This is a genomic window from Pseudodesulfovibrio sp. JC047 (assembly GCF_010468615.1).
Taxonomy (GTDB): domain Bacteria; phylum Desulfobacterota; class Desulfovibrionia; order Desulfovibrionales; family Desulfovibrionaceae; genus Pseudodesulfovibrio.
Genome location: NZ_WUEH01000004.1, coordinates 114,745 through 207,724, shown reverse-complemented (window position 1 = coordinate 207,724; position 92,980 = coordinate 114,745). Strand labels below are relative to the sequence as shown.

Annotated in this window: 77 protein-coding genes and 2 tRNA genes (1 of these 79 cut by a window edge); 29 read left to right on the top strand and 50 right to left on the bottom strand. The window is 53.9% G+C overall.

Annotated elements, in window-relative coordinates:
* Positions 1-229: 229 nt before the first annotated feature.
* Together groL and GO013_RS04230 are read right to left on the bottom strand one after the other, a co-directional pair.
* Positions 230-1,819, bottom strand: coding sequence for a chaperonin GroEL (gene groL, locus GO013_RS04235; protein WP_163808805.1), 1,590 nt, complete (start codon positions 1,817-1,819; stop codon positions 230-232).
* A gap of 156 nt (positions 1,820-1,975) precedes the next feature.
* The gene (locus GO013_RS04230) at positions 1,976-2,236 is read right to left on the bottom strand and encodes a co-chaperone GroES (protein WP_163808804.1); all 261 of its coding nucleotides are present in this window, start codon (positions 2,234-2,236) and stop codon (positions 1,976-1,978) included.
* 214 nt (positions 2,237-2,450) lie between these two features.
* On the opposite strand from GO013_RS04230, the gene GO013_RS04225 reads away from it, so the two are divergent.
* The 8 genes from GO013_RS04225 (at position 2,451) to GO013_RS04190 (ending at position 9,845) form a co-directional block, all read left to right on the top strand.
* Positions 2,451-3,923 carry a trehalose-6-phosphate synthase gene (locus tag GO013_RS04225; RefSeq protein WP_163808803.1) on the top strand — a complete coding sequence of 491 codons (1,473 nt, stop codon included), beginning with the start codon at positions 2,451-2,453 and terminating at the stop codon, positions 3,921-3,923.
* Positions 3,924-4,283: 360 nt separating this feature from the next.
* Entirely contained in the window at positions 4,284-5,063 is a 780-nt protein-coding gene (modA, locus tag GO013_RS04220; protein WP_239057729.1) for a molybdate ABC transporter substrate-binding protein, read from the top strand.
* Positions 5,051-5,833 (top strand): ABC transporter permease, encoded by a 783-nt coding sequence (locus GO013_RS04215; protein WP_163808802.1) that lies wholly within the window; start codon positions 5,051-5,053, stop codon positions 5,831-5,833. Before modA ends, GO013_RS04215 begins: the two co-directional genes overlap by 13 nt.
* Complete coding sequence (locus tag GO013_RS04210; protein WP_163808801.1) at positions 5,830-6,891, top strand: ATP-binding cassette domain-containing protein; 1,062 nt, start codon at positions 5,830-5,832, stop codon at positions 6,889-6,891. The genes GO013_RS04215 and GO013_RS04210 overlap by 4 nt, the downstream gene beginning before the upstream one ends.
* A gap of 20 nt (positions 6,892-6,911) precedes the next feature.
* A complete protein-coding gene (gene tsaA, locus GO013_RS04205; RefSeq protein WP_163808800.1) occupies positions 6,912-7,406 on the top strand; it encodes a tRNA (N6-threonylcarbamoyladenosine(37)-N6)-methyltransferase TrmO in 495 nt (164 codons plus the stop codon).
* A 115-nt stretch (positions 7,407-7,521) separates the two neighbouring features.
* Positions 7,522-7,755 carry a hypothetical protein gene (locus GO013_RS04200; RefSeq protein WP_163808799.1) on the top strand — a complete coding sequence of 78 codons (234 nt, stop codon included), beginning with the start codon at positions 7,522-7,524 and terminating at the stop codon, positions 7,753-7,755.
* 66 nt (positions 7,756-7,821) lie between these two features.
* Positions 7,822-8,277 carry a hypothetical protein gene (locus GO013_RS04195; protein ID WP_239057728.1) on the top strand — a complete coding sequence of 152 codons (456 nt, stop codon included), beginning with the start codon at positions 7,822-7,824 and terminating at the stop codon, positions 8,275-8,277.
* Between the two features lie 188 nt (positions 8,278-8,465).
* Positions 8,466-9,845: a DUF697 domain-containing protein gene (locus GO013_RS04190; RefSeq protein WP_163808798.1), complete on the top strand. Its 1,380-nt coding sequence runs from the start codon at positions 8,466-8,468 to the stop codon at positions 9,843-9,845.
* Here GO013_RS04190 and GO013_RS04185 read toward each other — a convergent pair.
* Entirely contained in the window at positions 9,842-10,360 is a 519-nt protein-coding gene (locus tag GO013_RS04185; protein ID WP_163808797.1) for a C40 family peptidase, read from the bottom strand. The genes GO013_RS04190 and GO013_RS04185 overlap by 4 nt on opposite strands.
* 5 nt (positions 10,361-10,365) lie before the next feature.
* Positions 10,366-10,923 carry a BON domain-containing protein gene (locus GO013_RS04180; protein WP_163808796.1) on the bottom strand — a complete coding sequence of 186 codons (558 nt, stop codon included), beginning with the start codon at positions 10,921-10,923 and terminating at the stop codon, positions 10,366-10,368.
* Positions 10,924-11,090: 167 nt separating this feature from the next.
* Here GO013_RS04180 and GO013_RS04175 point away from each other — a divergent pair, with 167 nt between their 5' ends.
* Positions 11,091-11,519: a hypothetical protein gene (locus GO013_RS04175; RefSeq protein WP_239057727.1), complete on the top strand. Its 429-nt coding sequence runs from the start codon at positions 11,091-11,093 to the stop codon at positions 11,517-11,519.
* Between the two features lie 10 nt (positions 11,520-11,529).
* Positions 11,530-12,081 carry a hypothetical protein gene (locus tag GO013_RS04170; protein ID WP_163808795.1) on the top strand — a complete coding sequence of 184 codons (552 nt, stop codon included), beginning with the start codon at positions 11,530-11,532 and terminating at the stop codon, positions 12,079-12,081.
* 2 nt (positions 12,082-12,083) lie between these two features.
* Here GO013_RS04170 and GO013_RS04165 read toward each other — a convergent pair whose 3' ends face one another.
* The 8 genes from GO013_RS04165 to GO013_RS04130 form a co-directional block, all read right to left on the bottom strand.
* Positions 12,084-12,986 (bottom strand): RluA family pseudouridine synthase, encoded by a 903-nt coding sequence (locus GO013_RS04165; protein WP_163808794.1) that lies wholly within the window; start codon positions 12,984-12,986, stop codon positions 12,084-12,086.
* 71 nt (positions 12,987-13,057) lie between these two features.
* Complete coding sequence (locus GO013_RS04160) at positions 13,058-13,420, bottom strand: YdbL family protein (protein ID WP_163808793.1); 363 nt, start codon at positions 13,418-13,420, stop codon at positions 13,058-13,060.
* On the bottom strand, positions 13,410-13,625 hold the full coding sequence (locus GO013_RS04155; protein WP_163808792.1) for a YnbE family lipoprotein: 216 nt from the start codon (positions 13,623-13,625) through the stop codon (positions 13,410-13,412). The genes GO013_RS04160 and GO013_RS04155 overlap by 11 nt, the downstream gene beginning before the upstream one ends.
* Positions 13,626-13,637: 12 nt before the next feature.
* Positions 13,638-16,025, bottom strand: a complete 2,388-nt coding sequence (locus GO013_RS04150) for a YdbH domain-containing protein (RefSeq protein WP_163808791.1) — start codon at positions 16,023-16,025, stop codon at positions 13,638-13,640.
* 88 nt (positions 16,026-16,113) lie between these two features.
* On the bottom strand, positions 16,114-17,418 hold the full coding sequence (locus GO013_RS04145) for a TRAP transporter large permease (RefSeq protein WP_163808790.1): 1,305 nt from the start codon (positions 17,416-17,418) through the stop codon (positions 16,114-16,116).
* Entirely contained in the window at positions 17,418-17,906 is a 489-nt protein-coding gene (locus GO013_RS04140) for a TRAP transporter small permease (protein WP_163808789.1), read from the bottom strand. Before GO013_RS04140 ends, GO013_RS04145 begins: the two co-directional genes overlap by 1 nt.
* Before the next feature lie 54 nt (positions 17,907-17,960).
* Entirely contained in the window at positions 17,961-18,968 is a 1,008-nt protein-coding gene (locus tag GO013_RS04135; protein WP_163808788.1) for a TRAP transporter substrate-binding protein, read from the bottom strand.
* 51 nt (positions 18,969-19,019) lie between these two features.
* Positions 19,020-20,675: a VCBS repeat-containing protein gene (locus tag GO013_RS04130; protein ID WP_163808787.1), complete on the bottom strand. Its 1,656-nt coding sequence runs from the start codon at positions 20,673-20,675 to the stop codon at positions 19,020-19,022.
* A 204-nt stretch (positions 20,676-20,879) separates the two neighbouring features.
* Here GO013_RS04130 and GO013_RS04125 point away from each other — a divergent pair, with 204 nt between their 5' ends.
* The 3 genes from GO013_RS04125 to GO013_RS04115 all read left to right on the top strand — a co-directional run bounded on the left by GO013_RS04125 (position 20,880) and on the right by GO013_RS04115 (position 22,540).
* Positions 20,880-22,163, top strand: coding sequence for an RsmB/NOP family class I SAM-dependent RNA methyltransferase (locus tag GO013_RS04125; protein ID WP_163808786.1), 1,284 nt, complete (start codon positions 20,880-20,882; stop codon positions 22,161-22,163).
* 181 nt (positions 22,164-22,344) lie between these two features.
* Positions 22,345-22,420: transfer RNA gene (locus GO013_RS04120), tRNA-Val, on the top strand.
* Between the two features lie 43 nt (positions 22,421-22,463).
* Positions 22,464-22,540: transfer RNA gene (locus GO013_RS04115), tRNA-Asp, on the top strand.
* A gap of 191 nt (positions 22,541-22,731) precedes the next feature.
* Here the strand turns inward: GO013_RS04115 and GO013_RS04110 are convergent.
* Together GO013_RS04110 and GO013_RS04105 are read right to left on the bottom strand one after the other, a co-directional pair.
* Positions 22,732-24,504 carry a hypothetical protein gene (locus GO013_RS04110; RefSeq protein WP_163808785.1) on the bottom strand — a complete coding sequence of 591 codons (1,773 nt, stop codon included), beginning with the start codon at positions 24,502-24,504 and terminating at the stop codon, positions 22,732-22,734.
* Between the two features lie 440 nt (positions 24,505-24,944).
* Positions 24,945-25,850 carry a prenyltransferase gene (locus GO013_RS04105; RefSeq protein WP_163808784.1) on the bottom strand — a complete coding sequence of 302 codons (906 nt, stop codon included), beginning with the start codon at positions 25,848-25,850 and terminating at the stop codon, positions 24,945-24,947.
* Between the two features lie 266 nt (positions 25,851-26,116).
* Between GO013_RS04105 and GO013_RS04100 the strand changes: the two genes are divergently transcribed.
* The 3 genes from GO013_RS04100 (at position 26,117) to GO013_RS04090 (ending at position 28,788) form a co-directional block, all read left to right on the top strand.
* Positions 26,117-27,466: an NAD(P)/FAD-dependent oxidoreductase gene (locus GO013_RS04100; protein WP_163808783.1), complete on the top strand. Its 1,350-nt coding sequence runs from the start codon at positions 26,117-26,119 to the stop codon at positions 27,464-27,466.
* A 117-nt stretch (positions 27,467-27,583) separates the two neighbouring features.
* The gene (locus GO013_RS04095) at positions 27,584-27,919 is read left to right on the top strand and encodes a zinc ribbon domain-containing protein YjdM (RefSeq protein ID WP_163808782.1); all 336 of its coding nucleotides are present in this window, start codon (positions 27,584-27,586) and stop codon (positions 27,917-27,919) included.
* 542 nt (positions 27,920-28,461) lie between these two features.
* The gene (locus GO013_RS04090) at positions 28,462-28,788 is read left to right on the top strand and encodes a NirD/YgiW/YdeI family stress tolerance protein (RefSeq protein ID WP_163808781.1); all 327 of its coding nucleotides are present in this window, start codon (positions 28,462-28,464) and stop codon (positions 28,786-28,788) included.
* A gap of 260 nt (positions 28,789-29,048) precedes the next feature.
* Here GO013_RS04090 and nifJ read toward each other — a convergent pair whose 3' ends face one another.
* The 21 genes from nifJ to GO013_RS03985 all read right to left on the bottom strand — a co-directional run bounded on the left by nifJ (position 29,049) and on the right by GO013_RS03985 (position 57,232).
* Complete coding sequence (nifJ, locus tag GO013_RS04085) at positions 29,049-32,639, bottom strand: pyruvate:ferredoxin (flavodoxin) oxidoreductase (RefSeq protein WP_163808780.1); 3,591 nt, start codon at positions 32,637-32,639, stop codon at positions 29,049-29,051.
* 45 nt (positions 32,640-32,684) lie between these two features.
* Positions 32,685-33,890 (bottom strand): acetate kinase, encoded by a 1,206-nt coding sequence (locus GO013_RS04080; RefSeq protein WP_163808779.1) that lies wholly within the window; start codon positions 33,888-33,890, stop codon positions 32,685-32,687.
* Between the two features lies 1 nt (position 33,891).
* Complete coding sequence (gene pta, locus GO013_RS04075) at positions 33,892-36,012, bottom strand: phosphate acetyltransferase (protein WP_163808778.1); 2,121 nt, start codon at positions 36,010-36,012, stop codon at positions 33,892-33,894.
* Between the two features lie 130 nt (positions 36,013-36,142).
* The gene (locus tag GO013_RS04070) at positions 36,143-38,245 is read right to left on the bottom strand and encodes an FAD-dependent oxidoreductase (protein ID WP_163808777.1); all 2,103 of its coding nucleotides are present in this window, start codon (positions 38,243-38,245) and stop codon (positions 36,143-36,145) included.
* A 146-nt stretch (positions 38,246-38,391) separates the two neighbouring features.
* Positions 38,392-38,967 (bottom strand): RnfABCDGE type electron transport complex subunit A, encoded by a 576-nt coding sequence (locus GO013_RS04065; protein ID WP_163808776.1) that lies wholly within the window; start codon positions 38,965-38,967, stop codon positions 38,392-38,394.
* Positions 38,968-38,985: 18 nt separating this feature from the next.
* Positions 38,986-39,663, bottom strand: a complete 678-nt coding sequence (locus GO013_RS04060) for an electron transport complex subunit E (RefSeq protein WP_163808775.1) — start codon at positions 39,661-39,663, stop codon at positions 38,986-38,988.
* Between the two features lie 24 nt (positions 39,664-39,687).
* Positions 39,688-40,263 carry an RnfABCDGE type electron transport complex subunit G gene (rnfG, locus tag GO013_RS04055; protein ID WP_163808774.1) on the bottom strand — a complete coding sequence of 192 codons (576 nt, stop codon included), beginning with the start codon at positions 40,261-40,263 and terminating at the stop codon, positions 39,688-39,690.
* A gap of 3 nt (positions 40,264-40,266) precedes the next feature.
* Complete coding sequence (locus tag GO013_RS04050) at positions 40,267-41,217, bottom strand: RnfABCDGE type electron transport complex subunit D (RefSeq protein WP_343219526.1); 951 nt, start codon at positions 41,215-41,217, stop codon at positions 40,267-40,269.
* Positions 41,218-41,219: 2 nt separating this feature from the next.
* Positions 41,220-42,320: a 4Fe-4S dicluster domain-containing protein gene (locus GO013_RS04045; RefSeq protein ID WP_163808772.1), complete on the bottom strand. Its 1,101-nt coding sequence runs from the start codon at positions 42,318-42,320 to the stop codon at positions 41,220-41,222.
* Positions 42,321-42,327: 7 nt separating this feature from the next.
* A complete protein-coding gene (locus GO013_RS04040) occupies positions 42,328-43,092 on the bottom strand; it encodes a cytochrome c3 family protein (RefSeq protein WP_163808771.1) in 765 nt (254 codons plus the stop codon).
* 102 nt (positions 43,093-43,194) lie between these two features.
* Positions 43,195-44,736: a DASS family sodium-coupled anion symporter gene (locus GO013_RS04035; protein ID WP_163808770.1), complete on the bottom strand. Its 1,542-nt coding sequence runs from the start codon at positions 44,734-44,736 to the stop codon at positions 43,195-43,197.
* A 124-nt stretch (positions 44,737-44,860) separates the two neighbouring features.
* The gene (locus GO013_RS04030; RefSeq protein ID WP_163808769.1) at positions 44,861-46,183 is read right to left on the bottom strand and encodes a malic enzyme-like NAD(P)-binding protein; all 1,323 of its coding nucleotides are present in this window, start codon (positions 46,181-46,183) and stop codon (positions 44,861-44,863) included.
* A gap of 23 nt (positions 46,184-46,206) precedes the next feature.
* Positions 46,207-46,764, bottom strand: coding sequence for a Fe-S-containing hydro-lyase (locus GO013_RS04025; RefSeq protein ID WP_163808768.1), 558 nt, complete (start codon positions 46,762-46,764; stop codon positions 46,207-46,209).
* Complete coding sequence (locus GO013_RS04020; protein ID WP_163808767.1) at positions 46,764-47,603, bottom strand: fumarate hydratase; 840 nt, start codon at positions 47,601-47,603, stop codon at positions 46,764-46,766. Before GO013_RS04020 ends, GO013_RS04025 begins: the two co-directional genes overlap by 1 nt.
* A gap of 1 nt (position 47,604) precedes the next feature.
* A complete protein-coding gene (locus GO013_RS04015; RefSeq protein WP_163808766.1) occupies positions 47,605-48,345 on the bottom strand; it encodes a fumarate reductase iron-sulfur subunit in 741 nt (246 codons plus the stop codon).
* Positions 48,346-48,369: 24 nt separating this feature from the next.
* A complete protein-coding gene (locus GO013_RS04010; RefSeq protein WP_163808765.1) occupies positions 48,370-50,250 on the bottom strand; it encodes a fumarate reductase flavoprotein subunit in 1,881 nt (626 codons plus the stop codon).
* Between the two features lie 13 nt (positions 50,251-50,263).
* The gene (locus GO013_RS04005) at positions 50,264-50,908 is read right to left on the bottom strand and encodes a succinate dehydrogenase/fumarate reductase cytochrome b subunit (protein ID WP_163808812.1); all 645 of its coding nucleotides are present in this window, start codon (positions 50,906-50,908) and stop codon (positions 50,264-50,266) included.
* 319 nt (positions 50,909-51,227) lie between these two features.
* Positions 51,228-52,577 carry a sigma-54 dependent transcriptional regulator gene (locus tag GO013_RS04000; RefSeq protein WP_163808764.1) on the bottom strand — a complete coding sequence of 450 codons (1,350 nt, stop codon included), beginning with the start codon at positions 52,575-52,577 and terminating at the stop codon, positions 51,228-51,230.
* Positions 52,574-54,355: a cache domain-containing protein gene (locus GO013_RS03995; RefSeq protein ID WP_163808763.1), complete on the bottom strand. Its 1,782-nt coding sequence runs from the start codon at positions 54,353-54,355 to the stop codon at positions 52,574-52,576. Before GO013_RS03995 ends, GO013_RS04000 begins: the two co-directional genes overlap by 4 nt.
* A 220-nt stretch (positions 54,356-54,575) precedes the next feature.
* Positions 54,576-56,759 carry an MFS transporter gene (locus GO013_RS03990; RefSeq protein WP_163808762.1) on the bottom strand — a complete coding sequence of 728 codons (2,184 nt, stop codon included), beginning with the start codon at positions 56,757-56,759 and terminating at the stop codon, positions 54,576-54,578.
* A gap of 242 nt (positions 56,760-57,001) precedes the next feature.
* Entirely contained in the window at positions 57,002-57,232 is a 231-nt protein-coding gene (locus tag GO013_RS03985) for a hypothetical protein (protein WP_163808761.1), read from the bottom strand.
* A gap of 324 nt (positions 57,233-57,556) precedes the next feature.
* Between GO013_RS03985 and GO013_RS17350 the strand changes: the two genes are divergently transcribed.
* On the top strand, positions 57,557-60,199 hold the full coding sequence (locus GO013_RS17350) for a PAS domain S-box protein (protein WP_203529373.1): 2,643 nt from the start codon (positions 57,557-57,559) through the stop codon (positions 60,197-60,199).
* Here GO013_RS17350 and GO013_RS03975 read toward each other — a convergent pair.
* Complete coding sequence (locus GO013_RS03975) at positions 60,173-61,345, bottom strand: HD domain-containing phosphohydrolase (protein WP_163808760.1); 1,173 nt, start codon at positions 61,343-61,345, stop codon at positions 60,173-60,175. The genes GO013_RS17350 and GO013_RS03975 overlap by 27 nt on opposite strands.
* The gene (locus GO013_RS03970) at positions 61,317-62,609 is read right to left on the bottom strand and encodes a response regulator (RefSeq protein WP_163808759.1); all 1,293 of its coding nucleotides are present in this window, start codon (positions 62,607-62,609) and stop codon (positions 61,317-61,319) included. The genes GO013_RS03975 and GO013_RS03970 overlap by 29 nt, the downstream gene beginning before the upstream one ends.
* Positions 62,610-63,384: 775 nt before the next feature.
* On the opposite strand from GO013_RS03970, the gene GO013_RS03965 reads away from it, so the two are divergent.
* The 5 genes from GO013_RS03965 to GO013_RS03945 all read left to right on the top strand — a co-directional run bounded on the left by GO013_RS03965 (position 63,385) and on the right by GO013_RS03945 (position 69,524).
* Positions 63,385-63,792 (top strand): LysR family transcriptional regulator, encoded by a 408-nt coding sequence (locus tag GO013_RS03965; RefSeq protein ID WP_163808758.1) that lies wholly within the window; start codon positions 63,385-63,387, stop codon positions 63,790-63,792.
* A gap of 145 nt (positions 63,793-63,937) precedes the next feature.
* A complete protein-coding gene (gene fdnG / locus GO013_RS03960; RefSeq protein ID WP_163808757.1) occupies positions 63,938-66,979 on the top strand; it encodes a formate dehydrogenase-N subunit alpha in 3,042 nt (1,013 codons plus the stop codon).
* Positions 66,980-66,990: 11 nt separating this feature from the next.
* Positions 66,991-67,725 carry a 4Fe-4S dicluster domain-containing protein gene (locus GO013_RS03955; protein ID WP_163808756.1) on the top strand — a complete coding sequence of 245 codons (735 nt, stop codon included), beginning with the start codon at positions 66,991-66,993 and terminating at the stop codon, positions 67,723-67,725.
* An 81-nt stretch (positions 67,726-67,806) separates the two neighbouring features.
* A complete protein-coding gene (locus GO013_RS03950; RefSeq protein WP_163808755.1) occupies positions 67,807-68,724 on the top strand; it encodes a formate dehydrogenase accessory protein FdhE in 918 nt (305 codons plus the stop codon).
* A 14-nt stretch (positions 68,725-68,738) separates the two neighbouring features.
* The gene (locus GO013_RS03945) at positions 68,739-69,524 is read left to right on the top strand and encodes a formate dehydrogenase accessory sulfurtransferase FdhD (protein ID WP_163808754.1); all 786 of its coding nucleotides are present in this window, start codon (positions 68,739-68,741) and stop codon (positions 69,522-69,524) included.
* Between the two features lie 39 nt (positions 69,525-69,563).
* Here GO013_RS03945 and GO013_RS03940 read toward each other — a convergent pair whose 3' ends face one another.
* Positions 69,564-70,826 carry an HD-GYP domain-containing protein gene (locus GO013_RS03940; RefSeq protein ID WP_163808753.1) on the bottom strand — a complete coding sequence of 421 codons (1,263 nt, stop codon included), beginning with the start codon at positions 70,824-70,826 and terminating at the stop codon, positions 69,564-69,566.
* A 280-nt stretch (positions 70,827-71,106) separates the two neighbouring features.
* On the opposite strand from GO013_RS03940, the gene GO013_RS03935 reads away from it, so the two are divergent.
* A complete protein-coding gene (locus tag GO013_RS03935) occupies positions 71,107-71,595 on the top strand; it encodes a hypothetical protein (protein WP_163808752.1) in 489 nt (162 codons plus the stop codon).
* A 226-nt stretch (positions 71,596-71,821) separates the two neighbouring features.
* Here GO013_RS03935 and GO013_RS03930 read toward each other — a convergent pair whose 3' ends face one another.
* The 9 genes from GO013_RS03930 to GO013_RS03890 all read right to left on the bottom strand — a co-directional run bounded on the left by GO013_RS03930 (position 71,822) and on the right by GO013_RS03890 (position 80,658).
* Entirely contained in the window at positions 71,822-71,971 is a 150-nt protein-coding gene (locus GO013_RS03930; RefSeq protein WP_163808751.1) for a hypothetical protein, read from the bottom strand.
* A 345-nt stretch (positions 71,972-72,316) separates the two neighbouring features.
* Positions 72,317-73,036 (bottom strand): GntR family transcriptional regulator, encoded by a 720-nt coding sequence (locus tag GO013_RS03925; RefSeq protein ID WP_163808750.1) that lies wholly within the window; start codon positions 73,034-73,036, stop codon positions 72,317-72,319.
* Between the two features lie 18 nt (positions 73,037-73,054).
* The gene (arcC, locus tag GO013_RS03920) at positions 73,055-74,005 is read right to left on the bottom strand and encodes a carbamate kinase (protein ID WP_163808749.1); all 951 of its coding nucleotides are present in this window, start codon (positions 74,003-74,005) and stop codon (positions 73,055-73,057) included.
* Positions 74,006-74,019: 14 nt separating this feature from the next.
* On the bottom strand, positions 74,020-75,426 hold the full coding sequence (locus GO013_RS03915) for a DUF1116 domain-containing protein (RefSeq protein ID WP_163808748.1): 1,407 nt from the start codon (positions 75,424-75,426) through the stop codon (positions 74,020-74,022).
* 3 nt (positions 75,427-75,429) lie between these two features.
* Entirely contained in the window at positions 75,430-76,971 is a 1,542-nt protein-coding gene (gene fdrA / locus GO013_RS03910) for an acyl-CoA synthetase FdrA (RefSeq protein ID WP_163808747.1), read from the bottom strand.
* Positions 76,972-76,982: 11 nt separating this feature from the next.
* The gene (locus GO013_RS03905) at positions 76,983-77,882 is read right to left on the bottom strand and encodes a DUF2877 domain-containing protein (RefSeq protein WP_163808746.1); all 900 of its coding nucleotides are present in this window, start codon (positions 77,880-77,882) and stop codon (positions 76,983-76,985) included.
* Between the two features lie 59 nt (positions 77,883-77,941).
* On the bottom strand, positions 77,942-78,607 hold the full coding sequence (locus tag GO013_RS03900; RefSeq protein WP_163808745.1) for an isochorismatase family cysteine hydrolase: 666 nt from the start codon (positions 78,605-78,607) through the stop codon (positions 77,942-77,944).
* Between the two features lie 21 nt (positions 78,608-78,628).
* Positions 78,629-79,012 (bottom strand): gamma-glutamylcyclotransferase, encoded by a 384-nt coding sequence (locus GO013_RS03895; protein WP_163808744.1) that lies wholly within the window; start codon positions 79,010-79,012, stop codon positions 78,629-78,631.
* A gap of 86 nt (positions 79,013-79,098) precedes the next feature.
* Positions 79,099-80,658, bottom strand: coding sequence for a regulator (locus tag GO013_RS03890; RefSeq protein WP_163808743.1), 1,560 nt, complete (start codon positions 80,656-80,658; stop codon positions 79,099-79,101).
* A 481-nt stretch (positions 80,659-81,139) separates the two neighbouring features.
* Between GO013_RS03890 and GO013_RS03885 the strand changes: the two genes are divergently transcribed.
* Complete coding sequence (locus tag GO013_RS03885) at positions 81,140-81,292, top strand: hypothetical protein (RefSeq protein WP_163808742.1); 153 nt, start codon at positions 81,140-81,142, stop codon at positions 81,290-81,292.
* A gap of 72 nt (positions 81,293-81,364) precedes the next feature.
* Here the strand turns inward: GO013_RS03885 and GO013_RS03880 are convergent, their stop codons facing one another.
* Positions 81,365-82,177 carry a transporter gene (locus GO013_RS03880; protein WP_163808741.1) on the bottom strand — a complete coding sequence of 271 codons (813 nt, stop codon included), beginning with the start codon at positions 82,175-82,177 and terminating at the stop codon, positions 81,365-81,367.
* Between the two features lie 374 nt (positions 82,178-82,551).
* On the opposite strand from GO013_RS03880, the gene GO013_RS03875 reads away from it, so the two are divergent.
* Positions 82,552-83,673, top strand: coding sequence for a choloylglycine hydrolase family protein (locus tag GO013_RS03875; RefSeq protein WP_163808740.1), 1,122 nt, complete (start codon positions 82,552-82,554; stop codon positions 83,671-83,673).
* Between the two features lie 152 nt (positions 83,674-83,825).
* Here the strand turns inward: GO013_RS03875 and GO013_RS03870 are convergent, their stop codons facing one another.
* The gene (locus GO013_RS03870) at positions 83,826-86,702 is read right to left on the bottom strand and encodes an SIS domain-containing protein (RefSeq protein ID WP_239057726.1); all 2,877 of its coding nucleotides are present in this window, start codon (positions 86,700-86,702) and stop codon (positions 83,826-83,828) included.
* A 253-nt stretch (positions 86,703-86,955) separates the two neighbouring features.
* Between GO013_RS03870 and GO013_RS03865 the strand changes: the two genes are divergently transcribed.
* From GO013_RS03865 to GO013_RS03850, 4 genes are all read left to right on the top strand, one after another.
* On the top strand, positions 86,956-88,188 hold the full coding sequence (locus tag GO013_RS03865; protein WP_163808739.1) for an ABC transporter substrate-binding protein: 1,233 nt from the start codon (positions 86,956-86,958) through the stop codon (positions 88,186-88,188).
* The gene (locus tag GO013_RS03860) at positions 88,176-90,722 is read left to right on the top strand and encodes an ATP-binding protein (protein ID WP_163808738.1); all 2,547 of its coding nucleotides are present in this window, start codon (positions 88,176-88,178) and stop codon (positions 90,720-90,722) included. The genes GO013_RS03865 and GO013_RS03860 overlap by 13 nt, the downstream gene beginning before the upstream one ends.
* 118 nt (positions 90,723-90,840) lie before the next feature.
* Complete coding sequence (locus GO013_RS03855) at positions 90,841-91,221, top strand: response regulator (RefSeq protein ID WP_163808737.1); 381 nt, start codon at positions 90,841-90,843, stop codon at positions 91,219-91,221.
* A 17-nt stretch (positions 91,222-91,238) separates the two neighbouring features.
* Positions 91,239-92,978: an HD domain-containing phosphohydrolase gene (locus tag GO013_RS03850; RefSeq protein ID WP_163808736.1), complete on the top strand. Its 1,740-nt coding sequence runs from the start codon at positions 91,239-91,241 to the stop codon at positions 92,976-92,978.
* On the opposite strand, the gene GO013_RS03845 is transcribed toward GO013_RS03850, so the two are convergent.
* A protein-coding gene (locus GO013_RS03845; protein ID WP_163808735.1) for a DUF885 family protein crosses the window boundary here: on the bottom strand, positions 92,975-92,980 show its final stretch. It continues 1,617 nt past the right edge of the window; only the last 6 of its 1,623 coding nucleotides appear in the window; its start codon lies off the right edge, out of view; it ends in the stop codon at positions 92,975-92,977. The two genes, GO013_RS03850 and GO013_RS03845, sit on opposite strands and share 4 nt — an antisense overlap.

Sequence of the window (92,980 nt, the reverse complement as noted above, 5' to 3'; positions counted from 1 at the left end):
GTGCCGCAGAGCACGAATAAGAAAAGGAATACATTACTAATACGCCATAAGGCGAGGGTGAAGCCTGGCCTAATTAAAGAGAAAACAACGAAGAAAGGGAGTTCTTGACATGGTGCCGCATAAGAAAAGCCATGGTTGGGTCTCCTTGGGTGGTGGGATACCATCTCAATACACAAAAAAAGGCCGGACGCGAAGGCGTCCGGCCTGAGAATGTCAGTGAGTGTGACGATTAATCTTCGTCTTCAACCACTGCCTCGGAGATGGCGCATTCGGTGGTCAGCAACATGCTGGACACGGATGCAGCGTTCTGCAAGGCGATGCGGGTCACTTTTTTCGGGTCAATGACACCGGCCTTGACCAGGTCGTCATACTCGCCTGTCGCGGCGTTGAAACCGTTGTTGCCTTTGAGGGCTTTGACCTTCTCGACAATCACGGTGCCTTCGAGACCGCAGTTATTGGCGATCTGACGCAGAGGCTCTTCGATGGCACGGGCCACGATGTCGATACCAGCCTGTTCGGTGTCGTTTTCACCCTTGAGGGAGGCCAGAGCCTTTCCGGCGCGAACCAGAGCGGTACCACCACCGGCAACAACACCTTCGTCAACGGCAGCGCGAGTGGCGTTCAGGGCATCGTCAACGCGGTCCTTGCGCTCTTTCATTTCGATTTCGGTCGGTGCTCCAACTTTGACGACGGCAACGCCACCGACCATCTTGGCCAGGCGTTCCTGCAATTTTTCGCGGTCGTAGTCGCTGGAAGCGTTGTTGACCATGTTCATGATCTCTTCGCACCGTCGGGCAACAACGTCCTTGTCTCCGGCTCCGTCAACGATCAGGGTGGTGTTTTTGTCAACAACCACTTTTTTGGCGGTACCAAAGTCATTGGGCTGGATGGATTCCAGTGTCACGGCTGTGTCTTCGGAGACAGGGTTCGCACCGGTCATGATGGCGATGTCGCGGATCATGTCCTTGCGGCGGTCGCCAAAACCCGGGGCCTTGACGGCACAGACTTTCAGGGAGCCGCGCATGGCGTTGATGGTCAGACCTGCAAGGGCCTCGTTTTCGATCGTCTCGGCGACGATGAGCAGCGGGCGACCGGCTTTGGCCACGGCTTCCAAAATGGGAACCAGCGGCTTGATGTTGGAGATTTTTCCTTCGGACAACAGGATGAACGGATTTTCGTATACCGCTGACTGCTTGTCGCCGTCGTTGATAAAGTACGGGGAGAGGTAACCCTGATCCCACTGCATACCTTCAACAACGTCCAGATGGGTGGACAGCCCCTGAGATTCCTCGACAGTGATGACGCCGTTGTCACCAACACGTTCCACGGCCTCGGCCAGAATTTCACCGATGGTCATGTCGTTGTTGGCGGAAATGGCACCGATTTGAGCGATTTCAGAGCTTTTTTTGATCGGTGTGGACAGCGAATCCAATTCTTTGACCAGCGCTTCAACCGCAACGTCGATGCCGCGTTTGATGGACATGGGGTTGCGGCCAGCGGCCAGCAGCTTCACGCCTTCGTTGAAAATGGACTGTGCCAGCACGGTGGCAGTGGTGGTTCCGTCACCGGCGATTTCGTTGGTCTTGGAAGCAACTTCCTTGACCATCTGGGCACCCATGTTTTCGAGTTTGTCTTCCAGGTCGATCTTTTCAGCGACGGTGACACCGTCTTTGGTGACCTGGGGGGCTCCCCAGGTTTTTTCCAGCATGACATTGCGGCCCTTGGGACCGAGAGTGACCTTGACGGCGTTGGCCAGAATGTTCACGCCGTTTTGCATGCCCTCGCGGGCAACTGCTTTGTAATCAATTGCTTTCGCCATTGTTTATTCCCTGTGAAATTTGTGAGTTAACTTGAAAAAATCCGAGTCGTTCCAAGAGGCTGCGTGCGAGTGTGAAAAGGAATCAGGTTCAGGCGGTGTTGTTCCCGCAGGACCGATTCGTTTGAAGCGTTGCAGCAACAGCCTTCGGTGACAGACTTATGCAAAGACGCCGAGGATGTCGTCTTCCCGCATGATGACCAGCTCGTCGCCGTCCATGGAGAATTCGCTTCCAGCATACTTGGCGAACAAGATGATGTCGCCGTCCTTGACGGTTTTGCAATCGGGACCAGCTGCCATGATAACGCCGTTTTGCGGCTTTTCCTTGGCAGAATCAGGGATGTAGATGCCCCCGGCGGTCTTTTCCTCTTCTTCCTTCCTCTTGACGATGACGCGGTCATGCAATGGTTTCAAACCCATGAAAGTATCTCCTTATGATGTATTCACCACAACAACGTGCGGCGTGTAATGTCAACTGCGCCAAGAGGTAAGTACGTGGTGCCTCTTGTCAACAGGTGGCCGCCAAAATTTTTGCAAACCTGATTTTCGTGGATGGTTGAAATACCGCGCAAAGAGCGGTATTGAGCAGTTAATGGAGAAAATCCTTTCTTCATGCCTGAATGGGAGATGCGCAATGGAATCAGGAATGCAGAAATTGGTGGTTGTTTCGAACCGCCTTCCCGCAGCACTCAAAAAGGACAATGGTCAGTGGACAGTGAAGGCCGGTTCCGGTGGCCTGATCACGGCCATGGCTCCGGTGTTGAAGAATCGGGGCGGTGTCTGGATCGGCTGGTCCGGTGCTGCTGATCCTGCTATGGATGTGGACGGTCTTTTGGCGGATTTTTCAAATGAAGCCGGTTACGAGTTGTGTACTGTCCCTTTGACGCAGGATGATGTGGACGGGTATTATTATGGTTTTTCCAACGAGATTATCTGGCCCCTGTTTCATGATCTGCAAACCCGATGTCGTTTCTATCCCGAATATTGGCGAGCGTATCTGGATGTGAATTTCAAGTTTGCCGAGGTCGTGGCGCGCAAGTCAGATCAGGATGATTACATCTGGATTCAGGATTACCATCTCATGCATCAGGCCTTTTTCCTGAAAAGCATGGGCGTGAAACGAAATATCGGTTTTTTCCTCCATATTCCATTTCCTCCGCCGGACATCTTCATGAAGCTCCCATGGCGGCGCAAGGTGCTTCAGGCCTTGATCGATTATGATCTCGTGGGATTTCAGACCATTCAGGACCGTAAAAATTTCGTGGGCTGTCTGCAACGGATCATGCCCGAGACCCGGGTGGACGGATGCGGGTCGGTGGTCACGGTCCATACGGGCAATCGGCACTTTCGGGTCGGCGCCTTTCCCATTTCCATTGACTACAATCAATTTTCCGATTTGGCCAAACAGCCCAATGTGGTCCGAAAGGCCTTTGAACTCAAGGAAGCCTTGCGACATCGAAAGATCATTCTCGGTGTTGATCGATTGGACTACACCAAGGGAATCCCCGAACGAATCCGGTCCATTCAGAACCTGTTGCGACGGTATCCCGATCTCAAGGGACGGATGAATTTCGTGCAAATTGCTGTTCCCAGTCGCGAGGAAGTGGATGAATACAAGGACCTGCGCACCGAGATTGAACAGTTGGTCGGGCGGGTCAATGGTGAATTCTCCATGCCCGGCTGGGTACCGGTCCATTATCATTATCGCAGTCTGTCCCATGAGGATCTGGTCGCGTATTATGCGGCGGCAGATATCGGGCTGGTCACTCCATTGCGTGACGGGATGAACCTCGTGGCCAAGGAATATTGTGCCTGCAACAATTCTGAAGATGGTGTGCTGGTCCTGAGCGAATTTGCCGGGGCGGCTGCCCAGCTTCAGGAACACGCCTATCTGGTCAATCCCTATGATATGGACGGGGTTGCCAAAGGACTGCATCGAGCCTTTCACTGGAGCAAGGAAGTTCGGTCCCACCACATGGTCCACTTGCGGGAACAGGTTCGCAAGAACAATATTTTTTGGTGGGTTGATTCATTCCTTCAGGCCGGAATCGCCAAGACGTTGGGGGATTTCCCGGAAATCGATACCGTGCATTTCGAACAGGTCTAGACGATCCAGTTCTGTCTGACCCGTGCGTTGATGGCGTAGATCGGTCTCTGTGGGCTGTCCTGAGCGGTTGAGTGTGATCTCGGCGATTCGGTTGTGCGGTCCGTTTTTCTCTGTCTTTTCCATACCTTTGCGGTGCGTGTTATTTCCCGGTGCAGGAAATGGGTCTTGCCGTTTTTTGGGCGATGCATTATGTTCATGACAGCATATTAACTATGTAATATGTCGTATTTATGAAGAGTTCGCGTGTCGAGCCAGGTGGTATGAGGGAATCGGTGCGTGGATGTGTGATGGTTTCATGGCGGTATGAAATCTGGTGGAATTGAACGTCATTCAGAGAACATTTTTGGGGGAGTTATGACTATGCGCCGCTGTTTGCAGCCTGCGATCTTTTTGTGTGTCTTTTGTTGTGCCATGATTGGTTTCACGTCCAATGCCTATGCCGAAAATATGCGGATTTTTGCCGGGGCCGGACTCATGAAGCCCATGGAAGAATTGCGGCGGAATTTCGAGGCCGCGCACAATGTGCATATCGATGTGCATTACGGCAGTTCCGGCGAAATTTTCGGGATGCTCGGCGTGGGTCAGACCTGTGATGTCTTTATTCCCGGTGCCGAGAAATATACCCGTGACGCCATCAAGAATGGGTGGGTGTATGAAGCGAGCGTGAAGCCCATTGTCAAACATGTGCCCGTGATTGTGGTTCCCGCTGGCAATCCTGCCAATATTCAGGGACTGGCCGATCTGGAACGTCCCGGTGTCAAAGTCGCGTTGTGCGACCCCAAGGCCGCGGCCATTGGCAAGGTCTCGAAAAAAATGCTGACCAAGGCTGGTCTGTGGGAAAAAGTGACGCCCAATGTGGTTGTCTATGCGCCTACCTGCAATCAGTTGTTGATTTATACCGCTCTGGAGCAGGCAGACGCCGCCATCAACTGGCTGGACGTGACCACCTGGGCCGAGGGCCGGGGCAAGGTGCAGGTCGTGCGTATCGAGAAGAAGCACAACATGATCAAAACCATCCCCACCGCTGTGCATGTGTCTGCCAAGGACAATCCTCTCGCGCTTGAACTGAATGCGTACATCGCGTCCGCCGAAGGGCTTGTCGTCTGGCAGAAATGGGGATTTGAACCATGCGAAAAATAACGCCTTTCAGGGCGGGATTGCTGCTCAGTTCATTTTTTATCACCTTCTTCCTGTTGTGCGCGATCGGTGCCCTGTTGGCGGTTCCGACTCTTGACGACATCCTGACCAATATCTGGAGTGAGGAGATGCAGTTGTCACTGCGTCTCTCGCTTGTGACCGGACTGATTTCAACGATACTGGTCATGCTGTTCGCGTTGCCCATCGGCTACACCCTGTCCCGGCTGGATTTTTGGGGTAAAGGGGTGGTCAAGACGATCATCGATCTCCCCGTGGCCTTTCCTGAGCTGGTCCTTGGATTGTGTCTGTTGCTGTTGTTCGGAAAGACACCGATCGGCACGGCATTGAACGCTCTGGGATTGGATTTCGTGTTCACCAAAAAGGGCGTGGTTGCCGCGCAGTTTTTCACGGCTCTGCCGTATTCGGTGCGGATCATGAAGTCCACGTTCGACTATATCAATCCCCGGATGGAGTTCGTGTCCAGAAGTCTGGGATACAGCCAGTTCGAAACCTTTCTGCGGGTGACAATTCCCTTGGCCGGAAGCGGCATTCTCGCGTCCACGGTCATCGCCTTTGCCCGGTGCATCGGAACCTTCGGGACCGTGTTGATTCTGGCTGGCGGGTCCTACATGCGGACGGAAACACTGCCCATCACCCTGTACCTGAACATTTCCTACGGCAATATGGGAATGGCCCTGACCAGCGGCATCATGCTTATCGGTGTTTCCTTTATCGCCATTTTCATTTTTGAAAAGACTGAGGCCAAATTATGAGTTTTCTGCGTGTTGAAGATATGCACATCGATCTCGGAGAATTCTCGCTCAAGGGCGTGTCTCTGGAGTTTGACCGTGGCGAATACCTGACGGTCATGGGACCAACCGGGTCTGGAAAGACCATTCTGCTGGAATGCATCATCGGGTTTTATCACCCGGCCAAGGGGCGGGTTTTTCTCGATGGTCGGGATATCACGGACGACCCGCCGGAAAAGCGACGTATCGGCATCGTGTATCAGGATTACGCGCTGTTGCCGCATAAGAACATCTTTCAGAATATCGAATACGGTTTGAAAAAGGTGGATTCGGACGCGGACAGCCGCAAGGACAAGATCATGAAGATGGCCGACGCCCTCAATATCAACCATGTCCTGCATCGTAAACCCGGGACGTTATCCGGCGGAGAACAGCAGCGGGCCGCCCTAGCGCGTGCGTTGGTGGTTGAACCACGACTTTTGCTCATGGATGAACCCTTGTCCGCTCTGGACCCGCAGACTCGCCACACTACCCGGGCATTGCTCCGGCAGATCATGGCTGAACAGGATTTGACTGTGCTCCACATCACGCATGATATGGATGATGTCTGGGCATTGGCCGATAAAGTGGCCATTATGCGCAACGGATGTCTGGAGCAGCTTGATACCACCTACGGAGTGTTCAACAGACCGAACAATCGGTTTGTGGCGGACTTCGTGGGGGCGAGGATGTTCGAGGGGACCGTGCTGCCCGGTGCCAACGGGTGTTGCCAGATTGACGTGGGCGGGGTGATTCTGCATTCTGTGGATTCCGCTCGGAGCGGGGATGCTGTACGGGTCTTCTTGCGACCGGAAAACGTCATGGTTTTTCGTCAGCGGCCGAGTCAGTCCTCGATTCAGAACCTGGTGGACGCGACGCTGGAAGATTATTATCAGGAAGGTATCTTGTATCACTTGTCGTTTCGATCGCAGGGAGTCTGTATCCCCGCAGTCATTACAGCCAGTGCATTTCAGGAATTGGACCTTCATCGAAACGAGGAACTGTGCCTTGGCGTCAAGGCGGCAAATGTGACATTGGCCTGAAAAAAGACGGAGACCCGATTATGGAACCCATATGCTGTACGCCCATCGGTGTGATTCATACGCCGTTCACTTCATTGGACGATATGCCCATCCAACCCACCGGAGCGCGAGACGTTGTCGGTGAAATAGAGATCAACGAGGAATTGGTTGAAGGGCTGGATGATCTGGATGGTTTTTCTCATATCCATCTGGTATACCATTTCCATAAAAATACGGATTTCAAGCTGAAGGTCACCCCCTTCATGGACACCGTACCGCGCGGCTTGTTCGCTACCCGTGCGCCCCGTCGGCCAAACATGATCGGCATGTCCGTTGTCCGGCTGGAATCCATTGACGGCAATCGGTTGCGCGTGCGCGGTATTGACGTGCTCGACGGCACACCATTGTTGGATATCAAACCGTACGTGGCCAAATTCGACGCGGCTCCGGCGGACCGTTTCGGGTGGCTGGATGAGAATGCGGACAAGGCCGAAACATTGCGGTCGGACTATCGGTTCGTGGCGGAATCAGACTAATCTGTTTCAGAACACGCAGTATTCAAAGAGGACGCGGTCATGCATCGTGTCCTCTTTTTTCATGAGGGGGAGACTCCCCGTTTACGAGAATCTTTCTGTAGGGTACGATGCAATCATGCTCACACTGAAATGTTCGGCGTGTCGTCGCAAATTATGGAAGTACTTCAAGATCGGTCAGGGGGAAGTGCATCGCTGCCACAAGGACCGCATCAGAAAGGTGTGGAACATGGAAGAACGGGGCGGCAAGGTGTTTTGTCCCTGCGGAAAGGCCATTGGCATTGATCGTGGATCGTATTACACCATGGATAAAAAGGCCTTTACCTATAAAGGAACCAAGACCAACACATGACGGAGCTGCTTGATTTTTGAGCACCTGATTGCATCGAGACATGAACCAAAGACCAAGGAGACTGGTTTGAAAAGACGCATCGTTGTTTTCGTTGCCCTGCTGACATTTGTCATTGCCTCATCAGCCTTTGCCCAGGAGGAGTGCAACGCCATCCCCTGGGGTGAGCCTATTTCCGCCGTGGAGCAGATCACCTATTCCCATACTGTCAGCGGGGTGAAATATTATTCCGTCACCCGGGTCGATCCGTGCGGCATCTTTGCCGTGGAACAGGGAGAAGTGACGTATGGTTTTCGGGATGGCAGGCTCTATTCGACACTGGTTGAAATCGACAAGGCCAAGGATGTGAAAAAGGTGGTGACCATCCTGATGGACTCCTATGGTGTTCCGAATCACAAAAAGGTCGATAATTGGGATGTCTATCAATGGGAGACCGATGATCTCAAGATCAAGCTGAAAAGTCAGTACTCCACGGATCGCATCAAGATCGGTATGTATTACAAACCATTGGTTCATCACGACTAGACAGGTCGTTGTTCACTGCACGTTTTTGCTCAAGTCCACATGGTTTCGACTTCGTGGGCTTGAGTTTTTTTGTGGTGAACGTTGCACACCCTTGAAATTCCGTTTTTTCAGCGGTACGGGCAGGGCTTGAAGCACAGGTCTGATCGTGGGCCGGAAAGCATGGAGAGCACCATGGCATGGAGGGAAATGTGTCCAGGCAGATGCGTCATTTTGTGACGCTTGTGGGTGTCATCATCATTGGGGCGTTTTTCGCCTTCATATACGATTGCATTGTCGGCTTGTCCGAATTTGCAGGGCGGATCAATGCGGAAGCGGCTCCGTGGGTTTTCTGGAGCCTGTTGATTGTCGTCATCATCTCATTCGGTTGGCTCGTGGCGGCTGCCTTGTTGCGCCCCCGCCCCATGATGGTGCACGCCGACCCCTCGCCCGAGGAGATGGTCAAATTCCGTCAGACCCTGGTCAAGCGGCTGGGCAAGAATCGTCTTTTGAAAGAGGCGGCGGTTCGGGTCGCGGATGCATCCGATCTGGACGCCGGGCTTGCCCTGTTGCGGGACCGGGCAAATCAGGAGATTCGCAGCACCGCAAAGCGGGTTTTCATCGGCACGGCGGTGTCGCAAAATGGTCGGCTCGATTCCTTGGTCGTGCTGTTTCTCATCTCTCGTTTGGCATGGCGTATTTCTAAAATTTACAATCAGCGTCCGCATTATCGAGAACTTATCAATCTGTATGCGAATATTGCGGCCACGTCGTTTTTGGCCGGGAGTATTGAGGAATTCGGCATTGAAGAATCGATCCACGAATTGATGGGCCCGATGATCGCCAGTTCTGCGGTGGGGGCCATGCCCGGGGCCGAGGCCATTGCCGGAACCGTGACCGCATCCATCTTGAGTGGTTCGACCAATGCCTTGCTGACCATGCGGTGCGGCATCGTGGCCCGGAATTACATGAGTCTTGATCTGGATTCCAAGGGACGTATGCGCCGCTGTGCCACATTGGAAGCGTCGAAAATGTTCATGTCCATCAGTGGCGAGACCGTGACGCAAGTGACGGCCTTGTTGCTCAAGGGATCGACTCGCGCCATGAAAAAAGGTGCGAAAAAAGCGGTCAAGACCATGGGGGCGTCCGTGACCGGAGCGGCTGGAACTGTTGGCTCCGGGGCCAAATCCGTGGGCCGGGGGGTGTCTTCTTCGGCACAGTCCGTCGGCCGTGGAGTGAAAGGCTCGGCCAAAGCGGTCAAGCAGGGGGTGACAGGTTCGGCCAGAGCGGTCAAGAATGGCGTGACCGGGTCGGCCCGATCAGTGAAGCATGGGGCACAATCCATTGCCAAAACCACCGAGCAGGTGGTGGATACCGCTGCCAACGGCGTGAAGCGGTCCATTCGAAAGGTGGAACAGTCCGCCCAGACAGTGACTGACAAACTCGGGTCGGTCGTGAAGACCGTGGATGGTGGGGCTGACCGGACCAAAGGCGTGATTCGATCGGCCGGACACTCGGTCGGGAAATCCGTTCGGTCATTTCGGGACATGTTTTCCCGCACGAAATGGAAATCGAAAAAGGATGAACGCTAAAGGATACGACGAGTACCGAGATAGTGCTGTCTCCAATAGGGAGAATACAGACTGGATTCCATGACTTTCTTGCCGGAACTGGGGGCGTGGACAAAGGTACCTCGGTCCGTGACGATGCCGACGTGCAGAGATTTTCGCGAGGCACTGACGTCATAGAAGATCAGGTCGCCCGGCTGGATATTTTGTCGGGTGATTGGTTGTCCTGCGTGGAATTGCTGCCATGACACCCGGGGAAGGGCAATGCCGTTTTGCCGGTACACGAACCAGACCAGCCCGGAACAATCGAATCCGACTTCAGGGGTGTGGCCACCCCATCGGTACGGGTACCCAATCAAGACCCGTGCGGTCCGCACAACGGACGCGGCCTTGGGCGACGCCGGTTGAAGGTGGGGGACCCTCTCCGGGGGCGGCGGTGCGATAGAGGTGGTCCCGCACCCTGCAAGCAGGGTGACGGTCATCATCGTGCAGAGCAGCAGACAGGAGCGGGCGATACGGTGGCGTATGGCGTCGCTCATGGTGCCTACCTCTTGACTTTCAGGAATGATTTGACATTGCGGACGCCGGGAACGCTTTTGGCGTGTCCGATGGCCCGTGAAATTTCACCGCTACTGCCGAGCAGGCCCACCAGGACGACATTGCATTGCACCACTTCGAATTCGATGTTGGTGGACCAGATATCCTTGTCCCTGATGAGTTTTTCCTTGAGTTTTGCGTAAATGTCCAGGCTGTCCGTGGTCCCGCAGTAGTCATGGGCGCGTTTGGGCAAGACGTAGGTTGTGACAGTCTTGACCCCTTCGGTCGCCTTGGCGATCTGTACGGCCCGGTCGACTTGCGCGCGGCTTTCGTACTCGCCGATGATGTAGACGTGGCCTTCATAGCTGTAGGCATCGAAATCGAGGTATTTGACCATGTCATCGGCCAGGAATTCTTTTTCTATGACAAAGGAAATGGATTTGTCATCGGCCCATTGACTGGCATTGCGTTCTTCGACGGCAACGTCATAGACGGCGCACCCTTGAAGGACAGCCCCGAAGGCAATGGTCAGCATGAGTATGAATATGGGGAAAAAACGGTGCATGGAAGACTCCTTGCGTCAAGTGTGTTCAAGTTTCTAGACTATGTCTATATACGTATTTGCCCTTGGGGGCGCAAGGATGTGCAAATCATTGCGTGCGGAGGGCTTTTCCCCGTGGCCCAAGTGGTATATACGTAAGTATCCGAAAGATTCCTTGAGGAGGTTGCACAATGGGACGAAGACGGATTTGCCTTTTTTTACTGATGGTTGGATTGGTGCTGTGTGTCGTCGGATGTGGTCCCAAGCGACCTGTGTTGTATCCCAATACTCATCTGGATTCCGTGGGGATGCAGGTGGCGCAGGCAGATATTGATGATTGCATCATGAAGGCCGAAGCCGCTGGAGCCAGTGCCAATGATTCTGGTGAAGCCGCGAAAAATGTGGCCACGTCCGCTGGTGTGGCTGCGGCTGCCGGGGCTGTTTTTGGGGCGATCATGGGCAACGACGTTTTGCGAACCGCCGGGGCTTCGGCTGGTGCTGCTGCGGCAGGATCAACGGTCTATCAGGCCAGTAAGTCCGGTGATCCGACGTCCATTCACAAGAATTTTGTCACCAAGTGCCTGCGAGAAAAGGGGTACGAAGTGATTGGCTGGAAATAAGGAGATGACCATGCGTGTGATAGCAAGACTGGTGCCTCTGATGCTAGTGGTGTTCATCATTGGATGTGCGGCAAAAGGTCCGGTGCATGAGGCCAGGGACGACAACCGGGTCGTGTATACCTCGGCCCGGACCGGCCAGACCGTGATCGTGGAAATAGGGAGCGCGTATACCTATGACTCATTTATCAAGCGGGATTTCAAGGGAACGGATTTTCATGGCTTCCTGTATCGTGCGGATGACGAATCCGTCATTCTCGTGTCAAAGATGCCGCGTGCCGAATTCGAGGATTTGATCGGGTTTACGCTGGACGCTCCGGCTTCGAGCACCAGGCAATATCCGCCAAAGACAATTTTTCAGAGCGCGTACTGCAAATTGGTTCGTACCTATGTCACGACATTGGATACGGATGTGGTGTCCGCGGTCAAGTTGCAGACACCCACGACCGATGAATCCTTGTGTGAAGATTGGACATCACTTGATGAAGTTATGGCCGAGCGGTTTGACATGCTGGCCGATTTTGATGCGAGTGCGGATGAAAATATCCACATGATTTTGCAATAGGGTCACGCGTCGTCCAACAGGCATAAGGCCTGTTTAAAGATATCAGATGGGACGTCCCATGAGCCGGACCAGTTTGGGGCAAGGGTGATGGTCGTCTTCATGACGCGCATGGCCGCGCAATGCAGTCGCATGGTCGTGCGTTTTTTGGACTGTCCGTATTTGTGATCGCCGCACACCGGGTGATTGCGTGCGGCCAGTTGGACCCGAATCTGGTGGGTTCGTCCGGTGAGCAACTGGATGGCGACAAGACTGTGTGCATGGTTCGAAATCAGCCCCGTGACCAGGGCCTTGGCGGTTTTCCCCGTGCCGGTGTGGACCTTCTCCTGTCCGGGTGCGCCGTTTTTTCCCAGACGGTCTTCCAAAAGCACGGTGCCTTTTTCGGCCCATATTCCCTGAACCCAGGCAAGGTAGAGCTTGCCCACTTTTCCCGCAGCAAAACAGTCGTTGAGCGTTCGCAGGGCTTCATACGTCTTGGCCGCGAGCAGCAGGCCCGAGGTATCCCTATCCAGCCGGTGGGCCAGTGTCGGCATGAATGCGGCGTCCGCATGGCTGGACCGCAATCGGGCCGTGACGGAATCCGTGATCTTGTCCCCGCCATGGGCCGCCAATCCGGCGGGTTTGGCGATGGCCATGATGGATTCGTCTTCATGCACGATCTTGAGTGTGCCGGTCGTCACCGTGGCCGAGATTGCACCTGGAGTGTAGGGAGGGATTCGGACGATTTGCCCGGCGGTTATTCGGTCAAAGGGCTTCTTGCGCCCCTTGTCCACGCGGACCTGTCCCTTGCGAATCCATTTCTGGATGGCGGATTTCGGAACGTCTCCGGTTAACCGTCGTTCGAGATATTGCAGGAGTTTCTGACCGGATTCGGCGTCGGACACCGTGATGAATTGAGCTTTTGGCATGGGGAGAACCTAAAGCGAAGGCGGCGATATGTCGAGATGCCATATCGCCGCCCTGTCGTTTGATGGATGAATTATTTGGTGGACCAGCGTCCGTTTGCGTCTTGAATCCATGTCCCGGGTCGGGCGGATTGAGCGACCTTGGCCGCACGGCGTTGGCCAACCACTTGTGGTGAAGTGCCGGTTTTCTTGGCAATGGCCTGATACACGGTGGTGCGATCCTTGTTCTCCGCCGCGACCACGTCAGCCTGTTTTCGGGGGCCTCTGAACTCGAGGAGTCCCTGATTGTTTTCGCCGACGGTTCCGTCAGCGAGCAGGGCGGCAACGGCCGGTTTTCGGGCCATGATACGGTCCTTGAGCGGACCGGCGAAAGCGACGCTGCCCACCAGGCAGACAACAAGGGCCGTGAGGATGATGAGTCGTGTGTTATTGCGCATTGGGTGCCTCCGGTGTGGCGACAGGGGTTTCGTCGATGTCAGAAAAGAAGTCGTCCAGTTCCTTGTCCACCTTGACGTTGACGTCAATGGTGATGTGGATGGGTTTGACCTCCACTGGTGCGACTTCGACCTTGTGGCTTGTGGAACAGCCCCAGAGGGCCACAAACAGTCCACATATCGCCAACGTCATGAGTTTCGGTTTCATTGCTGTGTCTCCCTATTCAAGTACGTTCATGATGTCTTTATACAGTAAAATACGATCCAGGGGCACGCTGAAATTGACGTCCAGACGGAGTCCCTGAAAATTCGAGCCTTTGACGTCGCCGGTGACGCGCATGAATCCGCCGAATTCTCGTTTGTAGACAAAGGGCAGTGTCCCGGCGGGCTTGCCATCCACGGACAGGCGGACCAGCAGGTCTTCACCGACAGTGTCCGCCTTGATGCGAACCCATTTGTATTCGAAATCCCGCACTGCGGCCTGTGCCAATTCGATGTGTCCTCGTTGAGGGGTGCCTTCGGGAATGGCGGCCACCAGGTTGTCCATGGCGCGGACTCGGATGGTCCCCCCCTGTCCCGGTGTGGAGTGGAGGAATCCACTGTTGAACGAAAGTTTTCCATCGCGCCAGGTGATGGGCAGTTCCCCGGACATGGCGGCTTCCCCCTGTGCCTCGGCCAATCCGAGTTGGGAGAGAATTTCCGACAACTTGAGTTCCGAGCAGAACATGGTCACATCATATGCGTCGGATTTCGGCACCACCCTGAATGCCCGGCTGGACACGTGTCCCCCGGCCCAATTGAAACGGGCCTGTTCCACCAGGATCACGCCTTCGGGTTCGAGCTGGTACATGATTTGGCCATTGCGAATGAGGATGGCTCCGGCTTGAAGTGTGTCAAAGGAAAGGGTCTGGGCCGGTGCGCTGCGCATGGAGAGCAGATCCGGCGTGGCGAATGACAGCCGGATGCCGGTCATGGAGGTGGTGCCTTCTTGCACGGTCAGTTCGCCGTTGGAGAAATTTCCTGAGAGTCGGCTGTGAATGCCGTCCTTGTTCATGGAAATGGACCCGTCCGCATTGAGTGTGCCGGTCAGGATGATTTCATTGAGTTCCGGGACCAGACTCCCCGGTGAAAATCCGGTGGGAAGGGTGTAGTTCTCTATCCCGAAATTCAACAAGTTCCGGTTGCTGATCATGGAGCTGTGCCCGGAAAACGGAATACGCAGATTCGGCAACAACCGGGTGGACAGGGTGCCGGAATAGGCCAGATCGGTTCCCTGCTGGCGGACTGTGCCCGTCAGGTTGCCGAGTGTGCGGTCTCCGAGACGAACGGAGGAGAGCGTCATTCGACCCGGGGTATGGCGTGTGGGAACGGGCCACGCCAGCGGCAAGGTCACGCGCATTTTCCCGGTCCGTATCGAGGTCGTGCCCAGACCCGCGCCGCGAGTGCCGCAGTCGAGTACCACGTCTGCGGTGTCCGGTCCTGCCGTTCCCCGCAGTGAAAAAATGAATCCAGCCAGATGGATGATGCGCCCCGCCGTTTCAATGGTCATGTCATCAGGATTGGCGGCGGTCAGGGCCACATCCCAGAGTCCGTGCGGGTTGTCCGGGAGTTTGTCGGCCTCGAATCGTCCGCCCATTTCAACGCCAGCTCCGGCCAGGGTGAATTGGGCGAATAGGGAATTCGGGCTGATCGTGCCCGATTGAATCGCGGCCGTGACGGGCAGAGGGGCTGCCACGGATACGGGCTTCATGGAAAAGGTGATCGTGTGGTTTGTCATGGTGCCGGAGAGAGACAGGGCTGCGGTCTCGACCAGTTTGATTCCCAGTCCGGAAAGATCGTTTTCCCGGGATGTCAGGGTGAATTCGGCGGTCAGGGAATCGGGACGCGCTCGATCCATGTGGCCGGTGAGGTCGAGGTCCACCTGTCCGGCTATGGGGATCGGGAAAAAGTCGGAGAATGGTCCCAAATGGAATTCGTTGGTCTGGATGGAGAGCGCGAGATCATTCAGGGTCGGTCCGAGTTCTCCGGAGAGATTCACCATCTGGTCGCGAGGGCGGATGCGCAGGGATGTGCGCATGGTTTTTCCCGGAGTCAGGGTGGCTTCAAAGGGGACGGACAGCGGAGTTCCATTGATGGAACAATGCAGTGTACCGTTTCGGATGGTCAACGTCTCAAACGGCAGATCGGGAAGCGTGGCATCAGTGGTGTCGGACGATTCGGATTGCGGCAACAGGTCGAGTATGGGCAGGGAGAGACGGCCATTTTCATACGAACAGGTCAGGCTGATCCCGTCCAGTTCGATGGCGGACACGCGTTTGGCTTTCAACGACGTTGGTGTGTACGTCAGGTGAACCGAGGCGAAGGTGACGGCTGTCGGGCCTGTCCCGATTTGGACCGGGCCGAGGTCCGCAGAAAACAGACCGGCGTGGTTGATGCGAAACTCGGTGATATCCACGCCCATCGCCGAAATGACCCGGGGAATTTCGTTTTCCAGATACCTCGGTGCAAAGGATGTCAGCACCCAACCGGTTGCCAGCACGAGGACGAGCAGCCACGGTGTGATGAGCAGCGACCATTTCGCCAGTTTTTTCAAGAATGGGGCAGCCATGCTTCAAGTGTATCGGTTGACCAGCCGTGTTGGCAAGGTGCAGCCGAAGCAAAGGTGTCCGTACCCGGACAAAAGGTGTGCTCCCGGATTATTGCATCAGTCTGGGCAGGAATGTCACCAGGTCAGGGAAGAGCATCAGGAGCGCGACACACAGGACATAGGCGGCGACAAAGTAGGAGACCCCTTTGAAGACATCGGTCATGGGTACATCTTTCGCCATGGACGCCACGATGAAGGTGTTGACCCCCACGGGAGGAGTGATGGCTCCGAGGGTTGTGACCACGGTGATGAGCACGCCGAACCAGAGCGGGTCGTATCCCATGGCCGTGACCACCGGGAAAAAGATCGGGATGGTCACCAGCAACAGGGCGAGCGCGTCCATGACCATGCCGCCGATGACGTAGATCAGGCAGATGACGCCGATGATGACCATGGGAGGGATGGGAAGCCCTGCGACCCATCCGGCGGCCTCGAACGGCAAGCGAGTGATGGCCAGAAAACGGCCAAAGATGACTGCGCCGAGCATGATGACCATAATCATGCAGGAAATCTTGAGGGAATCATTGACGGCCAGTTGGAATTTTTTCCATGACATTTTTCCTGAGATCGTGGCGATGAGCAGGGACAATCCCGCTCCGGCCGCTCCGGCTTCCGTGGGGGTGAAAAAGCCGAGGAACAGGCCTCCCATGACCAGAAAGAACAGGATGACCATTTCAATTGATCCGGGCAGGGATTTGAGCTTTTCCGAAAACGTGGTGGCCGGTCCGGCCGGACCCCAATCCGGATTTTTTTTGCAGAGATACCAGATGGTGCCGAGAAAAAGGACGGTCAAGAGAACGCCCGGGACCATGCCGCCCACAAAGAGCTGGGCAATGGACTGACTGGTTTGCAGCCCGATGATGATGAGGACGACGGACGGGGGGATGACCACGCCAAGCGTGGCCCCGGCCGCGATCACGCCGGTGGAGAGAATTGGGCTGTATCTGAACTTTTTCATTTCGGGCAGGGCCACCGTGGACATGGTGGCTGCCGTGGCCGAATTGGACCCGCAGATGGCTGCGAATCCGGCACAGGCCAGAACCGTCGTCATGGCGATGCCGCCGCGAATTTCGCCCATCCAGGCATAAGCGGATTTGTATAACCGTTCATTGACCCCGGAATAGAAACAGATTTGCCCCATGAGAATGAAAAGCGGGACAACGGTCAATCCGTATTTGGAAAAGACATTCCACAATTCCGTGCCCAGCATTCCGGTGGCCGCGTTCCAGTTCAAGATGGTGGCAAAACCGACGAAGCCGATGATGCCCATGGCGAATCCCACAGGAATACGGAAGAGAAAAATGGCAATGAGGAGCACTACGGTGCCCACGATGCCGATGGTGATCGGGTCCATTACGCCACCTTTTCCGCAGTCAGGATTTTCAGCGTATCAACAGCCAGTACAAAGGCCAGGGCCAGACACCCGGCCGAGGCGGCAAACACGAATGGATGATAGATGATCTGAAGTGTTTCGGAAACCTCGTTGGTTTGGACCAGAAATGCGGCCCATTTCCATGTCTCCACGCCTGCCAGGAGAAAGAAGATGCAGGAACAGGTACTGGTGGCCGCATCGGTCAACCGTCGAACTGGGGCCGGGAATCGGGCCAGCAGGATACCGACGGCAATATGGGCTTTCTTGCGTTGGGCAAAAGCCAGTGAAAAGGTGGCCACCACCGCGCCCATGAATCCCATCAGTTCGAAGGTCCCCTGTAGCGGTGCCCAGACCGCGCGCAAAATCATGTTCGCACAGGCCAGAAGCATCATGGCCACAAGGAATGTTCCGGCTAATGCCGCGAGAATTTTGGCGATAATGCCACTGATTGTATCGAGAGTGTCTATCATGTCTTTCTCAAAAAAAACGCCCCCGTCGTGTGACAGGGGCGTGTGTTGTTCGTGTTAATCCGTTTCGTATTTCGCCTTGAGCGCGAGCATTTCTGCCAGAATGGCTTCTGCATCAAGTCCGGCCTCGATGGCGTCGGCTTTCCAGGCGGCGATGAGCGGTTCGCCCTGTTTTCTGATTTCGGCGTATTCCGCGTCCGTCAGGGTAAAAACATCCACCTGATATTTTCCCTTGGCCCAGGCAAGGGCCTTGGTGGTGTAGTCGTCCAGATATTGCCCGGTCCAGATGGCCTGTTCCCGGCTGAGTTTGTCGAGCGTCTTTTGGGTTTCGGCAGGCAGGGATTCCCAGCGGGCCTTGTTCATGATGACGACGAACGGATACACTGGCAGGTTGGTGACGGTTTCGTACTGACACTGCTCGGCAAAGTTCAGGTCTTTCAGGACATCGTATGACGAGACAAGCCCTTTGACGATGCCTTTTTGCAAGGCTTCCGGGGTTTGCGACATGGGCATTCCCACACCTTGCGCGCCAAGGCCGTTCAATATCTTCAAGATGGAGCCAGAAGCGCGAAGCTCCAGTCCCTTGAGGTCCGAAAGTTGCTTGACGGCCACCGTGCTCATGATGTGGGACGGGGCCGACGTGAAGACGGTCAGGACTTTGACATTCTTGAACTCATCCGGCTGGTATTTTTGAAACAGGTCCCACATGACCTTGCTGGCCACCTCGGTGGATGTGAACGCCACCGGCAGGTTGACCACGGAGATGAGGGGAAACACGCCGGGATAATAGGATGTGGAAATACATCCGATATCAGCCTGACCTGTTTGAACACCTCTGAGCATGTTCTTTGCACCCAACAGGGTGGACCCGGGAAATGTCTGGATGGCGAGAGCCCCGTTGGTTCGCTTCTCGACTTCGGCTTTCCACTGTTCCATTTGGACACAGGGGAATGTCGGAGCGGGCGGGAAGTTCGCATAGGTCAACGTGGTCCCGGCCAGAGCCGAAACACTCATCAGGCAGGCCAGCAAAAAACCGGCCCCTGTCAGTCGTACAAATTTACGCATTGCTCTCCTTGTGTTCATGCGGGTGATAGCCTTTCGTGTGACAATCGTTATTTATTGCAGGTTTAGATCGTATGCCACGACCACGGTTTTCCGGTTGCCGTAGCCGATTCCGGCAAAGGTGTTGACCAGAACACACAACTGCTTGTTGCCGTCATTGTTCAGGTCGGCCAGTGCGATGTCGGAGACCTGTCCCTTGATGCGACGGGTTTTCCACGCGAGATTCATTCCCACGCCGTCCCAGACCAGAGAGTGAATTTCACCCTGAGTGAAGTAGTGATAGCTGTTGAAGACCTGTGCGGACGCCGACAGATCCTTGTTGATCAGCAGTTCGTATTTCTTGGTCGTGAGCGGTGCGGTTATCATCCTGATAGGCACATTGTAGTTCATGATCCGTTCTTCGGTCACGCCGGGCCCCATGCCCACCATCTTGTCGGCGGTGGGAATGACCACCCCGGAGCTGTTGAAGGTCGCGTCGGACTCGTTGAGTCGTTCCATGGTCTGGCTGTATGTGACGAGCTTGTTCTTGTTGCTCAGAATCACATAATTGTAACCGAGTTCCTGTGGCAGGTATGTCATATTATAGACAGAGCCGAAGGGCGGTGCCTGAATGCGTTGTCCCAGGGAAATGGAATCCCCTTTGACAAAGGCTTCATACATGTATTTGTCGAACAGGTACCGTTGGCCTTTTTTCTGGGCGACCAGAATGGGCATGTATGTCGGCGGGATGCGCAGAATACCGAGAAATTTGCTGTATTTTTTGACGACATATTTGAACTTGCCGCCTTCAAAGGACAGGATGCTTGATCGGGGCTGGCCGTTCGGGGCCTTGATGCCGTATTGTGATTCGAATTGATAGCCGCCGACGATGAATTCGGGCAGGCCGTCCCTGTTGAGATCAGCCACTTCGAGCCGTACACTCATGACGTTGGCCGGCAGTTTGAAAGTGGACAGATGTTGCAGCTTGCCGTCCTTGAACCGATAGGCGGACAGGGCGGATTTCTGGAGAATGAAAACTTCGTTTTGGCCGTCGGCGTCTCCGTCAGCCACATACATTCCATATGAGGAATAGCGCATGGCCTGACTTCTCCATCGTCCGGCGGTGCTGGTGCCACCTTCATAGCGGAACTGCGGGTTCAGGTTGTCCTGCGTGTATCCGCCTCCGTCAGCCGGAATGATTGCGGAGGACATGGGCGTTTTCGGCTTTTCGACATCTATTTCCTTGTCCATGACCGCCTGTGTGGTGCCGTAGCCCGGACGATTGAAGACATCGCCTTGAATGGTCTTGCTCTGTCCGTCCAGCCAGGTCGTGATTGCATCCAGTCCCATTTCGCCTTTTTGTACCCAGGACTTGCCGTCTTCACTCACCACTTCCATCTTGATATGGGCGTTTTTTCCGAGAATCGCGATATCGCCAAAGACGAGATAATCAAGACCGTGCCCCCGCAGCGAGTTGAGCGCGTCGGCTTTGTTGGACGGCGTTGTGATATCCGACATGTTCTTGTCGGTGGGTTCGACCTGTCCCAACCATTCCAAATCGCTTTCCAGACTGGCCTGAAAGGCCTTGGGGAAATAGGAATATTTTTGCGGACCATTGTACGTGAATGGGACAACAGCGAAGGTCTTGGCTCCCGAGGCCAGGGCCGGAGCAGCCAGAAGCATGGTCGCCATGAGAGCGAGACAGGCGGTGATAATACGTCGATGGGTCATATATTCCTCCGAGGAATGGTGATATTCGGTACAGATGTCGTTTTTAGGGTACCGTGCCAGACAGTACGGCAGAACCTTGTACCAGTTTCCGTCCCGGTATGCAAAGCGCAAGGAGCTTGATAGGTCGCACGGAAGCCGGTATGGCTGCATTCGAAAAATTGGTCAGTCATTCGAGAATGACCCGCTAACCGCCCAGGAGTTTGTATGCCCACGTTTGGACGAACATTTCGCCTTGTGTGCGACGACACCGCCATTCCGCTTGTGGAAAGTCTGCTTGTCGCCCAAGGATTTGCCTTTGAACCCGAGCCGTTTTTTGCCGGTGCCCGAAAATTGACCCATGAACCATTTCCTTTGGGTGAAAGTTTGGCGTCCCGGTTCGGATTGATATATATTCAAGACAGGTCTTCCATGCTTCCACCCCTGACTCTGGCTCCGCCAAAGGGTGCGAGCGTGCTGGACATGTGCTCTGCTCCCGGTAGCAAGACGAGTCTTCTGTCCCGACTGGTCGGTCCTCACGGTTTCGTGTTCGCGTCGGAGCCGTCTGCGGACCGACTTGGAACCTTGCGGGCGAATCTGCGGCGGACCGGGTCCATCAACGCGGTGACTGCCAAGGCCATGGCGCAGGATTTGCCGTTCCCGGAACAGTCTTGGGAATACATTCAACTGGACCCCCCGTGCAGCGGATGGGGCACGGCAGACAAGAATCCCAAGGTCATGGATGTTTGGTCCGGGACCAAGACCGCTCCGCTGATCGCGTTGCAAAAAGTCTTGCTTGAAAAGGCGGCAGGACTGCTGCGACCCGGCGGCGTGGTATTATATTCGACCTGCACCACAAACATCGAGGAGAACGAGGAACAGGTGGCATGGGCGTTGGAAACGCTGGACCTTGAGTTGGAGCCGTTGTCCGAGCCGGAGGGCTTCGTGTTTGGCGCGCCGCTCATGGATGGCATGGACGGCGTCTTGCGGGTGTCCGAAGATTCGGCGGGGCAGGGGTTCTTTTTGGCCCGATTCCGCAAGAAAACGTCGGTCGAGACCCTGGTTCCCGAGAAGATTGTTCAAAGGGAGTTGCCAGGAACTCCGGTGCGTCTTTCCCGAGTGATTGGCGGCGACCACCTGTGTCTGGAAAATTTGCCCGCAGGCGATGTGTACAATTTTGGTGGCAAGGCGTTTTTTCTGCCGGAGCAGGCATTGAAACGGGTGCCGGGTACGGTTCGTTGGCAGGGATTTCCATTGGGAAAAGTGGCAGGCAAGGGCGATCGACTGAAATTTTTGCCCGGTGGCCTTGCTCGAATCCTGCTTCCTTCGCATCCAGAAAAGAGCCAATTGGATATTCTGGATGTGGATGACATCGCGGTTTTGGAGCAGCTTTTCACTGGCCGAAGCGTCCGTTGGACATCGGGAAAAGGCCCGGTTGGCCTGTACTATCGGGGGCTTCCTTTGGGGTGGTTGTCGCGGAAGGGAAACCGTCTGTTGTGGTCTATCAAATAGTCTATGAATTTCGGATATTTGTCATATTGAAAAAAAATGAAAAAACCCATTGACAAACAGGCTTTGTGTGGGCAGTATCCCTTTCGCTGAACGCGGATGAGGAGTTCTCGAAACGCGCTAGATTATTTTGAAAAAAGTTATTGACAAGCGCAGCGAGCCACGATAAACACTCCCTTCCTGCGGGCGCTTAGCTCAGCTGGGAGAGCATCGCCCTTACAAGGCGAGGGTCACAGGTTCGAGCCCTGTAGCGCCCACCAATTTGACATAGAGGGTTTGCTTAACACCCTGTATATATAGTGCGGAGCCGTAGTTAAGCTGGTTATAACGCCGGCCTGTCACGCCGGAGGCCGCGAGTTCGAGTCTCGTCGGCTCCGCCACTAAAAGATCAAGCCCTTACACGAATGTGTAAGGGCTTTTTCTTTTGTATTAGCCCGGAAATCACCGGGCATATTCATTGGACATATTTTGTTTTTAAGTTGTAATCGAGCAGGGCTGGAGTGGACTGTTTTGCCGCGGCTTCCGGCTGGATGCACTTATCACTTCGGAATTACTTGGAAAATGGGATGGGTCAGGTTTTTGATGCAATGCCTTGCTGGAATTGCCAATCGATAACTTCTTCGATCATATGGCGTATGGTTTGATTGTTCAGTTTGGAAAACAGTGGAGTAAAATTGTCTTGAGTTGGCGGGAAATGCATTGCTTCATTGTATATTATCCCGAGTAGGAAAAAGGGGCTCGGTATGTTTAACCCGTTTTCTTCAGCAAAAATTAGTTTGTTAGCAGTCTTATTTGTGTCGAGAAAGTTTGGCTGGTAGGCAGGGTCAAGATGGTCGTAAACGAGCTCTTCAATTTTGACTCTTATAGCACAACAAACTGAAACCGGATCATAATTTTGGTTGCTTAGGTAATTTTTGAGTTCATTAAATATGTGCTGTTTGAAAGTTTGAGAAGTGCATATGCTGCTGTCCAGACCTAGGGTTGCAAACTGTTGAGTTAGATCAACGTCAGCAGAGTGGAAGTGGAGGTAGTGTCTCCCGAGATGGTCTTTGACGGATGGGTCGCTTCTTTTGACTATTAGATCATGTACCTTTCGGTCATGTCGTTTATCCTTCTTCTCAAGGTAGTGTACTTTTTGATCTTTAAAACAGAAGTTTTTAAAGTAGCAGGGGTTTAGGTGGGTGAGTATGATTGGGTATAGCTGGCGCTTATTCTCCTTGAATTTTTTAATCATTTTAGTGAGGTAATATTGAGCAGATACAAGGTTCGCATCGTCAAGGTAGTCGAATATTTCATCAATGATCAGAATACATTTTTCTCCGTTAAGCCGACTTCCTGCTTTTATAAGCATTGCCGTAAAACAAAGAATATCTCTTTCTCCGTTTGATATGTGCTGAGCTTCTGGGAAGTCGAGAATCAGTTGGTCCTTGATTTTTGTGGGTTTGATCTTCTTCCATGTTGGTTTGAGTACTTCAAAAGACTCTTTTAATCTCGCTTCATCAAAGCAGTATGTGCAATAATTGCAGTATGCTTTAAATGCTTTAACATTTGATTTGAACGTTTGTACGATTTGAATGGCTGACAGGTAGTACTCAGCTTTTGTGTCATAGCTTGATCCAAATCTTTCCAAAATTAATGCGAGTCTTTTGAGCCTCTTGACACTTCTTAAAGGATCAATCTGATCCTGGCTGATTGCCCCAATAATAGTACCTTTGGTTCCTTTAAGTTGGTTTATCTCAGACTGAAGTGCTTGGATCGCTTTTGTGGGCTTCACCTGAATTAGTTTGCTGAGGTCGATCTTTCGGGATATCTGGCTGACCAAGTTCGAATCATTCAGATCAGATGATATGTTGGGAAGAACTTTGCCGTTATTACCAAACCATCTTCGGCAGTTAGTGAAGGAGTATGGAGACTTTTGCTTTTTAGGAATTTTGTCAATCAAGATAATTGGGGGAACGCACATGTATGAACTAACTGCTGTGAACCTCCCCATGTTTTTCTTTGTGTGCTTTGCCTGGATGGGATTTCTGATGACTTGAACGTCAAATTCTTTGAATATTTCGTTCGAACCGCTTGTTGCTGATAACTCCTGAACATCGCGGTTATTTTCTGAGTATCCGACTTTTATGATTGGCTGATTGGCTTCGTTAAGTTCGTGCTGCTCGTTTTCCTCCAACTTGATTCGATTTCTATTCATTGCATTGAAAGCCGTAGCAAAGGATGATTTACCGAAACCATTGGAGGCTACAAATATTGTTGGTTTATTGGGAATCAATTCAAATGGAAAATTTTGTTTCTTGATTCCTTTGATGTTTTCAATCTTGATATACTTTATCCGTGCCATCTTTGCATACTCACCATTTAGATGTTCTCGAACCACTGGCGATCAACTTCAACTTCTTCCACCATTTGTACATTTACCCCGAGCCGAAGCTTTTTGAGCATCTCAACGAGGTCGTCTCCGTCGATCAGATCAATAGGAGATGCTTCATCTCTTGTTGCTTTTTTGGGCGCGTCGCGTGTAAACGTGTGTTTATTTGTTCGTTATTCGTATACTTCTTCGTGTATAAAATGCCAAGGTTAAACAAAACAAAAATGGCCGGAGCTTTCACCCCGACCCTTGGTCTATTTCCTATTTAGCTTTGGCTTGTAAGGCCCCTTTGATGGCCGTGCTGAAACGTTAGGCTGACTTGATATGGTCGTTTATTTCTTGCAATAAGACGAGTATTTTTTCCTGATTCGTTATCTGGGTTTTGGCCAATTCTATTTTGTAGCCCCCTTCCTTCATAACCAATCATGCAGGCAGAGGATGGTCATGCTTGTCAGGGTGGACAGGATGGACAATAGGGTGAAAATCAGGACGCCGGAGGAGCCGGGTTTGTTGGTAATGAAAAAAAGCTGGCCAAGGATGGATGCCGTCAGAAAAATTATCGAAAACCATGCGAACAGGTGGGCGGACGTGGGTGGGAAAAGCCCGATGAGTTGTGCCGCCGTCAAGCTGTGGAGCGCGATGACGAGTATTCGGGATGCGATTGGTCCCAGCAGAACCGGGATGGTCCTTTTTTGACCGATTCGATCAGATGGCTCGTCTGGGACGGCGGTCCCGATGGCGCACGCCAGTTGGGTGGGAAGAATGACCTTCAGAAACTCCCATGAGAAATGATGGATGCCCTGAGTCATGGCCGAGTAGCCCATGAGCGGCAGGACAACGCCGACCCCAATCATTTGCAGCAGTTCCCCTCCACCTCTGTATGACAGCTTGATCGGCGGGTAGCTGTACATCCAGAGCAAAACCACGCCCGCAGCCGCCAGCAACACCGGAAAAATCGTTTCGCCTCGCACGCTGAGTCCACTTCCGATGACTATACTGCATATCGCCATCAGCCTGGCCGCTGTCAGAATGGCGTGTGGATGCAGGTCCCCATCGACAAGTACCCGAGATCCTCCCGAGAATGGGGTGAAGGTGATATTGCGTCGGTCCGTCTCCTGATCAGCGTAATCATTGGCGAAGACAATATAGAGCTGAATGGTTAGCCCAAAGAGATGGACAAGTACCACGGTCCAAACGTCGAAAGGCTGTCCCGTGCTCAGGGCGATGATTTCGCCAAGTAACAACGGAAGAAAAATATAGGTCTGCGAAGGAATTCGTGCCGCTTTCAGCCATGAAAACGGCGTGGAAAGTGCTACCATATCGTGTCGAGCGTGTGGGGTGTTTTCATGAAAATCTCTTGGTGAAAATGAGTGTGTCTGTGTGAGACGGACACCGTTTTAATTGTGCATTGTTGTTTGCCCATACGGTCAGGACATTGGTTGTCAATTGGAGTCATGTCAGATTCATACCCTGTTTTTTAAAGAAAATCATGATAGCGTTAAAATACTTTGAATGAGGCGGGGAAACGGAAGACGGAGAGGGACTATGATATCTCCGTTGTGACCAGTGAAAGTCGGGTATCGATATGAAAAAAAGAGCATTTGATGTTGTGGTTGTTGGGTCTGGTACTGCTGCCTACTATGCCGTTGCCGGGCTGAAACAGCATTCGAATATGACGATTGCCATTGTTGACGAGCGTCCATATGGCGGGACCTGTGCCTTGCGGGGATGTCAGCCCAAAAAATATTTGGTGAGTAACGCAGAGAGTGTCGCTTCGGTGTCTCATTTGCTCGGGCGTGGGCTTGAAGGGGAGGTGCGGACCAACTGGGGGGCGTTGCAGCGGTTGAAAAACGAATTTTTGCAGGGGCGATCGGAGGCCGCTCAGGCCCATTGGGATGCGAGTGGTGTCACGACTTTCAACGGGACGGCCCGCATGAGAGCGGACGACCAGATCGAGGTTGGTGGTCAGGTTCTCACGGCAAAAACCATTGTGCTCGCCACGGGATCGCTTCCAAATCAGTTGCCGATTGAAGGGGGAGCACTCGCCCGCGACAGCGAATATTTTCTTGATATGGAAAAGATGCCTGAGCGAGTCACCTTTATTGGGGGCGGCTTTATTTCCTTTGAATTCGCTCATGTGGCCATTCGTGGAGGCGCGTCTGCCGTGCATATCCTGCATCGATCCGCTCGCCCTTTGCGGGCATTTGAAGATGATTTGGTTGCGGTTTTGCTCAAGGCCAGTGCTGCCGCAGGGATTGATGTTCAGCTCGGGGTGGTTCCTGAACGCATTGTGGCAACCGAGACCGGCTATTCCGTGCATTCCGCTTCGGGAGCCGTGATCGAAACCGACCTTATTATTGAAGCGACCGGACGGCATCCCAACCTGACGGTGCTTGATGGAAATATGGGCAATGTGGCGTTTTCTTCCAAGGGCGTGGAGGTCAATTCTTTCTTGCAGAGTGTGAGTAATCCGAGGGTGTACGCTATTGGAGATTGTGCGGATACGCCGTATATGCTGGCGCCGGTTGCAGATAGGGAAGGGCAGATCGCGGCCCTGAATATCGTTCATGGCAATTCGCATGAGGTCGATGAGACGGTTGTTCCTTCTGCGGTTTTCAGCATCCCCACCCTTGCCTCGGTCGGCTTGACCGAAGAAGCGGCCCGGGAACAATCGTTGAAGTATCGAGTGAACCAGGGAGACACGACCGACTGGCCATCGTCCAAACGGATAGGTGAAGAATATGGGGCCTATAAAGTGCTGATCGATGCGGACACGGATTTGATTCTCGGAGCACACATTCTTCGGCACAATGCCGCCGAGGTGGTGAATGTCTTTGCCTTGGCCATACAATTCAACATTTCGGCATCGGCCCTTGCCAATTTTTTGTGGGCCTATCCCACTTCCACCTCAGATCTCAAATATATGGTTAAATAGGGCGTCAGAATGGGACGAGACCGAAAGAGGATGGCGTTTTTTTGATTTGATTCCCGGACCCCTTTTATGTATTCCCCCCACTTTGAACAATATATAACACCAATCAGTTGGGAGCGTATGGAAAATTTACCGAATTGCCCACAGTGCAAATCCGAATATGTGTATCATGACGGCAGTATTTTAGTGTGTCCGGAATGTGGCTGTGAATTTCAGGCCGAAGATGTGGCTGAAAAAGTCTACAAGGACGCTAATGGGAACGTGTTGGTCGACGGAGACACGGTTATCATTACCCAGAATCTGAAGGTCAAAGGCGCGTCCTCCCCCATCAAAAAGGGGACGAAAGTCAAGAATATCAGACTGGTCGAGCCGGAAGACGGTATTCATGACATCTCCTGCAAGATTCCAGGATTTGGCTCCATGATGTTGAAAACGTCAGTCGTCAAGAAAGGATAGTCATTTCGAAGCAGGGATGACGGTCGCAGTTTCGATGCAGCCGTCTCTATTGCTGAAAATGGCAGTAAGGCCCTTGCAATTGTTTGCGAGGGTCTTTTTTTTATGGAGGAGTCTTTCTTTTTCAAATGTGTTTTCCATACCGGGAGGCAGCAGCAGAAAAACGCGGTTGACTCATGTCCGTCACGGTTGAGTTTATGCCAAACATGTCGCAGATCATGACATGTTTGGTCCGTATTTTTGCCACACACATTTTCGAGAATTGGGTATTGATTGGTGGTTTTTCTTGTTTTGAATTTTTTCGTTTTTGTTGAAATTGCTCATGGAGTGTTTTTTGCCCGTTGAGGAGCGAGAATGTGATATTTTGCCCAAAATATTGATTGACTAATCAGTTAAATTTGAAAGTTTTTTCATTAAATGAATAAAATCAATATGTTATAAGCAAAGATTTTTCTGGCCTTTTTAATAGAGTGTGTTAGAAGTCGACCTATCAAGGGCTTGGTGCTCAGATTTACACAGCGAATTATAAAAAAAGGGATAGTGTCATGAAACGTTTTAGTCTGATTTTTCTGTTTTTGTTATGTGTGTTTGTTACCTCAGCGATTGCCGGACCGACCAAGGTATTGACCGTGGCCGAAGCCAAGGCGTCTGCCATTGACACCAACGTGGTTTTGACGGGTGAAGTTGTGAAGGTCATCAACGACAAGAGTTTCCTTTTTTCCGACGGCACGGGCGAACTGCTGGTTCACGTGAACGATGGTGAAATGAACAAGGTTGCCGCGATGAAGGCCGAGGTTGATGTGACTGGTCTGATTGTTCAGGATTTCATGTATACCGAAGTCCAGGCGACGTCCGTCACGGCTCGCAACTAGATTTTGGCACAGCATATGTGGCAGCGGGGGTCGTGTACGATCTCCCAGAACGACTGACACCCCTCATTCCTTCGGGAATGGGGGGTGTTTTTGCGTGATCGGTTCGGGAATTGGGGGCGTGATCGGTTCGGATACCAGATAGTTTATGGATAAAAAATGGGCCTCCTGTCACATGACAGGAGGCCCGTAACACGGGTCAGTCCTAGAGGAGTTGAGATCTTTATGTTGCGGTCACAAAGTGTCTCCCGTGTTATTTGCGACTATCTGCCGTCGTCACAGGTCTCGCCTGTGCCGGGGCTTTCGGCGGAAACGCCGGTTGCACATGGCTCTTCGGTTTCGGGGACTGGTTTGCTGTAGTCCGCTTTGGCCAGACGGGTGAGGGTGGCGTACCGTTCCTCATAGTCCTTTTCGATCTGGGCACGATAGGCTTTGGACAGTTCCGGGTGGAACCGTTCAAGCATGGCGTACCTGTTTTCGCCGGACAGGAATTCCTGCAAGGTGCCGTCCGGGGCCTTGGATTCGACTTGCAGGGGGTTCTTACCCTGTTCGATTCGTTGCGGGTCAAAGCGATAGAGCGGCCAGTAGCCGGAATCAACAGCCAGTTTCTGTTCGAGCTGGGTCTTGCCCATGCCCTTTTTGATACCCTGGTTGATGCAGGGCGCGTAACAGATGATCAGGGACGGACCCTTGTAGGCTTCGGCTTCCTTGAATGCTTTGAGCAACTGCTGCTTGTTGGCACCCATGGCGACCTGAGCCACGTACACGTAGCCATAGGTCATGGCCATGCGGCCCAGATCCTTCTTGCCGGTCTTTTTGCCTGCGGCCGCGAATTTCGCGATAGAGCCGAGCGGGGTGGCCTTGGAAGACTGCCCGCCGGTGTTGGAATACACCTCGGTGTCCAGTACCATGATGTTGATATCTTCGCCGGATGCGAGGACATGGTCCACGCCGCCGTAGCCGATGTCGTAGGCCCAGCCGTCGCCACCGAAAATCCAGATGGATTTTTTGGTGAACAGGTCGGCCCTGTCCGCGATTTCACCGAGCAGGTCAGAGGTTTCGCCTTTGAGGGCTTCTTTCAGCTTGTCGCCCCATGCTTCGGATTCCTGCGCGTCATCCTTGGCGGCGAGCCAACCGGAGAGTGTGGCCTTGATATCGCCGGAGGTCTCTTCAATGGCTTTTTCAACCAGTTCAATCAAGGTGTTGCGGCGGTTGGAGATACTCATTTCAATACCGAAACCGAATTCGGCGGCGTCTTCAAACAGAGAGTTGCCCCATGCCGGACCAAAACCGTCACGGTTGGTGCAATACGGGGTGGATGGTGCGGATGCGCCCCAGATCGAGGAGCAACCCGTGGCATTGGCAATGACCATGCGTTCGCCAAAGAGTTGGGTCAGCACTTTCACATACGGGGTTTCGCCACATCCGGCACATGCTCCCGAGAATTCCAACAGGGATTGACGGAACTGGGAACCCTTGACGGTGTCACGTTTGAAAGCATCGACATATGGGACGGTTTCCGTGAAGTCGAAGTTGGGAACCTGGTTTTCGGTCTGCGTGGCAAGGGGCTTCATGACCAACGCCTTGTCCTTGGCCGGGCAGATGTCGGCGCAGTTGCCGCAACCCAGACAGTCCATGGTGTTGACCTGCATTCTGTACCGCAGTCCCTTGACGTCCTTGCCCTTGGCTTCCGTGGTCGTGAAACCGGTCGGGGCCTTTGCCGTGTCGTCTTCGGTCACGAGGACCGGGCGCAGGGCGGAGTGTGGACAGACAAAGGCGCACTGATTGCACTGGATGCAGTTGTCAGCGATCCATTCGGGGACCATGATGGCCACGCCACGTTTTTCATATTTTGCCGTGGACAGCGGGGCGGTTCCGTCTTTCGAGAATACGGAGACCGGGAGTTTGTCGCCCTGTTGAGCCAGGATCGGGCGCATCACGTTTTTGACGTAATCCGGTTCGTCTTTTCCCTCGATCACATCGTCGGCGAGGTCTGCCCAACCTGCGGGAACGTCAATGCTGACGATCGCGTCGGGAGCCTTGTCCACAGCGGCATAGTTCATGGTGACGATTTTCGGTCCCTTCTTGCCATACGCGGCTTCGATGCCGTTCTTGAGCAGGGTGATGGCCTGGTCAAACGGGATGACGTCGGCCAGTTTGAAGAACGCGGTCTGCATGACCATGTTGATACGGCCACCAAGACCGACTTCGCCAGCGATTTTCACGGCGTCAACGGTGTAGAATTTGAGATTTTTCCGCGCAATGGTTCGACGCATGGCTGCGGGCAGTTTTGCGTCGATTTCATCGGCGGTCCAGGCACAGTTCAACACGAATGTGCCGCCATCCTTGATCCCTTCGAGTACGTTGTATTGAGTGACGTAGCTGGGATTATGGCAGGCTACATAGTCAGCGGCCGTGACCAGATAGGTGGACTGGATCGGTTCGTCGCCGAAACGCAGATGGGAAATGGTGATGCCGCCGGATTTTTTGGAATCGTAGGCAAAGTATCCCTGTGCATACATGTCGGTGTTGTCACCGATGATCTTGATGGCCTGTTTGTTTGCACCAACGGTTCCGTCAGAGCCGAGGCCCCAGAATTTGCATTGGACCGTGCCTTTGGGCGTGGTGTCGAGGACATCGGCCACGTCCAGCGAGGAATTGGTGATGTCGTCAGTGATGCCGACGTTGAAGTGCTGCTTCGGAGTGGCGGCAGCCATGTTGTCGTAAATGGCTTTGACCATGGCCGGGGTGAATTCCTTGGACCCGAGACCGTAGCGGCCACCGAGAACCTTCGGACCTTCGCCTTTTTCGATCAGCGAAGTACAGATATCCTGATACAGGGGATCGCCCAGGGCACCCGGTTCTTTGGTCCGATCGAGGACGGACACGATGGACGCTGTTTTTGGCAGTACGGACAGGAAGTGCTTGGCCGAGAACGGACGGTACAGGCGGACCTTGATGAGGCCGATCTTTTCGCCGTTTGCCACCAGGTGGTTGACCACTTCTTCAATGGTTTCGCAGGAGGAACCCATGGAAATGATGACCCGTTCGGCGTCAGGGGCACCTACATAATCGAACGGTTTGTATGCGCGACCGGTCAGGGCCGAAACCTTGTCCATGTACTCTTCGACAATGGCGGGAATGGCGTCATAATAGGTATTGGCCACTTCACGACCCTGATAGTAGATATCCGGGTTCTGGGCGGTTCCACGGATGTTCGGATGTTCCGGGTTCATGGCCCGGGAACGGAAGGCTTCGAGCTTTTCCGTGTTCAACAACGGCTTCATGTCGTCGTAGTCGATGGTTTCGATTTTCTGGATTTCATGCGAGGTCCGGAATCCGTCAAAGAAAGAAACGAACGGAACAGACGCTTCCACCGTGGACAGATGTGCCACCAGGGAGAGGTCCATGACTTCCTGGACGCTGGCTGCGGCAAGCAGCGCGAATCCGGTCTGGCGACAGGCCATGACATCCTGATGATCGCCGAAGATTGACAGGGCGTGGCCCGCGACCGCACGAGCGGAGACGTGGAAAACGCAGGGATTGAGTTCTCCAGAAATTTTGTACATGTTTGGAATCATGAGCAAAAGTCCCTGTGATGCCGTGAATGTGGTGGTCAATGAGCCACCGGCCAAGGAACCGTGAACTGCACCGGCTGCGCCGGCTTCGGATTGGAGCTGACGTATATTGAGGGTGTGGCCGAAGATGTTTTTGCGGCCTTGCGAGGCCCATTCATCGGCGATTTCGCCCATGGTTGACGAAGGGGTGATGGGGTAGATGGCGGCCGTTTCGCTCATTGCATAGGCAACCCAGGCAGCGGCGGTATTACCGTCCATGGTTTTCATCTTGGACATGTCATGCTCCATTTTTGTATAACTGTTTTAGTCTAAAATATATAGTTAACCATTGACCAAAGCCATTGTTTCCTTCGCAATTTCCAGCTCCTCGTTTGTGGGGACAATGAGGATGGAAATGGGGCTGTCATCGGCACTGATCGTGCGTGTTCCCGGTTCTCGAAGTGTATTCTTTTCTTGGTCTATTGTGATTCCCAGTGGTTCAAGCCCTTTACAGGCCAGTGCCCTGACGTGGGCGTCGTTTTCTCCGATTCCCGCCGTGAAAACCACGGCATCAATGGTGCCGAGCACGGCCAGATACGCGCCGATGAACAGCTTGACCCGATAGGCGAACATCTCAAAGGCGAGCTGGGCATTGGCATCCCCGTTTTCTCGCGCGGCATGAATATCCCGCATATCGTTTGTCCCGCAAATTCCGTACAGCCCGCTTTTCTTGTTGAGCATGGTGTCGATATCTTCGATGCCCATTTTCTTGTGCTTGGCGATAAAAGCGAGAATGGCGGGATCCACATCGCCGCACCGTGTCCCCATCATCAGCCCGGCCAGCGGCGTCAGTCCCATGGTGGTATCGGCACATTGACCATTTTTGACCGCAGCCATGGAACAGCCATTTCCCAAATGGATGGTGATGAGATTGGTTTTTCCCATTGGTTTGCCAAGGTGTGTGGCTGCTCGTTTTGTGACATACTTATGTGACGTTCCGTGGAATCCGTATTTACGGATTTTCAATTCTTTGTAAAGGTTTAATGGTATTGGATACATGAAAGCTTTTTTGGGAATGGTCTGATGGAACTCCGTATCGAACACCGTGACCTGCGGGGTGTGCGGGAAAAGTTCCATGGCGATTTCAATCCCGGTCAGGTTCGGGGCATGCAGTGGAGCCAGCGGAATATTCGCTCGAATTTCTTCGATCACGTTTTCATCCACCAGTTCCGGGGTGGAAAAGGTCTCTCCACCTTGAACCACTCGATGACCGATGGCGTCGATATCTTTGAGGGATTCGATGACGCCCCACTCCTCGCCGACCAGTTTTTCGACCATCAGGCGCATGGCGGCTTCATGGTTTCGAATGAACAGTTTTTCCGTTGATTTGGTGTCAGGCCATTTGGCCGGATTCGATCGTTGGGTGATGATGCCCAACTCTTCACCGATACGTTCAATTACTCCGGACGCGATGACGGTGTCGTCTTTCATATTGAGCAGTTGATATTTCAGGGAAGAACTGCCGCAGTTGATGACAAGAATATTCATGCTATGCGTCCTTTTTCGTCTGCGCCTGAATGGCGGTGATGGCAACGGTATTGACGATATCCCGAACCCTGCATCCCCGACTGAGGTCGTTCACCGGCTTGTTCAGTCCCTGAAGAACCGGCCCGATGGCCGTTGATCCGGGAACGGACCGCTGGACGGCCTTGTAGGTGTTGTTGCCGGTGTTCAGGTCCGGGAAAATGAACACCGTGGCATGTCCGGCGACATCCGAATTCGGCATTTTTGTCCGGGCGACATCCGGGTCAACCGCCGCATCATACTGGAGCGGGCCTTCAATGGGGATATCCAGACCGCGTTCGTTGGCCAGTTGTCGAGCGATGGCTGTGGCTTCAACTACTTTTTCCACGTCGGCCCCGGTTCCGGAACCGCCGGTTGAGTATGACAGCATGGCCACATACGGAGCGATGCCGAATAACCGGGCCGTTTCCGCTGAATTGAGCGCGATTTCAGCAAGTTGCTGGGCGTCCGGTTTCGGATTGACTGCGCAGTCGCCAAAGCAGACCACGCGGTCTCCCATGCACATCAGAAACACGGACGACACAATGGAGGCATCCGGTTTCGTCTTGATGAATTCGAAGGCTGGCCGAATGGTCTGGGCTGTGGTCGTGATCGAGCCTGAGACCATGCCGTCCGCGTCCCCGGTCTGGACCATCATGGTCCCGAAATACGTGGGGTCCATCATGCGGTCCCGGGCGTCTTCCATGCGGATGCCTTTGTGTTTCCGGGCTTCGAAATAGTGTTCGGCATAGTGTTCGAATTGCGGAGAATCAGAGGGATTCACGCATTGCGCGCCGTTGAGTTTCACGCCGAGATTGGAGGCCTGGGCCTGGATGGTCTCGGGGGCGCCGAGCAGGGTGATATCCACCACATTGCGCCGTTGCAGGATTTCCGTGGCCTGAATGATGCGGTCGCTGGTTCCTTCCGGCAATACAATGTGTCGCCGTGGAGCCTTGGCCTTTTCAATCAGGTTGTATTCGAACATGAACGGGGTGATTTTTTTGGATTCGGTCGTGACCAGTCGTTTGCGGAGTTCCTCGATGTTCACCCGGGATTCGAACAATCCGATGGCGGACGCGATTTTGGCAGGGTGTTCGGGATCGATGGTCCCGTGCAACGACTGGAGTATCTGGGTCGCCTTGTAGGTGTGGTCATCAACAATCAGGATGGGCAGTGGTACTCCGGTCCATCCTTCAATGAGCCGGTGGACCGTTTCAGACGGCTGAATGCCACCGGTGAGCACGATGCCGGCGATGTTGTCATAGGATGAAGACTGGCGGGACGAGATACTGGCCAGAATGATATCCATGCGGTCGCCGGGCGTGATAATCAGACTGCCTTCCCGGATGTATTTGAGAAAGTTGGTGATGTGCATGGCTGCGGTCACAAAGTTGTCCACCTGGGTGTCGAGGCGGCCATGTCCGTACAGCACGCTGGCATCCAACCACTTGATGACGTCGTGAATGGTGGGATTGCCCAATCGCTTATCGTCGGGAATGGCATAGGCGAGCAGTGGATGCGACGTCTTTGTCTTGGCGGTGATGTCCTCGAGCACGGTGTCCGGCAGGTTTGGACGGGCACGGTTGACGATAAGCCCCATGACTTCGAGACCCCGTTCCTCGAACAGGCTGATGGTCCGTTGTGTCGAGTCCACCAGATCGGATTCAGTCTTGTTCAAACCGTTGACGATCAACATGACCGGACAGCCGAGATTGGAGACGATGGATACGTTGATCTCGAATTCCATGGCCGCATTGCCACCGATGTAGTCGGTACCTTCGCAAAGCACGAAATCGTAGTTCTTTTCCAGCTCCTTGAACTTGTTCAGAATGCTTTCCAGCAGCCAGGCTTCCTGACCACTGTTCAGCAACCGTCTGGCTTCGCTCAAAGTGTAGCCGTAGGCCTGATCGTATTCCTGATCGAGTTTGAAATGCCGGAGCATGAGATCAATGTCATGATCCTTGCCGCCGTTCACCGGGTCGCTGATGACTGGGCGAAAGACCGCGACACGTTGCAGGTTGGCACGCAACAGATGCATGATGCCTAAAACAATGGCGGATTTGCCGCTGCGGGCCTCGGTCGCTGAGATATAGAGACTTTTTGACATGCCTTTTTCCTTCCAGTGCGCCGGGGGAGGGCCGGGAGAAGGTGGTGTTCTCCTTCTCCCGGAGCAATCGCCGTTCGTTTCGTTGGGGCGGACGAGGCGGTATGCTGCCCTCCGTAGGGCATGGTGTTCATCAGTTTCGGGCGTTTTCGGGGTCACTGTCCTGAACAGTGGTCTCGTGATCGTAGCAAGTCAGTCCGCAACGGAGACACCGATCTGCCTCGGCGCGGGCGTCGGCTTCACTCAGGGAGCCTTCGACTTCATTGAAAGAACAATTGCGGTCATCGCCGTGGCACAGATGGGGCAAGACAGCCCGTTGTTTCCGTTCCACATGATCGATTTCCTTGAAGAGCGTGTATGGAATCATTGCTTTTTGCGTTGTTTCGGACACCGGAATCCGGTCCTGTGTCATGTAATAATGGATTGATCGGGCCGCCTTGCGGCCGTCACCAATGGCCGAGACAACGAGGTCCGGGCCGGTGTAGACATCGCCAGCCGTGAACACGCCGGGGATGGCCGTTTCAAAGGTATTTTCATCCGCGACAATGGTTTGCCAACGGGTGGTTTCCAGCGGACAGGTCCCTGTTTCGCTGTCGTCGTACAGACAGCCGAGGTCGGGTTTCTGGCCGATGGCCGGAATGATGAGGCTGGCAACCATGCGGGCTTCGGAGCCTTCTTTCTTGACTGGCCGCCGCCGACCCGACTCATCGGGTTCACCCAGTTCCATTTCGTAATATTCCAAATGGGTCGCCTTGCCGTTTTCATCGCCGACGACCCGGGCGGGAGCCGCCAGGAATTTGAACTGGACGCCTTCGTCTTCGGCTCCGACGATTTCTTCCATATCCGCCGGCATTTCATTTTTGGTCCGTCGATACATGAGCGTGACGTTTGCTCCCAGCCGGACACAGGTCCGAGCCGCGTCAATGGCGGTGTTTCCTCCGCCCACGACAATGACGTTATCGCCGGTTTCGGGCTTTTGTCCCAAGGCGTGAGCCGTGAGGAATTCGATGCCACCCATGACGCCATCAAGATCTTCGCCTTCGGCATACATTCCCGAAGCCTGCCAGGCCCCGATTCCAATGAAAACAGCGTCGAATCCGTCTTCCTTGAGGGTTTCAATGGTGAAATCCCGGCCAAATTTGGTGTTGACCTTCGCCTCGATACCGAGGTCGAGGATGCCTTGTATCTCCCAGTCGAGATCCGCTTTCGGGAGTCTGTATTCCGGGATGCCGTAGCGGGTTTGCCCGCCCAGTTTGGGCATGGCGTCGAAAATGGTTGGGTGATGGCCCAGTCTGCGGAGAAAATACGCACAGGACAGTCCGGCGGGACCGCCACCGATGACCGCGACCTTCTTGTCCGTATCCTTGGCGCAGGAGACGGGCAGCCGGGTGCCGGAATGGAGTTCCCGGTCAGCCACAAATCGTTTGAGCATGTTGATGGCCACGGGGTCATCCACGAATTGCCGACGACATTCGGTTTCGCAAGGACGGGGACAGACGCGACCGCAGGTCACGAGCAGGGGATTGCGTTCCTTGATCGTCATGACCGCGCCGTCATAGTCCCCGGCTTTGATCTGTTCGATGTATTTGGGAATGTTGATCTGTGCCGGACATCGCTGACGACAGGGAGCCAGACAGTCTGTTGTCTGATTGAGATGGAGCAACCGGGCGGAGAGACCGGAAATGGCGATGACGCCACGGGGGCAGGCGTCCACGCAGTTGCCACAGGCCTTGCACTGGGTGGGATCGATGACGGGAAGCCGGTCCGGTCCCATGTGAATGGCATTGAACGGACAGGCTTTCACGCAGGACCCGAGGCCGAGACATCCTTCGGGGCAGGATTTCGAGCCACCGTATAATTGGTGCGCAGCCCGGCAGTCCAAGGCTCCTTCGTAATAGAAGGCTTCTTCGGCGCGGGTGCCGCCGGTGCAGTCGCGGATAGCGAGTTCCGGTTCGCGCTGGATGACCTCTTGTCCCATGATGCCCGCGACCACGGCACTGGTTGCTTCGTCCGCGACGATGCAGACCGAGGCAGGGGCCTTGCCCGCGACAATGGCCGCGGCCGCGCCCGAACAGCCGGGAAATCCGCAGCCGCCGCAGTTGGCGCCGGGCAGGTTGTCTTCAATCAAGGCGATGCGTGGGTCCTCCTTGACGTAGAGGAGTTTCGAAGCGACGCCCAGTATGGCTGCGGCCCCGAGGCCTATGCCGAAAAGTGTCAGTCCCGATGTCACTATCATGTTGCTGATTCCCCGTAAGTTTTATGCGTTGCCCTGCCCGATTCGCGGCAGAAGGCTGAGGTGTCTTTGCACAGATTGGTTTCTGTTGAAAAATGATACCTGTGGACAGGCCCGGTATGTGCTGTTTCGTGTCATCATTGTCTTCCTCAGATCATGCCCTTGAAGGCGAAGAATGCCAGTGACATGAGTCCGGCCATGACCAGACCGATAGGGGTTCCTCGCATGGCCATGGGCAGCCGTCGAACAGCGAGTCGTTCGCGGATTCCGGCGAGCAGGACCAGCGCGAGCATGAAGCCGAGGCCCGAGGCAAAGGCGAACATGATGGATTTCAGCAGACCGAATTCCTCTCGCTGGCAGATGAGTGCGATACCCATGACGGCACAGTTGGTGGTAATGAGTGGCAGGAAGATACCCAACGATTTGTAAAGCGGCGGGATCATCTTTTTGAGAAACATTTCCACGAATTGGACCAGTGAGGCGATGACCAGGATGAACGCCAGTGTCTGGAGGTATCCCAGACCAAACGGCATCAGGATATGGCGTTGGACGAGCCAAGTGATGGCTGTGGCCATGACTGCCACGAAAACCACGGCACCCCCCATGCCGACCGCCACGGATGTTTCCTTGGACGTTCCGATGAATGGGCAGTTGCCGAGGTATTGTGCCAAAACGATGTTGTTGACGAACATCGCTCCGATGAAGAGAAGAAAATATTCCTGCATGGGTTCATTCTCCCTGAATTAGCTGTTGGAGGTGGTGCCACATCCGCCGCAGGAGCCGCAGTCGTGGGTCGGTGCCTGAACAGCGGCCAGCCCTTTGCGTTTGCGTTGGATGTTTTCCACAAAGGTCATGAGGGCGAGCAGGATTCCGAGGCTGATGAACGCTCCTGGTGCTTCGACCATGATTCCCAGCGGCTCGAAACCGTTCCAGGCTACATTGGCGCCGAATAACTTTCCTGTGCCGAGCACTTCCCGCAATGCGCCGAGAAAGGTCAGTGACATGGTGAAACCAATGCCCATGCCCAGTCCATCTGCAACCGCCAGAAGCGGCGAGTTCTTGGAGGCAAAGGCTTCGGCGCGGCCAAGGATGATGCAGTTGACCACGATCAGCGGAACAAAGATGCCCAGTTGTTGATACAGCGGATAGGCGTAGGCCTGCATGAGGAGTTCGACCGCGACCACCAGTGAGGCGGAAATGGCGATGAAACAGGCGATGCGCACCTTGGCCGGAATGATCTTTCGCAACAGGGCGACGACAAAGTTGGAGAGGGTCAACACAAAGATGACCGCCAAGCCCATACCCATACCGTTGTTGGCCGTGTTGGTGACGGCCAGAACCGGGCATAATCCGAGGACAAGCTTGAATGGGGGCAGGTCCTTCCAGAGGCCCTTGGAGAATTCCTTCCACAATCTATTCATTGCTGGCTCCGTACCGGGGACCGACTATGACCAGTCGCCCGCGAATTGCGTTTTGAGGGTGTTGAAAATGGTGATGGCTTCCTGCACGGCGGCGACTGTTCCGGTTGAGGAAATGGTCGCTCCGGCTACGGCATCGATGTCTCCGCCCTTCTTTTTCAGTTGCATGGAGTCGATGGAGTGGCCCCTGAACTGGGTGGTGTATCCGTGTTCAGCCACGCGTGCGCCAATCCCCGGGGTTTCCTTCATGGTGGTGATGCCAATGCCGGACAGGGTCATGGCCTGGATGTCAAAGCCGACCATGACGCCGATGTTGCCGCCATAGCCCTTGCCTGCGGTTTCAAAGGCCACGCCGATGAGGGTGCCGTTGTTCTTGGCGGGAAAGACGGTGACGGTCTTTCCTTCCACATCGAATTTCTTGCGGTCCTTGATCGGGTTGTTCGTGTGTTCGGCCAGGACGGACATGATGGCCGGAGCCTGAACATAGGTGAGCACCTGTTCCTCGATGATGGGGGTGGTTGCCTTTTTGAGTGTGGCCAGGGTGATCCCTGAAATGCCGCAGATCAGCGACAGGACAACCATCATTTTGAGCATCTCTTTCATGGGTTACCTCACTCCGAACGGTTTGGGACGGATACGTTCCAGAACCGGGGTGAACAGATTGGCAAGCAGGATGGCGAAGGGAACGCCATCGGGGTATGCGCCGTAGACTCGGATGATAATGATGAGCGCGCCGACCAGAAGGCCGAAGAGCAACATCGGAATTTGTCGGTTGGGTGATGATGGTCCGTCTGTGGCCAGAAAGAAGGCCCCGAAGACCGTGGAGCCGGTCAGCAGGTGAAATTCCGGCGAGGCATAGACCGCCGGGTCCGCCATGTTGAACATCCAGGCCGTGAGACTGACTCCGGCGAGAACGCCGACCGGGATGATGGACGAGATGTGTTTGCGCATCACCAGGAACATGCCGCCCAGCAGCACTCCGGCAATTTGAACCGCACCCAGTCCGCCGAGCTGTTTGCCGAGAAAGAGCTGTTTGGTGTCTGTGATCTGTATCGCATCCAAACCGAAGTTCTTGAGCTGGGCCAAGGGGTATGTCAGGTCCGTTGCGAGCATGGAAGCGTCAATGTCCATGAATCCGGGCCAGGAGATTCGGCAGATTGCCCAGCCGACCAACGGCGCACAGAAGGGGCTGCCTCCCAAGGGACCGAAGACCATTTTTCCCAAAATGATGGAGGCGGCACTGCCGGTGATGACCAGCCACCAGGGTGCCGAGGCCGGAAGGAGAAAGGCGAAACAGAGGCCCACGGTAAAGGCGTTCAGGTTGTGGATGTCGCTTTCTCGTCCCATGAGGCGGTCACAGACCAGTTCGGTCAGCGTTGCGGTTGCCATGGACAGGGCCATGACCTGCACCGCGATCATGCCAAAGGTGGCATAGGCCATGACGGCGGCCGGGACCATGGCAATGAGGATGTTGAGCATCCTGTCCCGCACGGTGGTACCGCAATGGCGGTGGGGTGGGACAGAGACTGTCAGGGTAAATGGATTGAGTGGTTTCACGGCTAGTTTTCCTCCCCGGCCTGTGCCGCTGCCATCGCCAGTTCGCTTTTGGCGAGACGGATGTATTGAAGCATGGGTCGATGAGCGATGCAGAAAAATCCGCACAGACCACATTCGAAACAGGTTCCCACATGAGCGGCGGCCGCCTTGTCGTACATGCCGAATTCCGCGTAACTGGTAATCATCGCGGGATCGAGCCGGGCCGGACAGCGTCGGACACATTCGCCACATCCTACACACGCTGCATCCTGAGCGACGGGAGCCGGGTTGCTGATGACCGTCACCGCGCTGGTGGCGCGATCCACTCCTTGTGTGGGAGATGCGGCAGCCGTCCCCCGAAGCACGCCGCCAAGGATGATGCGGTCATGGTCGTTGACGGGTTCGTGTGCCTCGTCGAGGATGGCTCCGACAGGTGTGCCGAGGGGCACCAGTTTTCCGTTTTCCTGGATGGTGACCATGGTTTCCATGACAGGCAGTCCGGTTTCCATGATTCGACCGACATGAAAGACGGTCTCAAGCCCGATGACGAGGGTCTTTTCCGGGGCTTCGATCCCTGTCACGGCCTTGGCGACCAATGGATCAAGTCCTGCGGGGTATTGCTCTGAGATGACGTGTGTCGTTGCTTTGTTCAAGCTGGTGCTCACTCCGTCAACCACGGCCATGGTTGTGGTCATGGGATGATAGACGTCGGCAAGTGCCTGGGCACCGCGTTCCAATGTCTCGTGAGCGTTTTGCAGGAGCGTGCGGCGACTGACAATCCCTTGTTCCGCGTCTACCGCATTGAATATCAGGGTATCCACGTCAGTGCTCGGGGGGATGTCCGCGCCGAGTTCGTGGAGTTTCGCAGAGAGTTCTTCGGCATTCAGACCGTCGAAAGAAACAGGCTGTACCGTGTCGCCTTCTTCTTGGTCTATGCGAATGCGAAATGGGTCCACATGGACGACTTTTCCGGCAAAAGGAGCATGGATATCGCCTTTTTCAGGGACGTTTGATGTGGCGATACGTTCCCCTTGTTTGACGGCTTGTCCGCACGTCACGAGAGGGCAGCACCGGCTCAGAGGGATTTCCGCCTGAACAGTGGAGTGTGTCGTTTGCGTTTTCATAATCGGTCTACCTGCTGATGTGGCATTGTTTGCAGTTGTCGGGACCGTATGGTCCGGCACCCATTTCTTCGTGGCAGGACATGCATTGGTCATGGAAGGCGTTCATGCGGGGAAGGACCAGTTCTCTCGGTTCGGCTTCATGACAGGAATCGCAGGAGGAATAGTCCCCGTCGTACTGCGTCATATCCACAGAACGATGGCAGGATTTGCAACTGGACAAGCCCTTGTCGAACATGTCCTCATGGCATGAACCGCAGCTTTGGTGCCCGGCCAGTCGCATGGAAATGAGATCGCCCGAACCGTCGGCCTTGTGGCAATTGGTACATTTTTGGGGTTCGGGTTCGATTTCTTCGCCGTGGTGGCAGTCATAACATTCGGACGCGTACTCGGTGTGTTCCTCATGATTGAAGATGACCGTGTCGTATTCCGTGTGATGGCACCGGACGCAATAGGATTCATCCGGGAATGAGTCCATGTGGTCTTCAATGAAATTTTCGTTGAATTCATTCGGGTGGCATGAACCGCAGGCCAGAGCCTGATCGTCCATGGTGATGGTCGAATGTTCCGAGTCGTGATGGCAAGACGCACAGTCGATTTGATAATCCCTGTGATGAACGAGATGGGAAAAGAGCACTTTTCCGCCATTGTTTTTGAATAGGATGCGCACGGGCATCGGCTGCGTTTTACCTGTCTGGATGTATCCGACAACAGCCACGGCCAGAAGCAGAATCGTGGCCAGAATGACCGGAAGTATTTTGGAATTTGAACGCATCTTTCCTCTCCGCCGTTGGAAAACGGCTGTTCAAAATGTGTCAGTTTGAAGGAACGGGTGTGTCTGCGAGCGGTCAAATGACCGCTCGCAGACAGAGGTTGATTACTTGGGAATAATGCCCCAGTCCGGTACGATAGAGAGGTCGATGCCCCAGACGGCCGGCAAGAGGTAGACGACAAAGGCCGTAATCAGGACCGTTCCCAATATGTTCAGCCAGAGTCCGGCTTTAGCCATTTGTTTGATCGTGATACAGCCACTGCCGAAAACAACGGCGTTGGGCGGTGTGGCGACCGGGAGCATGAAGGCGAAAGACGCTGCGACGCAGGCGCCGACGATGGTCGCGTATGGATGGACGCCCATGGCAATGGCGGCACTGCCCATGATGGGAACGAGCAGGGTGGCCGTGGCCGTATTGGACGTGATTTCAGTCAGGAAGATCGTTATCAGGACAACGGCTGCCACGAAAACGATGAGGCTGGAACCGGCGAGACCGCCAAGCTGGCTGGCGATGTAGGTTGCCAGGCCCGTTTTGGCAAATCCGTTGGCAATGGCGAGACCCCCACCGAAAAGGAGGATGACATCCCAGGGAATTTTGACGGCTGTCTTCCAATCCAGAAGGAATTCACCTTTTTTGAAGTTGGTGGGAATGGCAAACAGGATCAATGCGCCGAGGATACCGATGGTCGCATCGTGGATGTAGCCAAAGTTGGGCATGATATCGAGGACGAAAGGTGCTTTCTTGAGGAAGCCTCGGGCCAACCAGAAAGTGGCGACAAAGCTGCCGACCAGCACGATTTTCTTTTCTTCGGAACTCATGGGACCGAGTTTGTCGATTTCTTTGCTGATGATGGAGTCTCCACCAGCGATCTGCATGTTGCCTGTGGGGAACAGGATCTTTGTCAGCAAAACCCAGGAGAGAGCGAGCATGACGACCGAAAGAGGAACGCCAAACATCATCCATTGGCCAAAGCCGATTTCAACGCCGAAGAGTTTTTCGACCATGCCGACCATGATGGTGTTTGGAGGTGTACCGATGATGGTCGCGACGCCACCCATGGACGCGGAGTAGGCGATACCGAACATGAGGCCTTTTCCGAAGTTGAATTCGGGACCATTTGATGTCGAGGTCCGCAATGTCTGAGAGTCGAAGCCTGTTGCCTGCTGGATAACGGCCAGGCCGATGGGGACCATCATCATGGTTGTGGCAGTATTCGAAACCCACATGGACAGGAATGCCGTCGCAAGCATGAAGCCCATAATCATTCGACTCGGACTGGTGCCGACCAGACGAATGGTGTGCAGCGCCACGCGACGGTGCAGGTTCCATCGTTCCATGGCCACGGCCAGGAAGAATCCACCCATGAACAAGTAGATGAGATGGTTGGCGTATGGTGCTGTGGCGGCATTTGATTTCATGACTCCCAGGAGTGGGAAAAGAGCAATAGGCATCAGGGATGTTGCTGGAATGGGGATCGCTTCAGTGATCCACCAGATAGCCATGAGTGCGGTAACGGCAGCCACTCGCCATGCTTCGATTTTCATGCCTTCTGGCGCGGGCACCATCAACATGATGACAAAAACGATTGGTCCGAGAAAGAACCCAATCCTTTTGCCGCTTCCGCTGTCTTTTGTTGTATCACTCATGTTCACCTCAATGTTTTGGTGCGGTTATTTGCCGCGTTTCGGACGAGAGTATCCTGTGAAGGATACGGTAGAAGGGTTCGAGAAACCGGGCAGGTCCGCAACTCCCTGCCCGGTGGGGTGGCTCTTACAGGTCGAGATTGTATGATTCGACAAAGGTGCCGATACGGGCTGCCGAGTCTGCGATACGTGTACGCAGGCTTATTTTGTATTCGTCGAGATCGAGTTTTTTACGGGCAACGCCGCCGTCCATGGCCGCTTTCGCGACTGCCACGGATACGTGTTCGATCAGGCGAAGGTCGAGGGCCTTCGGGATGACGTAGTCGATGCCGAATTCCAGTGTGTCTACGCCAAAGGCTTCACAGACGTATTTCGGTGTTTCCTCTTTGGCGAGATCAGCCAGGGCCTGGGCCGCGGCGATCTTCATCTCTTCGGTGATGGCAGTGGCTTCGCAGTCCAGAGCACCTCGGAAGATGAAGGGGAAACCAAGGACGTTGTTGACCTGGTTGGGGTAATCGGAACGGCCTGTGCCCATGATGCAATCCGGGCGGGCTTCCTTGGCATCGTCATAGGTGATTTCCGGATTCGGATTCGCGCAGGCGAAGATGATCGGGCAGTTGTCTGACATGGATTTGACCATGTCCTTGCTGACCACGCCACCCTTGGACAGACCAAGGAAGACATCCGCGCCTTTCATGGCGTCGCCCAGAGAGGCGTATTCCACTTCGGTCGCATACTGTTGCTTGAATTCATTCAGGTCGGTCCGACCCTTGTTGATGTGGCCCCTGGAGTCGAACATGGCGATGTTTTCGAAAGCAACGCCCATGCCGCGATACAGGTTGGTACAGGCGATGGCAGCCGCACCAGCACCGGAAACCACGACGCGCAGGTCTTTGGCCTGTTTGCCGGAGATTTCGAGGGCATTCATCATGCCGGCGGCGGTGACGATGGCGGTTCCATGCTGATCATCATGGAAGACCGGGATGTTCATTTCTTTTTTCAGCTTCTCTTCGATGTAGAAGCATTCCGGGGCCTTGATGTCTTCGAGGTTGATCCCGCCGAAGGTCGGTTCCAGGGCCTTGGTGATTTCGCAAATCTGGTCGGGGTCGTTTGAGTCGAGGTTGATATCAAAGACATCGACATCCGCGAAAACCTTGAACAGGACGCCTTTGCCTTCCATGACTGGCTTGCCTGCGGCAGGGCCGATATTGCCGAGGCCCAGTACTGCGGTGCCGTTGGACACGACGCCGACCAGGTTGCCACGGCCGGTGTATTCATAGGATTTGGTGGCATCGTCGGCGATGGCCAGACATGCTTCGGCAACGCCCGGGCTGTATGCCATGGACAATTGTTTCTGGGTGACACACGGTTTGACGGGAACGACTTCGATTTTGCCTTTTCTCCCGGTGGAGTGATAATGCAGCGCTTCTTCTTTGGTGAACAGAGCCATTTTTATCTCCTTTAAACTGTTGTTTATTTAATGCCGGCAGCTTTCAGATCCGGAACTGCATAGAGTTCGTTTCCGTGGGCGTCGTTGATGACGAGAAGGGGGAAGTCCTTGACTTTCATCTCTCGGACGGCTTCGGGGCCGAGTTCGTCAAAGGCGATGACATTGGACTCGACGATGGAGTTGGAGAGCAGTGCTCCGGCTCCGCCGGTGGCGCCAAAGTAGACCGCGGTATGGTCCTGCATGGCCTGTCTGGTCTCGGCGTTCCGTTTGCCTTTGCCGATGGATGCCTTGAGGCCGAGGGAATAGAGGCGAGGGGCGTAGGAATCCATCCGGTAACTGGTTGTCGGACCGGCTGCGCCGATGGGGCGACCCGGAGGGGCCGGGCTGGGACCGACATAGTAGATGGCCGCGCCTTCCAGCTTGAAGGGCAATTCCTTGCCTGCGTCGAGCAGATCGACGAGCTTTTTGTGGGCCGCGTCGCGGGCTGAATAAATGGTACCGGAGAGGAAGACGACGTCGCCAGCGTGTAGCTGGGAGATGTCTTCATCGGTCAACGGGGTGTTCAGTGCGTATTCTGTCATTACAGTATGACCTCCTCATGTCGTTGGGAATGACATTGGACGTTGACCGCCAGGGGGAGGCTCGCCAGATGGCATGGTTCCATGGTGATCTTGACGCCGAGAACAGTAGTTTTACCGCCTAAGCCCATGGGACCGATCCCGAGGGCGTTGAGCGCATCTTCCAATTCCTTTTCCTTGGCAGCAATGTCCGGATCAGGGTGGGTGTCGTCCAGTTTGCGAAGCAGTGATTTCTTGGCAATCTTGGCGGCGTGTTCAAAGGTTCCACCGATGCCGATACCAATGACGGTTGGCGGACACGGGTTGGGACCGGCTTCGGCCACTCGGTTGATGACGAATTCCTTGATGCCTTCCCATCCTTGTGCCGGGGCCAGCATGGTGACGCGAGACATGTTCTCGGCACCGCCACCCTTGGCCATGTAGGACATTTTCAGCGTGTCGCCGGGAACGAAGTCAAAGTGGATGACGGCTGGTGTGCCGTCGCCGGTGTTGGCCCGGGTCAGCGGATCGCACGCGGATTTGCGCAGGAACCCTTCGTCATAGCCTTTGCGAACGCCTTCATTGATGGCGTCACGGAGACCGCCGCCTTCAATGCGGACGTCTTCGCCGACTTCCACGAAGAGGACGGCTAAACCGCAGTCCTGACACAAGGGGAGTTTGGTGTTTTGGGCCAGGTCGGCGTTTTCCAAAAGTTGGCGAAGTACTTCTTTGGCAGAGGGGCTGGTCTCATTGGCCATGGCCTCTTCCAGTTTGGTCCGGACATCGGCCGGAAGTTCAACGTTACTGTGAATACACATGTTGGCCACTGCATCGATAATGTCGTGAGTCTGTATGGTACGCATTTTATTTCTTCCTGAAGATTTGCTTCATTGCGGTGATGCCCATCTTGCGGCGCAGGAAACCGAGCTGATTTTGCAAGGGCAACCCCTTGGGGCAGACGTCTTCGCAGGCCAACAGGCCCATGCAACCGAAGATGCCTTGGTCATTGCCGATGATTTCAAAGTACTGTTCGTCGTCGCGTTCGTCGCGGGGGTCCACCACAAAGCGGGCGATACGGTTGAGAGCAGCTGCTCCCATGAAATCGTCACGCAACCTTGCGGTACCACACGCAGAAACGCAACAACCGCATTCAATGCACCGTTCAAGTTCGTACACCTGTTCGGCGACTTCATTGTCCATGCGTTCTTCTTTCGCCTTGGGGTCGAAGACCTTGGACGTGTGAACCCATGATTCGGTTTTGCTGTACATCTCGCGGAACCAGACGCCGGTGTCGACAGACAGATCGCCTATCAATTTGAAAACCGGCAGGGGGTGCAGGATGATCTTGCCGGGCTGGTCTTTGGTTTTGGTCTGACACGCCAGACCGGGGCGACCGTTGATGACCATGGCACAGGCTCCGCAGATGCCGGCGCGGCAGCAGAAATCGAACACGAGGCTCGGGTCCTGCTCTTCACGCAGCCTGTTCAGTGCAATGAACAAGGTCATGTTGGGGGTTTCGTCAAGGGTGTACGTCTGCATGTGCGGGACGTCTCCTTTGACTTCTGGATTATACCGGAATATCTCGAATTTTAATTGTCTACCCATGATACATTCCTTCCTTGATCCGGGTTACTTCTTCTTGCCGATTTCTGTGACGGGACTGTCGATGACACGATCCTTCACATACTTTTCGTCAGCCGGGATGATGGTTCCGCCTCCATAACCGCGGTCACCCGGAGGCAACTCAAAGACAGGGGTGGTGTCTTCGTATTGCAGTTCGGGCATGTCCGCGCCTTCACGCCAGTAGGCGAGTGTCCGATTGAGCCATTCGGCGTCATTTCGTTCAGGGAAGTCTTCACGATTGTGTGAACCACGGGATTCTGTCCGCATCAAGGCTGCCTGGGCGATACACATGGCGAGTCTGACCTGGCCTTCGAGCTTGAGTGCCGCAGCCAATTCATGGTTGGGACCAGCGCCGTTGGAGACCAAAGCGACCTTGCGCGATTTTTCCATGGTGCCTTGCAGGGTTGAGACGCATTCTTCCAAGCCTTCCTTGTTTCTGAAAACAAAGCAGCCTCTCATCAGTGCTTCCTGCATTTCGTTGCGAACGTCATAGACATTCAGCTTGCCATTGCGGCCATGGGTGATGTCGTGAATTCGTTCTTCCTGGCGTTTGACTTCCGAAGCAACGATTTTTGTATCGATCTTGGTTTCGTAGCCGCTGAGGAATTCGACGATTTTGTTTCCGATGATTCCACCGGCGACCACGGTTTCAGCGAGGGAGTTTCCGCCCAGGCGGTTGAAGCCGTGCATGTCCCAACAAGCTGCTTCACCGGCCGAGTACAGGCCCTTGAGACCGTAGACTGCGCCGTCTTTGTTGGTACGGATACCAGCCATGGTGTAGTGCTGGGTCGGGCGGACTGGAATGAGTTCCGTCCGGGGATCGACACCGAGGAAGTGGTGGCAGATCTCATCGACTTCGCGGAGTTTGGTGGAGATGTGCTTGTCGCCAAGGTGACGGATATCGAGCCAGAGGTGTTCGCCGTAAGGAGACTTGACGCCTTTGCCTTCACGCATGTGATGGGTCATCCAGCGGGACACGACGTCGCGGGATGCGAGTTCGGCCTTGTCCGGTTCGTAGATGTTCATGAACCGTTCTTCGTTGCAGTCGAGCAGGGTTCCGCCATCACCGCGACAGCCCTCGGTGACGAGGATATCCGTGGGGACGATGCCTGTCGGGTGGAACTGGATGGATTCGGGATTGCCGATAGGGACGATGCCGGTTTCATGGGCGATGATGTGACCGCCGCCGTCGCAGATGACTGCGTTGGTGGTGGCCTTGTAAATGCGACCGAAACCACCTGTACAGATGGCTGTGGCCTTGGCCAGATGGACTTCGAGCTTGCCGGTGCGCAAGCAGCGAACTACTGCGCCCATGCAGGTTTCGCCATCATGAATGAGGGAGATGGCTTCTTTTTTGTCGAAGACATCGATGCCCAGCTCGGCACAACGGTTGTCCATGGTGCACATGACTGCGTGGCCGGTGCCGTCCGAAGTATAGCAGGTACGCCATTTGGCGGTGCCACCAAAGGACCGGGCCGTGATCAGACCTTCATTTTCCTTTTTCTCGAATTTCTCAAATTTTTCGCCGCCTTTGAAGAAAAAGGATTTGCCGGGAACAACACGGTTCCACGGCACACCCCAGTGGGCGAGACGACGCATTTCGATGGGAGCGGCGTCAGCGAAAAGACGGGCGACTTCCTGGTCACAGCCCCAGTCGGACCCTTTGACGGTGTCGAGGAAGTGGACGTCTGTGTTGTCTCCTTCGCCTTTGGCGCAGTTGCCGAGGGCCGCCTGCATACCGCCCTGTGCTGCTGATGAGTGAGAACGCCTCGCCGGGACGATGGAAAGGCATGTGGCTTTGAAGCCATTTTGTGCTGCCTCACAGGCGACGCGCTCTCCGGCGAGTCCGGCCCCGATGACGAGCAAATCAGTATAATATGTTTGCATTGGATGCTCCTCGTTAGCCTAACGTTACAAAGCGGATCAGGGTGATGATGCCGATGGCCATGAAGATGCAGAACAAGGTCGTTTCGCAGAACTTGAAGCCTTTCCGTTGTTCGGATTTGACGAATCCCCATTTCACGGCGATGCGGTAGAAACCAACACTGACGTGCAACTCGACGCAGGGGAGGAGGATCATATAAAAAATGAACCACCAGAAGTGCTGCATCCGAGCTGCGGATTTTGCGGCGGTGATAGGCAGGTCGTTGAGAACAACCCACATGTGTGTGGCACCCAGAATCAGAATAATCATGGCGGTGACGGCCTGGACAACCCAGAGCCATGTGTCGCGATGGTTCATCATTTTGGCATGTTGCCAGATAGTGGTCTGCGCTTCCGCACGGAAGGGAATTTTTCGCGCAGCGAGGACGAAATGCACCAGGAAAGTTAAAAAGATAAGAGGTCCGCCAACCTGAGCCATGTACGTCGCTTCGAAGAAGTACGCGATGGCGTTCATGATCTTCGGAGAAATAACGACCGAAGAAACAAGCAACATGTGACACCACATGAAGAGAATCAGACTTGCTCCCGTCAGCATCTGAAGCCAATCAAGGCTGGCATCTGTGCGGGACACGCCTGGGACGGATGTCGTAAAGGTTTTCATCATTCTTCACCTGTTGTTCCTGATTGATATGAATTGGGACTAGCCACTGCCTCATCAACCGTTGTGCGTGAATCCGGATGGTTTGGACGCGTGCCTGAATGCAGACGTTCATGCCGGCTTGGCACAGTTCGCGGTCCGGTATCGGACTCTTTGGAAAGAGATGGATCGCAACAGTGAACCCATGAGCAACAGGTGTGCCATTCTGGATTTATGGAAAAAGCCGTTTAATTCAAGGCGTATAATTTGAGGGAAAAATAGAAATCGGCGGATTTTCGCCACCTCGAAAAGAGGTATGAGCAAAAATCCGCCGACAGGAGGCTTATTCAGATCGTTTCAGACCGTATTTGGCCATTTTTTCATTGAGAGTGCGGCGAGGGGTGTCCAGATCGGCAATGACATCCTTGATGACGCCGCCATTGCGGGCGAGGGATTCCTGGATCAGATGCCGTTCGAACAGGGCCACCTGTTCTTTGAGTGAAACGGCAGATGGCGGGTTTTCTCCGAGCTTGGCGGACATGAGTTTGAGAATTCGTTTTTTGGGCGGGAGGGGAGAGAGAATATAGCGTTCCGCCATGCTTTTGAGTTCTCGGACATTGCCAGGCCAATCGTGGCTTATCATGAGTGGCAGGCTTTCCGGCCCCAGCGGTTCCATACTCATGCCATACGTGTCCGCAGCCCTTTCCAGGAAGAAGGAGAAAAGCAGCGGAATATCGTCTTTTCGGTCTCGTAGGGGGGGGACATTGATTTTGACGGTATTGATTCTGAAATAGAGGTCTTCGCGAAGCCGACCTTCTTCGATGGCTGTGCGTGGATCTTCATTCATGGCGGAAATCAATCTGAAATTGACTGATTTTGAGCTGTTTGCCCCCAGAGGGGTTATTTCTCGCATTTCCAGCGCGCGTAGAAGTTTTCCTTGGACGTCCATGGGCATGGAGTTCAATTCATCCAGAAACAGCGTGCCGCCATTGGCCGCCTCCAGTTTGCCCATCCGTTTCCCGTTGGCCCCGGTAAAGGCTCCGGAAACATGACCGAAGAGTTCGCTTTCGGCCATTGCCACGGGAATGGTCGCGCAATTGAGTGCTAAATAAGGCCCTTTTTTCAACGATGACAGGTTGTGAATTGAGCGGGCAATGACTTCCTTGCCTGTTCCAGTTTCGCCAGCAATGAGGACATTGGCGATGGTCGGGGCAATGTGGGTGATTTCCTGTTTCAGATCCCGCATGGGTTGACTTGTGCCGACCAGTCGGGAGTCTATCCCTTCGCAGTCGGACAGGGCCATTTTGAGATGGCGGTTTTCAAGGATCAACCGGCGTTTTTCCAAGGCCCGTTTTATGGTTTCCACAATGCGTTCCGGGTCGAACGGTTTTTCCACAAAGTCGTATGCGCCGCCCTGAATGGCTTCGACAGCCATGGCAATGTCTCCATGGCCGGTGAAGAGGACAACGGGGATATGTGGGTCGATGGCTGCGATTTTTTTTTGAAGACCAAGCCCATCGAGTCCCGGCATCTTGACATCGGTAAGGACGATTCCCGCATAGTCCGGCGTGACTTCTTTGAGCGCGTCTTGGGCGTCAGCGAAATCCGTGACTTCGAAGTCTGAAAGCTCAAGCCATTGTCTGGCTGAGTCCCGGACAGATTGTTCGTCGTCGACGAGAATGACGTGTTTCATGATTCTCTTTTCTGTTGGTTTTTCGACAAGGGAATCTGGACAAAGAACTCGGCACCATGCGGTGCTCTGTTTGCCACGAGAAAGTTCCCCTTCATGTCTTTGATTATTTTGAAGGAAATGGACAGTCCGAGTCCGACGCCAATGCCTTCTTTCTTGGTGGTGACAAACGGCTCGAATATTTTCTTTCCAACTTCTTCGGCAATGCCGGGACCATTGTCCCAGACACGTATGACGGCCATGTCGTTTTCCATGCTCAGTTTGACGCCGATGAATGGTGACTCCGTCTCCTGTAATGCGTCCAATGCGTTTCTGAAAAGGTTGATGAGTACCTGTTCCAATCGCATCCGATCGCCGAGGATCAGTACGGGATGGCCGGGCATGGAGAGTCGGAGGTAGCAATTTTCCACGAGAAACTGATGTTTCATGAGGTTCATGGCTTCCTTGATGGCCTGACGGAGGTCGAATTCGACGTTCATATCCAGCGATCGCCGGGCAAATGATTTGAGTTGCCCGGTGACTTTGGCCATGCGATCGCCTAGATCAGAGACCTTTTTCAAGGTGGGATCGAGGTCATCCAGCTTGTCGCGTTTGAGCATGAGCCGACAACTGGCGATATAGGTCTTGACGGCGGCAATGGGTTGATTCAGTTCATGGGCGATGGCCGTGGCCATTTCACCCAATGCGGCTAGTTTCCCCGCTTGAACCAGTTCTTCTTGTGCGGCCCGAAGTTCATGCTCGGTTCGTTTTCGCTCTTCGATTTCCAGAGCGAGTTGTCGGTTCATGTTGCGAATGTTGCTCGCTTCGACCGCTTGCTGACGCGACAGTTTTTTCTGTTGTCGTTCCCGGAAAAAAAGCAGGGTGAGGATGCCGAGACCCAACAGGACAAAGGTGGTGAGTGAGATGCCCAGTGTCCGTTCCCATAAAGGCCCTTGCGGGGTGAGATAACTTATTTTCCAATCCGTGCCGGGAATACCCCGGGCGTTATTGAGGAATCGTTCCTTGCCGATGGTCAGTTCCTCGACGGACCCGAGCCGTGTCCGTGAATAGGACGGCAGGTGTTTGAGTTGGAATCCGGGATAGTGTTCCCGGTCGTGAATTCTTTTGAGAATCGCGGCATCAAGTGGCGTGAGGGTCTTGTATTTCCAATTGGGACGGCTGGTCAGGACGATCACCCCGTTTGAATCCGAGACAAAAAGCGTTTCGCCGCCTTCCCTCCACAGATGTTCCAGAGGTGACAGGGCAATCTTTGCCACAGCGACGCCGATGATATTCCCTTTGTGAATGATGGGGTGTGAGGTGTAGAACCCTGGTTCTCCGGCAGTGATACCCACCCCGAAGAACTTGCCTTCCTTACCGCTCATCGCATCCTTGAAATAGGGGCGGAAACTGAGATCGAGGTTGATGAAATTCTTTGGCATGTCCCAGTTGCTTGCCGCACGGACGATACCGTTTGTTCCGATGATGTACACCACGGACGACCCGGCAATGGTGTTGACTCGATAGAGGAATTTGTTGATCGGCAACTGGTCGCCGCCCTTGGCGAGGAAAGTGGAGACCTTGCCGTTTTCCGAAATCAGATAGGGCAGGTATTCGTATTTTTGCAGCTCTGATTCGAGCGTCATTTCATATAATGTCAGCCGTTCATTGGAAACGCGTTCCAAGTCTTGAATGTAATTGTACTGGACGAGCAGCCCGACCAGAAACGGCAGACCAAAGAGGAGCAACAGAACAAAGATCACGGTCGGGGCGTTGAATTTTATTTCGTTGAAGGCGTTCATTGATCTTGTCCTTCCCTGTGGATGCATGGTGGGGCCTGATTTCGCCAGAGAAGACAGCTCTCAATCAGCGGATTTCCGCCTATTGGAAACGTCAAAATATGGGGCGCAGTGGCTGTTTTGGGCGAAATGTATTGTATTTGCATGGTTTTTTATACACAGGTTTTTTCTTTCTGTCAGGTACCTAGCAAATACAATACCGAAATTCACATTTGGGAGGTACTCAAGGAAAATTCTTGGTCGTGGCGACGGTATTGTTGGGCAGGAACCAGATGGCCTTGCTGTCTGGAGCGTGTTTTTTGAGGTAGTCCGTTCCTTGGGCCGGTCCCATGATGAATAGGGTCGTGGCTTGGACGTCCGCCTGTTCTGCCGAATTCGCGACAACGGTCACACCAAGGGACTTGTGTGCTGATTCCATGGTGGATGGATTGATGATGTGGTGTCGGGTGATGGTTTTTCCTGCTTTTTTCGTGGTGATGAATTGTTGATAATCACCAGATCCGCAGACGCCTTTTTCCCGTATGCTGATGGTCTGTATTTCGGCTGAGTTGCGAGGATGGCGAATACCGACAGTCCAGTCCCTTTTTCCGAAGCAGTAGAAATCGCCTCCGGCTTCGACAATACCGGATTGAATTCCCTGTTTTCGCAACAGCGCGACTGCGGCATCGACAATGGTTCCCTTGGCGATGCCACCGAGGTCCAGAGCCATTCCCTTTTTTTTGAGTTTGACACGTCTTCCCGGGATGTCGAACAGAACCTGTCGATAGTCCACGAGCGGTGATTTGGCGTGGGCCACTGTTTCATCGAGGGCAAAGTAGAGTGGCGTTGTGGTCAATGCACCGATCGTGGGGTCAAAGACGCCCTGACTGTGTTCGCTGACTGTAAAAGCTCGCTGGAGCACGTCGAATGCCCGGGGAGTGGGTTTGACCCAGGAAACTCCCGCGCTGCGATTGATTCGTCCGATGGACCCTTCAGGGTTTCGATGATCGAGGTCCTGTTGATAGGCCCAGATGGCGGACATGGTCTTTTTGGCCGCGTCCGAGGCTGTCTTTTCATTTTGGGCTTCGATGGTGAGGTTGACGATGGTCCCCATGGCCACGTCGGTGAATTTATACAGGTCCTTGCCAAACGTTGTTTTTTCGGTTTGCGCAGTCAGGGAAAATCCCATGATGACAATGAGTAAGAGTGCGAGGAATATCGTGATGCCTTTTGACTGTGTCCCACTCCAATAGAAATGGTCCCTGAGTGTGATGGCGATCAGGGGGAGACAGGCTAGTGCGCCGAGAGCGGCCGCCACCTGCATGGCCGGGACCAGGGAATGGAATATCTGTATGAGCACGCCGCCCAACAGGGGGCCGAACAGAAAACCGAGACCGGATGCCGTGTTTGCTGCGCCAAAGAGCACTCCTTGTCGTTGGGAGAGCGTGGCGGCAAGGGCCATGGATGGCGGGATGGACAGGGCGGCCCCCAATCCCATGAGGGTGCCGAAGGTGATGAATTGCCAGGCCTGACTGCTGGAGCCGAGCATGAACAGGCTTCCTGCACTGAGCATCATGCCGAATGCCACCCTGTCGAGATCCGGTTTTCGGGTGGAGAATCGACCGGAGACGGTGAGTCCCAAAAAGGTCGCCAGTCCCGGGATGGCGTAGATGAAAGCGATGGTCAATCCATTGCGGCCAAGGGTATTGGCCAGCAGGATGGGATAGAATGCCGTGAGCAGGCCGATACCGAGTGTGCGACCGCTCAGGGCGATGAAGAGTGCGGTCGCCGTGTCTCCGGCCCGGTGGAGTGTCGGTGTTTTCGGTTCTTCGGGACGGATGGTGGTTATCTTTGAGGGCAGGAGCCACATAGTCATCAGTGTGGCAAGGCCAAGGCAGGCCGCGAGTCCGAGAAGGACTGGTTCCATTGATCGGTTGAAATAGAGCAGGCTTCCCAGAATCGGCCCGATGAACGCTGCGCCACTGAATGCCGCTGCATGGATGGCAAATCGACGGGACAGGGCCGAGCCTGAGCCGGTGCTGCCCAGCGTGGCCATGCCCACGGGGCGGACCAGTCCGAGAACAATGCCCATGATGACCTGAATGGCGTACAGGGTGCTCAGTTCGGGGACGAGGAAATAACACAGGGGGATGAGACATCCGATTCCCATGGCCAGAGTGAGGACGCGTCGGGGACCGAATCGGTCTGCGGCCATGCCGGAGAGCGGAGCGACCAGAAGTTTTGCCAGATAGTAGCCGGCAAAGGCAGTGCCGAGCCATGCGCCGCTTATTCGTTCATCCAGGCTGAGTAGCGGAATGGTGAACGCGAAAAGCCCGCCGCCGAGCGCGGTGAATAATCCGCCGAGTATGATGGCGGTCAGGGGGCGATGGTCCCCGGTGTGTGCGGTGTCTTGTTCGAAAGTCTGCATCGGGGGCGGTTCCTTGTCAGCCTGTCAGGTCTTTGAGAGTTCTTAGTCTGACGACAATTGTCAGGCTTGTCCACTGTGCCCGCTGTGCGGGCTGTTGCGTCAAATAGACGTGTCCGAATCGTTGGGAGATGGGACGGAATAAAGAGAGAGTGGTATCGGGTACATGGGTCAAATGTGTGAGCCGTAAAAGGCGTGTTGAATGAGTCTGTGCAGCACTGGAAGTGGTCCTGGATCTTGTCTTATTAGTCGATGAATTGTTCGTTGAAGACGCGTTTTTCAAGGGAATGGTCCGGGGCGAAAAGCACTGGAGATGGACGCGAAAGGTCTTCCCGAATCTGCACCCGTGATTTGCCGAGGGCCGTGGTGGTTGTCATGACCAGTGGATAGTGATTTTCGAGGATGAACAATCGTTCCCGGGCTTTGAGGGTGTCAGATGCCACACAGGCAATATTTTGAATTGAAGGTCTTGGCATGGTCCGCTCATGTGTTGAGGCATCCCTCTACACCGCAACCCTTTTCTCGTAAAGGGGGTGCGGATTATAGATTTTGTTCATGCGATCATCGGTGTGATTTTCGTGGGGAAAAAACTGGCTTTTGACGTTTTTTCACGTACAGTGACACGAGTGGAAAAATGGCTGTACCAAACGTTTGGTCGGGTGTGAGTGGTGCTGAGTATATGAAAGAGCCAAATCCCTTTTGTGAAGGGGATGACACAGGCTGTCTGTGCGAGACCACCGTCTTCGACACTACTTTTGGGGGACGATTCCTTTCGAGAAACAACGACGTGTGAGGCCCGGATGTTGCGAAGAAAAAGGCGATTTCTCCTCCTTGCTTCCCTGATGGTGCTGCTGGTCGGGATGATTTCCGTTTTCAGTTCCTTGTATCTCTATCAGACATCACTGCGAGAGCAGCGGGCAAGGTTGTATGAACTGGTGACCAGTCAGGCCAATCTGGCGGCGGAATTGGGCTGGCTTGCCCTTCGACTTCAGGTTGAAGGTGGAACAATGGCTTCCCGCGAGGTCCTGTTGGATCATCTGCGCCGGGCCTATCAGAAAGGGCAGATCAAACACCGCTTGTGTGAATACGCGATCGCTCAACGGACCGGGGATCATATCGAATACCTTGTCGTGAATGGAACCATTGTGGACAAGGATGCGTCTCTCAGGCGGTTCCCGTTGGATGGACCGGGTGGGGAACCCATGAAACGGGCCTTGAAGGGAGAGTCTGGAACCATCATTGGGCAGGATTATTCCGGGACCGAGGTTTTGGCCGCATTCACACCGCTTTCATTGCAATTCGGAATTCTTGGCATGGTGACCAAGGTCACTATCGAGGATGTGCAGGCCCCGTTCATACGGGCCAATGTGATCGTGTTCAGTGTGGGCATTGCCGTGACCCTCTTTTTCCTTTTCATTTTTTTCCGGTTGAGTGAACCGATTATTCAGGAGCTTCAGGAGAGCGAACAGAAGTATCGGGACGTGGTGGAAGGAGCGAGTCATTTGATTCTTCGAGTTTGGGAAAATGGGACGATCCTTTTTGCTAACAGTTATGCGAATGATCTGCTTGTTCAGGAATCAGAGACCTTGGTCGGACAAAATTTGTCGCAATTCCTGGCCAATGGAGAGGCGGACGGGGTTCGGGATATCCTCAAGAATATGATTCTGAGCCAGAAGATTCGCTATGAGACGGAGATGCGGCTTTCGAACGGCAGCAGCAAATGGATTGCCTGGGGAGCGCGGGGTATTTCCAAAAAAGGCCAGCCCTTGGAGGTGCTGTGCATCGGCAGCGACAGTACCTCGGAACATCTGGCCAATGCCGCCCGGCGAGAGGTGGAAGAGCGGTTCAGGGGGATTGCCAAGGCGTCTCCCGTGGGCATCGTCATCACGAATATGGCCGGTGATCTGTTGTATGCCAATGAGCAGATGCATATTTTGACAGGTGGAAGTTCCGTGAATTTGGCTGGTCGAGGGTGGATTCAGCGTCTTCATCCGGAGGAGCGGTCTCAGGTGCTCGCGAGTTGGTTCTCTTCCTCGTCGAAGCAGAAGACGCGTCGGGAGTTGCGGATGCTCTCATGCTCTGGCGATATCTTTTGGGTCCTTGGTCAAATTGTCGAATTGAAGAATTCCACGGACGAGGTGGTGGGCAATGTCCTGACTTTTACGGACATCACCCAGATCAAGGAAGCCGAACTGGCCAAGAGTCGTTTGTCTGCCGCCATCGAGCAGGCCGGGGAGATGGTGATTATCACGGATATGGACGCGAATATTACCTATGTGAATCCGGCCTTTGAAAGGACCACGGGCTACAAACGTGAAGAGGTTGTCGGGCAGAATCCCCGAATCTTGAAAAGCGGGGCGCAGGACGGTGCCTATTATGATGGATTGTGGGGGACGGTCACACAGGGGAATGTCTGGAGTGGTCGGTCATTGAATCGGAAAAAGAACGGGCAGAACTACACGCAGGATTTTAGTATCGGGCCGATTCTGGATGATGGCGGGACTCTTATCGGCTATGTCGGTGTGGCCCGGGATGTCTCCGATCAGTTGGTGATCGAAGCGCAGTTGCGACAGTCGCAGAAATTGGAATCCATCGGCGAACTCGCTGCGGGCATCGCTCACGAAATCAATACTCCCACGCAATATGTGTCGAGTAACATCCAGTTTCTCAAGGACGCTTTTGTCACATATTCAAAGACCATTGCCGACAGTCATGCCTTTGTCGAAAAAGTGCAGGCTTCGGCTGGTATCGAGTCCTGTGATTGGGTAAGGGATGCGGCAGCAAGTCTGTTTGATGAAAAGGAATTGCAGTATCTGGCGGAAGATATCCCTCAGGCTCTGGATGAATCGGAAGCAGGGTTGAAACGGGTGACGGAAATTGTCCGGTCCGTGAAACAATTGGCGCATCCTGGAGAGATGCACAAGAGTTATAGTGAGTTGAATGAGATCGTCAAACACGCGGTGACGGTCTCGGCCAATGAATGGAAATATGTGGCGGAGGTCTCGTTCGATCTGGATGACGCCCTGCCTCCGGTCTATTGTCTGATCGGTGAGATTGGACAGGTTGTTCTGAATCTTATCATCAACGGGGCACATGCCATTGAAAAGGTCAAACAGGAGACCGGGGAACCCGGAGAAATTTCCATACGGACGTATGCAGCCGGGAGTATGGTCGTGCTGGAAATCACGGATACGGGTGTCGGGATTCCCGATGACGTGGCCGAAAAGATTTTCGATCCATTTTTTACCACCAAGGAAGTGGGCAAAGGCACTGGGCAGGGATTGGCCATCGCGCATAATGTGGTGGTCAACATGCACGGTGGTGCCATCGACGTCATCACTGAAATGGGGGTGGGCACCACCTTTGTGGTCCGGCTGCCCTTTGAACCGGAGGACGAGCACGGGGATGCGCCACTGTCACGCGTCGTCGAGAGCGATGGTTGAGATAATGAGTTCCGGGACAAGAACCACGATATCCTTGTCAATGCCGACTTTCTTGGCGAATAGGGCGATTCGATCCACTTTTTCCTTGTTCAGCTCCAGGCTCTTTTTGAGCAAGAGTGCGCCTGATGTGGACACCACATCTTCGTGGAGAATCATGCCAGGTTGCAAGTCTGCATAGTGGAGCGTGCGGATGGTGTATCGTGATTCGACACCGAGCATCCCCCGCAGGTGGTAGAGCAGCTCCGGATCATATTTATCCCGATTCTCTTCAAGTAGGAGAAAGGCCTTCTGTGGATCTTTCGTGTGATGCAGGGCCAGATCGTAGTCCAGTGCCATTTTCAGGATGCGGCCCCCGATGGGAATGTCTGTGCCCTTGATTGGATCTTTCGGCGTGCCGGTGCCGTCGTATCCCTTGAGCTGGTAGGAAACCATTTCGCCGATGGAGTCCAGCCTCGGGAGTTTGGCGATCAGGTTCTGGGCGATTACCGGGTGCATTTCAAAAAGCTGAAGCTGTTCAGCGGTCAGTTCCTTGTCGTTAAGCAGATCAGCGATGGTGCCGGGGGGGAGAATGAGTGTGCCGAGCTGGGACAACATGGTCGCGATATCATATCGCCAGAAATCCGTGATCCCTTTTTGTGCCGCCAGATACCGGACATATCGTCTGACCCGGTTGATCCGTTCTCCGGCTTCGGGATTGACCAGAGCGGTGATCTCGTTCAGCAACTCGACACTTCCCTTGAGCGTCTTTTCAAGCAGAATTTTCTGGATGGTGACGAGTTCATACTGGGTCACGGCGTCTTTGACGTTGCGCAGGAATAAATCCTTTTCACACGGTTTGGTCAGAAATCGGAAGACATTGCCGTCGTTGACCGCCTTGATCGCATTATCGAGATCGGCATAGCCGGTCAACATCAGTCGGGTTGTGTCCGGGCTGATGGTTTTGAATTCGTTCAGGAATTCGATGCCGTTCATCTGAGGCATTCTGAAGTCCGAGACAACCACGGAGAACGGGTCCATCTTGTCGATTGTGTCCAGTGCCTCGGCCGGATTGGTTGCCGTTTCTACCCTGTATCTGTCACGGAGTTGGCGTCGCAAGGCGGAGAGCACATTGGGTTCATCATCTACCAGGAGAATTCGAGGGGGCATGGTGTTTCTCCTCTGTAAAAAGTTCGGTGATGGTCGCGGTGGGGATGGCATTGAGTGGCGATTCCCCTGACCAGTTTTCGTTGATATAAGAGATCCATTGCGTGAATTCTTCCTGGTTCACTTTTGAGGACAGCAGCTTTTCCCTCAATGATGTCCTGGAATACTGGTCATGCAGGATGACGAAATGGTGGTCGATGCTGTCTGCGAGGGATAAGTACCGTGCGACATCATTGTCGATTTCATTGAATCGATGATGATAGCCGATGGCATGGACCACATCGCTGGACATGCCCCAAAGTCCCATGAGATACGCGCCGACTTCGGCATGGGTGATTTCGAAAAGGTCCTGTTCCGCCTGACTGATGGTTGTTTCGGGATGAGAGGCAACCTGGTCGAGGGCCTCTGTATATTTTTTGGAAAATGCGCTGGCCATGACCAGTTTCCCCACGTCATGCAGCAGTCCGGCCATTCTACATTGGGTGATGACATGTCGCGAAGCCGCCTCGTGGGTGGCGATGAGACGGGCTATATTCGAGACTCGGAAGCTGTGTTCCCAGAGCAGGGAAAGGGAAAATGTCGGGAGCGTCTTTTCTTCATAGACCGTGAAGAGATGGGTTGAGAATATCAGTGCCCGGATGGTGTCGAGGCCCAACAGGGTGATGGCTTTTTCCACAGAATCCACCTGGGTCGGCAGCCCGAAATAGGGCGAGTTGATGAGCTTGATGATTTCCGCGACCAGCCCCACATCCCGGGCTATGGTGGTGGCAATAACCTCGATGGAGGGCTCGTCTTTGCGGAGTTCGGCTTCGGCCTCTTCAAACACTTCGGGAATGACTGGCAAGGCCTCGATTCTGGTGACCAATTGAATCATTTTATTGTTGGTCAGAATGGCCTGTGATCGAAGTGCGCTTTCGATGCGATCAATGAGATATCCCGCTTCACACGGTTTTGAAATGTATTGGTGGACCGCCTTGATGCTTCGGACCACCTCGTTCATGTCAACTTGTCCCGACAGCGCGATCCGGATTGTCCCGGGCGATAGTTCCTTGATGCGGGTCAACAATTCCGCTCCATCCATTCCCGGCATTCGAATATCAGAAATAATGATGTCGATGGGGTGGCGTTCCAGGAGGTGCAGCGCATCGGTCCCGTTTTCGACAAAATGCATGTCCCAGACATCGCTCTTGCGTCTGAGCATCCGTTTAAGCGCGGAAAGAACATGTGGTTCGTCATCCACAAAGAGTATGCGAGCGTGTGTCTTCATCGGTGCCTCCTTGTCAGTCAACCACTTGGTGGTCTGCATCGTGTGCTGAGTGTCTGCATCATTTTGACCGTATCACTTTATCGACTTTATCGACAAACCGTTTGTCTTCGTTTGTTCTTTTTTGGGTGAGGGAAAGCCTTGTGGAGAGCGCATTTTTTGCCTTTTCGGACATGGAATGATTGCCTAACATCCTGACGACAAATGTTTTTTTGAAAAGAAAGGCAGAATCATTCGCTGCCTGCACGACAGAATGAGATATTTTTGAAACCGTGAATATGGTGAAAATTTCCCGGGAATATTGACTGTACAACGATTTGGCACCACTTTTTTATTTTTGTTCGATGCCCTGATAAGTATAGTTCAATTGTCCGTATTTGTTGAATTTAATCTTCATCATAGCTTTGTGCAGGTTTTTTTGGGGAAAAAGCAAAACGACTTAAAATGCTAAAATATATCTATTTATTTTATTTTTAGTGTCAAATCAATGTGCAGTCGCGAAGTGTTTACTCTGTCGGGAATTTTTCCTCAGTGGGTAATTATGTTCTGACAGACATAATGGTCTGTCGGGAGATTCTATGTGACCCGGGAGTACGAAACAGCACGAGTTGGTGCCCGGGATCAGATGAAATGGCTTGTATGGGAGCTGTTTCAGGATGTTCACATCAGACAAGTCGTTTTCAGGGCTGCGTCCGGTGTGAGTGTGTGACGGTGGACACCGGCGAATTGAGTGAGCCTGTGCTGTGAAGGCCCGAAACTTTTTTGGGGGAGGAACGCTATGCTGAAATCCGAAATTTTGGAATCTGCCAGTGCTGCGGTGGGGGCAGGACCTCGTCCCGAGCCGACAATGCGGATGCACCTATGGGTCGAGACCGACGACGGGGTGCTTTTCGGGCTTGGCCGATTGCAATTGCTTCGTCAGGTGGAGCGGTGTGGGTCTCTCAAGGCCGCAGCTGAATCCTTGGGCATGTCGTATCGGGGGGCATGGGGCAAGATCAAGACAACGGAAGAATTGATCGGCCGAAAACTCATTGAAAGAGCCACGAGTCGTCGCGCCGGATATCACCTCACTTCCTTTGGGTGTGGCATCGCCAGAGATTTTGACAAATGGTATCAGGATGTCGAGTCATATGCCCTGTCCAAGGGACAGGAATGTTTTCCCTTTTCTCTTGGAAAATATACCTGAAAAGATTCCTGCGGCTTGTAATATGTTAAATATAACATATTGATTTAATTGAATTTTGTGCTACAGTATCCGCACTTGGACATTCTGTCCGAGTATAACTGTGCCGGCCTTTTGGGGCGCGGTACGTAGCAAGGAGGCCAAAGGTATGAAACTCGACCGCCGAAGCTTCATGAAGCTCGCAGGAACCAGCGCGGCGTGTCTCACCCTCGGGCAGCTCGGAGTGAATCTTACTCCGGTCAAGGCCTATGCCGGGACATTGAAGATCTCGGGTGCAAAAGAGGTTGTGACCGTCTGTCCGTTCTGCTCGGTGAGCTGTCATATTATCGGGCATGTCAAGGACGGCAAGCTCGTCAGTACGGAAGGTGATCCGGATTATCCCGTGAATGAGGGCGCACTCTGTGCCAAGGGCGCAGCCATGCTCAGCATGACGACCAGCCATCATCGGCTGAAAAAGCCCCTGTACCGTGCTCCGTATAGTGATACGTGGGAAGAAAAGAGTTGGGACTGGATGTTGGACCGCATTGCGCGCCGCATCAAGGACACTCGCGACAAGGATCTGATTTTGAAGAACGAGCAGGGTGAAACGGTCAACCGGCTCGAATCCATGTTTATGCTCGGTACCTCCCATGCGGGGAACGAGGAATGTGCGATTGCCCACCAGGCAATGCGCAGCCTGGGTGTTGTCCACATGGACCACCAGGCACGTATCTGACACAGCGCAACTGTTGCGGCTCTGGGAGAGTCGTTCGGACGCGGTGCGATGACCAACCACTGGATCGACATCAAGAATGCCGATTCAATCCTCATAATGGGCAGTAATGCTGCCGAACATCATCCGATTTCATTCAAATGGGTGTTGAAAGCCAAGGACAAGGGCGCCACTGTCATGCATGTGGACCCGAAATTCTCGCGGACATCAGCCAGATCGGATTTTCATGTTCCCCTTCGGTCCGGAACGGACATCGCTTTTCTCGGGGGCATGATCAAGTATATTGTCGAGAACAAGAAATACTTCCATGAATATGTCACGGAATACACCAACGCTGCTCTGATCGTGGGCAAGGACTTCGGTTTTGAAGACGGCCTGTTTACCGGGTTCGACGCAAAGACGAGAAGTTACGACAAGTCCAAGTGGGGCTTTGAAATGGATGCGCAGGGCGTTCCCAAACGGGACAAGAGCCTGAAGGATCCTCGGTGTGTGTTCCAGCTTCTCAAGAAGCATTACGCACGGTACGACGTGAAGACGGTTTCCGAGACCACGGGTGTGTCTGCCGACGACCTGATGAAGGTCTATGAAAACTTCGCAGCCACGGGTCGCCCGGACAAGGCCGGAACGGTCATGTACGCTTTGGGCTGGACCCAGCATACTGTCGGCGTCCAGAATATTCGGTCCGCCGGAATCATTCAGCTCCTGCTCGGAAACATCGGTGTCGCCGGTGGTGGTATCAACGCCCTTCGCGGTGAACCCAATGTGCAGGGATCGACCGACCATGCACTGCTGTATCACATCATTCCCGGGTACATGGCCATGCCGCAGAGCGGTTGGCAGACCTATGATGAGTACCTCAAGGCCAATACTCCGATCTCCAATGATTCGCAGTCTGCCAACTGGTGGCAACATAAACCCAAGTACTTCGCGAGTTTGCTCAAGGCGTGGTATGGTGAAAACGCCACCAAGGAAAATGGATTCTGTTACGAATATCTGCCCAAGCTCGAAAAGGGTGAGGATTATTCCTACATGTATCTGTTTGATCGCATGTATCAGAAGAAGATTCGGGGCGGTATCATCATCGGTCTGAACCCGATGAACAGTGTGCCGAACTCCAACAAGCTCCGGAAAGCTTTGGATAATCTCGATTGGCTTGTGACCTCCGAGTTGCACCATTCCGAGACCACGGATAACTGGAAACGGCCAGGTGCCGACCCCAAGAAGATCAAGACTGAAGTCTTCCTGCTGCCATCTGCGCATCGTCTTGAAAAAGACGGGTCTGTCACGAACTCGGGCCGTTGGTTGCTGTGGCATTATCAGGCCATCAAGCCCGCTTTCGAGGCCAAACCGTTTGGCGACATGTTCTGCGGCTTCATGAAGCGTGTGCAGAAATTGTATGAAAAGGAAGGCGGTGTTCTTCCTGAGGCCCTGACAAAGCTCGATTATCCTGAAACCTACGATGTCGATGATTTGTGTGCCCGGATCAATGGTCGCTTTACGCGGGATGTTGAGTTCAAGGGAACCAAATATAAGAAGGGGCAGCAGGTCCCGACCTTCACGGCTTTGGCCGATGACGGGTCCACCAGCAGCCTGAACTGGTTGTATGCCGGAAGTTATACCGAAGAAGACGGCAACAAGGCGAAACGTCGTAGTACGGCGCAGACCGCGATGCAGAAAAATATCGGTCTGTTCCCGAACTGGTCCTGGTGTTGGCCGGTGAACCGTCGGATTCTCTACAACCGTGCCTCTGTCGATTTGAACGGCAAGCCGTACAATACGGCCAAGGCGGTTATCGAGTGGAAGGACGGCAAGTGGATCGGTGATGTCCCGGATGGCGGCTGGCCGCCCATGGCCACCGGCAAGGGCAGAAGCCCGTTCATCATGTCCAAACACGGTTTTGGTCAGATCTTTGGCCCGGGTCGTCAGGATGGTCCGTTCCCCGAACATTACGAACCGGTCGAGACGCCGGTGAAGGTGAACAAGTTCTCCAGTCAGCTCAGCAGTCCGGTGTACAAGTTCGTTGATTCCGATCTGGATAAACTGGCAGCTCCGGCTGATCCGAAATATCCGGTGGTGTTGACCACGTACAGCGTGACCGAGCACTGGTGCGGTGGCGGTGAAACTCGCAATGTCCCCAACCTGCTTGAAGCGGAACCGCAGCTCTATGTCGAGATGAGTCCCGAATTGGCGCAGGAAAAGGGCATCAAGAATGGAGACGGCGTGATTGTCGAATCTGTCCGTGGCCGTGTCGAAGCGTTTGCCATGGTCACCATTCGTCTGCGTCCGCTGAAGATTCATGGACAGGTCATCCACGAGATCGGTATGCCGTTCTGCTTTGGTTGGACCACGCCGGGAACAGGAGATTCCACAAACAGGTTGACGCCGTTTGTCGGTGATCCCAATACGACCATTCCCGAATTCAAGGCCTGTTGCGTCAATATTCGCAAGGCCGACAAGCTCACTGAGCTGGCAATATAAAGGAGTACGCCATGCCCAAGACGATATTCGTTGATACGTCACGATGCACAGCGTGCCGTGGATGTCAGATAGCCTGTAAGGAATGGCATGAGCTGCCAGCGAACAAAACCACGCAGTACAAGTGGGGCAGCCATCAGAATCCGCAGGATCTGAATGCCAACAACTATAAACTTGTTCGTTTTAACGAGCACCTCGAAGATGGCAAGGTTCATTGGAACTTCTTCCCGGATCAGTGCCGCCATTGTGAATTGGCCGCCTGTAAGGAGATGGGTGATATCTACATTGAAGAAGCCATTATCAAGGATGAAGAGACCGGTGCGGTCATTTTCACCGAGAAGACAAAGGGCTTTACCAAGGAACAGTTCGAGGAAATCAAGGATGCCTGTCCGTACAATATCCCGCGTCGCAATGAAGAGACCGGGCTGATGGCCAAATGTACCATGTGTAATGACAGGATTCATAATGGACTGGTGCCGGCGTGCGTGAAGGTGTGTCCCACCGGCGCCATGCAGTTTGGCGAGCGGAGCGATATGCTCAAACTTGCCAATTCGCGGCTGGCTACCTTGAAAAAGAAATACCCGAAAGCGCGTCTCGCCGATCCTGACGAGGTCAATGTGATCTATCTGCTCATTGATGAGCCGGAGAACTATCATGAGTTCTCTGTTGCGCAGGCAACGGTTGGTCCCATGAGCAAGAAACAATTTCTTGCGACCTTGGCTAGACCCTTTAAGGCTTTGAAAGCATAACACTTAATCCTCTCCACACGAGGAGACGGGATGGTTGTGTGCCATCCCGTCCTCCTCGCCGTGGGGCGCATGGAGCATTTCATGAGCACTGTATCTGCCAGTACGATGGTTGAAACGACCCTGGCGTCCATTCGCGAACGGACACCGGCCTATGGCGAACTCGCTGACCAATTCGGTCGGGTTTTTCTCGCTGTTGCGGGCGTGCGCGACGATCTGATGAAAAAAGGGGTGGCGATACCGGCCATCGATCCTGCCAGAATTTCAGCCGGGGTGCCTGTTCTGGTTGGAAACGACATGACACTGTGGGCGAACGAGCTGGTTGAATCCGCTTCAGTCGTGGTGCCCATTTTGTCCGAAGTGCTGGCGTTGGACGAAGCGACTCGGAAAAGCTTGATAGAATGGATGGCTGATCCCAAGCATGTTTCGGGACTTGCCCAGGCCTGGATAGAAGGCGATCGGAAATATTTCGAGAACACCTCTGTTTGCCCGGAGACGGTGTCCCCGGACGTGTTGTTGTCCATTTCAGAGACCATTTCCGTTCCTGTTCTTTGTGCTGTTGTCGAAACCCTGGGTGAGTCCCTTGCCTCCTTGTCCTGGGATCACGGGTATTGTCCGGTGTGCGGTTCCACGCCTTCCATTTCCATGCTGTCGCCCAAAGAGGTGTCGGAACTCGATCAACTGGTCGGAGGCGGTGGCAAGAAATATTTGCACTGTTCTCACTGCGGGCATGATTGGCGTTTCAAGCGTAACGCGTGTCCGGCCTGTGGCAATGATGACGCAGAGACCCGTGAAGTCTTTTATGCCGATGGGACGAACGCCGAACGGATCGAGGCGTGTCACGCCTGTGGCAAATACTGTTTGAATGTCGATTTGCGCGAGTATGAACCGCGTCCGAATCTGGATGTCCTTCAAATGGGGCTGATCCATCTTGATCTTTTTGCGCATGAGCACAAATTGCAGCCGCTCACCGCGACGTTGTGGAATACCCTGGAGTCGTAGGTGGGGAGCAGAGCATGTCGCATGTGAAATTGTATGTCTTGAATAATGAAGCCGAAAGCGAGCGGCAGCAGACTCCGGAGTCGGGTCAGGCCGTGCGATTGGCCTGTCCCGTGACCCTTCAGCAGTTCTCGGGAGGCTCGCTGTCTTTTCAGGAAGGACTTGTGGCCGTGGAATCGGATATTCGTATCGTGGTGAATGGTCGGGATTTTGGGGCATTGACCCGGACTCCCGGCGATGATTTGTCCTTGATTGCGGGATATCTTTTTACCCATTCCATGATTCGTGAAGGGGACGATATGGTGGACTGTTCCTTTCGGTATCGGTCCACTTCTCATGCCACGGTGACGTTGAAGACGGCGGAATGTATCCGTCGTCTGTACCCTTCGCCAAAACCCGTGCATGTGGTGCCGGAACGAGTGTTTGCGTTTAAACGGTCCTTTGAGCGGCGGCAGAATTTGTACAAGAATACCCGGTCAACCCACGGCGCGGCCCTGTTTTCGTTGGAAGGGGAGCTTTTGGCCTTTGGCGAAGATGTGGGACGGCACAACGCCTTTGACAAGGCCATAGGTCGTGCGTTGCTTGAAGGTACCCTGGACCGAGTGAATATCGCCATGCTGTCGTCACGTCTGGCACTCGAACTCACCAAAAAGGCCGCGACCGCGAATATCCCGATTCTGTGCGGGTTTTCGGCGGCAACGAGTTCATCCATCAATTACGCGGAACGGAATAACATCACATTGGTCGGGCGGATCAGGAGTGATTCTTTTGACGTGTATTCCAACGGGTGGCGGTTTCAATAGTCGCGGAAGTGTATTGGAAAGTTCGCGACCAGTGCTCGATCATTGCGTGGGGTCCACGTAGTAGGTGAATTTTGCGCGTGGAGAAAGGTAGTCGTGTGCTTCCTGCGGGAGTTGGGTCAGGCGGATGGATTTTTCGACCTTGAGATCCTGTTCATCCACCAGATCCACGATCAACGCTTCTTTTTTCGGCACATCGGGATCGTAGAGCATGACGCTCGGGTTGAGCTGGCTTTTCGGGTTCACGGCCATGACCATGCCGATGTCTCCGTTGGATAATTCCACCACTGTTCCGGGTGGGTATATCCCCAGACAGCGAATGAACAAAGTCAGATCTTCCACATCGAAGAGGTGCTTCTGGTGCCCGAACATGTGGGAAAGGGCGAGGTACGGCGTCATTGAATCCATGGGGTCAGCATGGTTGCAATGGTTGTCATAGGCGTCAGCAATGGTCACGATACGCGCAAGTGGATCAATAGCACTGCCATCAAGTCCTTTCGGGTATCCCGATCCATCCATCTGTTCGTGATGGTGCCCGACAATGGTGGCGACCCGGGAGGACAGAGCGTCTACCTCCGAGAGCATTTCCACCCCGAAAACAGGGTGTTGACGAAGAATTTCCTGTTCAGGTCGAGTGCGTTCCCCCCGCTTTTTGAGCAGCTTTTTCGGGATACGGTTCTTGCCTATATCGTGAAGAAGCGCGCCCAGACCCAGGGTTGTCATGTCGCTTTCCGTCAATCGGGCTTCCTTGCCAACCATCATTGATAAAATTGCGACGTTCATCGGATGCGAATATGTCGCTTCCTCTTTGGCCGTGACGTGCATCAAATGCAGGGTGGATTCGCGATCTTTCAGAAATAAATCGGTGAGACGTTGAACAAAGTTGAGGGCCTCTTCCAGCGACTGATCGGTGCCGCTCAACAGATTGCGTTCAATGGCGTTGAAATGGGAGATGCATGTGGAAAAGTGTTTTTCACAGCGGGCAATCCGTTCCTTTTTTTGGCGGAGACGAAGGGTGCGTTCATTCTTGATTGCCCAGAGATGGTCGATGATGTCCTGTGAAATTTGTTCTTCCACAGGCAGAGAAGCTGGCTCTTGTTCGGGTGCGTTGAGTGGCAGTACATCGCTTTTTTCAGGGATGCAGAGGACGTGCGATATTCCCAGCCGTTGAATGAGCTGCACATGTTTCTGATCTTTTATTTTGAAATTACTGAATAAAAAAGGATGGTCGAACCAGCTTGTTTTTTCCAGCCTGATAAAAACTCCCGGCCTGAGATGCTCAACCGGAATGCGATATTCAGTCATTTTTTTGTACGCCATATGGGAAAACATCTACCGTATCAGGCCGGAACATACAACTCCTGGCCCCGTATTCCTCCTAAAAAGACGGTGAAAGAGTTTTTTGGTGTCCCTAATATGTATCCATTTGAACTATCAGTAAATATGTATCGCAGAAGGTGATTTGTATCGTGTTGGCAAAGAAAAAGGGTTTGCAAAGACCGATGAAATCATTTACTTATCAAAATCGTGGTAATTTTCCACAACTTTTCATACCGGAAAGATTGGATTTTTAGGCGGTGGTACCATGTCTCTTCATGTTTTGAAAAGTCGTCGATGTCTTCTTGGAAATCTTATTGCGGTTTTTTTTGTCCTGTTGGCAGGATTTGCCGTGGTCATGGGGGGTGTCCTGACCGGAAGGCAGGATGCAGAGATCGGTTTGTCAGGACTGGTTTCGGTCAAGGGAACCGTCAGTCTGTCCGATTTGGAGTTGAGCACGGCTGAAGTGTCCAGCATCAACACGGTTGTGGATCGGCATCGAGACACCTTCACACGGGTTATTCTGACAATTGATGTTCAGGACGGTGTGGACCGGATTGAACGGTCCACTGTTTTGGCATGGTCCATGGCGTTGGTGACAAACGGGAATTGTGAAGTGCGCTCCTGGAATCGCACTGTCAAACGGGATACGCTTGTCAAACAGATGGTTTCCTACGTGAACAAAGCGGCCAGAGAGTATACGAATTTCAAAAGATATCCCGATATCGAGCAGAATTTCAAAACATTATATATCTGATGGACATGATGTCAGATACCTCTAATCTCGCGAGTCTGCGGGATTTTTTTTTGCTGTATCCATTTGATGGATGAGTTCCATTCCGAGACGGTGCCTCTTGTGTGCCTCGAAGGACTCTGAGAGGAACACCGACCCTATCGGCTCAGGACTGCTCTTAACGCTCCCATACACTTCTTGACAGCCTGTCGTTGTGGCAACTTAGACTGGGGACGTGTTGTGTGGCGATTCAGGAAGCCTGTTTGTCCTTTTTGGAGCTTCCGGTGTCGATCGGCGGGGTCTTTTTGGGGTCGGCATAATTGGAAAACATGGATTTGAATCCTCGTTTCAAAAAGTCTTTGGGTTTGCCATTGCTGTTGATGCTTGTTCTGAATGTCATGAGTGCTCCTGTGGTTTGTTGGATGTCAAAGGCAGAATGACTGCCGAGGTCTAATTGATATCGACTTTCATTATCAAACACAACACTTGATGTGAAAAAAAATGACATTTTTCATATCTGGCATATTTTCATTCTGTTTAATTGGCTTAAAATATTCGAATAGCAGGACTGGCACGACGAAAATGGCAGCCGAGAGTGTGTCCTTCGGCATCTCAACCAGTGGGGATATATTAGCGTAGAGGAAGTACAAGATCGTGCCGGCTGCAAAAGAGAATTTGAAATGCCTGAAAAAAACAGCCGCCAGGAGATGTGTCCGGGCGGCTGTTCGGTGAAGACGACTTATGGTTAATAATAGGACTGGAGCAACGCCTTTTGAACACTGTCATTGGCATTGTCCTGGCCTTCTTCGATATTGTCCAGAAGATAGGCCCTGGCTCGTGTTACATCACCTTGGCGAATGGCCTCGATGATATCCAGATGCTGCTGGCAGGTTGTTTCCAACCGACCGGAATGCTGGAAATCCAGTGTCCGGAAGATCAACAGGCGTTCACTGAAGGAATGGAGGGTTTTCCAAATGGCCTGATTCCCGAGAATCTTGGCCATTCCTTCATGGAATGATTGGTCCTTTCGTGCGACCTGATGGTGATCCGGTGGAGGATCTCCCATGCATTTTTCACAGAACTCTTCCCATTCCTGTTGCAGCCGATCAAGTCCCTCATCAATATCCTGTCTGGCACAAAGTTGTTCAACGACATAGAGTTCAAGCGCCTTGCGGAGTTCATAGATTTCACGGACTTCATCCGGGTGAATCTGCTTGACCACAAAGGTCCTGTTTTCCATGCGCTCGGCAAAACCTGCCGCCGCCAACATGCGCAAGGCTTCCCGGACCGGACTCCGGCTGACGCCGAATTCCCGGCACAGGGACTCTTCCACCAATGGTTTGTTCGGAGGATATTCCCAGTTCAAGATTCGACCCCTGAGGGTCTTGAGAATCTTGGTGCTGAGGTTCTCCTTTTTCCGTTTGGTTTCGGGTTTATTGCTGCTGTTGCGGGTGTTTTCTTCCATTGTGTCCTTTTCCTAAAGTTAGTCTGGAATTATCTGCGTTCCAGCCGTCCCTGTCAAGGCCTTGCTCATGAGGGGAAGGCTGGTGATGATACCTCTTCCTCCCTGATATTCCACAAAGTCCGCCAGTGCGGTGACCTTGGGTTCCATGCTGCCTTTTGGAAACTCTCCGGCCGCGCAATAGGCCCGGGCTTCGGCCAGACTCATGGTTTCTATCCACCGTTCGTCCGGGGTGTTGAATCCCAGGGCGACCTGGTCCACACCGGTGGGCAGCAACAGCAGATCGGCTTCGAGTTCCCGAGCCAGGAGTGAGGAGGAGAAGTCCTTGTCGATGACCGCTTCCACGCCTTCCAACTCGTTGTTTTCATTTTTGATGACCGGAATTCCTCCACCACCCAGGGCAACGACGAGATATCCGTCTTTGACCAGTTGGTTGATGGAATTCTGTTCGACAATGGCGACCGGCTCGGGCGAGGGCACGACTCGACGCCAGCCGCGTCCAGAGTCTTCGACAATGCTCCAGCCGTTTTCCGTGGCCAGTCTTTCAGCTTCTTCTTGCGAATACCAGGAGCCGATGGGCTTGCTGGGATTGGCGAATGCCGGGTCGGTGCGATCAACCAAGGTCTGAGTGACCAACGCAATGGGTTCACGCGTGATACCTTGCCGCTGGAATTCGTTGCGTAATGCCTTGCAGAACATGAATCCCACGGCACCTTGAATGTCGGCTCCTGCGTAGTCCATGGGCACGCTGGCCACGGATTCTTGGCTGAGTTCTGACCGACGCATGATGAATCCGACCTGTGGCCCGTTGCCGTGGGTCAGGACCACATTCCAGCCCAGCGAGATCATGTCCGCAATGTGGACGGCGATCTGTCGAACCATTTCGTACTGATTCTCAAGGGACAAGTTCTGTGCGTCCGGGATCAGGGCGTTGCCACCAATGGCGACAACCGCCAGTTTGTTTTTTTTCATGAATATTCCCGTGGTTATTTGGAGAGCCGGGCATCGAGCATGTCGATGGCCTGGGTAAAGCAGTCCATGGGAGCGGCGGTCAATCCTGCGCCGATCTGGCCGATACCCGCTTCTTTATGAGCGATGCCGGTGTTGATGATCGGCTGAATGCCGGTGTCCACGACCTTGCGGCAGTCGATACCCGCAGCAGAGCCGCCGAAATCGAGCAGGGGCAGGGTGAACGCGCCGTTGCGTCCCACCGTAATGCGTTGCATGGTCCGGGAGTTCTTGACCGCGTCGGCCACGGTACCGCCCACGAACTGGACAATGGCTGGAGCCGCTGCCATGGCGAATCCGCCGACACCGGCTGTTTCGGTAATGGCACTGTCGCCGAGGTCGGCAGCAGCGTCTTCCTTGCCGTAGCCCGGGAAGAAGAGTCCATCGACCATGGGAGCGTCGGCAGTGAACCAGGTGTCGGGGAATGCGGAAATCCGGACACCAAATTCAACGCCATTTCTGGCCATGCAGATGACCATGCTGGAATTTTCGACTCCGGCGGCGGCATCCATCATGGATTTGCAGGACGCCATGGACAGGTTCAGGAAGAAGTGGTCGTTTCCGGCGATGAAGGTCAAGGCCTCGGCGATTTTGGCCGGGTCCATGTCGGATTTGAGCGCAGCCGGGGCCAGCTTGCGGAAAAACATGGAGGTCGCAGCGGCGTTCCGGTTGTGGACTTCATCGCCCATGTGCAGGGCCTGGGCCATGAGCGGTTTGATTTCCAGCGGCTCCATGTGTTTGACGGCCTGGCTGACCACCGGGGCCAAGACATCGGCCATCCAGTGGAGACGGTCCAGCACTTCCTTGCTGAATGCACCAAACCGCAGGACCTTGCCCAGTCCTTCATTGAAGTTGCAATAGGTATAATTGCCGTGGGCTTCGTTGCGCACGATCCAGACGGGCATGGACGGGCTGATGACGCCGGCCATGGGACCAACGGCCTGATGGTGGTGACATGGGGCCAGTGTGACATCTCCGGATTCAACCATCTTTGCGGCCGCTTCCGGGGTTGTGGCCCATCCTTCGAAGAGAATGGCACCCATGACGGCTCCCTGCTGGGGACCGCACATGTTTTCCCACGCGATCGGCGGACCGGAATGCAGGATGCGTTTTCCGTCCATTCCGGGAATATCCTTGCCCGCTGTGCCGACACCCACGAGCACGGGATTGGCTTCCATATAGCGAGAAAAGGCGATTTTATTGGCTGCGTCAATGGCCGGGTTGCTCAGGGTCTTTGCCAGCTTCCAGGCCCGGTCGGCTTCGCCGCCTGCCGGTGGCTGCCATGTGCAGTTGGAAACCGGGACACCCTGCGATGACAACGCATCCCTGAAACGGGGGAGTCCGACATTCAGGACATTGGTAGTATCAGATATGAGATTTTTCATGATTTAGCTCCGAGTGGCGACAAGAAGAGCCAAGACTGCGGCCTCGGCATTGGTGGGACACAGCGCAACGCCCTGCGCCTCGAGTTTGGCGCGCTGTTCAGCAAGATTCTGGGGATCGGCTTCGGTGCCGCAGACCGAAGCAATGAAAACAGGGCAGGAGGTTGCCGTTTCCTTGGCCTGGGCAATCGTCTGTGCCAATGCTCCGGCCGGGTCTTCGTGAGAACCGTAGCCCAGTACGACATCGAGCAAGATGACTGCCGTTTCGGGGTCGCCGATTTCGTGCAGCACCCGTTCGTTGCGCGGGGTCGGATCAATCATGGGATGGGGTTTCCCTCGGGTGAAGACATCGTCTCCCAGATCAACCACGGTGTGTCCCTGACTTTTGAAGGGGGACTCCAATTCCTTGACCGAGCCGGTGGGACCGTTGGAAAACAGCTCTGGCAAATGATCCTGCATCAGGAGTTGGGTCTCGAAGCAGAAGGTACCGCCGGTGTACAAACCGCGCAGATATTTTTGTTCCGGGCGCAAGGATGCAGCCAGTTCATTGGCACGTTTTTGAAGTTCTTTGTTGTCCGGGGTCGCACTGGTGAAGGACGGGGTTTTTTCCGAATCGAGAGCCACGGCGCAATGGGCGGCCTCTTCAAGTGTGGCGACCTGGTGCAGGTTGGCTCCATGAACTTCGGATGCGTCTGCGCCAAGAAAGTTGACCACAACGGGTTTTCCGGCAGCGTTTGCTGCTGCGAGTACCTTTTCGGTGACGTCTTTTGCCGGTGGCTTGGAAATCAGCACGATCACCCGGGTCTGCGGATCTTCGGCCAAAGCCTTGATACCGGAGAGCATGGTCAGACCGCCCACTTCGTGGGACAGATCATGTCCACCAGTGCCGATGGCCTGGCTGATGCCGTGGTCCATCTGGTCGATGAGGCAGGTGACCTGTTGGATGCCTGTGCCGGAAGCACCGACAACACCAATGGACCCTTGTCGAACCACGTTGGCAAAGGCCAGCGGTGCGCCGCCAATGATCGCGGTGCCGCAGTCCGGTCCCATGACAAGTAAGTCATGTGCTGAGGCGTACTTTTTTAATGCGATTTCCTGTTCCACAGGGACGTTGTCGGAAAAGAGCATGACATTGAGTCCTGCGCTCAGCGCTTTCAGGGCTTCGGCTCCGGCAAATTCGCCCGGTGTGGAAATCAGGGCCAGATTGGCGTCGGGATTTTCAGCCAATGTGCCCAAAAGGGAGATCGGGGGCAACAGTTCGGATGATCCACCCTGAGTGTCCTTGGGAGTCAGGGCATCGGCCGCTGAAGCAAAGGCTTCAGGCAGGGCGTCTTCTTCTCCCTTGATGACCAACACCAGATCGCTGGGTTTGACCTCGGGAGCCTGGGCCAGGAGACCGCTTTGGATCAACAGATCCATGTTGGCGGGGGTGCCCATGAGGGCCGAGGCTTCCTCGATACCGGGAAGTGCCGTGATTCCGGCGGAAATGCGCATCAGCGCGACGGAATCCTGATAAATGTTTTGATGAATTTGAATGTCTGTTTTCACGAGAGATCCTTCTAGCAACCAACACGGTGCGTGTCGGCAGGTTGTCCCCCGAACACGTGTTCGGGGTGTGAAACGGTGATATGGAAATACTGAAGCCCCAGCAGGAGTCCGCGTGTCCCATCGCAGCCTGAACTGGCTCCGAAACATACAGCCCGGTCGAGAGCTTTATTGACTTTTTGCAGAGGCTCTCCAGCCATGATGGCGTATCGGAGTTCTGCAAGTGGTCGGTAAAAAGTGCCACCAAGGGCTTCATCCACCATTGATTGGCTGACGAATGTCGTGGACCCGAGCAATCGGGAGACCGGATCGTGCAGCGATTCAAAGAGCGGATGTCGAAGTCCGTGCAACGCACACAGCAGGCCGACGAGCATGTCGTCGCCGGAAGGGGTCAGGCCGGGACCGGCCCCGATTAACTTCCTCAAAGTTTCTTCAGGACACGGATCACCATGCACAAGCTTGGCGATGAATGTGTCGAAATGAGCGAGGATGATGGGGCGAAATCGCAGTGAATCCAGTCGGGATTCAACGGCCTGAAATGTGTCCCAGACGGCTTTGAGCGTGTTTCTCAATGCGGCTTCTCTGTGCGATTCAAGCCTTGGAGCAGCCGGGGAATACCATGCCGTGGCCGTGTGGCTGGCCACGTCGAGCGGTGGAATCTCCGACCGGGAAAAAGAAAGCCTGTGCGGGGTGCACGAGACATCCATGCCGGGAACCAGTTTGGGGAAGAGTGACTGTGCCGTTGTTTCGGAAACGGCCAGACATCGTTCGCCCATGTTGTCGTCAGAACTCAGCAAAGTCAGCATGGCAGGGATTCCGAGGGTGGTCACGCGCAGGTTCACCGAGTGGGTGAATACGCCGTGAATAACTCCGGTCCAGGTGCCGAGGAATTGTCTGCCTACGCCAACGATCATATGAACGTCTCCGGTTCTGTCTCAAAGGCGGGAGGAGATTGCTCTCCTCCCTCAGGGGTCTATTTCAAGGCGTCTACGACGTTTTCACTGGTTGTGACCCAGCCGAAAAGGCCGCCTTGGGCTTTTATCATGTCCAGGCCAACGCGCTGGAATTCAGGGAAGTAGGAACCTGTCGCATCGGAAACCACGGCGCATTCATAGCCACGGTCATTGGCTTCTCGCACGGTGGTGTGGACGCAGACTTCAGTGGTCACGCCGCACACGATTAGGGTTTCGATGTTCCGGTTGCGCAGAATCAAGTCCAGATCAGTGGACCAGAATGCATTTTTACCGGGTTTGTCGATGATCGGCTCATCCTTGGTGGGGTACAGTTCGGGAATGATGTCATGTCCGTCTTCTCCCCGGGTCAGAATACGGCCCATGGGACCCTGGTCGCCAATGCTGACGGCCGGGTTGCCACGACGTTTCTTGGAGGGGGGCAGGTCTGCCAGATGCTGGGCATGACCTTCACGGGTATGGATGACGAACATCCCTTTTTCACGGGCTTTTTCCAGAATGTTCTTGGTGGGTTCGATGGCTGTGCGCAGCAGGGAAACATCGTTGCCAAGGGATTCGCCAAAGCCGCCAGGCTCCAGGAAATCACGCTGCATGTCGATAATCAGCAGTGCAGTCCGTTCCGGGTCGAATTCCAATCCGTATGGTTCAGCGGTCAAAATCTGTGTCATGATATCCTCGATGTTTGTATATTATGCTTTTGATGCTTCGTAGATGCGCCAATCCCCGAGATCGGAGATATCCTTGTGGATGCCTTCGGCCTTTTCACGGGGAAACAGGATACCATCCACGGTCCGGCCGTCATCCAATTTGACGGGACCACAGTACAGATACGGCGGTTCGCCGGATTCGACCTTGGCCCAACATTCGTCACTCATGCGGTAGATTTCACCAGCGACTGAAACACCGTTGGTTTCGTCCGAAGCGATTTCGTACATGCCGGGATGGATGTCATCGATGGAGTACAGACGATAACACGGGGCCGTTTTGAATTCTCCGATGAATTCGGCGTCACTCAGATTGGAGTGGAGTTCAAGTCCACGCATCAACGTACCATTAACAAACAGTTCTTTCATTTTTTTTCTCATTTATTCCTGTGTCCGAGCCGAGGGGGCGGGGGTGGCCGGAGCCACCCCCTGGAGGTTCGGTAGGGACTTAGCGATTAATCTTTATCAACAGGGGTCCAGTCGCTTGGACCTTCTTGTTTCCAACTCATATAGGCGAGCAACAGGGCGATGACTGCGTATCCGGCGGTCACTCCCGGGCTGGGGTTGATGGCGAGCTGGGAACCATGGATGAAGCCGAAGAAGGCAAGTAGTGCGGCGACGGCGGAATAGACTGCGGCCCAGTTGAAGCGGTGTTCGATGATGAAAACCGCAATGGCACCGAGCATCAGTCCGGCCAGGACCGAACCGCCACCGAGGCTTTCAACGCCTTGGTACAGTACGTTGGCTTGGGACAGCTTGTCGAAACCGACTGAGACGGCATTCGTGCCGACCGAGGTCAGGGAACCGTCAATCTGGGATTTGGCCCATTCGGCGATACTTGGAATGATCGCCAGAATGATTGCCGGGGCGTGGGCCTTGGGGGTGGCCTGAAACGCCTGGGCACCGATCACCAGCCCGATGAACAACAGGATCGGCAGGATTGCGACCAGAGGAATGACGGAGAGCAACAGAGCGACCAGACCGAAGAAACAGACGATGGCAATGCAGGAGCCGGTTGCCAGCGAATAGCCGATACGGCCACCGACGGCTTTCCAACCCGGATGACCAATGTACACGGCCGGGGGGAAGGGGGATCCCATGAAGGCGCCAAAGACGGCACCCAGACCATCGGCCAACAGGACGGACCGCAGGTCATAGTCGTCACCGGCAGCAGCTGCGGATTCCACGTTGTTGATGCCTTCGGTGAAGTTGTAGATGCCAAGGGGGATGGCAGTGACCAGGAGTGGCCAGACCTGTCCGGGAGCGATGGCGAAAACATCACCCGAGAAGGTCGGCAGATACAGGTTGAACTGGCTGAGGGCGTGTCCAACGGCAGAGGGTTCCATCAGATCAGTCTGTCCCAGGAAGACGCCGGTCCATGCGGCAACCGTGCCAACGAGAACAGCGGCCAAACCACCGGGAATACCGAATGGCATACGCACATTACCCACCCAGGCGAGCAGGATGATGCCGAAACAGACGAGTCCGATCCACGGTACTTCCCACATTTGGAAAGCGGGGCGGAGGGAAATGAACGTCAGTGAAACACCGGCCAGCGTGCCGAGCATGGCTGCGCGAGGGGTGTATTTTCTGATAGCCGGGCCGACAAAGGCACCGATCAGGACAATGATGCCGATGATAAGCGCCCAAACCAGACCGAGCTGCCAAGCTAAAATGGCATCGTTGGTCTTCAGGTACGTGGGCAGCATGACCAGAAAGACGACGATGAACATATGGGGAACACTGGGACCATATGGTAATGCCGCCACGTCCTCTCGTTTCTCACGAGAGGCTTTTTTATACGCGAGATAGGCGTAGAACAGGTTACCCAGAGGGAGGGCAACGCCAAGGGCCGGGAGAATCCTGCCGAAAACAGTGTCTTCAGGCAGGTTGACCACGCCTAAGGACAATCCTGTCAAAACGAGTACGTTCAGCAAGATGTTTGTAAACAGGCCGAAAAAGGCGTTCCAGTCGCCAGCGGTCCATAATTTTGGTTTGAATACGTCCGAACTCATACCAGTCTCCATGTCGATGTTTTTCATCCGAAGTCGTGTGCCCTTTTGAACGGTTTTTTTGAACACGTCATCGCGACGTATTCAAGAAAACCCCATATTCATACGGTGTACATGACGTATTTTTCAGATGAAAACACCTTGGTTGATTAAATACCTGTCAATCTTCATTCACGGTTCCAATACAGCAGTTTTCCATGGCCAACTTCAAACTTTGTATACAACTATGTATGCCATCGTTCTGTTTGTGTCAAGAGGGTTGCTGCTTTTTTATCGTCTATAGAATCAATAATTTCAGTATGTTGTAAATTGTATACAAATAAGGACACATTTATATACACAATATTACATGTCGAATGGGCTGACGTTCAGCGGTTTTTTGTCTGTTCATACGCGGTGTGTGGCTGTGTGTGCGGACGAAGTGTGTTTGTTTTAACCCGGCATGTTCCGCATCTCTTGTCAGCGGACGGCATATGATGGTGTTTTGGGGATCGTTGTTGAGCCGTTGGAAGAGTGGAACGCAGGTGTGCTGCTCGAACGAGCGTTGACTGGTGTTATCCGTGCTCAGAAAATGATGTCTGCCCAACAACAGATTTTTGCCGACTTGAAACGGACGGTGCAAGTCGGCATTCAGTGAAGAAGGTATTGGTGAGAGCGACTCAGGAAGGGGGAATAGTTTTGTTCCCCCTTTGGAAATGCGAGTTTGCTGCTATTTGGGAAAAATGAAGGTGAAAGTGAACCGAAAGCCCGTGCCCTTGGGACCATTCTCCGGCGAATCGAGCCATTGGCGAATGCCGGCTCCTACACTGATTTTTTGCCCCATGATTTCCGTCATTTTCGAGGCCGTCAGATTGATGGGAATGGTGCTGTAGTGGTTTTTCCAGTCATAGGTGCTTTCCGTATTCAGTGCAAACGTCCAGGCTTCAGGTGTCGTATAGGCCACAAATGGCTGAAGATACGTTGCATTGATTCCGTCGCGGTCATCATTTCCGGCAAATGACCACACATGATTGAACAATCCTCCAAATGTCCATGGGCCAGCCTGTTTCAGTGCAACCCCTGTCGGGCCCAATCCCCATTTGTCTGCCGTGATGGAATCATTGGAACCGGTGGGCAAGAGGAATACCGGTCCGGCACCCCATATCCATCCAGTCTCAGTGGGGGCTGCCGGGGAGAAAAAGAAGCTCTGCACCAGATCGCCCACGCCTGACTGACCGCCCGTGCCGGGGTTGACCGCATCCTGATGAATGATCGGAATGATGGTTCTGGAAATCAGATTCCATTCTTCACTCAACTCCACGGGAATGACCGGTTGGATGTTGGTTGTCCACCGCTCTCCATCCTTGTTCGGCCCACGGTTGTCGTCGAAGTTGATCTGAATGGGCACGCTTATCATGTTGGCAACGGGGTTTGCGAGTTTCTTGGCAAGGGCCTCGTTGGATTCTCCGTGCGCTGCCACGGGAAAAAGCAAAAGGGCAGCAAGGAGGAACAGGTGTCTGAGCAATCCGGTCGTGCATTTCATGGTGACTCCGTGGGTGTCCGTGTCGTCAAATGTGGATGACTTCTTTCATTTGTGTTGTGGCAAGGGATGAAGCCTCGTGTGCATTGCTCCCTTATTTGGGAAGAGAGTTATCTGATAATGGATTCAATTTCAATCGGCCATTCTTTTTTTATGTATAATGATGTATTAAATAAGTGCTTGGGCTGCTCGCTTGGAGGCAAGGACTGATATCCTAATGATGCCAGGTGTTTTTGTGTGGCAGGCTCGTCGGTGGGTGTGTCGCCTGTTTTTGACGGAGCTGATGTTTGAAAGCGTGCCATGTTTCGTCTCGGGGCACGCAGTGAGGAGAAGGCCGCACAGGATGGGACGGTTAACCCTTTGAATGGAGGAATAGAATGAATTTCAAGGCCTTGATGGGAGTGTTACTGTGTACGATAACATTCGGAATTGCTGCTGTCAGTGCTGATGCGTGTACAGGGATCAGGTTGATTGCCGAGGATAATGGGGTTGTTTACGGCAGGAGTATGGAATGGGGTGCGTTTGATTTGCATTCGCGGGTTTCCGTCGTGCCTCGAGGCTACAGCTTCAAGGCGTTAACGCCCGATGGCAAGCCTGGTAAGGAGTATACCACCAAGTACGGAATTGTTGGTCTTGACATGATTGGAAAAGATCTTCTTTCCGATGGGATGAATGAAAAAGGGTTGGCGTGCGGCATGTTTTACCATCCCGGATACGCGGTGTATCCCGAATACACCAAGCGCAACGCCAGGAAGTGCATTTCGAGTCAGGAAGTGACCAATTACATATTGGGGCGTTTTGCGTCCGTTGATGAAGTCAAGGAAGGCATGAAGGATGTCGAGGTTGTTGGTGTTGTTGAAAAGGCCATCAACTTGATTATTCAGGCGCATTGGATGGTCGTTGACACAACGGGAAAGGCGATTGTGATCGAGTATGAGAAGGGCAAGCTGATGATATTTGACGCGCCCCTTGGTGTCATCACCAATGCGCCGACTTATGATTGGCATGTCACGAACCTGAATAACTTTTTGAATCTCTCGATGTATTCGGTCGAACCAAAGAAGATGGATGGTCTTTCTTTTTCACCCGTCGGCGCGGGGTCGGGCATGATCGGTTTGCCCGGTGACAATACGCCGCCTTCTCGTTTCATTCGAGCAGTGGCCTGGACACAGACGGCCCGCAAGACTGCGACCGCTGCGGAAACCGTGTATGAAGTGTTCAGAATTCTGGATAATTTCAATCTGCCAGTGGGGCCTGATGGAGGAGAAGGGGCCAGTGAACAGCAGAATACCGATTTGATGCGGAGTACGACTATTTGGACAAGTGCGTGGAACTTGACGGATATGGTGTTGAATTATCACACGCAACACAACCGTCGGGTCCGGCAGATTGATGTGAAGAAGATTGATTTCGAAACCCTGAGTGGTCGGATCAGATATGGTGTTCTTGACGATGAGAAGCAACAGGACGTCAAGGACAAGACTGCCGATCTCAAATAGGAAAGCCTTTGTTGCCCCCTGTTTGTAGGGAGGGCTTTGTGACCAAAGAAAAGCCGCTTCTGGCAGTGTCCATTTTCAGGAACGCCGGAAGCGGCTCTATTTAACAACTTTATTACTCACTTAAAAACTTTATTACTCTCCCACACCAGCGGTTATCCTTGCGGCCTGCTGATGCCGACGGTGACGGTTTTGGCCTGATGGCGAATGGTGTCGATGGGACGGGTCATTTCTTCGATGGCCTTGTTGAGGACTGTCAGGAGATCAGCCAGACGGGCTTCGGAGATCAGGATGTCGGCGGACTGATTGACCAGCCAGAGCATGTAGTTGGCCAGTCCGGCGGTCACACGGGCGGGCAAGGCCGAGTCCGTGGCGCCAGAGGCAATGCGATCAATGCATTTGTTGAGCTGGACAAGCAGGGTCTTGCGATCCCATGTGTCGGGCTGTGCGATCATGTCTCCAATCATCACTCGGGCATTGCGGAATGGTTCGGCGTGGGCGTCGATCGCCTTGGCCGCCATCACGCCCCACCAGTGTCCGGCCACGGTTTCAAGGACAAAGTTCAAGCCACCGCCGATACGTGGTACCTTGATGGTGGCTTCGGCAACGTCGTCGAATCGGGTTTCGTCCTCGGCACAGAACACAATGGGTGAGCCATTGTGCGCCTTGAAGATGGTTGTCTCCTTGACGGTGTCCATGGCCACCATTTCCGGAAGGTCAGAGGCCATGACCAAGGTGAGTGGCTCAGTGGACAGGTCGATGTGTTTCTTGTCTTCGGTCACGTCGCAGGGAATGGATTTGTAACACAGCTCCGAGAGCTTGATACGGATTTCCTGTGCTGCAACACAGTTTGCGCCGTTGCCGACCAAGGCCCAGTATCGATGAACCGGGGCATATTTTTTTGCCACTTCGCCAATGGCATCCTTGGTGGCAAGTACCTGATCGATTTTGTCAGGCAGGGATTCCAGCGCCTCGATCTCGGTGAGAATGGCGTCGGCATCCATGGTTTTGAGGATGTCAGCCAGCCATAGGGAAAGCAGTTTGCCCGCTGCGATCTGTGAATAGAACGCCTTGGTGGATGCCACGGCCATTTCCACATCGCGGCCATTTGATGTGTAGATATACGAATCTGATTTCAGGACCAGCGGAGAGTTGCGGCGGTTGACAATGCAGTTGACCCACGCGCCTTGATCCCGGCACAGGTCCACGACCCGATTGGTGTCTGTGGTGGTGCCACTTTGGGAGACCGGAATCAGGAAAACGTCATCCATTCGATCCTTGCCCATGAACCCGATCAGTTCCGAGCCGGTGTACGACTCGACGGACAGCCCGGTCCCGGCCAGGGTTCGGCGCAGAAGTTGGCCCACTGCCATGGCTGCCACGGCTGCGGTGCCCTGTCCCACGCAGATGATGCGTTTGATGGGCGTGGTTGTATCCTTGAAGCGTTTGATCAGATCAGGACCATTCCCAAATCCTTCAGGCAGGAATTCAATGGTAGTCCCTTTTCTGAGGTATTTTCCGTGCAGGGTGTTGCGGACCGAGTTCGAAGCTTCGTGAATCTCCTTTTCAATGTAATGCGTATACTTGCCCCGGAAGATGTCTCGGGAAAAGATTTCGATTTTTTCTTCGGTCAATTCAACGGTGTCACCGGAATCGAGAAAACGGGCGACAGGAGCACGGTCAGCGGGATCAGTGTCGCGCAGGATGACTGAAACCCCGCCCTGCTGGTGGACCGCGATGGGGTAGGAACTGCGGGCGCGGGCAGCCATGCCGTATGCTTCGGAAGCCACCAGCCAACCGTCCCGGGTGTGCCCGACGTTGAAGGACTGACCAGAGCCTTTCTGCGCCAGGAATTGAGAGTCGAAGTCGCTGAGGTTCTGCATGACCACGGCCAGCGAGCCTTCACATTGTTTCAGTACGTTGCGAAAACGGGTTTCGGCGTCGCCGTCTTCCGTGACACCCAAATGGAAAAGGACCGGGAGAATCTTGGCGTCGGTGGAGATGACGGGCGGAATGAACGCGCCTTTGCTGGTCACGGATTCCTCGACCAGTGTCCGGTAATTGTCCACGTCGCCGTTCAGGACGAACATGGTTTTTTCCAATCCCGTGGACACGTCGCCTTCGATCAGCCCGTCAACCGGGTGGCAATTCGGAACCGAAATGATGCCGTTGGACGCCCATCTGGTATGGGCAATGATGTTGAGTGTTTCCAACCCCCGGGCCATGTCCCAGAGCAGATCGTCGTTGACGATGGCCGCTCGGAGGGCTGCGCCGTTGTCTCCGAGTTGGCCGACAAGCTGGGCGACCTTGTAGAGGAAGCGGCATGCGATTCGGCCATCAGGGAGTGTGCGGACCAGCACTTGCCGGGTGTCGGCGTTGTGGATGGAACTCCGGGTTTCCAGTTCGGTTTTTTGTGCGGGAGTCAATGCCTGTTCCGGGTCGATTCCCTCGGGCAGGATGAAGGCCACGGCAATACCGGCAGAATCCCGTCCACGGACTTCCAGTTTGTCAATGGATTGAAGGACCTGTTCGGTGCCCCAGGCCAGAAAATGGCGATCCCGGGCTTCGACGTCCTTGGCGATATCCTGCGGCATGAGGGCCACGGTATCCTGCATGTTGCCCAACACTTCCCGGTCGATCTGCCAGAGGTAGTCGTCCAGGGTCTCGTGCAATCCTTCAAGCGCATCTGTGCGTGGTCCCTGCTCCAGCTTGACGGCCGCGGCGTTGCGAAGATTGCGGACCATGTCGCATATCGAAGTGAGAGAGGCGAGGGTGCGTTGGTCCCGGATCAATTGCATATGGAGGCCAAAGGCCATGAGATCATAAAAATGGTCGGCCAGGACATCCAGCGGTGCGCTGGCCTGCATGAGATCGGAACACCCGTTTACCTCGGCAAAAGCCGTTTCGAGTTCCGTGAGCCAGTTGGTGTCCGGCGTCTTTAACCATTGTCTGTTGCTGAGAAAACTGGCGATACCACACATGGCGGTCATATACTCCTGATGGATGGTTTTCGTCGTGAGGCGCATTCCCATGACGGGCCTGTCCCGAAAAACCGGGTCTTTCATGCGCGGTTGTTGAATTACTGTACATGACTGGCCTTGGCAAGTTTGGAAAAGCCGTCCCTGTGATGATGCGGGGTGGATGCGAAAGTGAAGAATGGTTTTTAATTATAATAATCTTTTCAACGGGCTAGCATGCTGATATTGTCATTCTCTATTTTAGAGTCTGTTGCGGTAAATAGTAATGATTACAGTTAGTTGGGTTGTCGTGCAAAGAATTCGTTGTATGTGGGTTGTTTTTTGCCTTGTTTCGGGGTTGCTGACGATTCCGGTCGGAAGTGCGACTGTTTGGGCTGGAGCACCCTATCGGTTGGGGATGTCTGCCGGATTCACCGGGCCGAGTCGAGGGGTGGGTGTCGAGCTGTACAGAGGGGCGATGGCATACTTCTCGTTTTTGAATGAAGGCGGGGGAATTGACGGAAGGCGGGTCGAGATTGTTTCCCTGGATGATGGGTACCAACCCACCCCGGCTGTCGAGAATACGATCAAGTTCCTTGAAGATGACGATATCCTGTGTCTTTTCAATTATGTGGGAACGCCAACAGTGACCAGGGTCCTGCCATTGATAAAGGGGTATGAGCAGCATCAGAAGTTGCTGTTTTTTCCGTTTACCGGAGCGGAGGCACAACGGAGGCAACCGTACAGGGACTCGGTGTACAATCTGCGTCCTTCATATGTGAGTGAACTCGACGGGCTGGTTGAAAAATTCATGGCCATTGGCCGGATGCGGCTTGCCGTTTTCTATCAGGCCGATGCCTATGGGCGGAGCGGCTGGGATGGGGCGCAAAAGGCCCTGGCCAAATCCGGGCGAACGCTGGTGGGAGAGGCCACCTATCGGCGGGGAGCGAAATTCGAGGACTCCATGCAACGGCAGGTGGATATCCTCATGCGGTCCAATCCCGACGCCATTTTATCCATTGGTTCATATGCCGCGTGTGCCGCTTTTATCCGTGATGCCCGGGATAACGGGCTTGACGTTCCCATTGCCAATATTTCGTTCGTGAGCAGTGAACATCTTGTGTCCTTGTTGCAAAAGGCCGAGGCGGAACGCGGTGCGGTGTACACGGACAATCTCGTGAACACACAGGTTGTTCCCGATTATGCGGATACCAGCCAGCCCCTTGTTCAAGAGTATCGGGCGTGCATGGATCGATTTGCGCCGCCTCCTTCGCAGGTGACCGATGAGCCGTGTCCCCTTTATGAATACAGTTCCATCAGTTTCGAAGGCTTTCTCAATGCCCGGGCCATGGCGCACATTCTCGCGGCATACACCGAGGTTTCGGCACATGGGATACGATGGACCGACGCGTTCATGAATGCCGTGGACCGGGAGACCTGCCTTACCAGGTTATTGCGTGATGAGTTGCGGCAGGGGGTGGAAACGATTTATTTCACGACAGTGAGCAATGGCCGATTGGTCCCCATCAACGAGGAGCTGTGGCACGCATGGCACAAATAACAGGGATGTCCCTTTTCAAGAAAATGGGGCTTCTTGCCTTTTGTCTGTTTGGGTGTATTTCCGTGCTCACTTCCGCATTGACGGCGTATACCCTTTATGACCGGTTGATTCGTGAGTACACGAGCAAAGGGGCTGCCATCGCCACGGCCATTGCCAGTTCCAGTCAGGAAATCCTTCTTGATCGCGACGCCGCCACCACGCAATCCATGATCGATCAGTACCTTTCCATAGAGGGTGTGGCCTATGTCTTTGTGGCTGATTCCGAAGGGACCATCGTGTCGCACACTTTTGTTCCGGAAGTTCCCGTGGGACTTCGGTCGCTGCCTTCGTCAAAACAGCTCCAGATTCTCCCGGAATTGAAGATCGGTTCGTTCGGCAGGGTGATCGATATCTGTGTGCCGGTCCTGGCTGGCGTGGCCGGATACGTGCACGTGGGCATGGATAAGGATTTGGTCGTGGGATATTTCTGGAAGGCCATTTTGGACATGCAACTCTTGTTGTTCGTGACCTTCTGGGCCTGCGTGGGAATTTTGTACTACGCCACCCGGCGGATTTCCCGGCCATTGCGTCAACTGACCGAGTATGCCCGGAAATTGGCGGCCCATGATTTCACTGCAACCATCGATATCCAAACTAGGGATGAGCTGAATCTGTTGGGCCGTGCCATGCAGTCCATGGGGCAGGAGTTGTCTCTGCTGTTCACCGAGATGAACAGCGAGGTTGACAAGGCAACCCGGGAACTTCGCGATCATATGGCCTATCTGTCCGCCATTCTGGACAATCTGGCTGACGGCTTGCTGGTGGTCGGCGTGACGGGTGAGATCACGGTTGTCAACCCGGCCATGCGGGCGCTTTTTGATCTGGAAGATATGGACTACAGTGGGCAAAAGATCGACGAGGTCTTTCCCGACGAAGTCCTGAGCATGTTGTCCGGGGTGCGCACATGTTCGTTGGAGATTGTTTCCGCGGAGTTGCCTTTGTCTCGGGGACGGATAGGCAAGGCGATCAGTTCGTCCGTTGTCGTGTCCGAGCCGGTGACGCAATGCCTGGGCGGGGTGGTTCTCGTTCGCGACATCACGAGGGAAAAGGAACTGGATCAGCTCAAGACGGATTTCATTTCCACGGTCTCCCATGAATTGCGGACTCCCATGACGTCGGTGCTCGGATTTTCAAAGATCATCAGGAAAAAACTGGAGCAGGCGATTTTTCCTTTGCTGGCGGATGAATCCAGTGTGAGCAAGCCCATCAAGCAGGTCCGGGGCAACATGGAGATCATTGTTTCCGAAGCGGAACGGCTGACGGAGCTCATCAACGATGTGCTGGATATCGCTCGCATGGAGGCCGGGGAAATCGCGTGGCGGGACAGTGACGTGTCCATGGGGGACGTGCTCGTCCAGTCGCGGAATTCGACCAAGGGGCTGTGGAAGGCCAAAGGGTTGGCCGTTGAATTGTATGTGGAAGCGGGCTTGCCGCCGGTGTATGGCGATTATGGCCGACTTGTGCAGGTGGTGGTCAATCTGCTTGCCAATGCGATCAAGTTCTCCGATGAAAGCCCGATTATCTGTGGCATCAAGAGCGATGGCGAGTATCAGGAATTGTTCGTGAAGGACCGTGGGCCGGGAATCGAGCTGGATGATCTGGAAACCGTGTTTGCCAAATTCAAGCAGGTGGGGGATACATTGACCGGCAAGCCCGAAGGCACGGGGCTAGGACTGCCGATCTGTCGGCGGATTGTGGAGCGCCATGGCGGCCGAATTTGGGCCGAGAGCACGCCCGGAGAAGGCAGTTCTTTCCATTGCCTCTTGCCATCAAATATGTCCGGGGCTGCTGTTTTGGCAGAAACGACTCACTGCCTTGCATCTGATCGGGTTGGACAGAGATCAGAGCCTGCGTCCCCTGAAGGAGGGGGAGGCGGGAAGAATTCCTTTTCGTCGTCGGAGCAATCGCCCAAGATTTTGGTGGTGGATGACGATGCCGTACTCGTGCGGTTTTTGGGAGAAATATTCGAGTCAAATGGTTTTCAGGTCTGTTTTGCCACCAATGGTGAAGATGCGGTCCGTCTGGCTCGGGAATTGACGCCCGATCTCGTGACCATGGATATCATGATGCCGCTTATGGATGGTCGTGAAGCCATAAAAAGTTTGCGAAGTGATCCTGTGACACAGGGGATTCCCATTCTTGTCATCACGGCGTTGAGTGGTGAGGAGGACAACGGCGGGGACATGGCCTTGACCAAGCCTGTTGATGAGACGCGACTTCTTGAAGCCGCACGGAACCTGCTTGGTCGTCGGCGTGTGTGCAAGCCGTGTATAGTCCTTGGCCAACGGGCGGACTGTCATGGCGAAGACCTGTCGTTGATGTGTGCTGATGATATCTCTTTTGTCTCCGAGGTCGATTTTTGGGCGAAATGGGGACGTGATTTTCGGGGAACGGTTTTTATTCCTGCTCGGAAATCTGGGACGATTAATTTGGAAAGACTTACGAAATTGTCCGGTGTATCAATTGTGATTCTCCCGAGTTATACTCGTGAGTAAAATTGTCTGACTTGATGATTACAATTGCGAAAGTTATTGTTTTTATGGCATGAAGAAGACGTTAACTGCCATTTTGGGGTAGAATATTTCCCCAACGGACTTGTGAAGGAGAGGTATAATGGCCAAGAAGATCCTCATTGTTGATGACGAGGTTCATATCAAAATGTTGCTTGAACAGACGCTTGAAGAGCTTGAAGACGAGTTTGAAGTCGAGCTGTTCACGGCGTCTGACGGTGAGGAAGGGTTGGACTTCATACAGAAAAAACGTCCAGATTTGGTCTTTTTGGATATCATGATGCCCAAGATGAACGGATATGAAGTCTGTAGTGTCGTCAAAGAAGATGAGACGTTGCAAGGTGTTAAAATTATTTTGCTGACTGCCAAGGGGCAGGAAGTTGATCGCAAGCAGGGGATGGAGCTTGGCGCGCTGATGTACATGACAAAGCCATTTGATCCTGATGAAATTCTCAGGGTCTCCAAGGAAGCTCTGGACCTGTAAACCGTTTTTTTGACTGCATGACACCGCTCAAGAAATATATTCGCCCTGGCGTTTTGCGAAACATCCTCCGCAGGGCGCATGAACTGGCGGGAGGCAAAAGCCCCCTGGCCATCACCTATGAAGGTGAAGTCGTCATCGTGGAGGGGACGGATTCCTTTGACGGATTCGGAGCGGACCTTCCCAACACCTTTTCAACCCCCATTCAATTCGATGACATCCATAGCGGGAAAGTGGTCTTGCGGTGCGAGGACATGGCTTCGTCGGATGAATGCACCCGTCTGCTGAATTTCATCGGATACTCGATTCAGGAATTGATCGACATGGAGCAGGCCCGGCGTTCCATTGCCGAGGAAGCGCTGTCCAAGTATCGCGAATTGGCGTTGCTGCATCGGTCTGTTCCGAACATCAATACCTCTCTGGTCATGCGGGACGTGGTTCGTGCCTTGATCGACGAATGCCGTCGGGAAAATTATCCTGGTGAATTGGGCATGATTTTTCTTTTGGAACCGGGGTCCAGACAATATCGACTGGCCGTTCAATACGGATTTCCCTTCGGGTCCAATCTGCAACCGATGGCCGACAGTGATCTTTTCATAGAAGTGGCGGAGACCGGACGAGGCGAGATCATCAACGATCTGGACAAGGATTCGCGATGGGCGGGAGAGCTTCCCGACCTCGGGTCCATGATTCTGATTCCGATCGCTTCACCCAATCGATGCGAAGGGTTGCTTATTCTGGCTTCGGAAAACAAGGGGCTGTTCGAGGCTTCCCACAGACGGAGTCTGTCCACTCTGGCCTCGGTCGCCGGAATTTCCGTGAGTAACTCCTTCAATTTCGAAGGGGTGCAGAAGCTGATGAATGCGATCCTGCAAGCTTTGGCCGAAGCCATTGATTCCCGTGATCCGTTTACTGCCGGTCATTCGCAACGCGTGGCGCATCTGGTGGTCGCATTTGCCCATGTGCTGAACGAGAAAGGGGATTACGCCGGGATGATCTTCTCGGATGAAGATCTCAGAGAATTGTATTATGCCGGTATATTGCACGATGTGGGCAAGATCGGCATCAAAGAGGATGTCCTGACCAAACGGACGCGGTTGAGCGAGCGTCGCATGGATGTCATCAAGGCCCGTTTTCAGCTTTTCAGCCAGTGCAGTGATTTTGATTGGGCGTCTGCGTTTGCAGTCGTCAGTTCCGTGAACAAGGCCATGACACCGGCCGACGCTGATCTGGAGTTTGTCAGGGAGCTGGGGACCACCGTGCTTCGTGAGGGCGGAACGCATCTCCCGTATCTTTATGAGGATGAATTGGAACATCTGCTGTTGCGTTACGGCAACCTGACGACCGAGGAGCGCAAGGAGATTCAACGTCATCCGGCTGAGAGTGAACGCATCCTTCAGCACATCCCCATGCACGGCAACTATGGCAACATGCTGACCATTATCCGGCAACATCATGAGCGGCTCGACGGATCGGGGTATCCGGACGGTCTGAAAGGGGACGAAATCATCGTGCAAAGTCGCATGATGGCCATTGTCGATATCTATGACGCCGTGACGCAGGAGCGACATTACAAGCCCGCATACACCCGCAGCGAAGCGGTCAAGATTCTGGAAAAGGATGCTGAAGCCGGTCGGTTGGATTCGCATTTGACCGCCGCATTCCTGAAGAATCTCGAACGGATCGAGGCCTTGTCCGAACGGGTCAAGATCACCCGTGTCAGCAATCTTTCAGAAATCGGAAATTTCTCCGCCCTTTAATC

Coding starts and splice junctions, on each gene's coding strand:
- groL (WP_163808805.1), bottom strand. CDS start 1,819: ATGGCGAAAGCAATTGATTACAAAGCAGTTGCCCGCGAGGGCATGCAA.
- GO013_RS04230 (WP_163808804.1), bottom strand. CDS start 2,236: ATGGGTTTGAAACCATTGCATGACCGCGTCATCGTCAAGAGGAAGGAA.
- GO013_RS04225 (WP_163808803.1), top strand. CDS start 2,451: ATGGAATCAGGAATGCAGAAATTGGTGGTTGTTTCGAACCGCCTTCCC.
- modA (WP_239057729.1), top strand. CDS start 4,284: ATGCGCCGCTGTTTGCAGCCTGCGATCTTTTTGTGTGTCTTTTGTTGT.
- GO013_RS04215 (WP_163808802.1), top strand. CDS start 5,051: ATGCGAAAAATAACGCCTTTCAGGGCGGGATTGCTGCTCAGTTCATTT.
- GO013_RS04210 (WP_163808801.1), top strand. CDS start 5,830: ATGAGTTTTCTGCGTGTTGAAGATATGCACATCGATCTCGGAGAATTC.
- tsaA (WP_163808800.1), top strand. CDS start 6,912: ATGGAACCCATATGCTGTACGCCCATCGGTGTGATTCATACGCCGTTC.
- GO013_RS04200 (WP_163808799.1), top strand. CDS start 7,522: ATGCTCACACTGAAATGTTCGGCGTGTCGTCGCAAATTATGGAAGTAC.
- GO013_RS04185 (WP_163808797.1), bottom strand. CDS start 10,360: ATGAGCGACGCCATACGCCACCGTATCGCCCGCTCCTGTCTGCTGCTC.
- GO013_RS04180 (WP_163808796.1), bottom strand. CDS start 10,923: ATGCACCGTTTTTTCCCCATATTCATACTCATGCTGACCATTGCCTTC.
- GO013_RS04175 (WP_239057727.1), top strand. CDS start 11,091: ATGGGACGAAGACGGATTTGCCTTTTTTTACTGATGGTTGGATTGGTG.
- GO013_RS04170 (WP_163808795.1), top strand. CDS start 11,530: ATGCGTGTGATAGCAAGACTGGTGCCTCTGATGCTAGTGGTGTTCATC.
- GO013_RS04165 (WP_163808794.1), bottom strand. CDS start 12,986: ATGCCAAAAGCTCAATTCATCACGGTGTCCGACGCCGAATCCGGTCAG.
- GO013_RS04160 (WP_163808793.1), bottom strand. CDS start 13,420: ATGCGCAATAACACACGACTCATCATCCTCACGGCCCTTGTTGTCTGC.
- GO013_RS04155 (WP_163808792.1), bottom strand. CDS start 13,625: ATGAAACCGAAACTCATGACGTTGGCGATATGTGGACTGTTTGTGGCC.
- GO013_RS04150 (WP_163808791.1), bottom strand. CDS start 16,025: ATGGCTGCCCCATTCTTGAAAAAACTGGCGAAATGGTCGCTGCTCATC.
- GO013_RS04145 (WP_163808790.1), bottom strand. CDS start 17,418: ATGGACCCGATCACCATCGGCATCGTGGGCACCGTAGTGCTCCTCATT.
- GO013_RS04140 (WP_163808789.1), bottom strand. CDS start 17,906: ATGATAGACACTCTCGATACAATCAGTGGCATTATCGCCAAAATTCTC.
- GO013_RS04135 (WP_163808788.1), bottom strand. CDS start 18,968: ATGCGTAAATTTGTACGACTGACAGGGGCCGGTTTTTTGCTGGCCTGC.
- GO013_RS04130 (WP_163808787.1), bottom strand. CDS start 20,675: ATGACCCATCGACGTATTATCACCGCCTGTCTCGCTCTCATGGCGACC.
- GO013_RS04125 (WP_163808786.1), top strand. CDS start 20,880: ATGCCCACGTTTGGACGAACATTTCGCCTTGTGTGCGACGACACCGCC.
- GO013_RS04110 (WP_163808785.1), bottom strand. CDS start 24,504: ATGGCACGGATAAAGTATATCAAGATTGAAAACATCAAAGGAATCAAG.
- GO013_RS04105 (WP_163808784.1), bottom strand. CDS start 25,850: ATGGTAGCACTTTCCACGCCGTTTTCATGGCTGAAAGCGGCACGAATT.
- GO013_RS04100 (WP_163808783.1), top strand. CDS start 26,117: ATGAAAAAAAGAGCATTTGATGTTGTGGTTGTTGGGTCTGGTACTGCT.
- GO013_RS04095 (WP_163808782.1), top strand. CDS start 27,584: ATGGAAAATTTACCGAATTGCCCACAGTGCAAATCCGAATATGTGTAT.
- GO013_RS04090 (WP_163808781.1), top strand. CDS start 28,462: ATGAAACGTTTTAGTCTGATTTTTCTGTTTTTGTTATGTGTGTTTGTT.
- nifJ (WP_163808780.1), bottom strand. CDS start 32,639: ATGTCCAAGATGAAAACCATGGACGGTAATACCGCCGCTGCCTGGGTT.
- GO013_RS04080 (WP_163808779.1), bottom strand. CDS start 33,890: ATGAATATTCTTGTCATCAACTGCGGCAGTTCTTCCCTGAAATATCAA.
- pta (WP_163808778.1), bottom strand. CDS start 36,012: ATGTCAAAAAGTCTCTATATCTCAGCGACCGAGGCCCGCAGCGGCAAA.
- GO013_RS04070 (WP_163808777.1), bottom strand. CDS start 38,245: ATGATAGTGACATCGGGACTGACACTTTTCGGCATAGGCCTCGGGGCC.
- GO013_RS04065 (WP_163808776.1), bottom strand. CDS start 38,967: ATGCAGGAATATTTTCTTCTCTTCATCGGAGCGATGTTCGTCAACAAC.
- GO013_RS04060 (WP_163808775.1), bottom strand. CDS start 39,663: ATGAATAGATTGTGGAAGGAATTCTCCAAGGGCCTCTGGAAGGACCTG.
- rnfG (WP_163808774.1), bottom strand. CDS start 40,263: ATGAAAGAGATGCTCAAAATGATGGTTGTCCTGTCGCTGATCTGCGGC.
- GO013_RS04045 (WP_163808772.1), bottom strand. CDS start 42,320: ATGAAAACGCAAACGACACACTCCACTGTTCAGGCGGAAATCCCTCTG.
- GO013_RS04040 (WP_163808771.1), bottom strand. CDS start 43,092: ATGCGTTCAAATTCCAAAATACTTCCGGTCATTCTGGCCACGATTCTG.
- GO013_RS04035 (WP_163808770.1), bottom strand. CDS start 44,736: ATGAGTGATACAACAAAAGACAGCGGAAGCGGCAAAAGGATTGGGTTC.
- GO013_RS04030 (WP_163808769.1), bottom strand. CDS start 46,183: ATGGCTCTGTTCACCAAAGAAGAAGCGCTGCATTATCACTCCACCGGG.
- GO013_RS04025 (WP_163808768.1), bottom strand. CDS start 46,764: ATGACAGAATACGCACTGAACACCCCGTTGACCGATGAAGACATCTCC.
- GO013_RS04020 (WP_163808767.1), bottom strand. CDS start 47,603: ATGCGTACCATACAGACTCACGACATTATCGATGCAGTGGCCAACATG.
- GO013_RS04015 (WP_163808766.1), bottom strand. CDS start 48,345: ATGGGTAGACAATTAAAATTCGAGATATTCCGGTATAATCCAGAAGTC.
- GO013_RS04010 (WP_163808765.1), bottom strand. CDS start 50,250: ATGCAAACATATTATACTGATTTGCTCGTCATCGGGGCCGGACTCGCC.
- GO013_RS04005 (WP_163808812.1), bottom strand. CDS start 50,908: ATGAAAACCTTTACGACATCCGTCCCAGGCGTGTCCCGCACAGATGCC.
- GO013_RS04000 (WP_163808764.1), bottom strand. CDS start 52,577: ATGAAACACGTCATTCTCGTCGACGACGAACAATCTGTCCGGGACTCA.
- GO013_RS03995 (WP_163808763.1), bottom strand. CDS start 54,355: ATGAACGCCTTCAACGAAATAAAATTCAACGCCCCGACCGTGATCTTT.
- GO013_RS03990 (WP_163808762.1), bottom strand. CDS start 56,759: ATGCAGACTTTCGAACAAGACACCGCACACACCGGGGACCATCGCCCC.
- GO013_RS03985 (WP_163808761.1), bottom strand. CDS start 57,232: ATGCCAAGACCTTCAATTCAAAATATTGCCTGTGTGGCATCTGACACC.
- GO013_RS17350 (WP_203529373.1), top strand. CDS start 57,557: ATGTTGCGAAGAAAAAGGCGATTTCTCCTCCTTGCTTCCCTGATGGTG.
- GO013_RS03975 (WP_163808760.1), bottom strand. CDS start 61,345: ATGCCCCCTCGAATTCTCCTGGTAGATGATGAACCCAATGTGCTCTCC.
- GO013_RS03970 (WP_163808759.1), bottom strand. CDS start 62,609: ATGAAGACACACGCTCGCATACTCTTTGTGGATGACGAACCACATGTT.
- GO013_RS03965 (WP_163808758.1), top strand. CDS start 63,385: ATGCTGAAATCCGAAATTTTGGAATCTGCCAGTGCTGCGGTGGGGGCA.
- GO013_RS03955 (WP_163808756.1), top strand. CDS start 66,991: ATGCCCAAGACGATATTCGTTGATACGTCACGATGCACAGCGTGCCGT.
- GO013_RS03950 (WP_163808755.1), top strand. CDS start 67,807: ATGAGCACTGTATCTGCCAGTACGATGGTTGAAACGACCCTGGCGTCC.
- GO013_RS03945 (WP_163808754.1), top strand. CDS start 68,739: ATGTCGCATGTGAAATTGTATGTCTTGAATAATGAAGCCGAAAGCGAG.
- GO013_RS03940 (WP_163808753.1), bottom strand. CDS start 70,826: ATGACTGAATATCGCATTCCGGTTGAGCATCTCAGGCCGGGAGTTTTT.
- GO013_RS03935 (WP_163808752.1), top strand. CDS start 71,107: ATGTCTCTTCATGTTTTGAAAAGTCGTCGATGTCTTCTTGGAAATCTT.
- GO013_RS03930 (WP_163808751.1), bottom strand. CDS start 71,971: ATGACATTCAGAACAAGCATCAACAGCAATGGCAAACCCAAAGACTTT.
- GO013_RS03925 (WP_163808750.1), bottom strand. CDS start 73,036: ATGGAAGAAAACACCCGCAACAGCAGCAATAAACCCGAAACCAAACGG.
- arcC (WP_163808749.1), bottom strand. CDS start 74,005: ATGAAAAAAAACAAACTGGCGGTTGTCGCCATTGGTGGCAACGCCCTG.
- GO013_RS03915 (WP_163808748.1), bottom strand. CDS start 75,426: ATGAAAAATCTCATATCTGATACTACCAATGTCCTGAATGTCGGACTC.
- GO013_RS03905 (WP_163808746.1), bottom strand. CDS start 77,882: ATGATCGTTGGCGTAGGCAGACAATTCCTCGGCACCTGGACCGGAGTT.
- GO013_RS03900 (WP_163808745.1), bottom strand. CDS start 78,607: ATGACACAGATTTTGACCGCTGAACCATACGGATTGGAATTCGACCCG.
- GO013_RS03895 (WP_163808744.1), bottom strand. CDS start 79,012: ATGAAAGAACTGTTTGTTAATGGTACGTTGATGCGTGGACTTGAACTC.
- GO013_RS03890 (WP_163808743.1), bottom strand. CDS start 80,658: ATGAGTTCGGACGTATTCAAACCAAAATTATGGACCGCTGGCGACTGG.
- GO013_RS03880 (WP_163808741.1), bottom strand. CDS start 82,177: ATGAAATGCACGACCGGATTGCTCAGACACCTGTTCCTCCTTGCTGCC.
- GO013_RS03875 (WP_163808740.1), top strand. CDS start 82,552: ATGAATTTCAAGGCCTTGATGGGAGTGTTACTGTGTACGATAACATTC.
- GO013_RS03870 (WP_239057726.1), bottom strand. CDS start 86,702: ATGGGAATGCGCCTCACGACGAAAACCATCCATCAGGAGTATATGACC.
- GO013_RS03865 (WP_163808739.1), top strand. CDS start 86,956: ATGTGGGTTGTTTTTTGCCTTGTTTCGGGGTTGCTGACGATTCCGGTC.
- GO013_RS03860 (WP_163808738.1), top strand. CDS start 88,176: ATGGCACAAATAACAGGGATGTCCCTTTTCAAGAAAATGGGGCTTCTT.
- GO013_RS03855 (WP_163808737.1), top strand. CDS start 90,841: ATGGCCAAGAAGATCCTCATTGTTGATGACGAGGTTCATATCAAAATG.
- GO013_RS03850 (WP_163808736.1), top strand. CDS start 91,239: ATGACACCGCTCAAGAAATATATTCGCCCTGGCGTTTTGCGAAACATC.